Below are 115343 nucleotides of genomic sequence, written 5' to 3'. Positions count from 1 at the left end.
GTTTGACGCCTGACGGAAATAATCAGACGGTTATTGGAGAGATCATAAATGTTTGGGTGAAATAAATAACAGATAATCTGTATGAAGAAAATTTTCATAGCGCTACTGCTTCTCTTCCCTGTGCTTGTTTCAGCACAGGGACATAAAGGCTCTGTCGAAGCCTGTTCTCCGATGAAAAACGGAAAAATATATTATGAAGATCAGGTTGATATGGACGGCATGAGCCAGAATACCATCTTCAAAGGCATCAGTAAATGGGCCAAGAAGAATTACGGGAAAGACGTATTCCTTTCGAACGTGGTAACGAACAAGAAAAAACATACGATCCTGGTCAGTTCAACGGTAGAACTCTTGCTGAATGATACAGACAAGACATTGGTTACCTACCGGATGTTTATCGAATGCTTTGACGGAAAGTATACAGCCAGTATGACGGATATCAAATATGAATATGATCCGAAGAACGAAAAGAAGCACAAAGACATACCGGCAGAAGACGTCATCGCCAACGGTGGCAAAGGCAACAAGGTTTCTTATATCAAGAATCCGAAACTGTTTTGTGATGCCACCTATTTCTTTGCCGAGAATCTCTTCGGCGATGTATTCAATTCGTTGGACGAAGACATGGAATAACTTTCTTCAGACCATTATTCCAGCTGCAGATAACACCACATGGGATAATGGTCTGAATAATGAACATCATCAACCGTACAATTATAGGGCTTGATATTGGGTGAACAGAGAATATGATCAATCCGGAACCAGAAGAAATTCTCATTATACGAAACGCCCATGCCACTTCCTGAAGCCGAAAAAGCATCTGTCAGCCCGTTCCCAATAGTATGATGGGCATACGAGATCGGCGTATCATTAAAATCTCCGCAAACAATCGTATATTCATTGGATGAATCGGCTACGGCTTTTGCCACCGTTCGAGCCTGTGCAGCCCGAATCTTGAAGGCTGCACCCAACTTCTGCTGTATCGTTCCTTTCAAATTACCAAAACTCTCCGAATCCATTTCCTTGATAAAAGACGCATACTTCGACCGGTCTTCCGACGTCAGCTTAAAGGATTCCAAATGGTTATTTACCAGTGTAAGTTTCTTGTCCCCGATTCGGATGGTATAGATGGCCGAACCGTTATATTTGCTGTCATATTTAATACGCCGGCTCTTTTCAATCGGATACTTGGAAAACAAAGCAATGCCAAAACGTAATCGCCCCGTCCGGTTCAAATAAATGACCGAACGGTATGGATACATATCCAATTCCCGGTAGATTTTCTTTTTCGTCAGGTATTTACTCTGTGTATCTTCTGCGTATTCCTGCAGACAGACGATATCAGCTCCCGACTGAGCAATGTATTCGATCGTCGGATTCGGCGTTTCTTCGGTATGAGGTTTATAACCGAAGGCCATTATATTATATGTAAGCAGCTTGATGGTATTTTCCTGCGGAATATCATCTGTCCGCGAATGTATCGGGAAATAGAGTTTCACCTGCCCCCAGCATAACAGAAACGAAAGGAGGCCGATCCCAATAAAACGCCACTCCTGCGTAAAAAGCCAGTAGGCCGTCAGACACAGATTCAAAATACAGAATATAGGAAAGCCCAATCCTAAATAAGCACCCAACGTAAAAGTTTCAGGAGAAATCCGATCGGAATAAGCAGCCAAAAGAAAGAGGATGACAACCACCACGTGAACTGTCAGGAAAAATGACTGGAATATGATCCGAAAGAATTTCATACCGCTTTACTTTTTACTGGCATCAAACAATTGTTTCTTCTCGTCGGAAGTAAGACTTTGATAGCCCGATCGCTTCAGCTTATCTAAAATGGCATCCAAATCGGCCGCTTCCCGTTGTTTACGCGCATTGTATTCATAATCCGTCTCGGCCCTTTTATAGGTGACCTTCATACGAGGTTTGCGGGAAAAAAGATTGGCCAATTTATCAATCAGCCGGTTTAGCGGACGGGTTATGTCTTTTCCGGCACGCATCCGCGAAGCAAACAGAATCCCGAACAAGGCACCTCCGATATGGGCTAAATGACCTCCGGCGTTTCCCGACGTTATCGACAGCAAATCAAGCAGCAAGGTCAGGATCGCCAGATAATAGATTTTAATCCGACCAATCAGGAAAAGCATGACTTCTTCTTCGCGGGCATAAAATGAGACCCCGAAAACAATGGCCATCACCGAGGCTGAAGCACCTAAAAGATAACTGCTGGAAGCCGCATCGGCATAATAAGGGAAGATGTTATAAGCTATCATAAAGAGGATGGCACCAAAGATTCCTCCCGACAAATACACACCCAACAGTTTGCGCTGGTCAAAGTGATTCAGGAACATACGCCCGAACCAGTACAGCCACAACAGGTTAAACAGAATATGCAGCACCTCATAATGGGTAAACATATACGTCAGTATCGTCCAGGGCTGGTATAAGAATTCCTGAAAGGAAGAAGGGAATTCCAGATACCGCAGGTAATAAGTTCCGTCGAGGTTGAACAGCAACAAGAAGATATCTGCCAGACGTATCAATAAAAAGAGGGCAATATTCACATAGATGATGCGGAGCAAGATATCTCCTTCCCGGAACCGATTTCGTATATTAGATAAAAAACTGTCCATTGCTCAAATCTTTCTTTTTCCAATATTTAATCAGTATATATCCAAACAGCATACCGCCTAAATGAGCAAAGTGAGCCACACTGTCGCCACTGAAATTGGCAACGCCCATCGTCAGTTCGGCCAATCCGTAAAAGATGACGAAATATTTTGCCTTTATAGGAATCGGAACAAACATCAGATACAGGGGAACATTCGGGAAAAGCATCCCGAAAGCCAGCAGAATACCGAAAACAGCTCCCGAAGCACCGACTGTTACGAACAGATTATAGAACTCTTCCTTATTCAATATCTGTCCGCCACCGATATTCACCAGCTCCTGCGGAGCATTGATCACATCTCTCAAGTCGAAATACCAAGTCAATTCCTGCACCAGTCCGGCACCTATTCCCGTCACCATGTAGAAGATCAGGAAACGCTTTGGTCCCCAAACATTTTCGAGCACCCGACCGAACATATACACCGCAAACATATTGAAGAATACATGCGCAAACGAATGCGTATCATGCATGAACATATAAGATATCAGCTGAAAGGGATAGAAATCTTTAGCTCCCGGGAAATGCAGTCCCAACAAGTCGATCAGATTGATGCCGATCTTGGGCAAACTCAGACTCGCCACCCAGAATAAAAGATTAATGATAATAAGATTCTTTGTCACTACCGGGATCCTGTCTAAGAATCCTCCGCCATTTTGATTCATCATACTTTTTTAATCTTGCGATAAAACATCGTTTTTACAAACTCCCCGACGACAGCCTTCCGTTTATTTCCAGACAGACACCTGCCGGCCTAGAGCTTCATCGGGCCTCTACTTAAACAATTTATTCTCTACAAAGGTAAGTATATTTTATTTTTTTCCTTCAAATCGCCCTTAAAACATAATAGAATATCAAAAAAACCGTAAATTCCTTTGTTATCGAATAAAATAAAAGTACTTTTGGAACGATTTATCGTTCTAATTTTCAAAACGAAAACATACTATTAATTACATAATTATTTTTATTATGAACAAAACAGAATTTATCAATTCAATCGCAGAGAAATCTGGATTGAGCAAAACTGATGCCAAAAAGGCATTAGATGCTTTTGTGGATACAGTTGCTTCTGAATTAAAAGCAGGTAACAAAGTAGCTATCCTCGGTTTCGGTACTTTTAGTGTCAATGAAAAAGCTGCGCGCACAGGTTTAAACCCAAGAACTAAAGAATCAATCGTTATCCCGGCTCACAATGTAGCTAAATTCAAGCCAAGTAATGAATTGAACGATTCACTGAATTGATTCTATTTTTACACGGAATAATAAACAAAGGTGCAAGCTTTGCGGTTGCGCCTTTTTTATTTTCTCAAATATCATTTTACTTCTATAATTAGGACATCCTCATCTTTTTGCTGTTTTTTTCGCCTTTTCTCAAACACTCATTTTTCTTACTTCGGGCATTTTTTCATCGTTTTCTGGTTCGTTTTTCAATAAAACAGACGAAAATCAAGCTTTTTCATGCCTAAAAACGAAGAAATTCATACCTAAGAAATTCCCAAAAGACCTTACTTTTTTAGAATTTCCTGCCTGGATTTTCGGGAAAAGCCAGGCAGAAACGGAAACAAATGTCCCGAATTCCGTATTCAGTGCCTTTTTCATCCACAAAAAGCTCTTTTTTCAGGCTTAAATCAGGCTCAAATCAGACTATCAATCTGCTTCTATTTTTACTGTCTGAAAAACAGGACAACTAAAAACATCTCTCTCATGCCTTCTTTCTCTTCAGCATGTCAATTATTCGAAGTTATTTCCAACCATTTTGTCAAACCCAAAGTCTCAATGCGGCGCATAAAAACAATCAGCGCTGTACTCACGTCTGTACAGCGCAAGGATCAGAGGGGTATTTTGACAAAATGACAAATTGTTCATTTAGTAAAAAAGTAAGTCAACAGATTCATTTCCGCACGGATAGAAGCAGTAAATATCAGCGAAAAGACGTACCTTTGCCGAAAATTAGCTAATAGAAGACAATAGATATGGTTATTGAACAGCAAATTACCGGTTCTGTCATTGCCGGTATCAAAGAATTGTATGGTGCAGATGTAACCGAGGCACAAGTACAGTTGCAGAAAACAAAGAAAGAATTCAAAGGGCATCTTACCTTGGTTGTCTTTCCTTTCCTGCGTATGTCCAAGAAATCTCCGGAGCAGACAGCTCAAGAATTGGGCGAATACCTGGTAAAAAACGAACCGGCAGTGGCTGAGTTCAATGTGATTAAAGGATTCTTGAACCTGACCGTTGCCTGTGGTTGCTGGATTGATCTGTTGAACGAAATCAATGCCCAGCCGGAATATGGCTTTACGAAAGCGACCGAAAACTCACCACTGGTCATGATCGAATATTCTTCTCCTAACACAAACAAGCCTTTACACTTAGGTCACGTTCGTAACAACCTGTTAGGATATAGTTTGTCGAAGATCATGGAAGCCAACGGTAATAAGGTAGTGAAAACAAATATCGTGAACGACCGTGGTATCCATATCTGCAAATCCATGTTGGCATGGCAGAAATGGGGCAATGGTATTACACCCGAAAAGGCTGGCAAGAAAGGCGATCATTTAATTGGCGACTTCTATGTCTTGTTCAGCAACAAACTGAAAGAAGAGACTGCCGCCCTCGAAGCAAAAGGAATGACCAAGGAAGAAGCCGAAGCCGCTTCTCCACTGATGCAGGAAGCCCGTGAAATGCTCCGCAAATGGGAAGCCGGAGATCCGGAAGTCCGCTCGTTATGGAAGATGATGAACGACTGGGTGTACGCCGGTTTCGACGAAACCTACAAAATGATGGGTGTCAGCTTCGATAAGATTTACTACGAATCAGAAACCTATCTGGTAGGAAAAAGCAAAGTGCTGGAAGGACTGAAAAAAGGTATTTTCTATCGCCGCGAAGACGGTTCGGTATGGGCCGACTTACGCAATGAAGGTCTGGATGAAAAGCTTTTGCTGCGCGCCGACGGTACTTCGGTTTACATGACACAGGATATCGGTACAGCAAAACTCCGCTTCGACGATTATCCGATCAACAAGATGATCTATGTGGTAGGTAACGAACAGAACTATCATTTCCAGGTATTGTCTATCCTGTTAGACAAACTCGGATTTGAATTCGGCAAAGGCCTGGTACATTTCTCTTACGGTATGGTGGAATTGCCGGAAGGAAAGATGAAGAGCCGCGAAGGAACCGTAGTTGATGCCGACGACCTGATGGAAGAAATGATCAATACTGCCCGCGAAATCTCTCAGGAATTAGGGAAACTGGATGGTCTGACTCACGAAGAAGCTGAAGATATTGCCCGGATGGTTGGTTTGGGCTCGCTGAAATACTTCATCTTGAAAGTAGATCCGCGCAAGAATATGACATTCAACCCGAAAGAATCTATCGACTTCAATGGTAATACCGGTCCTTTCATCCAGTATACATATGCCCGTATCTGCTCCGTATTACGTAAAGCAGCAGAACAGGGAATCGTTTTACCGGCTGCTTTGCCAACCAACTTCGAGATATCAGAAAAAGAAGAAGGACTGATCCAGCTGCTGGCCAACTTCAAGGCTATCGTGAAGGAAGCTGGTGAGACATATAGTCCGGCACTGATAGCCAACTATACATACGATCTGGTAAAAGAATACAATCAGTTCTACCATGACTTCTCGATCTTGCATGAAGACAATGAGCAGTTAAAGGTATTCCGTCTGGTTCTTTCTGCCAATGTTGCCAAGATTGTGAAGGAAGGCATGGGCTTATTGGGAATTGAAGTTCCGGAACGGATGTAATTTCTGGTTGGATAATTTCCTAAAAGAAAACGAAGTCCAAGAAACATTTTAATAGCTTTCAGTAAACGGATTATAGGTTCAGACAGCAGTTGTCGCTTACGACATAACATCTATTCCTATAATCCGTTACTTTTTACATAACAGTTCTTCTTTCCTGTTAGTTTAATTTATCATTTTTCCATACGTATAACAGCCTGATTCCCGCCACTTTCACTTACTTACATCTGACAAATGTATCTTTTCTTTGTTAAATATACCTAATAATAAGTATCATGCGATACAAGGTACTTATTATATTCCTACATTTGTTTCGCTAACATATAGTGAAAACATGAAAGCATAAGAAAACACATTGAATCAGACATCAGCAGAACGGAAGCGCTGATAAACGAAATAAAGAGAGTGAAGTAAACTAAAAGTAAAAACACTACCGATATTTCTTGATTCAAAACTGTAACAAATCACATGTATGTTGCGTCTAATATATAAACAGTAAAGCAATGATTGAACTACGAGACATCAACAAGACGTATTTTAATGGAGCACCTCTCCATGTCCTGAAAGGAATCAACCTGGATATAGATAAAGGAGAAATGGTTTCTATCATGGGAGCGTCGGGTTCCGGGAAATCGACCTTATTGAATATCCTCGGTATTCTTGACACATACGACACGGGAACCTATACTTTAAACGGGCAATTGATTAAAGACTTAAGTGAAAGCCGGGCAGCCGAATTAAGAAACCGGATGATCGGATTCATCTTTCAGTCGTTTAACCTGATCTCGTTTAAGAATGCCGTGGAAAACGTCGCGCTTCCTCTTTATTACCAGGGTATTTCCCGAAAGAAACGGAATGCCATGGCGCTGGATTACCTAGATATGGTCGGATTAAAGGACTGGGCCGAACACATGCCCAACGAAATGTCTGGAGGACAAAAGCAGCGCGTTGCCATTGCCCGTGCCCTGATTGCCAAACCCCAGATTATTCTCGCAGACGAACCAACCGGAGCGTTAGACAGTAAGACGACGGTTGAAGTCATGGAATTGCTGCGTAACGTCAATAAAGAAGGAATGACGATGATCATTGTCACGCATGAACAATCAGTTGCCGACGCGACTGATCGTATCATCCGCCTGAAAGACGGTTTGATTTCAAATATAGAAAAAGGGAAAGGCCATGTTTGAATTTGATGATTTTAGGGAAATCTGGAGTACCATCAGGCAGAACAAGCTCCGCACATTCCTGACCGGCTTCTCCGTTTCATGGGGAATCTTCATGCTGATCATCATGTTGGCTGCCGGAAACGGACTGAGGAACGGCGTAATGCATAACTTCCGGAATATGTCGATGAACAAGGTTCAGGTTTGGAATGGGTATACCAACAAACCGTGGAAAGGCATGCAATCCGGTCGGAGTATCAGCTTTAAGGAAACAGACCTGACGATTGTGAAGAACCGATTCAAGGAAATTGATTTACTATCGGCCAATGTCTGGCATAACGATACGCTCTATGTCAACAAAGAGTTTATCAGCGGTGAAATGCAAGGCGTCTTTCCCGACCATGCAAAGATCAATTATGTAAATGTGAAATCAGAGAACGGACGTTTCATCAATGATCTGGATATGCGGGAAGAGCGAAAAGTCATCGTTTTAAGTCCGCGTATGGCTGAAGTCCTTTTCCCCGGACAAAATGCGGTAGGCCAATACCTCAAAGCCGGGAAACTGATGTGGCAAGTTGTAGGAGTTTACAACGATGACGAGAAAAGCAACAATGCGCCGGCTTATATTCCTTTCACCACAGCCCGCAGTCTGTATAATAAAGGATATGGATTCAGCAGCTTTTCCTTCACCTTAAATGGGGTCGTCAGCAAGGAAGCCAACGAGAAATTCGAGAAAGACTTCCGTACATTGATGGCCCAGCTACATCAATTCGACCCGACTGATACCAATGCCATCGGTATGTGGAACACAGCTGAGAGCTTCCGTATGATGAATAATATCATGAATGGTATTGCTTTGTTTATATGGGTTGTTGGTATCGGCACCTTAATTGCCGGAATCGTAGGTGTAAGTAATATCATGTTGATTACAGTCCGCGAACGGACGAAGGAGTTTGGTATCCGAAAGGCTATTGGAGCTAAGCCATCCTCCATCCTGCGTTTGATCATTACGGAATCAATTCTGGTAACAGCAGTCTTCGGATATGTCGGTATGTTGGGAGGAATCGGCCTGACAGAGCTGATCAACAGTGGTATGGAAGCCGCCGGAGTAGGTGAAAACCCGGGACAAGGAGGAACAATCTTCCTCAACCCAACAGTTAATTTAAGTATCGCTATAGCTTCAACGCTACTGATTGTCATAGCAGGTGTGCTGGCAGGTTACTTTCCTGCCCGGAAAGCTGTTCGCATCAGTGCCATTGAAGCCATGAGAGCCGAGTAAAGAAAGGAGGCGAATATGTTTTTAATCGACAGAGACAGATGGATTGAAATATGGGTAACTATCACCCGCAATAAAACAAGAAGCCTGCTGACTTGCTTTGGTGTCTTTTGGGGAATCTTGATGTTGGTCTTGCTTTTAGGAGCAGGAACGGGACTAAAGAATGCGGTTTTAGGCGAGACGGAAGGCGTTGCTACCAACTCAGTCTTCTTTTATGCAGACAAGACCAGCCTGCCTTATAAAGGATTTAATAAAGGAAGAAGCTGGAATTTGCGCAATCGTGATGTAGCAACCATCCAAAGGGAAGTAGAAGGTATTGACCAGATCGCACCGATGATCTTTGGAAGCAGTAATGATAAGAATGTAGTATATGGACAAAACAGCGGTACTTACTATGTGAAAGGCGTTACTCCTGCCTACTTCTTCATCGAGACACAAGATATGTTGTTCGGTCGACCGCTCAACACGATCGATGAGAAAGAGAAACGAAAAGTCTGCACCATCGGAATGGATGTTAATAAAGCACTTTTCCAGAATGGGAATCCGTGTGGGAAATACATTCGGGTAAACGGATTGTATTATCAGATTGTCGGTGTGACGAAAGCTAAATCAACCAGTATGAATATCAACGGGCGTTCCGACGAAAGCGTATTTATTCCGTTCAGTACCTTACAGCAGAGTATGAATCTTGGCGATAAGATTTTCCTCGTAGCCATCAGTATTCTGCCCAACTATGATGTGGAAGCGATTATCCAGCAAGCCAAGCAGATCATCTTTCAGCAGAATGAAATTGCACCCGAAGACCCACAGGCTTTGGGAACCATCAATATTGCTGAGATGTTTCGCACCTTTTATCTGCTATTCATGGGAATCGATATTCTGATTTGGATTGTAGGCTTAGGAACTTTATTGGCAGGTATTATCGGAGTTAGTAATATCATGATGGTAACTGTCAAGGAACGGACCAAGGAAATCGGGGTTCGCCGAGCATTGGGTGCCAAGCCTTTTGATATCATTTCGCAGGTAATGAGTGAAAGTCTTATGCTGACAGCGATGGCAGGCTTACTGGGATTAAGTACAGGCGTATTCTTATTGGACTTCGTCAATCGTATCCTGACGGCCACACCCAGCGATGATATTGTGATTAAAGATCCGAGTGTCAATATACAAACAGCGATTGCCGCTACCATTATCCTATTAATCAGCGGACTGTTGGCAGGACTGATTCCTGCATGGCGTGCCATGCAGATCAAGGCAATCGATGCATTAAGAGATGAATAATATAAAAAAGCTCAATGAATATGAAGAACAGAATCGTGAAGAAGATTATGAGAACGCTGTTGCTTGTCATTATCTTCGCTGCCGTAGGTGGAACTTTCTATTTCCTTTGGCAGAAGGCACAGCCGGTAATTACGGTGTATGAGATCGTAACGCCTACTATCGGTAATGTAGAAACAAAAGCCGTAGCGACAGGAAATGTAGAGCCTCGTTACGAAGTCGAAATCAAACCTCAAATCTCCGGTATTATTGCTGAACTGAAGAAAGAAGCCGGTCAGATGGTAAAGCAGGGAGAAATCATCGCCACCATTAAGGTAATCCCGGAAATGGTGCAATTGAACAGCGCTGAATCTCGGGTTAATGTAGCGGAAATTTCCCTTAAACAAATAGAAGAAGTCTATAAACGGGATCAGCAACTCTACCAGCAAGGTGTCATAGCGCAGGAAGAGTTCGAAACCAGTAAGGCGAATTACCAAAAGGCGGTAGAGGAACGTAACACGGCACAAAGCGAATTAGAGATTGTACGTGACGGTATTTCCAAAAACTCCAACGTAAGCAGTACAACCCAAATCCGCAGCACGATTACCGGAATGATTCTGGATATTCCTGTTAAGGTTGGTAACTCGGTGATCCAGGCAAATAACTTCAACGACGGAACAACGATTGCAACGGTGGCAGATATGAACGATATGATCTTTAAAGGGAAAGTCGACGAAACCGAAATCGGTCGTATTCACGAAGGAATGCCTATCAAACTGACTATCGGAGCGATGGAAAGCCGCAAGCTGGATGCACAATTGGAATACGTTTCTCCGAAAGGCGTCGAAGAGAACGGTGCCATTCAGTTCGAGATTAAGGCGGCTTTGCAAGTACCGGAAGATGCTTTTATCCGCGCCGGTTACAGTGCCAATGCCGAGATCGTCCTGAAACGGGCTGACAGTGTATTGACTATCCCTGAAAGCACGGTTGAATTCGACGGTGATTCTACCTTCGTCTATCTGCTGAAGCAGGAGAAACCGGAACAGGTGTTCGAGAAGAAACAAATCGAAATCGGTCTTTCCGACGGTATCAACATTGAAGTTAAAAGCGGACTGGATAAGGATACGAAGATTCGTGGCGCCGCTATCCAACCGGAAAAATAACCCTTAAGCAGCAGATGTTATGAAACGATTGATTCTATTAACAGGAATTTCCGCCTGCTTGCTTTCGGCTCCAGCCTGGAGTAACGAACCAGTCAAGACGTGGTCGCTCGAAGAATGTATCCGCTATGCGATAGAACATAATATCGATCTGAAGCAACGTCAGCTCGATCATGACAATAAGAAGGTGGAATTGCATACCAGTAAGTACAGCTGGCTGCCTGACTTGAATGCGAATATCGGACAGAACTTCGACTTTGGCCGCTCTCCTTCGAAGACAGGTGTAATTGTAGACCAGAACTCAGCCAACAGTTCGGCTTCTATTTCCTTGTCGATGCCAATCTTCGACGGTTTCAAGATTCCAAATGACATCGCCGCCAAACGATTAAACCTGCAGGCAGCTGTCGAAAACCTGAATAAAGCCAAAGAAGATCTCTCTATCAACATTGCTTCGTATTATTTGCAGGTCTTGTACAACAAAGAGATGGAGCGAATTGCCGAACTCCAACTGGCTTTGAGTCAGGAGCAAATCACCAAGACGGAAGCCATGGTAAAAGCAGGGAAAGTTCCGTTGTCACAACTCTATGATATCAAGGCACAGGCAGCCAACGATGAAGTATCGCTGACCGAAGCCCGCAATAATGTCAAGCTGGCTTTGCTGGATTTAGCACAGAGTCTGGAGCTGGAACGGAGCGGAACTGAATTTGATATCGTCACACCGGCAACGGATAATGCAGTCAATACTTATATGAGCAGCATTATTCCACCGGATGATATTTATCAACAGGCAGTAACATTCAAGCCTCAAATCAAGGAGCAAGAGTATCTGTTGGAAAGTATGAAAAAGCAATTGAAGGTAGCTCAGTCGTATTATTATCCGAAGATTAACTTCGGAGCCAGCTATTCCAATGGTTATTATCATTACTATACCGGAGATGTTGAAATGCCCGCTTTCGCAGATCAGTTGGCACAGAACGGACGAAAGACCATCGGTTTCTCGTTAAGTATTCCGCTTTTCAACCGTTTCCAGGTGCGGAACAGTGTACGACAAGCGCGTATTAGTATCCATAATCAGGAGCTGATGATGGAGAATACCAAGAAAACGCTCTATAAAGAGATACAACAGGCTTATTACAATGCAACGGCGGCACAAGAGAAGTATTTGGCTTCCGACAAATCCGTGCTGGCAAGTAAGGAAGCTTTCAAGTATGCAGAAGACCGGTATAATGCCGGAAAGAGTACGGTATTCGAATTCAACGAAGCGAAAACCAAGTATGCAAAAAGCTTGGCTGAACAGGCACAATCCAAATATGAATTCATTTTCCGGGCCAAGATCCTGGACTTCTACAACGGTACACCGCTGAAGTTATAAACATTCTCGGAAAAGAAATAAGGAAAAGGAGCCAAGGAATAGAAAACTATCTATACCTTTGGCTCCTTAAAACTTTTCAGGCATGAATCATCTGTATAAAAGAGATCTGACAAAAGGTTCCATCGCCGGTAGTATGCTTCGCTTTGCCTTGCCGCTTATGTTGGGAAACCTGTTGCAGCAATGCTATAATATTGCCGACACACTAATCGTTGGTCAGGTATTAGGTGCAGAGGCTTTGGCCGCAGTCGGATCTTCTTATGCCCTGATTGTCTTTATTACTTCGATCTTTATCGGCTTATGTATGGGATGCAGTGCCGTCCTTTCCATGCAATATGGGGCAAAAGACATCCGACAGATGAAGCAAAGTATTTTCTCTTCCCTGCTGATTGTCGGAGGAACGACGCTCCTGCTCAATATCTTGTCGCTGGCTTTCCTTTCACCCATCATCAAGATACTGCAAACGCCACCCGAACTTGAAGCGATAACTTACCAGTATCTCTTCCTGATCTTCTTAGGTATGATACCGATGGCCGTTTATAATTTCTATGCCTTCCTGCTCCGTTCGGTAGGTAATTCCTCCAGTCCGTTGTATTTTCTGCTTATATCTGTTGCCCTTAATATCGTATTGGATGTACTGTTTATGGTAGGATTGAAAATGGGTGTGGAAGGAGCAGCCTTGGCAACCGTTATCTCTCAAATCGTTTCTGCCGCAGGCATCTACCTATATACGTGGAAACAATTTCCGGAGTTACGTTTATCGCGCGATGACCGGCAGATCAACTTTTCTGCTATTCGGAAGATTGCCTCCTTTTCCTACCTGACTTGCATGCAACAGTCCGTCATGAATCTGGGTATTCTAATGGTGCAGGGACTTGTAAACAGCTTTGGAACGACCGTCATGGCCTCATTTGCCGCTGCCGTTAAAATTGATTCGTTTGCCTATATGCCGGTACAAGATTTCGGAAATGCTTTTTCAACCTTCATCGCCCAAAACTTCGGTGCCCAACGAGAAGACCGGATTTGCCGGGGAATCCGTTGCGCCTGGCTGACAACCACGCTGTTTGCCGGCATCGTTTCTGTACTGGTTTTCTTCTTTGCTACCGAACTGATGCGTATTTTTATCCCGGCAACCGAACAGGAAATCATATCAATCGGTGTCACCTATCTGCAAATCGAAGGCAGTTTCTATATTGGTATCGGTTATTTATTCCTGTTCTACGGATATTTCCGAGCCGTATCCCGTCCCTCTGTTTCCCTTATTCTGACCATTATTTCACTGGGGACAAGAGTCATACTCGCCTACTCGCTGGCCGCTATCCCAAGTTTAAGTTACAACGGCATCTGGTGGTCTGTTCCCATCGGTTGGATCTTAGCAGATATTGCCGGTGTTTTATTCTATAGAAGGCTGCATGTTTTATAGATAGAAAAGGCTACTAATTTATTTTTCCTGAATAGTTCCCTTCCGATACAACGGATGCTTTAAGGAAGCTATATTGACAATCTTCTTTTCGTCCCGCAAACGCTTCAGATGACGGACAGCCGTTGAATACGTCAGCCCGCAATATTCCTGAAACTGACTACGGGTCAAAGTCTCTTTTTCTTCAAAGTAAGTTGCCACCATCTCATCGATCTGTGCATCCGTATAAGCCTTTGAATGCGATTTTTCTTTCTGACGGACAAAATTGGTTTTCCGCAGTTGCTGTTTCATCTGTGCAGCCGGGCGGAAGGCAACCGACTTAAATTGAATCGATTCTGAACGGACTTCTTTTGGTGATTTAACCGAAGGGCATTTCAATGTCATCTGCAAATATCCGATTCCATCCAGGTGAACGCTATAACCATCCCGTAACTTTTCGGCCATAATATCGGCTAAAGCCACTAATGCAGCCTTTACATCTGCCGTCGATAAACTACACCGATTCTGGATTTCTTCTGCAAGTTTTTCCGTGTTTATCGTGCCACTCGGAACGATCCGAGCATGGTATCGTGCTTTTTTCTTGCTTCCTGGCAGCTTGGGATTCTGATAGAAGTCGTAATTCGCTGACATTTTTTATTCCGTTTTTACTGTCAATTCATCTTTTATATCCGAGAAACTAATTAAATCACCTTTATGAATTGATCAAATCACATTTGTGACTTAATCAATTCACCTAGGTAATGCAATTAATTCACTCATATGATACAAAAAGTTTCTTGGCACAAATGTACGAATAATTAAACGATTTACAACAAATTTCAACGGATTAATATTTGTTAATATAGAGCCGTAAATTGTTGGAAAACGAAGGGTTGCAGGGTTTCAAATACGATTTCAAGGCGAAGGAAACAGGAAAAGCAAAAGTGAGTGGTTAAAAGACTGTACCTATAAAAAGATATTCAAATCGACCGATAGGAATAAAAACGCTTGTAATAATGGAAAAATAAAGGTTCTTGAGTAACCCTTTAAGAATGAAGTTACCCAAAAAACATTTATAATCAGACGTATCAAATAAAGCAGAAAGGTTAAATCACCGGAATGGTATAAAGCATTCCCAACATGATCTGCTGGGTAGAGTAATCTTTTCCCCCGATTTGTTTGGCCAGTTCAGGGAAATGAATCTTCTTGTATGAGAGGTGTAAGAAAACTTGCAGGTCTCTTTTCTTCAAAGGATAATACTCAAAGCAAAGTTGTGTATTCCATGTCTGGCGATACGTTCCTTTCTGATAGATCCAGTTATCCTTGTAAACACTGCCTGATTCATATACTCCTTTCACGTACATATTCAATTTCGGATGCAGACGATAGTCGAAATTAGCAATCCAAGTTAAGTACTGAACATATTGAGCCGTCATAGGAGATTCTTTCTCGACCGACTGAATTGATGATACAAGCCCTTTAGAATCGACTTCTTCCCTCGAATACAGACAATCCAGATATGCCAGAACCGGACCTCTTTCCCACACATTGCCAAAAGTCAGGTAATAAATACCCCGGTCTCGCAGAATCTGTCCGGCAGCAGCCGAATAATAAAACTGCAAAGCCTGGTCGTTACAAAACTTACCCACCCAGTTTAATGCGCCCATCAAAGGGACTTTAGGCATGTAAGAACCCGTACCTACATTGATTTCAGCTTCCGTCTCCACCCGATTATTCGCTACTTCAAGTGTAAGCGACTGATGGGGCTTTATCTGATACGTACCAGAAATTCCGGTCAGATAAGCTGGCGTATAATTATTGAAGTCAGAGAACTCTCGAACCCTGATTGAATTGACATAATATTCATAGCCACCAAGCATGAAGAACTGCTTGCCGGCTGTTAAAGTAAAGCGATCTGTTATATCCCAACCCATATTCGCCAGCTCGACATGCGTTGACAATTCATCTACCGTATTCGGGTTTGTGTATTTATTGTAGGTATAACGGAAATGATAGGAAAACTTATCGAAGAAACGCCCCAAGACTTCCATGCGCAAACGATTCAACTTAAAGCTGGCCTGATCTAAACTAAAATCCTGAAAGCCGGTAGTAAATGATGTACAGAACTGAAAATTCAGATGCGATGTAAAAGAACGGGCATCTTCTTTCTTCAACTGTTCATAAAGAGACTTCTGATGTTCGAGCGAATCAACCAGAGCCCAGTCTTGAGCCTTTAATGAAGTGCTCAACAGCAGGCAAGCGGTCCATATCAGATAAAGAGTAGCTTTCATACATATCCAGGTCTTATATTCCCCGAAGATAGATATTATATTTAAGTTCTGCAAGTCTTTATTCGCCGCTATCTAGAGCAAACGGTAACAAAAAAAGACGTCGCCCCAGATAATTCCGCGACGACGTCTACCTTTTCTATATCTAATTAAACTATTTATTTCAACAGAGAATCCGGACACAGATGGTCTTTTTCAATATCCTTGAAGTAATTGTAAGTACCCACCTTCAGTTCAGCACAAGCAGCATCATCACAAACGATGATTCCTTTCGGATGTAACTGCAAAGCAGTAATTGTCCACATCTGGTTAACGGCACCTTCAACAGCCTGCTGCAAAGCACGCGCTTTATTATGACCGTTCACCATAATCAAAACTTCCTTAGCATCCAAAACTGTACCAACGCCTACGGTTACAGCTGTCTTTGGAACCTTATTCACATCGTTGTCAAAGAAACGAGAATTGGCAATGATCGTATCTGTAGTCAATGTCTTCATACGAGTACGAGAAGCCAAAGATGAACCCGGTTCATTAAAAGCAATATGTCCGTCAGGACCGATACCGCCCAAGAACAGATCTACGCCGCCAACTGCTTTCATTTTAGCTTCGTAAGCAGCACATTCAGCTTCAATGTCTGCAGCATTTCCATTCAGAATGTTTACATTTTCCGGTTTGATATCAATATGACTGAAGAAATTATTCCACATAAAAGAATGGTAGCTTTCGGGATGTTCTTTCGGCAGACCTACATATTCATCCATATTGAAAGTAATGACATTCTGGAAAGAAACAACACCTTTCTTATTCAATTCGATCAGGTTCTTATACATGCCTAATGGAGATGATCCGGTTGGCAAACCTAATACGAATGGTTTTTCTGGCGTCGGATTTGCCTGTTTAATCTTGGCTGCAACGTAATTAGCTGCCCATTTTGACAGCAGTTCGTAATTCTGTTCAATAATTAGTCTCATAATATTATAATTTAAATGTGCGAATGTTCAACGTCTTTCATCATTATCGCCCGTAAACATTCACAAATATAGTCATTTAATTCGTTTAATCTGTATAAAAATCAGATTCTTTCTGCCATTGCCTTACCCAGTTCCCAGCAAGCTTCATACTTATCCTGCTTCAAGCCTTGCTTTTGTTCTACCGGAGTACCGACAACTTCCCAGTTCATTTTCTCCCCGAAAGCAGCCAGACGCTTTACTGCAGCTCCCGCCCAAGAGAAGGATCCGAAATAACCGAACAGGCGGTTCTTCACTTCGCGTATTTCTATCTTCTGCAATAATGAATCGATTTCCGGATAAAGCTGATTGCAATAAGTAGGACATCCGATAATAACCGCCTTGTATTTGAAGATATCTTTCAAGATATAAGAAGCATGACTTTTGCTGACATTGTGCATAACAATGTTTTTCACTCCATGCTCAGCTAAAGATGCGGCAATCGTTTCGGCCATTTGTTCGGTATTGCCATACATACTGCCATAAACGATTACGACACCGTCTTGTCCTTCGTAACGGCTCAGTTCATCGTATATCTTGATCACATCCGGAATATATTTTGTCCACACCGGTCCGTGAGTTGAACACAGAGTTTTGATTTCCAGCCCCGACAGCTTCTGCAAGGCCTTTTGTACCGGATTACCATATTTACCTACGATGTTGGCATAATAACGGCGCATTTCATCCCAGTAATGATCCAGGTTCATGTCTACATCCATTACGGCTCCATCCAGCGAACCGAATGTTCCAAAGGCATCGGCCGAGAAAAGAATCTTATCAGTTGCATCGTATGTCACCATTACTTCCGGCCAATGTACCATCGGTGCCAGATAGAAAGAAAGCTGATGATGACCGATACTCAATGTATCACCTTCTTTTACTTCCAACAATCCAGTATGAATGCCGTGGAATCCTTCCAGCATGTCGAAGGTGCGCTTGTTTCCTATAATCTGTACGTCCGGATAAAGCTGGCGGAGCAGACGGATGCTTCCCGAATGATCCGGTTCCATATGATTTACAATCAGGTAATCCAACGTACGACCTGCCAACGCATCTTCTATCTTCTTCAAGAAGATATCTGAATAGCAGACATCAACCGTATCGACCAATACTGTCTTTTCATCAACGATCAGATACGAATTGTAAGAAACTCCATAAGGTAAAGGCCACATGTTTTCAAACAAAGCCTTCTGGCGATCATTTACACCTACATAATAAACTTTATCAGCAATTTCCTTCAGTTTGTACATATATATTATTGTTTTATTTTAATGTTTGGGGTTTACCGGATTGACGGCAGGCTCTAATAACAAACCATATACCTGCCAATACAAACGGAATACTAAGTAATTGTCCCATATTCAATACCATATTGGCTTCGAATGCTTCCTGGTCGTTCTTCAGGAATTCGATAAAGAAACGGGATGTGAATATACAGATCATGAATACACCAAAGATAAGTCCCTCGCGCTTCCAGGCTTCTTTCCGGAAATACAGCCACATACACAGGAAGAATGTCAGGAGATAACAAAGGGCTTCATATAGCTGTGTCGGATGACTCGGCGCAGAGAATATCGGTTCGGCACCGGCTTTCCAGGCATGCAAGTTTTCAATAAAGCGAAAAGCCCAGGGAACATCAGTAGGATGACCATAGATCTCGTGGTTCATCAGGTTACCCAAACGGATCATGGCTGCGACCAGTCCCGTCGGTACCACCAGCTTGTCGAATGTCCACAGCATACTTTTATGGGTAACCCGCTTGGAATAAAAGTAAATGGCGATAATAATACCCAATGTTCCACCATGGCTGGCAAGCCCACCTTCCCAAATTTTAAGGATTTCTATCGGATTAGCCAGATAATAATCCGGCGCATAAAAAAGACAATGTCCCAAACGTGATCCGATTACCGTACCAAAGATGGTGTACATCAACAAGGAATCGATCCACTCCGGCTTGAGCTTCTCTTGTTTCCACATTTTCTGAACGATCATATATCCAATCCAGAAACCAACAGCAAAAGCCAAGCCATACCATCGAATCTCTCTCGAACCGATTGAGAAGATGGCCGGATCAGCTGTCCATGTGATAAAATCCAACATAAGTATTCGATTGAAAACAAAAAAACTGAAAGTTGAAAAAGAAGAGCACTTCCTTCACTCTCCGATTTTCAACTTTCAATCTTCTATCTGATTAAACAAGTCTTCTGATCAAGGCTTCACGATCGCCATACAGCATATCGATGATTGGCAATTCGATCATTGTATAAGCTCCCGGTTTCTGCTTCATACTGGCGCGGGCAACAGCTACCAGAATCTGAGCAGTCAGCGCCGGATTGTTGATCTTCATGTCGAATTCGATCAACTGGTTCTGTGTTTTACCCGATACACCTTTTCGTACCAAGTTTACACCGTGTCCCATATCCAACAAGTTATCTACGCTTTCAACCTGCATCACGTGAGTTTCATCGTGGGCAAAGTAATCGTCGGCTTTGATAGCAGCAGCAACCTGCTTAAAATCGTATCCGTCTTTCACTTCGATGTAAACCATACGACGATGAACGCCGGTTCCCAACGGAATTGTCATACTCAATGCCGCCTTTACGCCTTCAATTGCTTTAACAGCTACGGTATGTCCCATGCTCATACCCGGACCAAAGTTTGTATATGTAATACCTTTCGGCACCATTGCTTCCAACAAAGCACGGACAACTGAATCGCTTCCCGGATCCCAACCGGCTGAAATAACAGAAACCCGGTTGTGAGCCTTCGCTACTTCGTCCAACGAACGGCGAAGATCTGCGATTCCACCATGAATATCAAAGCTATCTACTGTATTAATGCCTAAAGCCAAGATTTCTTTTGCATAATGTTCCACCTGACGAGTCGGAGTTGCCAAGATAGCGACATCCACTTTTTCCAGTTTTGAGATATGATCTACAACCGGATAAGCTTGTAACTCGGCCGGAATATCATTCGGATTACGACGTACAACGCCAGCAACTTCAAAATCAGGGGCGGCCTGCAAAGCCTCCAGAACATACTTTCCAATGTTGCCATACCCAACGATGGCTGCTCTAATCTTTTCCATAAACTTTATAAATGTTCTATTTGTCGCAAAGGTAGAAATAAATCAGCATTAATATCAGTCATACAACAAAAAATAACCGATTTTAGTTTATAAAAATCAGCACGAAAGCTTCTATAAAAACAAATTATCCAATTCGATTCTATCTGTATATAACGGTCAAAAACCAGCATCCATTGTTCGGAATCTGTTAAACTACAACGCCAGTCCGGAAACATTTTCTTCCCGCTTACTTTAAAAAGAGAGGCGTTTCTGCCTAAAAATTTATCGTTCCACCCTTGTGGTACGATCGTTTCACCTTTGTGGAACGATCTCTTCACCCTTGTGGAACGATCATTCCACCCGGGTGAAACGGTATAAATAAAAAGATTTTACATCTATATCCAGCATCTCTTCTTTTTATGTATTTTTGAAGAAATAATATTCTCCTAAGAGCGTTGCATTGGAAAAAAACGTATATTTGCGATACAAGCGGGAGAAATCCGCTGACGTAAACTAAGCGTTTTTGCTTTATCCTGAAAAACGAAATCGCCAATTTCAGAGGAAGGATAGAGACAATGTAACGCTCATTCTGTGTTTGTCTGTATGCAATTTGGTATGGCCCTTGGTGGCTATATCCTATTCGTCATACACAATACGGCGTGAGAATATTGTTTCTTCGTCCATTTCCTCAAGGTGTTTGGCGATACCTGTTTTTCAATGGACAAAACAAGTCTCACGCTTTTATTGTAAATACAGGATGTCAAACTTTAAAAGTAAACCAAATGATTAAAAACATCATTACCTGTTTCCTATTTGCAGGAAGCATACCTCTTTCAGCACAAACGATCCATGGAAAACTTGTCGATGAAAAAGATCAGCCTTTACCCTATGCCAATATCGTATTGTTATCGCTTCCTGATTCAGCATTCGTAACAGGTACGATGAGTGATGAAAACGGTTCTTTCGCCTTGGAAGCAACAACCACCAACCAGCTCGTCCGTATTTCGTCTATTGGCTTTGAAACCATCTATAAATCCATCAATCCTCCTGATTTAGGCATCATACGTTTGGTCTCGGATGTACAGCAATTAGGCGAAGTGATAGTCAAAGGTTCATTGCCCATTACCCGCATGAAAGGGAATGCCATGGTAACAAGCGTAAGCGGAACCGTACTGGAAAAAGCTGGAACTACCGAACAATTACTCGACAAAATCCCGAATGTAACTGCCCAAGACGGAGAAATAAACGTATTCGGAAGGGGAACACCGGAAATCTATATCAACGGACGTAAAGTTCGAGACCTGACAGAACTGGATCAGATATCAGCCGAAAACATCAAGTCGGTAGAAGTCATCAACAATCCGGGTGCCCGATATGGAGCTGATGTGACAGCAGTTATACGAATTGCCACCAAGAAGGTTGAAGGCGAAGGCTTTGGATTCGATAATCGCGCCATGTTTCAATACAACCGTGACTGGAGCGCCTTGGAACAATTTAACTTCAACTATCGTAAAGGGAGTTTTGACTTGTCGGGCATGATCTACGGTTCTCGGTCTTACGGATGGTCATCCAAAGATTTTTATCAAGACACTTATCTCCAGCAATATTGGAGACAGGAATCAACCGTCTTCACCGATGGAACAGACAAAAGATTAGGCGCACAGCTTGCCTTGAACTACACCTTCGACGAGAACAATGCCATCGGTATTCGCTACGGCTATGATAAAACACCGGCAAATACCATGAACATGATCCTGCATACACAAGTATTTCAAGACCAAGAACCAACAGAAAGCACTTACAGTCCGAATCTCGAAACAGATAAAGATGACACCCATCAGCTTAATGCCTACTATACGGGAAAGATCAATGACTGGAACGTTGACTTAAACCTGGATGGTTACTGGAGTGATATCCATAAAGAAAACGACATTGATGAAGTTACCCGTATTCCCAATCAAGCAGAAGAAACCCGGACAGTTTCCTCATTCAATGACGTAAGCAATTCGTTATATGCTACCAAACTGATACTTTCCAAACCCGTATGGGACGGCGAGCTAGCTTTCGGTGGTGAATATACATATACAAACCGAGGTAATCTCTTCATCAATCCGGAAGGAATTCTCAATGATGACAACAGCCGCATCCGTGAAAACATGGGAGCTGTCTTTGCCGAATACGGAAAAAATTTCGGGAAAGTTCAAACACAAATAGGACTACGCTACGAATATACCTCATCCGATTATTACGTGGATGGCAAACGGATAGACGAACAAAGCAAGACATACAATAACCTGTTCCCGACGTTTTCCTTGTCATTTCCTATCCAACGGATAAATATCCAACTGGCTTACCGGACAGATATTGCTCGTCCGTCCTATTGGGATCTGCGGAACAACGTATTATATGCCAACAAATATACATACGAAACCGGAAACCCGTTATTGAAACCGACATTGACTCAAAACGTAACGTTAGGAGCAACATACCGATGGATACAATTAACTACCGGCTATAACCGTATCAAAGACAAGGTCATCAATGTAACAAGCTTGTATGACGAAGAAAATCCGACCATTATGCTCATGTCGCTGGCTAATGCTCCGACATATGACAAGGTATTTGCCGGACTGACCGTTGCTCCTACCATCGGATTCTGGCGTCCGCAATGGAGATTTCAAGTGACAAAACAATGGTACACAACCCAAACACCTCAAGGGCCGTTGAAACTGAATAACCCGATGGGAACCATTACCTGGAATAACAATCTTCAGTTGCCTTGGGGAATTTTGCTGGATGTTGATTTTCTTTACAAAACGAAAGGAGACATACAAAACGGTCGTTTCTTAAAACCTTCATGGCGGGCAGACCTTTCTTTACAAAAGAGCTTCCTCAACGACAACCTGACCATTCAGCTTGACGCATGGAATGTATTGGATAGTTATAAACGTAGTTTTATCATGTATGTCAGCGACCGGCAAACCATGCAAATGGATGAGCATTCCACACATTGCCAGGCAAGACTGACTATCCGCTATAAATTCAATGCCAGCAAAAGTAAATATAAAGGAACAGGAGCCGGCCAAGAACAAAAGAGCCGCATGTAGTGTTCTTTATAAAAAGTATCTTATGAAACTGACATATATTTATCACAGTTGTTTTGCTCTGGAGACTCCGGCTTATTCCATTCTCTTCGATTATTATAAAGATACAAAAGGGAAACAAGGCTATGTGCACGACGTCTTGCTCCAAAAGCCGGAGCCACTTTATATATTATCATCCCATTTTCATCCGGATCACTTCAGCCGGGAAATCTTTTCCTGGAAAGAACAAAAGAAGGATATCCATTACTTATTAAGCAAAGATATCCTAAGGCACCAGAAGGCAGCGGCTGATGAAGCGACATTCCTCGACAAAGGAGACGTTTACCAGGATGATCTGATCCGGGTTCAGGCTTTCGGCTCGACCGATGTAGGCGTGTCTTTCCTGCTGACATGCGAACATAAGCTTATCTTTCATGCAGGAGACCTCAACAACTGGCACTGGAAAGACGAATCGACCGAACAGGAAGTAAAAGAAGCGGAAGAGAATTTCCTGCATGAACTGAATGTTTTGAAAGCGGCCTGCAACCACATCGACGTTGCCATGTTTCCGGTTGATCCGCGAATGGGAAGTGATTTTGCCCGCGGAGCCGAACAGTTCATCCAGCAAATTCAAGTAAAACAATTCATTCCGATGCACTTCTGGGAAAAGCCGGAACTGACATTGCCATTCGGCACGTATGCCCGACAAAACGGAACGGCATTTCATCTGCTCAGTCAGCCCGGTGAAACCCTCCATATAAAGGTATAATCCGCATCAACAGTATAAAACATTTCCTAAAACATATTTTTAAGGCAGGGATTTATTGAGATAAAACAAAATAGACACGAAAATGTAATTTTTTCCGCGAAATTCATGGTTACTTTTTATAAAGAACTTATATTTGCCTACAATTAATTAGTAATTCATTTTTAATCTAAACATAAAATCATGGAGAAGCCTTATGTAGTAGGTATCGATATAGGTGGTACCAACACGGTTTTTGGCGTGGTTGATGCACGCGGAACAATCTTATACACCAGCTCAATCAAGACTGGTAAATATACTGATATCAATGATTATGTAGCAGCTTTGGGAGACGGTCTGAAAAATGTTATTGACCAGGCCGGCGGTCCTGAAAAGATTAAAGGTATCGGTATTGGAGCGCCAAACGGAAACTTCTTTAACGGCTGTATTGAATTTGCCCCAAATCTTCCCTGGAAAGGTAAAATTCCTTTGGCAGAAATGATCAGCGATTATTTAGGAGGTCTTCCCGTTGCGCTGACAAATGATGCCAATGCTGCAGCAATCGGCGAAATGACTTACGGTGCTGCCCGTGGTATGAAAGACTTTATCGTTATTACTTTAGGTACAGGTGTAGGTAGCGGTATTGTCATTGGCGGTAACTTAGTATATGGACACGACGGATTTGCCGGTGAATTAGGCCATGTTATCATGCGTCGTAATAACGGACGTCCTTGCGGTTGTGGCCGTCAGGGTTGTTTGGAAGCTTATGCTTCTGCAACGGGTGTAGCCAGAACAGCACGCGAATATCTGGATATCCGGAAAGACGACAGCTTGCTGCGTGAACTCGATCCGTCTGAAATCACCTCTAAAGATGTATTTGATGCAGCTATGAAAGGTGATAAGCTGGCGTTGGAGATCTTTGAATTTACAGGAAACATGTTAGGTGAAGCCTTTGCAGACTTCGTCGCTTTCTCAAGCCCGGAAGCAATCATCTTGTTCGGTGGTCTGACGAAAGCAGGCGACTTGTTGATGAACCCGATCAAGCGTTCTATGGACAAGAACATGCTGAAAGTATTTGAAGGCAAGACTAAACTGTTATTCTCTCAGCTGAAAGAAAGCGATGCTGCCGTATTGGGTGCAAGTGCTTTGGGCTGGGAAGTAAAAGAATAAGAAAAACATCTTTCCCAATAATGAATGTTTCAAGACAGGTCGTATGTCAATACGATCTGTCTTTTTTTATGATATCCTTATGAAACAACATCCTTTACACCAATTTCTATTTTGTCCGGTTTGCGGACACCAGACGTTTGTCGTACACAACGAAAAGGCAAAAGAGTGTACGCACTGCGGATTTGTCTATTATTTCAATCCGTCATCAGCCGTTGCCTGTTTCATCCGGAACGAAGCCGGCGAGCTATTGTTGGTCAGACGCGCCAAAGAACCCGGTAAAGGCACCCTCGATCTGCCCGGTGGATTTGTCGATATGTACGAAAGTGCCGAAGAGGCCGCGGCCCGCGAAGTCAAAGAAGAAACAGGCCTTCAGATCGATCATTGCCAGTATCTGTTCTCAATTCCCAACATCTATCCATACAAAGGCTTTGAAGTCCACACCGTGGATATGTTCTTCGAATGCCATGTCAAGCAATTCAGCCAGGCACAGGCCGCCGACGACGCCGCCGAAATCGTCATCCGGCAGCCAGCTTCCCTACAGCCCGACGACTTCGGTCTTACTTCTATCCGCCAAGCCATCCGGCGATATCAGGAAATGAATCGGCAAGAAGCAAATCAATAGGTTTTTCCTCCAGAAGTTGCCTATATTTCAACGGGTTTATTTATCTTTGTAAATTAATTACACGATAAGACAGATTAAACAAGCAATATGAGTTGTTTGTTATCTTTATAAATAAACACATAAAAAGCAAAGAGTGTGATGAAGAAAATACTTATTCCCTTATGCCTGGTATTAGGTACGCACATGGCGGATGCTCAACGCTCGTATCAGTTTGGCAGCCCAGAGCGTCTGTTCACAGAAGGCAAGGAATTGTTTAACCTGAAGAATTATTCGGGTTGCATCGACAAGCTGGAAGCGTATAAAGCCCACGCGGCAGATGCAGACTTAATTCAGGAAGCAGACTTCATGCTGGTTTATGCGGCATTTGAGCAAGGCCGCCCCAATGCAGACGAACTATTGAAATCGTATCTTGAAACGTATCCGGATTCACGCCATACCGATGTGGTTGAATTCCTGATCGGTTCGGTTCACTTCGGACAGAAAAACTATCCGAAAGCTATCTTCTGGCTGAAAGAGGCCGATATCGACCTGCTTAGTCCGGAAGATCAGGAAGCCTATAGTTTTCGTCTGGCGTACTCGATGCTTCAGGTAGAGAATGAAAATCCGGAAAAACTGCAGCAAATCCGGCAGATGTTCAGCCGTATTCAGCAGATTGGTGATAAATACCGCGACGCTTCTGCCTATTATGTCGCTTACATCGACTATGCCAACGGCAAATACAACCAGGCTTTAGTCGAATTCGATGCCTTGAAAGAGAATCCGGAATTCAAGGAGCAGTCTTCTTATTACACGACTCAGATCTATTTTATCCAGAATAAATACAGCCAGGTCATCAAGGAAGGCGAACGATTGCTGGATACTTATCCGAACAGCAATAACAATACCGAATTATACCGTATCCTTGGTAACTCCTATTATCACCAGGGACAACAGGACAAGGCCCTGAAATATTTAAGCAAGTATGTATCGGAAGCTGAGGAACCGTTGCGCAGCGACCTGTATCTGTTGGGTGTTTGTCTGTTCAACAACGGGAATTACAGCAGCGCTGTCAATAACTTCGGAAAAGTTGTCAGCGAAGATGATGCTTTGACCCAGAATGCCTATCTGTACTTAGGGCAATCTTATCTGAAACTGAACGATAAGAATAATGCGCGGATGGCTTTCGAAGCAGCTGCAACCTCATCGTTTGATACACAGATTCAGGAAGCCGCCATGTATAATTATGCATTGCTGATACATGAAACAGCGTTTACCGGATTCGGTGAATCAGTGACTATCTTCGAAGACTTCCTGAACGATTTCCCGAATTCACAATATGCTGACAAAGTAAACGATTACTTAGTGGAAGTTTATCTGACCACCAAGAATTATGATGCGGCCCTGAAATCAATCGAGAAAATCAAGCATCCAAGTGTCAAGATTCTGGATGCCAAACAGAATATTCTTTTCCAGTTAGGTACGGAAGCCTTTACCAACATGAAGATGGATGAGGCAATTGACCTCTTCACACGTGCCATCCAGATGGGGACCTATAACGAAGAAGCCCGCAGCGATGCTTATTTCTGGAGAGGCGAATCCTACTACCGGAAAGGCGAATACGGAAACGCGATTTCCGACTACCGGACTTATCAGAACAATACCCAGCAGAAAGGAACGGATATGTATGCCCTTTCTTTCTATAACCTAGGATACTGTTACTTCAAACAGCAGGAATATGACATGGCTTTAAGCCGCTTCCGCCAATATACCGATGTAGAACAGAATCATGCTGCCGCATCGTATGCCGATGCATATAACCGTATCGGCGACTGTCTGTTCCAGAACCGACAGTTTGCAGCGGCGGAAGAGAATTACAACAAAGCATCGCAAATACTTCCTTCTGCCGGAGATTATTCAGTCTACCAGAAAGGTTTTGTACTGGGTCTGCAGAAAGATTATAACGGAAAGATCCGGACGATGGATCAGCTGATCCGTGAATATCCGGAATCTCAATACATCGACGATGCCCTGTTTGAGAAAGGCCGTACTTACGTCTTGCTGGAAAACAGCTCGGCGGCTATTCAAACCTTCAACAAGCTCATCAGCGAATATCCGGAAAGTAGTCTGGCACGGAAAGCAGGGGTTCAGTTAGGTTTGATATATTATAATGACAACCAACCGGAAAAAGCGGCTGAAGCCTACAAACAAGTCATCAGCACTTATCCGGGTAGCGAAGAAGCCAAAGTGGCTTTGCAGGATCTGAAGTCGGTTTATATCGACTTGAACGATATCGATGCTTATGCGGCCTACGTAAACTCGTTAGGCGGAAACATCCACCTGAATATCAACGAACAGGATTCGCTAACTTACATTGCGGCTGAAAAGCTGTTTATGCGGGGTGATAATGAAGGCGCCCGCCGAAGCATGCAGAACTACCTGAAGAATTACCCGAATGGAGCCTTCAGTACCAATGCAAACTTCTATCTGGCCAGCATCGCTTTCAACTTGAAGGAATATAATGAGGCACTGCCGATGTTTGAACAGGTAATCGCCAGTGGCGACCGGAAGTTCCTGGAAGAATCAACGGCGCGCAAGGCGGAAATTGAATATCTGACAGAAGACTTCAAGGCGGCTCTTGAAACATTTAAGCGATTGAATACGATTGCTGAGAATCCTGACAACAAGGAAGCTGCCGCTTTGGGTATCATGCGTTGTGCCCTAAAAGAAGGAAATCAGCAAGATGCTCTGACCGGAGCCAATCAGTTATTGAAGAATCCGAAAGTTTCTCCTGAAATTGCCAACGAAGCGCGTTATGTCCGGGCAAAGGCTTATATGGAAATGGGACAGGAATCGAAAGCATTGGCAGACTTAAAGCTGATCAGTCAGGATACGCGTACCGCACAGGGTGCAGAAGCCAAATATCTGTTGGCTCAGCTTTATTATGACGCCAACGATGACAAGAACGCAGAAAAGGTATTGGAAGAGTTTGCCAAGAACGGCACTCCGCATCAATACTGGCTGGCTCGCGGATTCATCCTTTGGGCAGATATTTATATTCGTAAAGGCGATCCGGTTCAGGCCCGCGTTTATCTGAACAGTTTGCAGAAGAATTATCAGGGCGACGACAACATCACGGAAATGATTGAAAGTCGTTTGGCAAAACTAAAGTAATGAGGAGGCTAAGATGAAAACAAAATATCAGAAAGTACTTTGCGTAGCGGTGTTGCTGGGTTCTGCCGTTACTGTTTCAGCACAAGAAGATGAAACGAAAAAGAAGCTGGACCGCGAAATGACGTTGGAACGGGAATACGCTCCGACAGTGCAGGATGCCAACAAGGTCAATACGCTTCCGCAGATTAAAGAGCCGCAAGTAACCAAACGAGCTATTTCTTATTCTTCGTTTACGTTGGCAACCGATCCGGAAAAGCAGATTGCACTCTTGCCTTCAGGGAATATTATGACGCAGATGGATTACAACAAGCGTCGCGGTTACCTGAACGTCGCAGCCGGCATGCACCTGAATATAAACGGCGATTTCGGCTACCATATCTTGAGTACGGAAAAAGACAAGCTGAATGTATTCCTCTCTCACCGCTCAACGAACGGTAATATTGATTATATCCAGATCGAAGATCAGGTCAAGGCAAAACTGAATGACAACACAGGCGGTATCAACTATGCTCATACCTTCGAGAAGGCCATCTTGAACTTAGGTGGTAAGTATAATTATTCGGGATTCAATTATTATGGCTTGCCTATAAATAACATGTCGAGCCTGCCAGTAGAAGATCTGCTGTCAAAAGCCGACCGCGAAACCAATCAGGTGAACCAGACGATTCAGGCAAAGATCGGTATAGAAGCTAAAGAAGATGCGGCTTTCTTCTACTTGATTGATTTGGATTACATCAATTTCTCACACAAATACGGATTAAGCAAAGAGCTGGACGGTCCGACAGAACATACGTTGGATGCGAAATTCGACTTCAGTGCTTTCTTTAACGGAAACCAGCGCGTGGGCGTTGGCGGACAAGTGGAATACTTCGCCTATAACTTGCCGACTTATCCGGCCGGAGTTCCTAATTGTGCCTTTGCCAATCATGCAGAAGTGACTTTGAGTCCGTATTATAAGATTGCCGGAGAAAACTGGAATGTCAAACTGGGAGCGAACGTGATGTTCGTTACTGGTGAAGACAATTCGTTCACGGCTTCGCCAAATATCGCGGCAGATGTAGAAGTAGCCGATAAGACTGTCCTTTACTTGAAAGCCGACGGCCGATTGTATTCGAACAGTGCTTACGAGACATCACTCGTCAACCGCTATTTCAATCCTACTGAAGAAATTGCTCCGACACGCGAATGGTTGAACGGACAAGTCGGGTTGAAGTGCGGAGCTGCTCCCGGATTCTGGTTTGATGTCTTTGCCGGATACAAAATCCGTTCATCGGATGCCCTGTTCGTTCCTTCCTTCACTTTCAATGAAGGTGAATTTGGCAACTACTCGAATGCACTGTCAGGTATTGATACAAAAGCCTTCTTTGCCGGAGCGAATCTGAAATACAGCTACCAGAATTTCTTGGATATCCAGTTGAAAGGTGTTTATAATAGCTGGAAAGGCAATTACAATGATGAATGGGAAGGTGGAAGTTCGAATGCAGATCTGACATATGTATATGGCCGTCCGAAGGTAGAAATCAATGCAGACGTAACGGTAAAGCCTATTGATAAGTTGGCAATCGGTCTGAATTACTATCTGGCAACCGACCGATACACGCGTTTGTTCGCTATGGAAGATTATAAGCTGAACAACATCAACGAACTGAACCTGCAAGTCGGCTATACATTCAACGACACGTTCGGAGCTTATATCAAAGTAAACAACCTGCTGAACCAGCAATACGAAATGTATTATGGATATCCGATGCAGGGAATTAATATCATGGGTGGCGTAAACATCAACTTCTAAAGAAGCAAAAAGGCGCTTTCAACCCGCAAGAATCCGTTTTTGAAATACGCGACGTTTGCATTCAAATCTAACGTATTTCAAAAACGGTTCTCGTTAAAATCAGTTTCAATTCTCGAGAGTTTTGAATTTAATAACGTTCTTCACTATTCTTTAAGCCACTAAAATAGTCCTTCTGCCAAACCACTTTCTTTTTTATTTGCTTGATTCTTATTAATTTTGCGCCCTGAAACAAAAAACAGATTCATACACAGATTTCAAACAAACAAAAACGGATGGAAATAACAAACTCGGCTAAACGCCCGTCACTCGTACTGTCATTGATACCGATTGTGGTCATGGTAGTCCTTCTTTTCTTTACAATTCATATTTTCGGAAGTGATGCTTTGAGCGGCGGAAGCCAGGTTGTACTTTTACTTACAACAGCTTGCTGTTCTGCTTTAGCCATGGGCTTTTGCCGCGTCAAATGGAAAAAGATAGAAGAAGCTATCTGCACCAATATTTTAGGTATAGCAACGGCCTTATTAATCTTATTACTAATTGGCGCGCTTTCAGGCAGCTGGATGATCAGCGGCGTAGTACCTACATTAATTTATTACGGCATGCAGGTATTGAGTCCGACATTCTTTCTGGCATCAAGCTGTATCATCTGTGCCATCGTCTCGGTAATGACAGGTAGCTCGTGGACAACCATTGCGACCATCGGCGTTGCTTTGATGGGTATCGGTGAGGCCTTAGGTTTCTCAACCGGATGGACAGCGGGAGCCATCATCTCGGGAGCTTACTTCGGGGATAAGATTTCTCCGCTTTCAGATACGACGGTCTTGGCCTCATCGACAACGAATACGCCGCTCTTCACCCATATCCGTTATATGATGTACACAACGGTACCGACCATGCTGATCACACTGATCATCTTTACTGTAGCCGGATTTACCTTTGATCATGCCAACGCCAGCCAGGCTATGAGCTTTGCGGCGTCATTAAAGGATACTTTCCACATTTCTGCAGTCCTGATGATTGTACCGGTAGTTACCGGCATACTGATTGCTAAGCGAGTCGCTCTGCTCATTACTCTATTTATATCTGCACTGCTAGCAGCCGTCTTTGCCCTGTTGTTCCAACCCAACCTGTTACAGCAGATCGCCGGAGCTGAAAGTATCAATGCTGCCTCTATGTTCAAAGGCGCATTCATAACATTGTACGGATCGACACAACTGGAAACAGGAAACGAGATGTTGAATTCCTTAGTCTCAACACGTGGCATGGCAGGCATGATGAATACCATCTGGTTAATAATATGCGCCATGTGCTTTGGTGGAGCCATGACAGCCAGCGGCATGCTGGAAACAATTACGTCGGTCTTTATGCACTTTATGAAACGTCGTGCCGGCATGGTAGCGTCGACCGTATTTTCGGGCCTGACACTGAATATCTGTACAGCCGATCAGTACATATCCATCATCCTGACAGGAAATATGTTCAAGGAAATCTATCGGAAGAAAGGATACGAAAGTCGCCTGCTGAGCCGCACAACCGAAGACGCCGTGACTGTAACATCCGTCTTGATTCCGTGGAATACCTGCGGTATGACGCAAGCCACTATATTAAGTGTACCAACATTAACATACCTTCCATATTGCTTTTTTAATTTGATTAGTCCGCTTATGAGCATAATTATTGCTATCTTGGGCTTCAAAATTAAGAAGCACCATGAAGAAGTTCAAGATTAGTCTACTCGGAAAAGTAGTTATTGCCATTGCTGCCGGCATTCTGTTCGGGCAGTTTCTACCCAACAGTATAGTGCGTATTTTCGTCACTTTCAATTCATTATTCGGTAATTTCCTGTCGTTTGCCATCCCGTTAATCATCTTAGGTCTGGTCACTCCAGCCATAGGTGAATTAGGAAAAGGAGCCGGTAAATTACTGGCGATTACGGCGCTGTTGGCATACGGTTCAACCATCTTTTCCGGTTTCTTCACTTTCTTCAGCTGCGAAGCTATATTTCCTTCCATTCTTCCGGCAAATACAGAACTGGCGGCTGTTGAAAACCCGGGAGATTTCATGCTGACTCCCTACTTTGTCGTAGCAATGCCGCCATTGATGGACGTAATGACGGCCCTGTTGCTTTCTTTTACTATCGGCCTCGGATTATCATACATCGAAGGAACTGCCCTGAAAGACGGATTTACTGATTTCAAGGAAATCATCACCATGCTGATAGAAGCCGTGATTATTCCGCTTCTTCCCCTGCATATCTTCGGTATCTTCCTCAATATGACCGTAAGCGGACAAGTGGCAGGTATTATCGCCATGTTCCTGAAAGTGATTTTAGTGATCTTTGTTCTTCACGTATTGCTGCTGCTGATGCAGTTTAGTCTGGCGGGTTCGGTCAGCCATAAGAATCCGTTACGCTTATTGCGGAATATGCTTCCTGCCTATGCTACGGCTTTAGGCACGCAATCTTCGGCTGCCACCATTCCGGTAACATTGGCTCAAGCCATTAAGAACGGAGTCCGGCAGAATATTGCCATCTTCGTGATTCCGCTTTGTGCAACCATCCATCTGGCCGGAAGCACGATGAAGATTGTTGCCTGCGCCATGGCGATCTTACTGATGTCGGGCGAACCCATCACCTTGACCTCTTTTGCAGGCTTTATTCTGATGTTGGGAATTACCATGGTTGCGGCTCCTGGCGTTCCGGGCGGAGCGATCATGGCTGCTTTGGGATTACTGCAAAGCATGCTCGGTTTCAATGAGACGCTGCAAGCCCTGATGATTGCGCTTTACATTGCCATGGATAGTTTTGGTACGGCTTGCAATGTGACTGGCGACGGAGCCATCGCTATTTTAGTAGATAAGATTGCCGGAAAAACAGTAGAGAAAGAAGTTTCCCAAGATACTTTTTAAGGCAAGAATGATTGAAAAGAAAGGCACCGAAGCGCTGCATGATTATTCCTATAGAGGATAACCAGCGGCGTTCCGATGCCTTTGTGGTGCAATGGCCTTCATCCAATCAATGGATGTCGACCGGCACAATCGGCTGTTGTTTTACTTCATCCAGCAGAACAGCCTGGTATTGGGTCTTTCCAAAATCAATCTGTTTCAGGTCGATGCAACGAATCGCACTGTTATACATCGTCCGGAAATAAATCTTCCGATTAGCCACGTCGGTAGCTGATGTCCATTGGGTTGCACTGGGTATATCTACCGGAACCTGACCTTTGGGAAATTCAACGCCCACTGGTATATCGAAGTTGTTCATAATCTGGAAGCATTGCAATACCGTTTCCGTAGCGGTTTCTTTCTGGGGTGTAGTTGTCTGGTAGAAAGCCGCACGAACGAAACGGGACGGAGGCGTTACATCGCCCGGTATTCCCAAGAAGCCGCTGCCGGCACCAAACGAAGTCAGTTGGACATCTCCGAACTGCTGGGCATTAGCTGAGCCGGGAAAGAGATTGACATAGTTATTGAGGTTTGTCATTTGCCATTCAAAGCCGGGAGAGTTCGTCAGGACGCCTAACGGATTGTCATAGAAGTTTACCTTTCCATCTACTATCTCGATGACCACCTGCTTACCGGAAAGATCTTCAATCCGCCAGTGTACCGTTGAAGCCCGCGGGTCAATCGCGATGACATGAATATCTTTCATGCCGGCCTTTACTTCTTCTACCGTAGAGAAATTAGCCAATATCCACGACACCAGTTGCAGGTCGGCAATACTACTTGTGCGGTTAGCTTCCTGATAGTCTTCATATTTTCCATAACGGGGGAAATAGAACAAGCCGGCAGACAAACCCGCCTCGTTCAATCCTTCTGCCACAAACTCTTTCTGCTCGACAGCCAATCCGACATAACCATAACGGGCCGTAAAACGTAAACCGTCTACCTTTCCTCCGGGAATATAAGATTGTTGCTGATAGCCTCGTGGAACAACCACATACTGGCTGTTCAATTCGCTTCCGCCCCATTCAATGGTACGGGAAAGAATGCGGGTTCCATCCTTAGCGGTTAGTGTGATTCCAGTGCAGGCATCGGCCGGTTGATAAGTAAAAGCAAGGGTTGCCAATGCTGCTACTGTTGTAATCAGATTCTTCATATATACTATTTGTTTATGTGTTCATTGTTTATCTCTTTGAATACGAGTATCCAAACTTTATTATATAACAATCGGAAACGACAAATGGTTGTGCCAACGGCTACAAACGCAGGGATAATAAAAAATCCCCGCCGCCCAAACGAACGACAGGGATTTCATCTTTTTTGACAGTATCTTATATATACTTCTCCATATCAGATTTATTTTTATACCCTTCACACACACTTATTCATCTCATATTCTGTCATTTTCTGTGAAGGGTGTGAAAGATCATCTACATTCTTTTGCCTTGATGCAAAAGAGCAAAAAAACAATTGATTTTATAGGTTCCTGATTTCCTCGTCGGTCAGGCCTGTACATAATTTGATTTGTTCAAAAGAAATACCATTCTGTTTCATCAGACGAGCAGTTTTAAGTACGCCTCTCTCTTCACCAATTGCTATTCCTTCTTTTCGGCCTTCTTCTTTCCCTTCTCTCCTTGCCGTTGTAACAGCATAGTCCATAACATTTTCATTATCCCGGTATATTTTTAGGGCAGCCTCATATTCTGCCCGTTCCTTCTTGTTCATATTGGCGATACGTGCCAACTCTTCCAAGCGGTTAAACAAGGCTTTCTGACCTTTGAATGATAAATGTTCCAACTGTTCCATATGTTTTAAATTATATAACCAGTAATCCATAGCGGTTTCACATTCTGATTCCGTTTTGTTGAACAACGGAAACTCGATAAAGATTTCTCGGAAGTTACGCCCTTTCTGTTCGCCGGTTTCACGGTCGGCTATCACCAGATCAGTTCGGACTTTATCCGTCTCGCCCGACTTGAAGTTCAGCAGGAATATTCCATAAACCGGTACGAGTTTAAACTTCCAAGATTCACCTTTCTTTCCTTGTGAGGCGATCATACGGCAAAGATAATACAATGCTCGCTCATAAAAATAATCCTGACGGGCATTTTGGAGTTCGACGATGAAAATCGTTCCGTCCCGGTCCTTACACAGTAAGTCAAAGATAACACCCCGGCCGTCAGTTGTCTCACTCGGATCTTCCTTATCCATATAAGAAAGGTCTTCTACATGGTGCTCGCCTTCTAACAAATCATTGATTAACTCGATTAACAGTTCCTTGCTCGATTCCTGTCCAAACAAGATTTTAAACCCCCGATCCACAAACGGATTGATAAATACGCTCTTTCTCATAGAAAAGGTCTTTTGATGTTTTGCCCCAATAGCGGGATAGACAAAGATAAGTCATTAAATTGAAAATGGAGAATGAAAGTTGGTCTATCATTCTCCATTTTCAACTTTCAATTAAACGGCGCCTTATTTCTTCGGTGCCCAGTTACGCGGAGCCGGAACATCCGGAAGCGGTTTCCGGTCTTTCAACTGGCTCATGACTTCCTGAATGGCACGATCCAACTGCTGGTCTTCGCCGTTCCATTCGCAAATCGGATCATTATCGACTACAATATCCGGATCTACTCCGTGGTTCTCGATAATCCAGTCGCCAGTCTTTGGATCATAGCTGGTGAAGAACGGAACACGGATGTCGGTTCCATCCATATAAGGCAACGAACCACTGATACCGACGATTCCACCCCAAGTACGGGTTCCGATCAGCTTTCCTAACTTCAGGGCACGGAAACCCCACGGGAATAAATCACCATCGGAAGCCGAATATTTGTTGATCAGGCAGACTTTCGGTCCGACTTGCACGGCATCGGGCACGGTTCCTATCAGTTTTGAGCCCCGACGCATCGTCAGACGATAAGGTTCACGGGCCAGGCGTTCCAGAATCATCGGAGAAACATTTCCGCCACCGTTGGCACGGTCGTCGATAATCAGACCTTCCTTATCGAGTTGCGGATAGAAGTAACGGGCAAACTCGTTCAATCCTTCCGGTCCCATATCCGGAATGTAAATATATCCGACACGACCTTGCGTAGCTTCCGTTACTTTCTTCAGGTTATTCTGTACCCAGTTATAATGATACAGTGAATATTCTTCCGCCAACGGCGTAATCACCACTTTATGCGCTCCTGCCAATTGCGGCTTGCTGTTCAGCATCAGTTCGGTCGGAACATCGGCTTTCCCCACTAACAACTGATACATATTCTTCACGCTGTTGGTAGGAACACCGTCGATGGCAACGATGTATTCGCCGGCTTTCGCCTCGATGCCCGGCTCAGTCAGCGGAGAACGCAGCTTCTTGTTCCAGTTGGCTCCTTCCAGAATCTTTTCCAGCTTGAAGAAACCACTCGGATCACGGGATATTTCCGCGCCCAACATACCGGTATTCAGGCGTTCAGGCCTTTCCATTTCACCCGGATTGACATAGGCATGACCGCATTCCAGCTCGCCAATCATCTCACCGATGATGTAATTCAGATCGAGACGCGTCTTTACGTATGGCAACAGAACGGCATATTTCTGCTTGATCGCCTTCCAGTCCATTCCGTGCATGTTCGGCAAATAGAAACCATCCCGATAAGCCCGCCAGGCTTCGTCGAAGATCTGTGCCCATTCCTGCGGATAATCCACCGTTATCTTCATATTCGAAAGATTCACCGCCTTGCTTAAATCGGCTTTTCCGGAAGGAATCGAAGGTGTGACATACAATGTTTTAGCGCGTGAAAACATCGCTTTGGAACTGCCGGGATTAACATACATGATGGCTCCTTCGGCAATGGTTTCTTCTTTCTTTGTTTTCAGATCGTACGCCTTGGTGCCGCCAGAGGTATAATAATAGACTTTATTCCCGTCTGAATAAAAGTGCGCGTAATACGAAGGAGAAAGCGGAAGCTTCACGATACGGTCGGCGATACCGTCGATGTCGATGCGGACCGACGTATCTTCTTTCGGCGTTTCTTCTTTTGGACTTTCAGCATTCTGTACGCTCACCTCATCGTCTTCTTCCAAGAAAGGGGAAGGCGTGTCCTGACGGAGCAGTGCCAGGTAAACCCCGTTCATCCGGGTATAAACATGATTCCATTCCGTTTGTCCGTAAGTCGGATTGAAATCGCGGGCAGACGAGAAGATCAGATACTTGCCATCCGTACTGAAAACCGGTGAACTGGACGAATACCACTGATCGGTTATCGCATATTCCTTCTGGGTTTCGAGGTTATAGACATAGACAATCGAAAAATCATTCTCCGAAGTACGGGTATAAGTCAGCCACTTACTGTCCGGAGAAAAAGAGACCTGCCGCGGTTCGCCCAGCGGATCCTGCAACAAGACCTTCTTCTGCTTGGAAGCGACGTCCAACAGACAGATCCGGTTCTGCCGATCGGTATAAACCAGCTTCTTGGCATCCGGACTCCAACTAAACGTCCGGATATACGTATCATTGTTCTTTGTCAGCTGAACCGGCTCTTTTCCCAAACCATCTTCCTGTAAATAAAGCTCTGTCTCGCCGGTCCGGTCGGAGATAAAGGCGATATATTTCCCGTCGGGCGACCATTGTGCTTCCCGTTCGTGCGCTCCGGGCGTACGGGTGATATTCTTGCTGACCCCTTTTTCAACCGGGATGTTAAACACTTCCCCACGAGTCGTGACCGCCATCCGTTCGCCATTGGGTGAAAGACTGGCAGCAGTCAGGTAATCAACACCATTCTTAATGGCCTGACGCGCATAGATATTGTCGGAAGCCAAACGGATATTTACTTTCTCCGGCTGGTTATTTCCGGCTTTCAGCTTATAGATATAACCACCATTCTCAAAGACAATCCAATCGCCGTGGCAAGAAGGGAATTTGATATCATACTCCGTAAAGTTCGTAACCTTTTTGGTTCCTTTCGTCTTCGTATTATAAACAAACAGATTCATCGTGCGGTCGCGGTCTGAAAGGAAATAGATTTCATCGCCAATCCACATCGGGAAAATATCCTGTGCCTCATTGTTGGTAATATTCTCCACCTTCTTCTGAGCCGGATCATAAATCCAGACATCATCCGCCATTCCACCTTTATAATATTTCCAGGTACGGAATTCACGCATCACCCGGTTATAAGCCAGCCGCTTCCCGTCGGGCGAATAACTGCAGAAGCCACCTTCGGGCAAAGGAATCACCTCCGGCAGTCCGCCTTCCTGATTGACGGTATATAACTTCCCGGTAAAGCTTTCGCCAATCCGGTTGCGATACACAATCTGTTTGCCGTCGGGCGTCCACGTCATCACGATATTATTCGGTCCCATACGGTCGCCCAAGTCATCACGGCTATTCGTAGCCGTGTACGTTACCCGCAGAGGTTCTCCGCCATTGACGGGAATTGTAAACACTTCGGTATTTCCATCATACTGGCCGGTAAAGGCAATTGTCTTTCCATCCGGCGAGAAACGGGGAAACATCTCATACCCAACATGCGAAGTCAGCCGCTGGGCCTCGCCTCCACTCATAGGTACCTGATACAAATCGCCGGCATACGAGAAAACAATCTCCTCACCGTTCGTTGCCGGGAAACGCAACAATCGGGCCTCATCCGCCAAGGCCGTCAGCGACAGTCCCGATAGAGCAATTAGCAATAATTTCTGATTCATGGCATATCTTATTTATACGTATTTCAGGAATAGTATTCTTTCCTATCAACAAAGATAATCATTCACAAGACATTTGCTCTATCCGAAGCCTACAAAGTTTATCTTCTTTACCTCTCCCCGCCTGCCTCCGACAACCGTTCTGCCTATTTTCTTATTCATTTCCCGTTGGTTTGTCATATAAATCATACGAGAAAGTAGCTTTAGCACAGTTGTCGTAAAGCTTTTCCACAGTTGTAATAAAGCTTTACCATATATATCGAAAAGCTTTTTGACAGCTGTCAAACAATTAAAAGCTCATTACTTTCACATTCAAATCCAGGCACAATTACATTACAAGGTCACCATATCCGGAACAGATGCTCCTTTCTTTAGCAGAAAGAAGACCGTTATATGATAATAAAATACAGGAAGATGCTTTTATTCCCCGATAAAGATTATCTTTGAAGTTATTATCTATAAAAAACACAACTGATATGAAAACGACTCATTATTTACTGATGTCGGGCGTATGTGCGGCCACCTGGTTGCTTTCAGCCTGCACGAATGTTCCTCCACCTGCGCCTGTCTTGCCTGTTCCTACACCGGAACAAGTCGCCTGGCATAAATTAGAGACCTACGCTTTCGTTCATTTTGGATTAAATACTTTCAATGATTTGGAATGGGGCTACGGAAACACACCAGCTTCGACCTTTAATCCGACGGACTTAGACTGCGACCAATGGGTACGCACCATCAAGGCGGCCGGATTGAAAGGAGTGATCCTGACGGCTAAACATCACGATGGCTTCTGCCTCTGGCCTACGGCTACGACGGAATATTCCGTCAAGAACTCGCCTTGGAAAGACGGGAAAGGCGATATGGTACGTGAACTCTCGGATGCTTGCCGCAAACACGGACTGAAGTTTGGGCTTTATCTTTCTCCGTGGGACCGGAACAGCGATAACTACGGTCAGCCGGAATATGTGGAAAAGTTTCATGCCCAGATGCACGAACTAATCAGCAATTATGGTCCTTTGTTCGAATATTGGTTTGACGGAGCCAACGGCGGCGACGGCTGGTACGGAGGAGCGAACGAGAAACGCTCGATCGACCCGAAAACCTATTATAAATATGAGGAAGCCCGCGAGGCTATTAAGGAACTGCATCCGCAGGCCATGATTTTTGGAGGCACCGTGCCGGATATCCGTTGGATCGGGAACGAAGAAGGCTGGGCAGACGCTACGCAATGGTCGCCTTATTCCTATGAAAAGGAAAAACATTATACCGACAGTCAGCGCGGTATGGAAGACGGCGACAAATGGTTGGGAGGTGAATGCGACGTATCCATTCGTCCGGGTTGGTTCTATCATGCCCGCGAAGACCATCAGGTAAAGTCGTTGGCCAAGCTGGTCGATCTGTATTACCGCAGTGTCGGTCATAATACCAACTTCCTGCTGAACTTCCCGGTAGCACTGAACGGAAAAATTGCTCCAGGCGATTCCATCCGTGCCGTAGAATGGTATCAGACGATCCAGAACGACCTGAAGACAAACTTGCTGAAGAGTGCCTATGTAGAAGCAAGCAATACACGTGGCAGAACGTATGCTCCGGCCCGGGTTACCGATGACGACTGGGATACTTACTGGGCAACGGAAGACGGTGTAACACAAGCTTCGCTGACCTTTACGATGACTCCTGCCTCGGATGTAAACCGCTTGTTATTGCAGGAATATATACCATTGGGCCAGCGTGTTAAGGCATTTAAGATTGAATATGAAGACAATGCCCAATGGAAAGAGGTAGAACCGGTGGATGAAACAACGACGGTCGGCTACAAACGCATTGTACGTTTCAAAACCGTTCATGCCGAAAAGCTTCGGGTGACGTTCCTGGACGCAAAAGGACCGTTGTGTATCAATAATGTAGAAGCGTATCTGGCACCTGCTCTGCTGACTGAACCGGCTGTTACCCGCAATCCGGAAGATAAAGTCAGCATTCAGGCCGGCGAGCCGACGGCGATGATCTATTATACGACCGACGGAAGTGAACCGACGAAAGAATCAGCTCTATACAACCAGCCTTTTGTATTAGATCAGAAAGCTACGGTAAAGGCCATTGTCTATGACGCGACTTTCGACAAATACAGTCCGGTCACCACAGCCGAATTTGACATTCCGGCAAAAATGTACCAAGTAGCGGATGAAAAAGAGAAGGCCATACTCGACGGGAACGGTTATACGACCTATTATCTGCCCAAGGGAAAACAGGCATTGACGGTACGCCTCACACAACCGCAGACGATTTCCGGTTTCCGGTACACACCGAATCAGAATCGGGATGCGCAAGGACATATTTCCAGCTACCGGTTTTATGTAGACGGCAGATTAGTTTCAAGCGGAGAGTTCTCGAACATCAAAGCGAACCCAATCGAACAAGTCATCCGCTTTGCTCCGGTAAAAGGGCGGGAAGTCACACTGGAATCTGTACGCAACGTAGATGATGTCAAAAGCACAGGTATCGGAGAATTCTCCGTCCTGACAGAATAAGATAGAAAGAAAAAAGAAGGTGTGTCAAAAAGCACACCTTCTTTTTTAGCACAAAGCCCCGACTTTCACAAGCTGGGGCTTTGTTATTACCTAAAGATTTTGTATCTTTAAGCATAAAGATTTACACATATGACAAAGATACATTTTCGTCCATACACTCCCAACCAAACGGTACTTTTTCCGCAAAGAATCGATGAAGATATTGCAGAAAACGATCCTGTACGCATGGTTGACGCTTTGGTTGAAAGCCTGAATCTTGAAGGTTTCAGGAAGTTATACAAAGAATACGGCCGTAGTCCTTACCATCCCAAGATGATGCTAAAGGTTATCTTGTATGCCTATATGAACAATATATACTCCTGCCGGAAAATAGAAAAGCATCTTCGTCGTGATATCCATTACATATGGTTAGCCGGTTATGAGAAACCGGACTTCATTACTATCAACCGTTTCCGTAACCGGGTGAAGAAGGAAATTAACGAAGTGTTTACCCAAACCGTACTTCTGCTTTCATCCAAAGGTTTCATCAGTCTGAATGTGGAATATATTGACGGAACAAAGATTGAGTCCAAGGCCAACAAATATACTTTTGTATGGCGGAAGAGCGTTGAGCGAAACCGTGAACGACTGATGAAGAAAATCAGTGTTTTGTTAAGCCAAATAGATGACGTCATCGCTCAGGAAAAAGCTTCGGAAAACAACGAGGAAATTGAGTTTTCCCCTTCCATGCTGACAGAAATGGCAGGAGAATTACGCAATGCCCTTGAACAGGCTTCAGAACCATCCACGAAAGAGCAGAAATCTGCACTGAGAAAGAAACGCAGGCAGCTGAAAGAACTGGAAGCACATAGAGATAAGCTTCAGGAATACAATAACCATCTGGACAATCTTCAGGACCGCAACTCTTATTCCAAGACAGACAAAGAGGCCACCTTTATGAGAATGAAGGAGGATGCCATGCGCAACGGTCAGACAAAACCCGGATATAATCTTCAGATTGCTACGGAAAATCAATTCATTATCGATTATTCTCTTTTCCCGAATCCGACTGACACCTTGACGATGATTCCCTTCCTGAAGTCCTTTGCCGACAGATACGGCCAGTTGGCTCATACGGTGGTTGCTGATTCCGGTTACGGATCAGAAGAGAATTACCACTTTATGTCGGAAAACGGGATGGAAGCATACGTCAAATACAATTATTTCCACATGGAGCAGCGGCCAAGATTTAAACCGAATCCTTTTAAAGCCGAAAACTTTTTCTACAATGAAGAACAGGATTACTGTGTCTGTCCAATGGGACAAAAGATGCAGAGGGCAGGCACCAGGCATACGAAAACCGAATCCGGATATGTAGTCGAATATGCCAGGTATAGGGCTGTCAGATGCGAAGGATGTCCGTTAAGATGTCTGTGTTTTAAAGCTAAAGGAAACAGGACGATAGAACTGAATCACCGACTCTGGATATACAAACAGAAAGCCCGGGAACTTCTCTGTTCCGAAGAAGGGCTGAAACACAGAGGGCAAAGGTGCATAGAACCGGAAGCTGTATTTGGACAGATAAAATTCAACATGAACTACAAGCGCTTCCGTCATTTTGGAAAGGACAAGGTTCTCATGGACTTTTCCTTCCTGGCCATCGCCTTCAATATAAAAAAGATGTGTACCAAGATGAATAAAGAGGGTATAAATTGGCCAATTAAACACCTTTACGGCCTTATTACCGCTCATTTAAGCTATTGGGAACAAAATAATCGAGATTATCTTCAGAATATCGCTGCCTGAAAAAGTTAACTACGCTCTTATCGTTGATAAAGAAAAGAGGGTGAATCGCGTATTACGACACACCCTCTTTTTCTTATTCCAACATACCTAAAATATCAGAAGCCTTTTGGGCTATGTACTTCGGATGATAAGATTCGAGTTCGGAAGCCGGGCGAAATCCCCAAGTCACTCCACAACCATCTACACCACTGTTGATAGCCGTTTGCATATCCACATTTGAATCTCCAATATATAAGGTATCAGCAGCATCCACCTGCGCCTTTTCCCTGATTTCAGCCACAATTCCCGGATCCGGCTTTGTCTTTACGCCTTCCCGCTGGCCCAATACAGCCGTAAAGTGGATGTTCGGGAAAAAGTAACCAACCAACTTCGAAGTTGCCGCCTGGTATTTGTTCGAAGCCACGGCAATCTGAACTCCTTTTTCCTGCAACGCCAGAAGCAGTTCCGGAATGCCTTCGTAAGGTCGGCTGTTATCAGCATTATGCACATCATAATGAGCCAGAAAATCCCGACGGATCTTAGCGATATTTTCTTCTGTCTTTTCGCCTTCAGGCAAAGCACGCTCGAACAGTTTGTTAATGCCGTTACCCACAAAATAATTATATTCACCCAACTGATGAGTCGGAAAACCATTCTTTTCCAACGCATAGTTCGTGCTGTGCGCCAAATCAGCAATTGTATTCAGAAGCGTACCATCCAGGTCAAAGATTACTAACTTTTTCATTTTATCGGATATTAATTATACGGTACAATATAAAGGCGACAAAGATACGTAAAGAGTTTAAGATACACAAAAGGCCGGCTTCCCAATCGGGAAACCAGCCTTTCTATTGAATAGCTTATAAACTCAATTATTTACCAGAAAGTTTTTCTTTCAAAGCAGCCAACTCTTCAATATCACCTAAAGTAGTCTTTTCGAGCTGAGGAGTAACTACGTTGTTTTCTTCTTTCTTGTTGTGTTTAGCTTTCTTTTCAGCAGCAGCTTCTTTCTTAGCGTTCTTCTGTTCGTCTTCGAATACGCGGCTGTGAGACAAGATGATTCTCTTAGCATCCTTGTTGAATTCGATTACCTTGAACGGCAGCTTTTCGTCTACCTGAGCCTGAGAACCGTCTTCCTTAACCAAGTGTTTCGGAGTAGCGAAACCTTCAACACCGTAAGGCAAAGAAATAACTGCACCCTTATCCAACATTTCGATGATTGTACCTTCGTGGATTGAACCTACTGTGAAGATAGTTTCGAATACATCCCAAGGATTTTCTTCCAGCTGCTTGTGACCTAAGCTCAAGCGGCGGTTTTCCTTATCGATTTCCAAAACCTGAACTTCGATGTCAGCACCAATCTGAGTGAATTCAGACGGATGTTTGATCTTCTTCGTCCAAGACAAGTCAGAAATGTGGATCAAACCGTCAACACCTTCTTCGATTTCTACGAATACACCGAAGTTAGTGAAGTTACGTACTTTAGCCATGTGTCTTGATCCAACCGGGAAGCGTTCTTCGATGTTTTCCCATGGATCCGGTTTCAGCTGCTTGATACCCAGAGACATCTTACGTTCTTCACGATCCAATGTCAAGATAACAGCTTCAACTTCGTCACCAACCTTCATGAAGTCCTGAGCAGAACGCAAGTGCTGAGTCCAAGACATTTCAGAAACGTGGATCAAACCTTCTACGCCCGGAGCGATTTCGATGAATGCTCCGTAGTCAGCCATAACGACAACTTTACCTTTAACTTTGTCACCAACTTTCAAGTTAGGATCCAAAGCATCCCAAGGATGCGGAGTCAGCTGCTTCAAACCTAAAGCAATACGTTTCTTTTCGTCGTCGAAGTCCAGGATAACCACGTTGATCTTCTGATCCAGCTGAACGATTTCTTCCGGATGAGAAACACGGCCCCAAGACAAGTCTGTGATGTGGATCAAACCGTCTACGCCACCCAAGTCGATGAATACACCGTAAGAAGTGATGTTCTTGACAGTTCCTTCCAATACCTGACCTTTTTCCAGCTTAGAAATGATGTCTTTCTTCTGCTGTTCCAGTTCAGCTTCGATAAGAGCCTTGTGAGAAACAACCACGTTCTTGAATTCCTGGTTGATCTTAACGATCTTGAATTCCATTGTTTTACCAACGAATACATCATAGTCGCGGATCGGTTTAACGTCAATCTGAGAACCTGGCAAGAAGGCTTCGATTCCGAATACGTCAACGATCATACCGCCCTTCGTACGACACTTGATGTAACCCTTGATGATTTCATCTTTTTCCAGTGCTTCGTTAACACGTTCCCAAGAACGAGAAGCACGAGCTTTTTTGTGAGAAAGGATTAATTGTCCTTTTTTGTCTTCCTGGCTTTCGATATAAACTTCTACCTGATCGCCAATCTTCAAATCCGGGTTGTAACGGAATTCAGACATCGGAACAACACCATCAGATTTGAAACCAATGTTTACTACAACTTCACGTTTGTTCATTGCAGTAACAGTACCCATAACCACTTCTTTGTCTTTTACAGTGTTCAGGGTTTCGTCGTAAGTTTTTACAAGATCTTCCTTGTTTACGCTTCCGTAAGATTCGCCCTTTTCAAGAGCATCCCAATCGAAGTTATCGATCGGCTGAATGTTCTTCAAATTTTCCATTCTAAAATTGTTAATACTAAGTTTGTTTTAATTAGTAAGTTAGACTTTATGTTGCCTCTCTCAAAAATCAGCGGCAAAGGTAATGCTTTTTTCTGATTTACAACGAATCCATTATTAAATTTGCATGCGAATCCATATTCTTTAACTAATAGACAAGAAGTTAGCCCATTTCCTGCCCATTTCTCAGCTGACACTTTAGTCTGATATGAACGAACAGGCATTAAAACTCTTTTCCAGAAATTTGTTCATTTGGCAGAAATCGATTAATTTGCATAACAATCTAAATTCAAATCATCATGAAAAAAAGATTAGTGGTATTAACAGGTGCCGGAATGAGTGCCGAAAGTGGCATTTCTACCTTTCGCGATTCAGATGGATTATGGGAAAAATATCGGGTAGAAGATGTGGCTACGCCCGAAGGCTTCCAAAAGGATCCGGAGCTGGTTCTGAACTTTTATAATCAGCGCAGGCGTGAACTATTGAATACAAAGCCGAATGCCGGACATTATGGGTTAGCTGCTTTGGAAAAAGACTTTGATGTGCGGATCATCACACAAAACATTGATAATTTACATGAACGGGCAGGAAGTACACAGGTTATTCATTTACATGGAGAACTGATGAAAGCCTGCTCTGTACGCGACTTGGAAACAACCTATGATCTGGATCCTGCTCATCCAGATATACATTTGGGAGATAAAGACCCGAAAGGTGTGCAGTTGCGGCCTTTTATTGTTTGGTTTGGGGAAGCTGTTCCGATGATAGAGCCGGCCATTCGAGAGGTAGAAGACTGTGATATCTTCGTGATTATCGGTACTTCGCTGAATGTATATCCTGCAGCTGGATTATTAAACTATGCCCGCCGCGGGCAACCAATTTATCTGATTGATCCGAAAGAAGTCCGGACCTATCGGGATGATATTGTTCATCTGCAGTGCGGAGCGTCTGAAGGTGTGAAACGACTGACGGAAATACTGGATAAAATGAAGTAAATACCCTACAAATTCTTAGGATACAAAAAAGGCGATACCGAAAAGTACCGCCTTCTTTTTTTGGTTCCTTCCGTTCCTCGCGGAGGGGAAGGATAGACTTTTATTACACTATTATTAATACTAAACCACTTGTTCTCCTTCGCAGGTTACTTGATTAGACCGAAGTCAATCGCGTGGTAACTTAAAAATTATAATTTATGGTATCGGGAGTGATACCACTCCCGACCTTTAAAATCTATGTTTATTTAACAACCACTTTGAAGCTTTCGCCATCAACTGATACAACTACTACACCTGCAGGAGCTGTGATCTGTGCGTTGTCAGAAGTCAATACGTCGTTAGCTACTACCTTACCAAGGATTGTGCTTACGATTACAGACTTACCTTCTGCACCCTTAACTACTACTGCACCGTTTGTACCAGCTACTACTACATTACCAGCAGCGATTGTTTCGTTTGAAGTAGCCATATCATCTTTGCTACCAACTTCAATATTGAAGATCAAAGCATTGTCACCACCCGTCTTAGCATTTTCAAATGTAGAAGTCTTCGGATCAGATAATACCAAGCAACCATTCTGACTCTTCAACCATGCTGCTTTTGCAGGAGCAACCTTAACACCTGATTCAGTATTTGATTCAAACAAGAAGCTACGAGCACTCTCTTCTTCAGCAGCTGCAGCTTCAGGATTGATGTAACGGAATGACCAAGTGTAATTGTGATGAGCATCATCCTTTCTAAGAGCCTTTAAGTCAATAATATTCTGTGTACTCTTAGTTGCTTTGTAGTTTGCAAGGATTGTTGCAGTATCCAATTCTGCTGCAGCCATCTTTTCAAAGCCATTTGTCAAGAAATACAAACTATCACCGATATGTAAGCCTTTAACAAAACCAACCCGAGTATATTCGCCGAATTTATACAATTTAGTATCAGTAGAATCTGCGAAACTTACCAAGTACTTAGCTACTGTGAAGCCAGGTTTAGCTGGTGTTGCGTGAACACAATGTGCTGCATCTGTTGGCTTGCCGTTTGCATCAACGTGATTACCATCTTCATTACATGGAGTACCAGGAACTGATGCTACTTCTTCTTTGCTTACATATACAAAGTACTGTGGTTTGATTGTTCCACTTGCTGACAAATTCAAAACTGCTGTATCTACATTAAATGACAATCCAGCAACAGCCTTATCGGCTCTGTCAATACCTAAGTAGTTTACCCCTTTATTTTTAAAGTTTTCGTTAGCTTCATCCATCAAGTATTCACCACGATAGAGCTCTTTAAACTTCAACACTTTTGTAGCATCTTCACTACCTTCAACAGCTCCATCTAATGCTACTGAGTTGAAGCGACGATATAATGGCTGATCTGCTAAACCGATAGCAAAAGCTGATGTTCTGACTTCCTCAATAACCTGCTCCTGTAATAAAGCTTTCAGACTTTGATCAGCTACACCTAACTTATTAACGAAGTGATTATTTGCTATTTCTTTGTCAATAAATGCATAGAAACACCCCTTGTCTTCTGTTTCGTTATTTTCTTTGAAATAGAATGTAGCAGGAGTTAATACATCACTTAAAACATAATTATTCTCATTGCCTACTGCGATATAGTTGTCTCCAGACTTGATCTGATATGTAGCTCTTACCAATTGAGCTAAACCATTGATTCTTGCCTTCACATCATCAGTTACAGTATAACCGTAGTTAACAGCTTTATTACTATTTTGAGCAACTAATTCAAAATATGTAGGATCTTCCTGCAAAGCATTCAATGTTGAGTCACCTACTACTTGTGCAATATATTTATCCATTGTATACGGATTGAAATAATTGAACGCATAGTTAGTAATCATCAATTCATCATTAGACAGATATTTATATCCCAAATACTGATCACCTAAGATCTTTTTGTCTGTAATCTGTGTAATTGCCAATGAGTCAGAAGATAATTTTGCACAATAATACAGTTTAGATCCAGCTGCCTGTGTTAATTGCCAAGCACTACCGTTTGCTAAAGCATCTGATTTAACATAAGGATTCTTCAAACTAGGATATTCACGGTTTTGAACATTCACTGGAGAAGTAGACAAGAAATAGTCAGAAGTCTTAGTCTTTAATACAACCCATTGATAAGCCGGCATATGCATTACATTTTGCTCAGCAGCGTCAACGCTTACCCATTCAGATGCATTACCATCGACATGGATAGGAGAGGCTAAATATTTGCCTGTAGTCGCATTCTGAATCAGATATAGACCATCCGCTATAGAAACTTTATCTGTTTCAGCCTCAACACATCCAGTAAAACCTAAGGCTATATCTGTTTCTTTCGTATCTGCAATTGTTACAATACGAGTTCCATCAGCTGCAACTAAATCCTGCACAGTAACATAATTCTTTTTAGTAGAATTACCAGTAATCTGAGTTGCACTAGTCAAAGCTTTTTCCCAAGTGTTATTAGTAGTAGACAAACGAGCAGCTTGTTTAACCTGAATTACTAACGAGTCTTGTGTCGGGAAATAAGTAAATAAGAATTTACCTTGATCCTTTAAGTCTGAAGAAAGTGATTTCTTATAATTGAATGCCAAGAACTTTTCACTATTGTCATTCGTATAAGCCGTATCTACATGTAAATATTGACCATCAGCCTTTTTAGTAATATAAACAAAATCTTCACCTGAAACCGCTTTAGCGATAAAAGGTACATCGCTAAATGGATTTTCCAATGAAGTATTATTTCTATCCGGGTTGAAAGTCAACTGTACGCCTGCATCCGCAGCTTGGATACCCAATTTTGTATTGATCTGATTAGCGTTCAGCGTTACGGCTGCAGCTTCAACCAATGTAAATTTCGCAAAATTAGCAGCAGAAACAGCACTTGCTAAAGCTTGCTTCAAACGTACTTTACCTTCCTCAACAACTAAACCAACGACAGAATCGTTCGTAAAATAAGAATACAACGGTTTATTTGCTTCTAATTTATTGGCATATGTTGTAGAGAATGCCCATCCTGCAATTTCACCACCAACAATAGAGTTTTTAGTAGTCACAGTCGCATTTTTTGCAAAGTCATCCATCGTTACAGACAACAAAGCTTCTGCACCTTTATTTACGAAATCATAAATAGGAGCCTTTCCTTGATTTTCAACAATTACATTAGTGCACCACAATGTACTTGCTACATTGTCTGCTGTAAGATCACCCTTAGCAACAACGGTCAATTCACCTTTAGTATTAATTGCTAAAAACTTGTCACCCGTCATTAACTGATACAAGCCTTTGTTTGCACCTTCTACCAAAGATGATACCGAGCTTTCAGCGAAAGCAGTTGAAGCTCCAAACAGAGCAACCCCCGCCATAAGCGTAAGTACCTTTTTGTTCATAATAAAATAATTTAATTAGTAATATAAAGTTTATAAATCTCTTTCTTTAATTAACTCACAAGCGGTTGGAAAACTCGTTCCGATTAACTCGTTGAAATTCAATCTTACGGTGTCGAAAATAAATGAACGATTCTAATCGACACGATCGTATTGCAAAGGTAAATCTTTTTTTCATACCAGCAAATAATCATGAACTTTTTCTTATCAACAATCCCAGTTTCTTATCAACAGCCCTCAAAAGCGAGGACGAAGTCACCAGTTTGGACAACGAATGACAAATTCGTCCAAAATAAAAGATATAAATGTTGTAAATAAAGGTTGATTTTAACTTAACTCACCCACCTCTGAATTCCAATCATTTAAATCCAAGAAAGAAAATTAAAGAGCATAAGCTCATCCCCAAAAGAGTTATTCTTATCGTTTTTGGGTATAAGTAACTTTATAATCCGCCTAATTCTTTCAGTATAATAGCCATAAAGACTGTCTATGCTCATATTTCAAGCCATTTTCCGACATATAATGCTGCAAAATTGGTCTTTTTTGAAAGTAAAATTACTGTTGAAAGAAGGAAAACTAAGCCAAAGTCACTATTATAAATCATTTTGTAAACAAAAGCTATTACTATCAAACCTTTTAAAACAAGATTCATATTAAATTGTCAAACACCATGACTCCATTACTCTCAACAATCTGTTCACTCATATAACAGAACTTACATTATAGACATACACAAATTCCTGTTCCTCCAAACAGACAAACATTACTATATATAATAATGTATAGGAAGACCAATTAACGGACCAAATCAATGAATAGAAAATTCATGCCTATCTTTTCTCAAATTCCTCCTACCTTTTTATTATTTTCCGCCTACCTTTTCATCAAAATACGCCGGCGTTTTATAGACTAGTCAGATATAACAAAAAAACGAAACGTTCTGCCAGAACTAATTCTAAAATTGAACTAATTCGTTCCCTGTATTAAATTTTCGGCAAAGGTATGAATTTTTTTTATACTTGGATAATATATGCCACTTTTAACATTATGATATTATTTGTCTCGTAATTGTTATCGTTTTAATATTATTGGCCCATATTACGATTGAAAGTAGTAGTAATTTGTAATAATCAAAGGAATTCATATGTTTATTGATGAATAATTTACTTGTAATTCTTGCTCTTAAACTTTTGGCTAAGCTATGGGATTTCTGATATATTCAGTTACACGAAAAGAGAATATAAAGTTGTTTATGGAGATTTGATGAAAAATATAATGGGAAGTTCTGGCAGGACTAAATTTATTTTTAGCACTGCTAATACCATGCAATATAATTAATATACGTAAAAGAATATTTGTGCTAATCTTCAAATATCTAACTTTAAAGAAAAGACATGGAAAAATGTAGTAAGAAAAACTCACAAAAGCCAAGAGTTGGATTATTTAATCCTGCAGCGGCTTTCCTTACCACAGGTTTACTGTTCATGGCCTCAGCTCACGCATTAGGAGCTACAGATAAGTCTAATATCGACAGAGGACCACGTGTTGAATCAGTCAACCAGCAAGGTAAGACAGTGACAGTCATTGTTTCGGATGCGTCCGGAGAATTAATTGGAGCCAATGTAATTGTAAAAGGAACAACTAACGGTAATGTAACAGACTTCAACGGTCAAGTTATATTAGACAATGTGCCTGCTAATGCCGTCTTAGAAATTTCATACATTGGTTATCAAACAAAAGAAGTACCGGTCGGAAATCAAACGACCATTAATGTTACTTTGGCTGAAGACTCACAGGCATTGGAAGAAGTAGTTGTAGTTGGTTATGGTACGATGGAAAAGAAACAAGTAACCAGTTCAGTTACTTCATTAGCAGCCAGTGACATGATGAAAGGTGTAGGAGGTTCTGATATCACTTCATCCTTACAAGGTAAAATCAGTGGTTTGGTCATGTCAAACAATGGTGCCACCAATGCTGGAACAACCATCCAGTTACGTGGTCTGACATCAATTAACTCTGGTAAGCAACCTTTGATCGTAGTTGATGGATTCCCAGGTGGTGATATTCGCGCATTGAACCAGGATGATATCAAATCTATTGATGTATTGAAAGATGCCTCTGCTGGTGCTATCTACGGTACACGTGCTGCTTCAGGTGTGATTTTGATCACAACAAAAAGTGGTTCTAACACGAATGGCAAAGTCAAGCTGAATTATAGTACTGAACTTTCTAAAAAGCAGAACTATGACAAGCCTGAAATGTTGACAGCTGACGAATATCGGGCACGTACTGATGTAAACATTGTGGATTATGGTCAGAATGCAGACTGGTGGGATGCCATGCTGAATAAAGACAACTTTTCACAAAAGCACCATTTGTCACTCGAATTAGGTACTGAAAATGCCCAGGTATATACTTCGTTCTTCTATGAAACGAATGAGGGTATTGCCATTAAAGATGGTAGACAAGACTACGGAGGCCGTTTGAATGCCAACTTCAAGCTGTTTGACGGCTGGTTGGAAATCAGACCAATTGTTGATTATCGTCAAACAGCCAGAACATCAGACGGTTCAGACGAGGACAAGAAGCCTAACTTTAAACAGGCGCTTTATAACAATCCGACACGTTCTCCGTATGACCCTGAAAGTGAAAGTGGATACAATGTATGGACTGGTGAAACATTGGACTACAACATTGTGGCAGACCGTATGCTGAATACGTATGAAGGTCTGGACAAATGGTTCAAACCTGAAGTAACCATGAAATTGAACATCAAGCCTATTGAAGGTTTAAGCTATACCCAGACATTGGGATATGAAAACCGCCAGTGGGAATTACATGAATTCGATTCACGTTATCACCGTACCGAAGTAACCAATAACCGTACAGGTCGTGCTTATTTAGGATTTGACAAAACAGAAAATCTGACATCAGAAGGTTACTTTACCTATGTAAAAGAATTCAAAGGTGGACACAACCTGAATGCAGTAGCCGGATACTCATTCTTTGAAACAAATGGTGAAAACTTCAACATGACCAACTATAACTTCCAAGTAGAAGGCGTGAAGTTCTGGGATATAGGTAAAGGTTCTTACTTGACAGATGGTAAAGCAGCCATGTCGTCAGCTAAAGACATTACAGAACGTTTGTTTGCCTTGTATGCTCGTGCAAATTACTCATACAATGACAAATATATGGTATCAGCTACTATCCGTCATGAAGGGTCATCCAAGTTTGCCGCTGAAAATCGCTGGGGTAACTTCTGGGCATTGTCTGGAGGTTGGCGTATTTCAGCTGAAGAATTCATGAAAGACTTTGACTGGGTAACTGATTTGAAACTGCGTTTGGGTTATGGTGTAACTGGTAATAACGACTTTGATGCATCCTATATGGCAAACACCTTGAGTTCTGATGCTTACTGGATGCTGCCAAATGGTAACTGGGCATATACATATGGACCTACTTCTAATGTTAACCCCGGGTTAGGATGGGAGGAAAAAGCTGAATGGAACATCGGTTTGGATTATGCGTTCTTCAACAACCGTTTATATGGAAAATTCGATTACTATCGCCGTAAGATCAACGGTATGTTGTATAATGTAAATGTTCCTCAGCCACCTTACCCAAATGGAACACAATGGCAAAACATTGGTGAAATGGAAAGTAAAGGTTGGGAATTTGAAGTAGGAGGAGATATCATCCAGACGAAAGACTTCACATGGACTTCTAATCTGAATTTAAGCCACAACTCCGGAAAGATCCTTTCAATGTGGGGTGACGGTACTTATATTAATGGTAATACTTTTGATGAACCAGGATGGCCTGGTGAAGCATCACGTATTCAGGACGGTGCGGAAATCGGAGCCTTCTACATTTGGAAATTTGCCGGATTTGATGATGATGGAAACTTCCTGTTGTATAACAAAGAAGGAGATGTAATCCCTGCATCTGAAAAAACTGATAACGATAAACAATACATCGGCAACTACCTGCCTAAAGTACTTATGGGTTGGAACAACACATTCCGCTATAAGAACTTCGACTTAGGTATCAACATGCGAAGCTGGATCGGATTTGATGTTTACAATTCATTCCCGATGTACTTAGGTATTCAAGGACAAAATGGTGCAGGTCAATGGAATTTGTGGAAGCCTGCTTTGGAAGATGAACGTTACAATAAGATCCGCGGTGTAAAACAGCTGTGTGATTACTTCTTGGAAGATGGTTCATTCCTGAAAATCGACGCGATTACTTTAGGTTACTCTTTGTCCTTAAAGCAGTATACGAAATGGGCTGATCGTCTGCGTATCTACGGAACAGTTGGTAACGTAGCTACAATTACCGGTTATTCTGGATACAATCCTGAAGTTGATATTACTGGTTGGGCTAACGGTGTAGATAAGGTTTGGGATTGCAACCCAATCGTCCGCACATATACATTAGGTATCCAAGTTTCATTTTAATTAAACATCTTAAATTGACATGAAAATTAATAACATAAAAAATTGTTTGTTGGCAGGAGTTTCTTGTTTACTGTTGGCTACCTCATGTGATGTAGATCCGACATTCTATTCGCAAGTTGTGCCTGATACTTATTATACAAACTCCGATGCCGTTTGGTCACGATTCAATCGTCCGTTTACTCACTGGCGCTGGTGGGTAGCCCATAACGATACACGTATTCGTTTAACTGAATTAGGAACAGACGAAATGTGCGTTCCTACGAGAGGTAATGACTGGTTTGACGGTGCCGTTTATCAGAACTTGCATCATCATCATTTTACAGATGACTTGTCACCGATTAAAGATGGCTGGGACCTGATTACTATGGGAGCAGCCCAGGCTTGGAGTGCAAAGGAAGACCTGGAACTTGTTGACTTCGAAAAGGTTGGTTTGACAGAAGAAGACAGAACCTCCATGTTAAATCAGCTGAATGTATTGGTAGCTTGTTTCTACTTAGACGGACTTGACATGTTCGGAGGTATGCCACTATACACATCAACGAAAGAAGACGTGAAAGGCCGTTCAACTGATGTGGAAACATTCAACTATGTTGACTCTTTGCTTAATGTCTCTCTTCCCAACTTGCCAGTAAAAACTGTCCTGGGAGAACAAGAGACAAACATTATCCATCAGGCTGTTGCAGCTGCCTTGAAAGTACGTCTATACTTCAATGCAGAAGCATTCATCGGTAAACCCATGTATGAGGAGACTGCTCAATTATGCCAGGATATCATTGATGGTAAATATGGAGAATATGCATTAGCCAACAACTTCACTGAAATTTTTGGTTGGGGCAACGAGACATGCCCGGAAATCATCTGGACAGTTCCGAGTGAAAATGCAAAAGGTGAAACTGATGGTGGTCTGACTGCTTTTACTTTACCTTATAACTTCTATCAGTACTTAGGTGGTCTGCAGGATGCTGGTGGAAATAATGGTTTATGCTTGAACCCAAGCCGTGATCCGGAAGGTAATTTGTATAATTTCAAAGTAGGTAATCCGTATGAAACATTCAACGACAAAGACCTTCGTAAACAACTATATGTTTATGAAGGAGGTAAAAAATATCGTGGAATGTTCATTGTCGGAAGGCTTCAGAATCCAGACTTCCCCAACTATCAATGCTTAGGAGGTCGTGAATACAAAGGAGAAGTACTGAATGTAGTTGACCAGATAGCTCCTCTAAGCCGCTTGGGTGTTGATTACAACAGCTATGCAGAAATGCCTTCTACTATTGCTGATGCAGAAGAGAACTCAGGTGTACGTGTTTTGAAATTCAGCCCGCTGCCTAACCAAGACGAATACAAAGAACGTTTCAATCCAGACTGTCCTTTCATTCGTTTAGCTGAAATCTATTACACACTAGCTGAATGCAAAATGCGTTTAGGTGACAAACAAGGTGCTGCTGATATCATCAACTCTATTCGTAAACGTAACTTTGAAGACGGTAATGATCCGGATCCTGTAACAGCTGCTAATTTGGATAAATACCGTATGTTGAAAGAATGGATGCAGGAATTCATCCGTGAAGGTCGCCGTCGTACCGACTTAATCCGCTGGGGTGCTTATGTTACTGAAGACTGGTGGGATCATAAAGCTACTAACGATACGAAGTACAATCGTTATCCGCTTCACTACTCAAGCATCAGTGCGAACCCATTATTGGAACAAAATCCTGGTTATTAATTTATAGCCAACAAAGGATATTATAGAGAAGAGGGCTTAAAAACCCTCTTCTTTTATTATATAAACAGGTAATTGAAAATATTCTATTTTGATTTAAACATATGAATTGGAAACAGACTTTATTCTGGGTGATTATTGCCGCGTTGATTTACTACTTTTTCCTTGCTTTCGGTGTATTTCTCTTTCAACAGCAAGAAGAGAGCCAGCTGTTTGTTCCTGCCTGGTGGAATATCCGGGAACAATTATGCCAGCCCGGAGGTTTTTGTGCCGTTGTCGGACAGTTTGTTATCCAATATTATCGGATGCCTCTTTTGGCCATTACTATTCAAATGTTACTGCTGGTAGGATGTGGGCTTAGTCTCTACCGCCTGCTACAGCATATCAAACCGTCCGGTTATCATTTGCTGCTAGCATTTTTCCCTCTCCTTCTGCTGCTCAAGATGAGTATCCGCAGTAACTACCTCATCGACGGAACCATCGGCCTGTTCCTCATGCATCTGGCATTTCTTCCCTTAACCCGTATTAATCGACAAAAGATAATTACTTTATACGGTATTGTTTCAACAGTACTGCTATTTATATTTACCGGATTACTGTCTGTCTGCTATGCTGTTATCTATACGCTACTGACAGCTTTCATCTACCCAACATTCAAACAGAAGCTACAAGGGTTATGGAGCCTGATTCCGGCCACCCTGTTCTTATTGTGCTACCAATCTTTCCATATACCGGTTTCTTTACTAGAAGGCTTTAAACCCGAAGAATATCTGGAAATTCAACTTCTTCCACATTATTTCCTATACTATGTCTGGTTGCAATATTCTCTACTCATCATAGGCGTTTTAGCTATTTCTGGTCTGTTCGCCACCTTTCCAACCCGACATAAGGGCGTAAAAATATTCCTTTCAGGCTGTTGCTTAATAGTTACACTTCTATTTGGCAAATATTGTATGCCGGACCAGCTTGACATACAAAACCGGATGACAGATGAATTGTCATACTTAGCCCGGGAGAAGCAATGGGATACCATCATCAACCGCTATAAAGGAAGACCTATACAAGATTACATCAGTTTGAATTACCTGAATATGTCCTTGGCTCAAAAAGGAGAACTGGCAGAGAACATGTTCGCTTTCGACCAAAAAGGAGCCAAGAGTCTGGTTGCCCCGTGGAACCAGAGCCTCTATATGGACAAACTTCTTTGTGACGTCCATTTTATGATTGGCGATTTGGCACTGGCTGAAAGTTATGCCATGGACGGATTTACACAGTCAAAACGAAAAGGAAATGCCCGCATGATGCAGCGGTTGGTACAAATCAGTTTGCTTCGGGGCGACAAACAACTGGCCAGGAAATACCTCAGCCTGCTGCAGGAAATGCCATTTTATAAAGACTGGGCACAACAATATACGGTTTATCTGCGACATCCGGAGAAAATGCAGGAAGAATCCGAATTATGCTATAAAGGAATTCCTCGACAGAAACAGGATTTACTGTTATCGCTGATGACAACGGATTCATTATGGGATTCATACCAGGTTTCCAACCGCATCGGATGGGAATATAAAGGCTGTTACTATCTCCTGGACAAGCAACTGGAAAAATTCCGTCAATACATTACGACTACGAATTATCCACAAAATCAGTCCTGGCCACGGCATTTCCAGGAAGCCTGGCTGATTCTGGAAGATGCCGACAGCACTTTAACTGGGCAGATTCCGGTTCAACCGAATATCCGGAAGGCTTATCAGCAACTGAAGCAAAACATGAACAGTCGCTCTCAGAATCAGGACATTCAGTCCATCTACCGGGAATTCGGACAAACCTATTGGTTCTATTATTATTTCAAACAATTCAAAAAACAGAAATAATCATGAAGCTCTACTCTTTTATCAGCATACTCTTAGTCGGTCTGGTACAAACGGCCTGCGATCTGAAAATACCTGATCAGGCTCAGCCCGGAGACATCCAGCTTTTTCCCGATTATGAATCGGTTACCATTCCCGTAAACATAGCGCCGCTGAACTTCCGCTTTCTGGCCGACGATACGAAGGGAATAACACTGTTGAAAACTTCCAACAAAGAGTTGAAAGTAGAAGCAGACAAGGGAGTTTTCAACATACCTGCATCAGACTGGAAAGACCTGCTACAAGATGCACAAGGAAAAGAAATTCAAGTAATCGTCTATTTCACAGATAAGACAAACACCTGGAAAAGAAAGGATTTCCCCATATACGTATCATCAGATTCTATTGATGCCTACCTGACTTATCGCCGTATTTTCCCAGGTTATCGGATGTGGAATGAGATGGGGATTTATCAACGATGTGTTGAAAACTTTGTTGAAAAACCTGTTATTACCAACCAGTATACCAATAACAGTTGCCTGAACTGCCATTCGTTCTGTCAGCAGAACGGAGATAAGTGGTCATTCCACCAACGGGCATATTACAACGGAACATACCTGATCGAAAAGGATCAGATAAAGAAAATCACCTTAGAGAAGAACGGACAAGCCGCAGCCTTCGTTTATCCATACTGGCATCCAAGCGGAAAGTATATTGCTTTTTCAACCAACGAGACCCATCAGGATTTTCACTTCTCCGATCCAAATCGGATTGAAGTTTATGACGAAAGTTCTGATATCCTCATCTATGACTTGGAAAAAGAAATAGCCTACAGCACACCCTGGCTGAATTCGTCCCGTCATTTTGAGACTTTCCCGACTTTTACACCTGATGGGAAAGCTCTGATTTACTGTTCAGCCGATTCAGTTGCTATGCCAGATCAATACAGGGATGTAAAATACAACTTATTAAAAGTCTCGTTTAATCCGGAAAACGGAGAAATTGGAAGCGAAATCGATACCTTATATAATGCCCGGAAAGAAGGACGAAGCATCAAATTCCCCCGGATTTCTCCCGACGGAAAATACCTGCTCTATACCATTTCTGATTATGGAAACTTCTCCATCTGGCATAAAGACGCGGATTTACGCCTGCTTCATTTAGACACATTCGAAACCGACAGTCTCAAGGCAGTCAACAGTCCGGACGTTGAGAGCTATCATTCCTGGAGCAGCAACGGGCATTGGTTCGTATTTTCCAGCCGCCGCCTGGACGGCTTGTTTACACGCCCGTTCGTCGCCCATATCGACAGCGACGGAAAAGCCAGCAAGCCATTTCTCCTGCCACAAGAATCACCGGCCTATTACGATAATTCCCTGTTTTCATTCAACATACCGGAATTTTCCAAAACGCCCATCCGCCTGTCACAGAAAGAACTGGTACAAGCATCCAAGGAAATGGAAGCAAAAGTCATTCCGTTTGTCTGTCCAGCTGAATGATTATACAGAACAAATAACAGGAATCGGAAAGATATTGTATCCGATTCCTGTTTCCTTTAGAATTTTTCAATCAATATATGAGGAAATTCTCTGATTAAAACACTACATTTGCGCCGCATAAATAGTTTGTAAAATAAAAACATGGATAAAGTTAGCTACGCACTTGGATTAAGCATTGGGAATAATTTCCTGAACTCAGGTATCAAGAATCTGCAGGTTGAAGACTTCGTAAAAGGTTTAACGGATGTATTGAACGAAAAACAGCCGGACATCACTTATGACGAGGCAAAAGAAGTCATCAATGAATTCTTTATCAAACTGCAGAAAGAGAAGATGGAAATCAACAAAAAAGCAGGAGAAGAATTCTTACACATAAACAAAGGAAGAGCGGGTGTAGTAGAATTACCCAGCGGACTTCAGTATCAGGTGCTGAAACAAGGCAACGGAGCCAAGCCGAAAGCAACCGATAAAGTAAAATGCCACTATCATGGAACATTGATCAACGGTACTGTATTCGACAGTTCTGTTCAACGCGGACAACCGGCTGTATTTGGTGTTAACCAGGTTATCCCGGGTTGGGTAGAGGCCTTGCAGTTAATGCCGGTAGGTTCAAAATGGCGTCTGTTCATTCCGTCTAATCTGGCCTACGGAGAACAGGGAGCCGGCGAAATGATTGAACCGAACAGCACACTGATCTTTGATGTTGAGTTGCTGGACATCGTTAAGTAATAATAAATTCATAACATAGATACAAAATGAAAAAAGTAAATGTTTTGGCTGCAGCATCTGCAGTCGTATTGGGTCTTGCTGCTACCTCTTGCGATTCAAAGCAGAATGTCAGCTTGAGCAATGATGTAGATAGCGTCAGCTATGCAATTGGTGTCAGCACTGGTGCTGGTTACAAAGAAAATCTGAAGACATTACCGGGTGGTGAAGCCAATGTGGATGCACTGATCGCCGGCTTTGTAGAAGCAATCAAAGGTGATTCAACCAAAATGACTCCGGAAAAAGCACGCGAATACATGCAAACATACTTTGTTCAGGCATCTGCTAAAGAAGCAAAGAAGAACAAAGAAGAAGGTGAAAAATTCCTGGCTGAAAATAAAACAAAGAGCGGCGTAATCACTACAGAAAGTGGTTTGCAATATCAGGTTATCACAGAAGGTACGGGAGCAAAACCGACAGAAAAAGACCGTGTAAAAGTTCATTATACGGGAACTTTGCTGGATGGAACCAAGTTCGACAGCTCTGTTGATCGTGGCGAACCGGCAGAATTTGGTGTTAACCAGGTTATCAAAGGCTGGACAGAAGGTTTGCAATTGATGCCTGTTGGTTCTAAATATATCTTCTGGATTCCTTCTGAACTGGCTTACGGAGAACGTGCTGCTGGTCCGGATATCAAGCCGAACAGCGTTCTGAAGTTCGAAGTTGAATTGCTGGAAATCGTAAAATAAATCCTCCATATCGTATCCGAATTAATAGAGAATACGACACTTATAGCAGAAAAGCGGAGAAAAGCATGTTGTAAAGCATCTTTTCCCCGCTTTCGCATTATTTAGTGACTTTTTTCTTTCAAAATGATTATTTTTCCAAATAAAATACATATTTTTGATACGGTAAAAACATGCTTGAATATATTAATCATTTCAGTATATGGAAAAAATAGACAAACTAGATCATCAGATCCTGAATATTATTTCAAAGAACGCCCGTATTCCGTTTAAGGATGTGGCAGAAGAATGCGGTGTATCGCGTGCTGCCATCCATCAACGTGTACAACGCCTGATTGATATGAACGTCATTGTTGGTTCTGGGTATCACATCAATCCTAAAATCTTGGGATATAACACATGTACCTATATTGGAGTAAAGCTCGAAAGAGGCTCCATGTATAAAGATGTTGTGCCAGAATTGGAAAAAATTCCGGAAGTAGTTGAATGCCATTTTACCACAGGTCCGTATACCATGCTGGTTAAATTGTACGCCCGCGACAATGAGCACCTGATGGAACTGCTGAACTCAAAGATTCAGGAAATCCCGGGTGTAACAGCTACCGAGACATTGATTTCTTTGCGTCAGAACATCAAACGAGAAATACCAATCTGCAAAAATATCGATGAATAAGATTTAAGTAGATGCAATTTATTTGCTTCTGCGTGATGAACTCCAAGCACACAAAAGCTCAAAGAGAATAATACTGCAAGGGTTCTCTTTGAGCTTTTGTGTGCCTTTTTATTATAAGTACTCAACGATTGTATGAAATACTGGTTGCTATTTTTATGTCTGTTCGCCGCCGTTCCCTCATGGAGTGAAAATACTTATTACCGGTTTCGTGTCTATCTGAAAGACAAGGGGAATCAGACCTGTAACACCGATCATCCGGAAGCGTTTCTTTCTGAAGCGGCTATTCTTCGCAGGGAACAACAGCAAATACCTGTCTCCTATTCAGATTTACCTATCTCCAACTCGTATAAAGAACAATTAGCCAACTGCGGATGTGCGCTTATCACGGAAAGCCGCTGGCTGTCGACTGTAGTAGTTGAATATCCGGACAGTAGTCTGGTTGAGAAGCTGAAACGACTGGCATTTGTCGACTCTGTCTGCTGGGTATGGAAAGGAAAGCATATTCCCTTACAGGAATCTGATCATACAGAAACTTTACACATAGATAAGAAAACTCTCCGCAACCGGTATGGCTATGCGCAAAAGCAGATCCGGATGATGAAAGGAGATAAACTCCATAAACGGGGATTCAAAGGTAAAGGGATGCGTATCGCCGTGATTGATGCCGGATTTACAGATGTAAACCGCATTGATGCTTTTGCTTCTACCCATATTGAAGGGACACGTAACATTGTATATCCGGGGAAAACAGTCTATGCCAGCGACGCACATGGAACGAAAGTATTGTCGTGCCTGGCAGCTAATTTACCGGGGATTATGACGGGCACAGCTCCTGAAGCAACCTATTGGCTGATCAAGAGTGAAGACTCCAATGGAGAATCACCGATTGAACAGGATTACTGGGCTGCTGCCGTGGAATATGCCGACAGTGTCGGGGCTTATATCATCAGTTCTTCTTTAGGTTATTTCGACTTTGATGAACCGGCTACCGACTATACGCACGAAGACCTGACTGGCCGGAAGGCATTTATCTCTCAAGCGGCACAGATGGCGGCAGAAAAAGGGCTCTTGGTATTTACCAGTGCCGGCAATGAGGGAAATACCCGATGGGAAAAGATTACCGTTCCGGCTGACACGCCGGATATTTTGACCGTCGGAGCTGTAACTGAAAAACAGAAAAGAAGTGATTTCAGTTCCATGGGTCCTACTGCCAACGGGCGAATCAAACCTGACGTCGCAGCTATGGGCACAAACTGTTGTGTCATTGAACCGGGAGGTTTCATCCGTCAAGCCAACGGGACTTCTTTTTCTACCCCTATCTTAGCCGGATTAGGAGCCTGCTTGTGGCAGGCACTGCCTCAACTGAATGCGGCCGAAATACGGGTATTGATCAGGCAATATGCTTCGCAGGCCAAGCAACCGGATAACGAATTAGGCTATGGCGTGCCGAATATGTATAAATCCTATAAAGCGGGATTAAAAGATGGAAGCAAACGGAGATGATAAAACGATATTTACCTTGTCTGAACTGACCGGAGCGGTCCGGGATACGTTAGAAGCTACTTTTCCGGAGGCTTACTGGGTCCGTGCCGAGACGAGTGATGTGCGCGTCAATGCCGCCTCGGGGCATTGTTATCTGGAATTTGTAGAAAAGAACCCGAAAACCAACCAGCTGGTGGCGAAGGCCCGCGGTTCCATCTGGGCAAAGGTATTCCGAATGCTGAAGCCTTACTTTGAGATGGAAACCGGACAGACTTTCACATCGGGACTGAAGGTACTGGTAAAAGTAACCATCGAGTTCCACGAATTATACGGATTCAGCCTGAATGTGGTTGACATTGATCCGACATACACGATCGGAGACATGGCCCGTAAGCGGCAGGAAATTATCCGTCAGCTACAGGCCGAAGGTATCTTCACGCTCAACAAAGAACTTCCATTTCCGGATTTTCCTACCCGGATTGCCGTCATCACCTCACCGACGGCGGCCGGATACGAGGATTTTCTGAATCAGCTGTTGCACAACCAGGCCGGTTATCCCTTTTATCCCAAACTTTTCCCAGCACTGATGCAAGGCGAGAAAACGGAAGAATCGGTCATTTCGGCCCTCGAACGTATTGATGCCTGCCGGGAATTTTTCGATGTTGTCGTCATTATTCGAGGTGGTGGTGCGACTTCCGATCTGAACAGCTTCGATTCGTATTTACTGGCAGCCCATTGTGCCCAGTTTCCGTTACCGATTATTACCGGAATAGGCCACGAGCGGGATGACACGATCGTGGACTTAGTGGCACATACCCGACTGAAGACACCGACGGCAGTCGCCGCTTTCCTGATTCATTGTCTTGACCTCCAGGCAGCCACCTTAAGCGATTTGGAAGAACGGTTCACGCAGGAAGTCAGAAGCTGGCTCAAAGAAGAATCTTATACCTTGCAGCAGATCGGAACCCGATTCCCTATGTTAGTGAAGAACCGGTTGGAAAAGAATCTGTCCGGATTGCAGGTTCTGGCCGCCCAGTTACCCGGTATTATCCAACGTTCCGTCAACCGGGAAGAATCAGGTATGGAACAGCTGAAACAACGCATACGAGTAGCAACAGACAGCCGTTTCACCCGGGAATTCCGTTTCCTGGAGCTAAAAGAGCAATTCATCCGTATGGCTTCGCCGGAATATATCCTGCAACGGGGTTACAGCCTTACACTGCAACAAGGTAAGATTATCAAGACGGTGAAGGATGTTCAGACCAACGAGCCGCTCACCACCCGTTTCATGGATGGAGAAGTTGTTTCAGACGTTCAGCAAATTATAGAGAAAGAATCATAAAACAAGCATACAACAGAAATATGGCAAAGAAAGCAGAATCATACAATGAAGCCATCGAGAAGTTACGTCGTATCGTGGCAGACATCGAACGTGGGGATTTGGATGTGGATCTCCTGCTCGATAATGTAAAAGAGGCAACCCGACTGATCAAGCTCTGCAAGGATAAACTGTATAAAGTAGACGAGGAAGTAAAGAAAGTATTGGAGGAACTGGAATCATGAAGCGATATGTCATCATCGTAGCCGGTGGAAAAGGCTTGCGCATGGGCGGTGATCTGCCCAAACAGTTTATTCCCATGGCGGGAAAACCCATACTGATGCATACGGTTGAAAAGTTCTGGCGGTGGGACAACCAGATGAACATCATCCTTGTTCTCCCGACAGATCATCAGGCTTACTGGAAGATGCTCTGTAAGGAAATCGGCTGTAAGGCTCCTCATCGGATTGTCAACGGGGGCGAGACCCGTTTTCATTCTGTACAGAACGGACTGAATGCAATTCGGGAAGAGATAGAAGCTTCCGGCGAAAAAGCCCTGATCGCTGTACACGACGGCGTACGCCCGTTTGTATCTCCGGAAGTAATCGCTGCCTGCTTTGCCAAAGCTGAAGAAACAGGAGCGGTTGTTCCGGCCCTGCCGATGATTGATTCGCTCCGCATGAAGCAGGCCGACGGGAGCAGTTGCCCGGTCGACCGTTCACGGTATTATGCCGTTCATACACCGCAGGTATTTGCCTCCGACATCCTGATTCGTGCCTATCAGCAGCCATATACAGATACATTTACCGACGATGCCTCGGTGGTTGAAGCTGCCGGATTCCAGGTGGCTATGGTTTTATCGAACCGGGAAAATATAAAGATTACTACTCCGTTCGATCTGACAGTGGCCCGCGCTTTGTTCCAGGAATAAATTTCCGATACCCAAGTCGCTTGAAGTCATTTCAGATCCAACGGGAAACGAAAACGATTCTCCCGAGAATCCGACAGGAAACTCACGAGAATCGTTTTCCATTTTCTATGTCCTTCTTTTCTAGTGCTGATTACGCATCAGCGCATATTCGAATAAAGCTTCTCCGGTCTTTCCTTCATAATATAATCCGGGACGGGCCACTCGGTCCCATTGTACCAGATCGGCATTTTGGACTTGCTGCTTAATCTGTGTCCAGCTCTTTCCGTCCAGACTGTAAAAGAAGGCATATTGGCAACCGGCCTTTACCTGCAAACGCAGATAAACCGGCTTTTCACCTCTTTCCGGTATGGGAAGAACTACCGGAGCTGCCAGTGGAGTCTCTTTTCCTTCCTTTCGCAAGCAAAGCTCCAGTTGATTATTCCGGCAGACCAACGACAGCAGATTCCGATCATCCCCATACATGGTTATTCCCTTACGGGCATCATTCTGGTTTAAGACAACAGTCTCGAATGTATAATCGGCTGCTACCGGACGCAAGCATAAGGCAGTACCGGCCTCAGCCCCGGCCTTCAGTTCTCCGCTCAAAGACAGGCGGCCGCCAAACAACTGGATGCGGGGTGTGGCAAACGGATAGTTCCAGGTCCATTCCACACGCAAGCGGTCTGAAGTAAAATCATCGTAGAAGTCGGGAACCGGTTGCTGCACATGCCCGGCCAACGGCAGCGGGTGTGTCTTCGAAGCCGTTTCTCCTTCCTTGAAATGCAACCAGGCATCATCACCCAACACCAGTTCTTGCAGAATCGGCTGTCGTCCCATAAAGAAATTTTCCCCGGGGAAATAAGCATGACAAAGATAATACATCCGTCCGTCGGACGTTGTGGTTACCGTTCCATGTCCGCATGACTGTATTTCGTCTCCACCATGTAAAATCGGGTTTCCTTCATATTTCTCATACGGTCCCTGCAATGATCTGGAACGCGCCACCGAGACGGCATAATCGCTCTTCGGGCCACAACAACCATTCACCGAATAGATCAGATAATAATAATCGCCTAATTTCAGCCAGTGCTGTCCTTCCATCCCGCGCCGTTCATCATCTTTCAGCAAGGTAAAAGGTTCACCTTCCAGTCTCAGTCCATCGGCCGAGAGTCGGCACCCCAACAGCTCAATCGGACGGTCATCCAATCCATAAGCCTTCCAGGAAATATACAGTTGCCCTTCATCCTCCAGGATAAAGGCATCAATGGCTTCTGTTCCGTATTCAACAACAACGCCCCGATCGGTATAAGGTCCGGACGGCTTGTCGGAAGTAGCCACACCAATATAAGAAACCCCATCCGATTTCCGGCGGGCCGTATAATATACATAATACGTTCCCCGGTGATAGAATAACTCAGGTGCCCAGAATGACGATTTCGTCCAAGCCGGCTGTTCATAGAACAAATGCCCCACCTGCCGCCAATTTACCAGATCATACGATTGAAACAAAGGATAAAACGGTGCCCATTCAGAAGATGTACCGGCTGCATAATACACATCGCCGGCCCGAATAATCGTAGGATCGGCCACATCGCCCGGTATCACCGGGTTGGAATAAGTAACAGGAGACTGGGCAGACAAAGAGAAACAAGCCAGCCCGGTGCAGAAAGATAAGATCAGTCTTTTCATGTCTAATAGATTTGAGAATGGATATAAACAAAAAAATCACTCACGAAAAACTCGTAAGTGATTCACTGAATTATGTGGTCCCACTTGGGCTTGAACCAAGGACTCCCTGATTATGAGTCAGGTGCTCTGACCAACTGAGCTATAGGACCAGTCTTTCAAAGAACATGTGTTCTGAAATCGGGTGCAATATTACGACTTATTCTCGACATACGCAAATATTGCACCCACAATTTTATGAACAACCAGTTGATAACTCAGTTTATTTCTACTTCTCGGCAGATTCTGATCCGGCGAACTCCATCAGATAAGCCTTGATGAAACCGTCGATCTTACCATCCATCACACCGGTAACATCCGATGTCTGGTAGTTGGTACGATGGTCTTTTACCCGACGGTCGTCGAATACATAACTGCGGATCTGTGAGCCCCATTCGATCTTCTTCTTTCCGGCCTCTACCTTTTCCTGTTCAGCCATCCGGTGTTTCAGTTCCTTATCATACAAGATAGAACGCAACTGGCGCATAGCATTTTCACGGTTTTTCGGCTGGTCTCGGGTTTCCGTATTCTCAATCAGGATTTCTTCTTCCTCGCCTGTGTACGGATCTTTGAACTGATAACGCAAGCGAACTCCTGATTCTACCTTATTCACATTCTGACCTCCGGCACCACCCGAACGGAACGTATCCCACGAAATAGCGGCCTGATCGATCTTCACCTCGATAGAATCATCTACCAAGGGCGTAACGAACACGGATGCAAATGAAGTCATACGTTTTCCCTGAGCATTATACGGCGAAACGCGTACCAGACGATGTACACCGTTCTCGCTCTTCAGATATCCATACGCATAATCGCCTTCGATATTCAGTGTAGCGGTCTTGATTCCAGCCTCATCCCCATCCTGGTAGTTGGCAATAAAGACTTTATATCCGTTGGCTTCGGCCCAGCGTGTGTACATACGGTACAACATGGAAGCCCAGTCCTGGCTTTCCGTTCCGCCGGCACCTGAATTGATCTTCAGCACACAGCTCATCTGGTCGGCCTCATCCCGAAGCATGTTACGGAATTCCAGATTTTCGATCAGCTCGACCGCCTTGGCATAGTTGGCATCCAGCTCTTCTTCCGAGACGATTCCTTCTTTCACATATTCGTAGGCCAGCTGCACTTCATCCGTCGCAGCCTTCACCTCATTATACAGTTCGATCCATTTCTTCAGGTCTTTCACCTTCTTCATCTGGACTTCTGCCCGTTTGGCATCTTCCCAGAAAGCCGGATCCTGTGTACGTAATTCTTCTTCTTCTAATTGAATGGTCTTACCATCAATGTCAAAGATACCCCCTCAGCGCCTTCTCGCGCTCCAACACGTCATGTAGTTGGTCTGATGTAATCATAAATAAATAGAATTGTTTAATAATTAGAGGTGCAAAGATACAAATTTCCCGGGATAATTCCAGCATCATGCCAACAGGCTCGCATGGTATTTGCTATTAAGAGGAGACGATCAGACTTAATGGACAACAGACAAATGCTACGTTTCCTGCCCTTCCTTACAGTCAGAAACAAAAAATCCCTGCCGCCCAAACGAACGACAGGGATTCATCTTTTTGAGATTCTATGTTTACTCTTCGCAGGGTTACTAATAGAACATAAACTTTATATTACACTATTATTAATACTAATGCCACTTGTTCTCCTTCGCAGGGTACTTGCCTTGATTAAATCAGGCACGTGACTATTAACTTAAAAAATATCTTTTGATAGATTGCGATGGGAGAAGTCCCACCGCAATTTTATAAACTGTCAATTGTTAATCTTCAATTGTCAATTATTTAACAACAACTTTGAAGCTTTCGCCGTCAACTGATACAACTACGATACCAGCCGGAGTAGCGATCTGAGCGTTGTCTGAAGAAACTACTTCGTTAGCAACAACCTTACCAAGGATAGTTGATACGATTACGTTCTTGCCTTCAGCACCCTTAACAACTACTGCACCGTTTGTACCAGCTACTACTACGTTACCAGCAGCGATTGTTTCGTTAGCTGTAGGAGCAGAAGTTTTTTCTACATACACTTTAACAGCATTGGTCGTTGTACCATTAGAGAAAGTCAACTTACCATTAATGCTTGTTAAGTATTCGCCATTTTGACGGATCCAGTATAAGTTATCTTCATCTTCAGCCAAGATGATCTGATATTTGAACTTATCCAAACCACCTTGTACTTTCTTATTATTATCAGCCTTGTCAGCTACCAAAGTCTTAACGCCCTTGATTTCAGTTGACAAAGTATCATTCTTAGCACCACTTAATGTAGCATTCTTGAAGATAACTTTGTTTACTTCTTCATCCCACTGATATTTCTTATCATAAGAACCTTCAGCTACATAATAGTTAACTGAATCAGACGGGTTGAACATAAACATTCTTGAACCATCTTCGTTCCAACCTGTTGTGATATAGAATGAAGGAATATTCTTTTCAGTATCTGTTGCAATCACACGGATAGTAGCAGGATCAGTAGAAGCCATGATACCATCACGATCTTCGTTCATTGTGATGTAGTTACCCAGATCACTCTTAATTGTTACATAGCTTTCTGTTGCAGCCAAAGAAGTTTCAGGAGCCTCGATGTTTAAATATGTTTTAACGTAGTTAGCACCTACAGCTTCAGTAAGTTTTCCAAACTTAATAGCTTTCTTTGCATAATATTCAACAAACGATTTGCCTGATGTATTACCTGTTCCTTTCCAATCCTCTACTGCTATGAAGTCTTCATGAGCATAATTATTTGTTGTCAAAACAGAAACAGAACCATCAACATTATCCTTGATAATAAACTTATCACCTGTTGTAGCTAATTCATATTTAGAACTGTTCCAATCTAAGAATAAGTCTTTTGCTACTCCATCTTGATATGCCTGCATTTCGTAAGTGTAATAGGCAATTGTATCACCTTTACTCTGATATTTGATTACATCACCTACTTTGTAGGCATACGGATTAGTTATAATTACAGAATCAACAGATTTAACTAACTTAAACTGTATTGCATCTGCTAATTTATTACTTACTTCTAAAGTATTTGTTTCATTTCCTGTCGTTGCATCCAATGTTCTTGTTACATACAACTTATTAGAAGTTGGAGTAACATCACGAGCAAACAACATTGTTACTTCAGTACCATCAGCAACATTCCAAGTACCAGCAAACTTATCAGTTGTAACTTGCTTTAATTCAACAACACTTGCATGCAAATTTTTTGTAGAAGAAGCTGCAATAATATCACCATCATTATTTACATTCAGATCGTAGTAATTTGTAGCAGCATCCAATGCCATTGTATAAGAGCCATCACTCTCTTTATACAATTTAGTAGTGAAACTTATATTCTTGTTTGCACGGTTAGTAAATTTAATTGTATTATCTGCTGTCTTAACATCCGAGATAATCCACTGAGCTTCTGGCATATTTGTATCAACAAATGCAGCGCCTTTAGCATAAATATCAGAATTTGAATCATCTTGATCATATGCTGTAGCGTATAAATACTTACCTTCAGCATCTCCAGCTGCGAACTGAATTGTGTAGACGGCTTTTGCACTTTCATTCAAGAAATCTGTAGCTTTAGCTGTATTCGTTTCTTTATACACGAAGTAGTAGTTAGGATCATCAGAAAGGATTGTTGTCAAGTATTTTTCTGTATGATCATCACCCGTCTTCGGTGTTACAGCAAAGCGAACTGTTTTTGCAGCATCAGTCTGTTCGTCAGAATCTGCTTTTTCATTGAAGCGGAATTTAGCCAAGCTCAAATCATAATTACCATCACTGTTTCTCAACACTTTGAAACAAGCATTGTAAACAGAGATATCTTCTCCTTGTGACTTACGGCTATCTTCTGTACCAACATAATTATTCAAATCCTTACCTGAAACAGTAGTCAATTGGAAACCTTTACCAGTCTTTCTATCTGCAGCTAAGTTGATATCATTTAAAGAAGGAGATGCTGCGATAAATGTACAATTCATCAATTCATCGTAAGATGGATCTTTTGTATCCATTCCTGCAGGTGTTTCTGTAACGAAATATGTACCTTTAGGAAATGCAAAACCAGATTCGCCTGTTTTATCTCCAGTAAGTTCAATAGCTTTAATCCGAACACCTTCCTTATCAAAGATATTATCTACCTTATCTTCACCTGTGATGCCGAAGTTGAAACCGATTGAGTTATATAATTGATTCAGTTCATCGCCCATTTCTACATCTTCATATGAATAGAAAGAAAATGCTGAAGATTTCACATTATTCCATCTTTCTAATCTAGCAGGAGAAGTGTATACCGCTAAATGAGTATAGCTGCTACTTGAGCCATACTGAAAACCATCATAAATATTAGCACTTGTTGTAGTAACGTTCTTATACTGCGCATTACCATCAAAAATAAAGAAGTATGCTTTATCGTCCAAGTCATCATTATCGCTATAATCAACATCAACAGTTCCATCATTATTAAAGATCAACTGTTTACTTGTAGCTTTATTAGTTAATTTATAGCCATATTTAACTGGGCTTTCTCCAACTCCAGTTAATTTAACTTCTTCAACTTTCCATAAATAGTTTTTGTAATCATTTTCGCCGAAGTCAGAATCAGTTATTTTTTTTACAACTTGTTGAACCAAATTAGGACTTCCGGCAATTTCTTCAAAGCCATAGACATATTTGACACCATCAATAGTATTTACTAAGTAATATTCATTGCCATTCTTAAAATCAGCAGCAATATCACTTCCTATAGGTAAATTTTCAGCTTCAAGGACAGAGAATAAACCTCCAGCCAATAAGAAGCCACCTAGCAAAGTAGAAAACTTTTTGTTCATAATAATAAAATTAATTGTTAATAAATAGATTAATAGACTTTTCCAACAACTAATTTTACGAAGCTCTGAACAAACCCGGCTTTGGTTATATCGTTTATGTAAGGACATAAAAAAAGCACGGGCTCGTTGTCTATTATTATCATTGAGGTATCTGGAAATAAAACCCGTGTTACAATAATAGAACAAAAGCCCGCGCTTATACGATATAATACAGTCCACCCATGTAGGGCAGACATTTCTATACGTATTCAGCGCAAGCATTTACTTGTCCACTATTCCGTAACACTTAAAATTTTCCAGATTTTCAATGATGGAATAATCTTCGTAAAATGCTTACATTAATAGTATGAACCGCAAAACGCGAACCGCTGTTCGCTACGGAATCACTGCAAAGATAAAGAGGTTTTCTGAATCAACAAGAAAAAACTTGTATTATTTTCCAAAATATATGGATTATAGGACGAAACAAACGGATTCATAGCACGAAATTCCTTTTTTCAAGTACATGAACTTTTCCTCTACAAACGATCGATTTCTTCAGCCGCCAAACCCGTATATTGCTGAATCTGCTCTGTAGAAAAACCATTTTGCTTTAAAGAACGGGCAATATTCCGTGCCTTATCCAAAGCACCTTCCTTATGGCCTTCTTCTTTACCTTCCTGGTATTTCTCTTTCAACTGTTCTTCCCGATAGTCTTCAATATTCTTGTTGTCACGATATACTTTAAGACAGGCCTCGTATTCTGCCCTTTCCCGCTTGTTCATATTGGCAATCTTGGCCAATTTTTCCAAGTGGTTGAAGAGTTCCCTCTGACCTTTGAATGATAATGTTTCCAACTGTTCCATATACTTTAAATTATATAACCAATAATCCAACGGGGTTTCACATTCAGATTCTGTCTTGGTGAAAAGAGGCATCTCAATGAAAATCTCCCGTAGAATATTACTCATTTGTTTTCCGTTTTCCCGATCTGCCAATACAATATCTGTACGGACTTTATCCGTCCTGCCGGAACGGAAGTTCAGGATAAAGATTCCATAAACCGGACATAACTTGAATTTCCAGTCTGCACCTTTTTCCCCTTGGCGAACGATGGCATGACTCAGATAGAAAAGTCCGCGCTCATAGAAATAAGGTTGAGCAGCATTTTGTAACTCGACAATGAATATCGTTCCGTCTTTGTCTTCACACTCTAGATCGAAGATCACGCCACGGCCATCGGTTGTTACAGCCTGCACTTCTTTGTCTAAAAAATGAAGATCCCGGATATGCCGTTCTCCTTCGAGCATGTCGTTTAATAGCCCGATTAATAATTCCTTGCTTGATTCCTGTCCAAACAGAATCTTAAACCCCCGATCCACAAACGGATTGATAAATACACGTTTTCTCATAGAAAAGGTTTTATTTAATATTATGCCCCAATAGCGGGATGCACAAAGATAAGGTTTTAACAGGAAAATACAAGGATCTTACTGGCTTTCCTATTCAAACATCCTGCCGGTTACGAAATTCTTTGGGTGAAACACCATTTATCTTCTTGAAGAAGCGGCCGAAGATACTTTGGGAAGGGAAACCCAGGCGATCGCTAATCTGCTTGATGCTAAGCGTGCTGTCTTTCAATAAAGTTTTAGCATTGAATGAAATGTATTCGTCAATCCATTCGGCGCAGGTTTTACCGCTTTGCTCCTTAATGATGGAAGAAAGGTACTTCGGACTGATGCAAAGCTGGGAGGCATAAAAACCCGTGTTCCGTTCTCTTACATAGTTTTCCTCCAGGAGTTGCAGGAAAAGGCGAAATAGTTCTTCTCTCCGATTATTCGGTGCAGTAACTGCCCGCTCTGAATCTTCATACAACTTATAGTCTTTCAGCGTCAGGATCTCGCAGTAGCGCTGAATCACCAACGGTTGTGTGGGATAAGCCGGAAGAGAGAGTTCCTCTTTGATCAGCCTGTAAATCTTCAGACTGTCGGATAAAGTCTGTACATTTCCCTGATGTTTATAAAAACACTGGCTGCGTTCAGACAGGCTGGTTTCTATATGCAGGCTTTTCAGCATGTTGGTAATCAAATCGACGTGTATGACAAAACCAAAATAGATCAGATCCGGAGAATTCTGGGTTAACTTGAAGGTTGATCCCGGCATAATCGATACAATTTGCCTTTCCTTGAGAACAACGGTTTCATAATTCACTTCCATTTCGAGTGTTCCCCGGGCGATATGAATGGAAAGTAAATCGTTGGTTTGAATCGGGTCGGCTGTTTTCAGCAAGTTGGCTGTTGTTTCTTCGTCCAAGTTATCAAACAGCATGTATTGATTTTGCAGTACTCCTTGAGAAAACTGGTGTGGAATCTGTGAAATCTGTATTTGAACTATTTTCTTCTTTCGGTTCATAAAGCATCGGAGAATTTAAGTTGTCTTTGCGAAGATAAAGCCATTTTCTCCGAAATGCAAATTGTATCGGAAAATATGCACAATCATTGTTCATATTTTCTTCCTCTCATATCTCGGGCTTACGGTACATTTGCAACAAACTAAAAGAGGTATTATTTATGAAGAAAGAATTAGGAATTTTTGTATTCATCGGCTTATGCCTGATGTCATGCCATCACGAGGAGAAAAAAGATCCAATCCTGCACCACGTCGTATTAACGACTCCTTCGATCAACGGAGAGACTTCGACGAAACATTTTTCGGGTATCGTCAAAGAATCGGAAGAAATCAGTGTCGGATTCCGTGTTGGCGGAGTTATTGAAAAGATGGCCGTAAAAGAAGGTGATTTTGTCCGCCAGGGCCAGACTATCGCTTGTTTAGACAGCAAAGACTACCAGCTGAATCTGGACGCTGCCCGCATCCAATACGAACAGATGAAGAAAGAAGTTGGCCGCATGCAACGCATGTATCAGCAAAATGGTATGAGCGGAAACGATTATGAAAAGGCTTTGGCCGGACTGGAGCAATTGCGCATCCAGCTGGAACAATGCCAGTTGAGCCGTGAATATACGGTATTAAAAGCACCGGTGAGCGGTTATATCCAGCAAGTGAATTTCCGGGCAGGCGAAATGATCGGAGCCGGAACAGCAGTTGTTTCCTTGTTGGATGTAAATCACTTTGAGGTGGAAGCTGATATCCCGGCTTCTTTGTATATCCGGCAAACAGACTTTTCCGGTTTCGACTGTGTGTCTGCACAGTATCCGGACAAACGCTTTGATCTGAAGTGGATCAGCATCAACCAGAAAGCCGACGGCAACCAGCTGTACAAGGTTAAATTTGCTTTGCCACACGAAGCACAGTCGGTGCTGACGGCCGGGATGAATGTAGAAGTAAATATCCATATCCGGAATAACGAGTCGGCCAAGAATACTTGCACCGTTCCGGAGAGTTCTGTCTTTCAGTCGGAAGACGGTACTTGCTATGTCTGGCTGTTCAATGCCGATTCCACCGTCAGTCGCCAGAAAGTAGTTGTCGACCGGATGCTTCCGGGCGGAGCATTACAGATCAGTCAGGGACTGAATGGAAAAGAACGCATCGTCAAAGCCGGAGTAAAGGCGCTGGTTGAACAGGAGAAAGTAGGCGTCGTAGAAGCACCTGCTGCTACGAATGTAGGAGGACTCATTTAATCGGGAGAAGCGAATCATGAAATTAAGTACTTATTTTATCAAACGGCCTACGTTGTTCTGGTCGTTGATGGTAGCTATTATCCTCGGAGGTATTTATTCTTACAGCAAGATGCCGAAGCTGGAAGATCCGGAAATCAGCATCAAGCAGGCAAATGTCGTGGTGCTGTATCCGGGTGCTTCGGCACATCAGGTGGAACTGGAGGCGGTTTCCATTCTGGAAGAAGCTTTACGGTCGATGCCGGAAGTGAATTATATCTCAAGCGAATCGTCGAACGGCATGGGTTTAGTAACGGTCGAGATGAAAATGACGGTTCCCGAAAGTCAGGTGCAGCAATACTGGGATTTACTGCGCCGGAAAGTCAATGACGCGTCCGCCATGCTTCCTGCCGGTTGCAGCACGCCGATGGTGATTGATGATGTGTCCGACGTCTACGGAATGTTCTATGCCTTGAAAGCCGACGGCTATGATAATCGGGAAATGACTACGTATGCCGAATACCTGCGCCGGAACTTGTTGGGTGTGAGCGGTGTCAAGCGGGTGACTTTATTTGGCAGCCGGGATGAATGTATTACGATTACGCTGCCCAAAGAAAACCTGGCCCGCAACGGCATGACGGCAACTCAAATCATGAGCGGTATCAATGCAGCCAATAAAACGGTTGAAGCCGGAAAGTATGAGGCCGGAAACAACCGGATACAACTTCGGGTGAGCGATCAGCTGAAGGATGAAAAGGATATTGAAAACCTGCTGATCAAGACCATGACGGGAAAACAGATCCGACTGGGCGACATCGCGCAGGTAGAACGTGGTTATCTGGAACCGCAGAATAATGGTTTCTGGGTAGACGGCAAGCCGGCAATCGCCATTATGCTGTCGACCGAACCGGATGTGAACGTAACGGAAGTCGGTGAAAGGGTAGAAACCCGCATGGCTGAGCTGATGACGACGCTTCCAGCCGGCTTCGAAGTGGAAAAGATCTTCTTCCAGCCCGACAAGGTGAATCAGGCAATCAACTCCTTTTTGATCAACCTGATCGAATCAGTCCTGATTGTTGTCTTTGCCTTGATCTTCACCATGGGTTTCAGAAGCGGACTGATTATCGGTTCCGGCCTGGTACTGACGATTGCCGCTTCCTTCCCGGTTCTTCTGATGTTAGGAACGACCTTGCAACGTATTTCATTAGGAGCTTTTATCATTGCCATGGGTATGCTGGTGGATAACGCCATTGTCATCCTGGATGGTATTCTGGTGGATAAGCGTCGCGGACTGGCTCCGAAGCAGTATCTCTTCAATATCTGCCGGAAAACGGCCTGGCCTTTATTGGGAGCTACGCTGATTGCTTCTTCTACCTTCTTATGTGTCTTCTTAGCGAAAGGTTCTGCCAGCGAATATGCCCACGACCTGTTCCTCGTCTTATGCGTCAGTCTGCTCATCAGCTGGTTATTGGCCATGACGCAAGTGCCCATGTTTGCCAAGACTTTCTTACCGCCGCGTATCAAGGAACATCCACAAGGACAGGACGAAGTGCTGAACAAACCGATCCATCGTTTTGTCCGGAAAATGACTTCCTTCCTGGTAGATCATAAGAAAGTGACGCTGGCCGTATCGGTTTCGCTGTTGGTTTTGGCCGGCTGGTCGTTCCGTTACGTGAAGAACTTATACTTCCCCGACTTTGATTACAACCAGTTTGTCGTGGAATACTGGATGCCATCGCAGACAAACCCGGAGAAGGTTCGCCATGATTTATTGGAGATTACGGATAAACTGAAGGAGAAATATCCGCAGATACAGCGGATTACTGCCAGTCAGGGTAGCGCTCCGGCCCGTTATTGCCTGGTTCGCCCGATGACGAATGGAGGAGATTGTTACGGAGAACTGCTGGTTGATTGCGAAGATTTCAAGGCTTGTAGTGAGATCATTCCCAATCTGAAGGCTTTCCTTCGGGCAGAATATCCGGAGGCTTATATCCGTACCCGCCGTTATAACTTCTCCATCAGTACGTCACATACGGTTGAAGTCCAGTTTAAAGGTCCGGATCCAGCAGTTTTGCGCCGCCTGAGTGCCGAAGCAGAGCAGATCATGCGCGAAGCCAAATCGGTAGATCCGTATTCGGTGCAGAACAACTGGAAAGAACGGAACAAGAGTCTGGTGGCTCATTATCAGCAGATGGACGGACGGCGGACCGGCATTAACCGGAGTGATGTCGGGAATGCGCTGATGGCCGCAACCGATGGGCTGACGGTCGGAGCCCTGCACGACAAGGACAAGATTGTACGGGTTAATCTGCAAATCCGGAATGCCGACGGCAGCAAGATTCAGGACCTAAATGATGTGCCAGTCTGGACCATGATGCCGAACGTCAATCTATCAGACAACGACATGAAGGCGTTGATGAGCGGTGCCATGCAGGCTTCGGATGTGGAAAACGAGATCTTCAAAAGTTCACCGCTGAGTAATGTGACGAAAGACCTGGATCTCGACTGGGAAGAAGGAACCGTTTACCGCTATGACTGTATGCGGGCCATAGAAGCTGAGTGCGATCCGGATTACGACAACGGCTCATCACCGATGAAAGTACAGAAGGAAATCCAGAAGAAGATCGAGTCAATTCCATTACCGCCGGGTTATTCGATGCGCTGGATGGGAGAAATCAAGCTGCAGAATGAATCGACCGAGGCGCTGGCTGATTATTATCCGTTGACGATGATCATCGTTCTGACCGTCTTACTGCTGCTTTTCAACGACTGGCGCAAGGTGATCCTGATTCTGATTTGCCTGCCTTTCGTGATTGTGGGTGTAGCTCCTGCCCTGATCGCTACCGGTTTGCCGTTTACGTTTATGGCGACCGTCGGCATGGCCGGCCTGATGGGTATGATGATCAAGAACTCGATTGTGCTGGTCGATGAAATCAACCGGCTGATGAAAGAAGAAGGCATGCATCCGTATCACGCCATCATTCAGGCAACGGTTGCCCGTGCCAATCCGGTCATCATGGCTTCGGCAACGACGATTGTCGGTATGTTGCCTCTGGTTACCGATCCGATGTACGGTTCGATGGCCGTATCTATCATGGCAGGTCTGACGATGGGTACGATTATCACCCTGATGTTGCTGCCCGTTTTTTACGCATTATTCTTTAAAGTCACAAAACCTCAAACAGAGGAGTAATACAAACATGAAAAAGTTTTTGATATATATAATAGGTATAGGCTGTTTCCTGTTGCCGTTCCGCATGCTGGGACAAGAGCGCTTGGAAATATCCAACGAAACATGCCGCCAGATGGCCCGTGAGTCAAACAAGTCATTGCAGGTTGCAGACAATAACCGCCTGAATGCAGCGATCGAGAAACAATTGGCTAAATCCAATTTCCTGCCGAATGTAAGCGGTATGGCAGGAGCTTTTTACACACCGAAGGAATATACCATCCAGGAAGGCGTGAACCTGAGCATGAAAGGCGTTTATCTGGCAGGCATATCCGTTACGCAACCCATCTATACCGGCGGAAAGATCCGGGCCGGTTATCAGTCGGCGCGGATTGGGGCAGAAATGAGTCAGCTGAACCAGCAGAAAGAAACAGCCGACGTTGTAGCCGATGCCGACGAAGCCTACTGGCTGTACGTCTCCGTCTGTCAGAAGGTAAAGCTGCTCGAAGACTATCAACGGCAAATGGACGAACTGTTACAGCAGACACAAGTCGGCGTGGATGTGGAAATGGCGACCCGGAACGATTTGCTGACCATCGAGAGTGAAAAAAGCCAGATCGAATACCAGCTGAAACGGGCACAGACCGGGAAAGAGCTGGCACGCCTGGCCTTGTGCCAGAAAATAGGTGTTCCGTTTGATACAGAGGTTGTCCCGACAGATACGGCTATTGTGGTAGAACAGCTTTGCCCCGCTGTGCTGGATACCGACTTCTCTTCCCGTCCGGAATTGAAACTCTTGGAAAAAGATATCCAGCTGAAAGAACAGCATATTAAGCTCTCCCGGGCCGATTACTTACCGTCGATTGGCTTCAGTGCCGGCTATACCTATTATGGAGGCTTTAAAATGGGCGGTGTCGGCAATTCAGACGGGATCGGAACCCTGATGCTTTCGGCCAGCATTCCGATCTATCATTTTGGCGAGAATTATAAGAAAGTGAAGAAAGCCAAAGTGGAAGCTACCAACAGCCGCCTGCTGTTCGAACACAACAAGGAACTGATGGCAATCGAAGTGGAGCAGCAGAAACGCAGCCTGCTGGATGCTTACCAGCTGATTGAAACGGCCGAAAAGGCTTTTGCCCAAGCGGAAGAAGCCCTGCGGATTACCCGTTTGAATTACCAGGAGCAGATGAAGACTTTGGTTGATCTGCTGGATGCCCAAACTCGCTGGCAGGAAGCCTACAGTCATCTCATTGAAGCTCAAACTAATTACAAGATACAGGAGACGGCTTATCTCAAGTCGTTGGGACGTTTATCGTGAAGTGGATGGGTATTGCGTGTTGAAAAAGACGCGCCTGTATAATACCTCTTTTATCCATTCGTGCATCCCATGAGAATAGCGTGCACGAAGCTTATTTCAGGCTCCGGAGATTTCGAGTGATGAATCTCCGGAGCTTTTTTCTGGATATAGGGAGCTACAGATTTGAAACATACGACTTCTGCGTATAAAACCCGTTAGAAAGTAATTGTTTGACAATTGTCAAAAAGCTTTATCACAGTTATCAAAAAGCTTTTCGATATTTGTCAAAAAGCTTTTCGATATATATGAAAAAGCTTTATCACATCTGTCAAAAATATAAAAAGTAACGAGAATCAAATTAGAAACCCATAGGAATCAGATTTGAAGCCAGGGGAAAAAGGACAAAAGCTGGCAGAAAAAAGAATCAATCTGTATGGGAAATGAAGGGGATTCAAGGAGAAATCATACCAAAAAACAAGAATTTTATTGCTAAAGAACATTTTTTTGGCGAATAAATCGCTATATTAAAAAAAATTAGGGTAATTTTGTGAGCTCATTCATTGTAAGATAGTCGAGTGAAGAAAATGACAAAGAAAGACAATATGTTAGCGTTTATGTATTAATAAGTCTTAATCCGCGTGATTTTATCGCAGACATGTTACAATGTAAGAAAAAATACTTTAGTTTTGCAGCTTAATAATGAAAGGTTTATTAGACTAAAAATATAAATGAGATCATTATAACATTTTAAACTTACAGTAATTATGAACAAAAAGTTTTTATTGCCATTTTTCTTATTGGCAGCAATTTTAGCTTTTTCTTCTTGTTCTAACAAGTTGAAACCGCTGGCAGAAGAGTACATTAAGGCAGAGCCTCAACCTCTGGAAGCTATCGGTGGTAAAGTTCCTGTAACTATCAATGCCACAATCCCGGCAAAATGGTTCAACAAGAAAGCTGTTGTAACAATCACTCCGGTATTGCGTTATCAGGGTGGTGAAGCCTGGGGAACTGCTTACACTTACCAAGGCGAAAAGGTAAAAGGTAACAATCAGGTTATCCCTTACAAAGAAGGTGCTAATGTAACGATGAAATCTTCTTTCACTTACAAACCTGAAATGAAGAAATCAGAACTGTACCTGACTTTCGATGCAAAAATCAAAAACAAGACAGTTAAATTGCCGGATGTAAAGATCGGTGAAGGCGTATTGGCTACTTCAGAATTGGCTGATGCAGCTACTGCTAACGCAGCTATCGCAGCCGACAAATTCCAGCGTATCATCAAAGAAGCTCACGATGCAAGCATCATGTTCTTGATCCAGCAGGCTGAACTTCGTTCTAAGGAATTGAAGAAAGATGAAATCTCTGACTGGAAAGACTTGGTAAAGAACGCTGACGAAGCTCCTAACCAGAATGTAGCTATTGAAATCCAGGCTTATGCATCTCCTGATGGTGGTGTTGAACTGAACACTGGCTTGGCTGAAAGACGTGAAAAGAATACAGACAAATACCTGGCTAAGGAATTGAAGAAGATGAAAGTTGACGCTCCGGTTGATGCTAAATACACAGCTCAGGACTGGGAAGGCTTCCAGGAATTGGTTTCTAAGTCAAACATCCAGGATAAGGATTTGGTATTGCGTGTATTGTCAATGTACAGCGATCCTGAACAGCGTGAAAAAGAAATCAAGAATATCTCTTCAGTATTCAGCACACTGGCTGAAGAAATCTTGCCGCAGTTGCGTCGTTCTCGTTTGGTTGCCAACATCGAAATCATCGGTAAATCTGATGACGAAATCTCTGCTTTGGCAAAGAACGATCCGAAAGCACTGAACGTAGAAGAAATTCTGTACGCTGCAACTTTGACTAACAACGATGCTGAAAAGACAGCTATCTATAACAAAGCTTCTGAATTGTATCCTAACGACTATCGTACTTGGAACAATGTTGGTATGATGGCATTCCGCGCTGGTGATTTGGCTAAGGCTGAACAGATGTTCAACAAAGCTAATTCAGTTAAGAACAATCCGGAATCTAACATGAACTTAGGTTTGATCGCTTTGACTAAGGGTGACCAGGCTAAGGCTCAGCAGTTGTTCGGTAGCGCTTCTGGTGTTGCTGAATTAAGCGAAGCTCTGGGTGTTCTGTACTTGGAACAGGGCGAATGGGCTAAGGCTGCTAATTCATTTGGTTCAGTTAAGTCAAACAACGCTGCTTTGGCTCAGATCCTGACTAAGGATTACAACAAGGCTTCTCAGACTTTGAACGCTGTTCCGAATGCTGATGCTACTACTTCTTATCTGAAAGCTATCGTTGCTGCTCGTACAAACGATGCTAACGGTGTAGTAAGCAACTTGAAAGACGCTATCGCTAAAGATGGTTCTTTGAAGAAAGAAGCTGCTATCGATCTGGAATTTGCTAAATATGCAACTAATTCAGATTTTGCAGCATTGGTAAAATAATTGAAGTTTTACGATCAAAATAGTGAAAGGCTCTTCTCCGGAAGGGCCTTTTCTTGTATATTATGACAACAAATGAGATAAAAGGCCATGCGGCCATGTTTGGTGCCGAGTTTATGTGGGGTTTGATGGCACCTATCGGCAAATTTGTTATGGCCAGCGCGATATTTACCCCCCTGGTAGTTACCGATTGCCGTATGTTCGGAGCTGCCCTGCTATTCTGGCTCGTTTCGTTCTTTACCAAGCCTGAGCATGTCAACCATAAAGATCTGCTGACATTGTTTTTTGCTTCCATGCTGGGCATCGTGTTCAATCAGGGCTCATATATTTTCGGATTGAGCCTGACTTCACCGATCAATGCTTCAATTGTAACGACCAGTACGCCTATTTTAACCATGATTATCGCTGCTCTGTACTTGCATGAGCCGGTAACAGGCAAGAAACTGATCGGTGTATTTATGGGAGCAACCGGAGCTTTAATGCTTATCTTCAGCGGACATCAGGGACAGGCTTCCGGTCAGGGCGGAAATATCTGGGGTGATTTACTTTGCCTGCTGGCCCAGCTGAGCTTTGCCTGTTATTTGGTATTCTATAAAGGACTGATATCCCGTTACTCTCCGATTACACTGATGAAGTGGATGTTTACCTATTCTTCTATTTGTATGATTCCGTTCTCATACAATGATCTGCTTCATACCAATTGGGCTGAAATAGATTATAAACTGGGATTAGGCTTGTTGATGGTCGTCTTTTGCGCGACTTTCATCAGTTATCTGTTAGTTCCTATCGGACAGCGCACGCTGCGCCCGACGGTTACCAGTATGTACAATTATGTACAGCCAATCGTAGCCTGTGTAGTAGCCGTCATTTGGGGCATGGATCAGTTTAACCTGCTGAAGATTGTAGCTGTCATCCTTGTCTTCTCGGGTGTCTTTTTGGTTACACAAAGTCGCAGCCGTGCTGATCTGGAAGCATACGAAAAGCAAAAGGGAACAGCACAGAAAGGATAATCTTTCTGCTGTACCCTTTAGAAAACAATTTTACGGGTATATTTCTGACGTCCCTGCTGGATAGAAAGAATATACATGCCCACCGGCAGATTCGGATAACGCCAGGTGGTTTGTGAGTCACGAATAATCTGCCGGTCTATTATTCTACCGCTCGAATCAACCAGCACATACGTAGCCTCCGGTTGATTCTGCGGAAGAATCAAATGAATACTCTTCTCGCTACGCACACAACTGACCAATATGTTTTTCTGTACAGCAAGCGGCTCGTTGGCTGTTTCATCCGACTGATAGCTAACGACCGGATCAAGAAACAAGGCCGTACTGAAACCGATATCCGAAACGGCAGATACTTCTTTCCAATTCTCTCCTTGCTTGACCCACGCTGTATTTTGGGTTATTTCTCCTTCCTTAACGGCATAAGTACAGAAATCTACCGTGTTGTTGATACGATACCCGATAAAGAAGTTTCCTTCTACCTCAACGGGCGTATCCCAGACAACGAAGTTCTCCTGGGAACGAGCCAACGATTTACCGGCTTCTCCCCTATTTCCATTCTCCATATAAGGATAAACCGGATTGAATTTCTGTGAAGCCAGTAATGTTTCCGGCTTTTCCTTACCGGCATACAGGCAGATATCGACATCAAGCCCCGTTCTTCCCGACAAAGCGGGAGTGACCAGATAACAGCCATACACGACAACTCTGCCCGGATTCGTATATTTCTCGGCATATTCACACGCATCATCGTGCAGACCGAATACATATTTCGAATCGGATGTCTGGCGGGTCTCAATCTGATCATACTTTCCAATCTCGAATACATGACTCAAACGCAAGGCAGGCGCACTGGCATACGGATCCAATCCGTCACAAAGCCGGTCCGTTTGATTCGGAGCCAACCAGTATTTCAGCTGTTGTTCCTTTTCTGCCACATTTTCCCAGGAATAATAAAGCGAATAGAAATAATCATTGTACGGGGAATAGCAATACGAATTTCCGCCAGTCAGGGCACCAATCACCTGATAATTGCTGTCGAACAACGGCGAGCCAGACGAGCCGCCGGCTGTACAACCCTGTGTCCATTCAGCAACATGCCAGAAACTCATCGAGGCAAGCTTCAGACTGCTGTCACTGAAATTGTCTAATGCAATCTGATCGGCCAGACTGAAACGCTTCGTTGCTCCGCCCGGATGCTGGATACAGACAAAAGGAGCGGAAGGGCTTTCAGAAGCATTCCAGCCGGCATAATACGGGCGATAATAAACCGGCGGTATTTCTGTCAGTTCCAATAAAGCCATGTCTGTATTTTCATTAACAGCCCGGTAATAGGCAGATGCCATCGACATTTCTTCCGTTCCGCGCATGGGTGATTCGCAGGTCGGACTGTTGTAGTTGAAGAAGGCAATGATTTTCCCGGCTATCTCTTCGTAATCCGGATTCTTTATAGTAAAATCCTCATTCAGGCAATGTGAGGCCGTCAGCAAATAAGGTTTTCCGTCGTGTTGGAGATTATTGATCAGCGAACCGGTACAATAATAGGTTCCATCAACAATAAGTTCTACCACACTTCGCCCTACTTTCTGATAAGGATCACCGTCAGGCAGCGAACAGGAAAGAGGAAGAATACAACTGTAGCTGCTAGGTTCACCGGCTGGTTCAGTAGCTCTTGCTAACGAGCGGTAAGCATGATTGACTTCTCCTATTCTCAATCTTCCATGAAATGGACTATGAGCCGGTTCCTGGTATTCAACAATGATTTCATCACCGTAGACTGGAGAGACAGGCAGTATATGACGCTCGGAATTATTTTGGCTGGTAAAGCTGCCTTTTATTTGCTTTTGCTCCGGATCATAGACAAACAGACTGGCGCCTTCAGGAAGTTCATATTCTGTAAACAGAAGATTAATGGAAACAGCGCCTTCAGACCGGATGCCTAATCGCCATACTCGAGTTCCATCAGCCAGCGTATAAGTCATTCCGGCATTATCAGGTGTGAAATCAGTCATGAATTTATAGGCGAAGCGATTCGAGTTTCTCAATCCGTTGTACTCCATAGAATCCAGGCGAAGTTGTTCCTGCAAATCGAAAGCTGGCATGGATTCGAAGAATGCTGCCGGTGCAGACTTAGTCGACAGGTAAGGAAGAGGTTTTCCGCCATGACTGATTTGACTGAATCCGCTAACGAACGTAAAACATGACAGGATACACAAAAGAATAATCGTTGTCTTCATGAGAAATCAATATATGAGGGGAATTTAGAGCATAATACCGGAACAGATATTAGCATCATTACTGTATAAAATAAAAAGTACGCCTTTCAACAAGTGAATGGCGTACTTTTCAGGAAAGAAGGATGGAATGAATCATCCGTCAACTTCTTCGTATGCATAGGCTTCCTCGTATGGAAGCAGATTAACCTTGGTTGTGCTGACGATCAGGACGCGGACCATGATTGTTATTACGCGGTCCTTTTTCCGAACGAGGCGCGCGTTCACTTCTCGGAGCTCTTTCTTCATATCCTTCCGGTTTTGGCAGAAGAGCTTTATGAGACAACTTGAACTTACCTGTTTTCGGATCAATATCAAGCAGTTTAACCGTAATCGTGTCGCCTTCCTTCAAACCGGCTTGCTCAACTGTATCCAAACGCTTCCAGTCGATTTCAGAGATGTGCAGCAAACCGTCTTTGCCCGGCATGAATTCAACGAATGCACCGTAAGGCATGATAGAAGAAATCTTACCTTCGTAAACTTCGCCGATTTCCGGTACAGCCACAATCGACTTGATAGCACGCATAGCCGCGTCGATCACTTCTTTGTTGCTGGCAGAGATTTCCACTTTACCTACACCGTCAACTTCTTCAATAGAGATGGTTGCGCCGGTCTTTTCCTGAATACCCTGAATAATCTTACCGCCCGGGCCAATGATAGCACCGATAAATTCTTTAGCTACCGTCAATGTTTCGATACGCGGAGCATGAGGCTTCAAGTCTGGACGAGCTTCCGGCTGTGCTTCCAGTATCTTATCCAGAATATACATACGGCCTTCACGAGCCTGAGCCAAAGCCTTCTCCAGAATTTCGTATGACAGACCATCTACTTTGATATCCATCTGCGTAGCAGTAATACCATCTTTTGTTCCAGTTACCTTGAAGTCCATATCACCCAAGTGGTCTTCATCACCCAGAATATCTGACAGGATCGCGTAATTGGTTCCGTGATTTTCAGAGATCAATCCCATGGCAATACCTGAAACCGGCTTCTTCATCGGAACACCTGCGTCACGCAAAGCCAATGTTCCAGCGCAGACAGTTGCCATAGAAGACGAACCATTTGATTCCAGAATATCTGACATAACACGAACAACATACGGATAGTTTTCCGGAATCATCCGCTTCAAAGCACGCCAAGCCAAGTGACCGTGACCTATTTCACGACGACCAACACCTCGCTGTGCCTTTGCTTCACCGGTTGAGAATGGAGGGAAGTTATAATGTAACAAGAAACGTTCCTTATCATGAACCAATACATCGTCGATAATCTTCTCGTCATCTTTGGTTCCTAATGTAACTGTAGACAAAGACTGAGTCTCACCACGTGTAAAGATAGCTGAACCATGAGGACCAGGCAGACAGTCGGTTTCAATCCAGATCGGACGGATCTCTGTCGTCTTACGGCCATCCAAACGCTTTCCTTCATCAAGGATAGCACGGCGCATTGCTTCTTTTTCTACATCATGATAGTAACGGTCGATCATACCGACTTTCTCTTCAGTCAGTTCTTCTTCCGTAAACTGAGATTTATATTCTTCAACGATCGCATCGAATGCATCAGCACGTTCGTGTTTGTCGGTACCCGAAGTAGCAACAGCATAAGCTTTCGCATAACATTTATCGTGAACATCCTTGCGCAAGTCGTCATCATTTACTTCATGGCAGTATTCACGTTTTACTGTTTTGCCGCAGGCTTCCATTAATTCCATCTGCGCCTGACACTGTACTTTGATTGCTTCGTGTGCAGCCTTGATCGCATCCAGCATTTCCGACTCCTGAACTTCGTTCATTTCGCCTTCCACCATCATGATGTTATCAAGCGTAGCACCTACCATAATATCGATATCTGCTTTTTCCAACTGCGAGAACGTCGGGTTGATGACGAACTGACCATCAATACGTGCAACACGTACTTCAGAAATCGGTCCGTTAAACGGAATATCTGAAACTGCCAAAGCAGCTGATGCTGCCAAACCAGCCAGCGCATCCGGCATATCTTCTCCATCAGCAGAGAATAAAATGATATTTACATAAACTTCTGCGTGGTAATTGTCGGGGAACAAAGGACGCAAGGCACGGTCAACCAAGCGTGCTGTCAAAATTTCGTAATCAGAAGCTTTCCCTTCACGTTTGGTAAAGCCGCCAGGGAAACGTCCAAAAGCGGAGAATTTCTCTTTATATTCTACTTGCAGTGGCATAAAATCAACCCCGGGATTTGCATCTTTAGCGGCACAAACAGTAGCCAGCAATACGGTATTGCCCATCCGGACGGTTACAGCGCCGTCGGCTTGTTTTGCCAATTTTCCCGTCTCGATGGTGATGGTTCTTCCATCACTCAACTCGATTGTCTTGTTAATTGGATTAAGCATAATCTTGTTTTATTTTTTCTCATCTATAAAATTGTCGCAAAGTTAATGAAAGTTTGACTCTAAGCGAATGAAAAAGCTATTAAATAATTGCCCCAATAGAACTTTTCCTATAAAATTGAAGGATAATTTCCCGATTCATAGCGTAAAAATGTAAATTAATGTATATTTGCAGCGGAAAAAGGATTAATAATTAGTGAATATGAAAGCAATACCCGGTTATATTTATCTGTTTCTGGCTCTTCTGGCTGTCACTTCTTGTAAGAAAAATAATGATTTTACAGTGGAAGGTGTGGTATCCGGAGCAGAAGGACAAATTATGTATTTAGAAAATGTCGGCATTTCGTCGGTAAGTATGCTGGATTCTGTGAAGTTGAGTGCGGCCGGAACTTTCGAATTTACGCAACCTCGTCCGGAATATCCCGATTTTTACCGGTTACGTTTGAAGAATCAGCTAATCAACTTTGCAGTTGACTCTACCGAAACCATCAAGATTTTGGCTGATGCCGGAACTTTTGCCACTTCCTATAAAGTAGAAGGTTCTGAAAACTGCAAGGCCATCAAAACGATTACATTAGCACAGCTGGATGCCAACCAGGCCATCCAGAAGTTACGCAAGGAATATGAACACAAACACATGGAAGACTCGGTTTACCGCCGCAAAGTATTGGAAGCCTCATCTGCTTATAAAACGGTGGCCCTGAAATATATTTTCGGTGCGCCGATGTCGACGGTAGCCTATTATGCCCTCTTCCAGCAGGTCGACGGACTGTTGTTCTTCGATTTGTATGATAAGAAAGATTCACAGGCATATGGAGCTGTGGCAACCAGCTATGATCATTTTTATCCGGAAAATCCGCGGTCAAAGCAATTACATAATCTGGCTCTTCAGTCCATTAAGTTTATCCGTTCACAACGGAAGCTCGATCTGTCGAACGTAAAGACAAAGGAGATTTCATTCCTGGACATTGAGTTGCCAGACTTGTACAGCACTCCTATCAAATTGTCGGATATCGCAAAAGGCCGTGCAGTGATTGTGAATTTTACCGCCTATCAGGCAGATTGGTCGCCTGCTTTGAATATGGAACTGAACCGATTATATACCAAATATAAGGACAAAGGCCTGCTGATCTATCAGATTTCGCTGGATGCCGACAAGCATTTCTGGATGAATGCAGCATCAAACCTGCCATGGACATGTGTGCGTGATCCGCAAACGGTTTACTCGCAGGTAGCTTCTTTATATAATGTGAAGCAGTTGCCGGCAATCTTCATCCTCGATAAGAAAGGCAATATCATCAAGCGCGCCGACAATATCAAGCAACTTGAAAAAGATATTGAAGCGGCTTTGTGAACTGATACACACAGAAAACGTGCCAATTAGGAGAATTGACTATATGTTATAAAGCAGAGCGTTTAATTGGGGCAATTCAAAAACTTCGCTTACATTTGCGAAGTCTTTACATTATAAAATAAGAGTTCCGGTCAAAACTGATTGGCCGGGATTCTTTTTTTATTGTACGATTAGTAACTAGAATATAAACAAAATAAATAAACAATTTAGGAGGAATTATTATGGCTGTTAGTTATATGACAGAAGATGGCTACAACAAGATTTTAGCTGAAATTAATTATTTGGAGACTGTGAAACGTCCGGAAATTTCGGCTCAGATTGCTGAAGCCCGCGACAAAGGCGACTTGTCTGAAAACGCTGAATACGATGCAGCTAAGGAAGCACAAGGCATTATGGAGGCTAAATTGGCCCAGTTGAAAGCTCTGATTGCAAATGCTCGTCTGATTGATGAATCGCGTGTACAGACAAACGAAGTACAAATCTTGAATAAGGTTAAGATCAAGAATACAAAGAACAACGCCGTTATGACGTATATGCTGGTTTCTGACTCGGAAGCCAACCTGAAGGAAGGTAAGATTGCCATCAGCACACCGATTGCACAAGGTCTGTTAGGCAAGAAAGTAGGCGACATTGTTGAAATCAAAGTACCTTCTGGTTTGATGAAGTTTGAAATTATGGATATTTCTATTTAATCATTTATAGTATGGCAACAATATTCAGTAGAATTGTGGCAGGTGAAATTCCCTGCCATAAGATTGCGGAAGACGATGAATTCTTCGCCTTTCTGGATATTAATCCGGTCGCAGTGGGACATACATTGGTTATTCCCAAGAAAGAAATTGATTATATCTTCGATATTGATGACCCGATGTTAGGACGGATGATGGCTTTTGCCAAACGTGTCGCCCGAGCTTTGGAAACAGCTATCGAGTGTAAACGTGTCGGTCTGGCTGTCATGGGACTTGAAGTTCCTCATGCACATATTCATTTAATCCCAATTACCAAAGAGTCTGATATGAACTTCTTCGGTAAGAAAAAAGAAATGACACAAGAAGAACTGGCTGCCGTGGCAGAAAAAGTACGTTTTGTGTATAAATGATCGATTTTATTAGGTAAATACAAAAATATAGTGTATATTTGCACTACAAATTAAAATTCATTAGTGGTTTTTACTCATAAAAATTTGTTGACCTTAAAAAGGGAAGAGGCCTCTCTGAGAAGATCGGCCTCTTTTTTTATTCTCCTATCTGTTTAATATTCCCTAAAGTTACACCTTCGTGTTCGATACTCGGATTTCCTTTATACGTTATATCGCATTTTCCCATTTCTGAGAGTTTGATTTTATCGGTCACGTACACTTCCATGGAACAACTGCCTGCAATATTCGTATTCAATTCGGACGTTTTCAGCTCCATGGCACGATACGAACACTGACCGGCCAGATTTAATTCTACCTGTTCTGCACTTCCACTCAGGTCTGCATCACATTTACCCGCGATATTCAGCCGCAGATCATCTACACGCATTTTAGGCGCATGCAGCCTGCTGGCTCCGGCCAAAGCTATTTCAAGGTCAGGGGCAATCAGCGAGTCGGCTACTTCGAACTGTATCTTTCCCGCCAGATTAATTACCTTAATCGATCGAGAATTCGTCTGAATTCTGAATTGAGTCGTTATAAACCGACCTAAATCTTCTTTGGGCGGTTGGATAGTCAGGCTGTCGTTGGCCGAACGGATTTCCAGCAACGGCAGGATATTTTCATCACATTCAATCTTCAGATAAGGAGCTTCATCGGATTGCTGATACACAACCTGGGCTTTCCAACCACCCAGATTCAGGATTGAATAGTCATGGATGGCGATCTCTTTCTCGACAATCTTACCATTGCCTTTCGTCGCATTGACCGAACACGACGAAAGACTCAGGGCGGCCAAAAGCCCGCAGCCTATAATATGTACAATTGCTTTCATACGCACAAGGTTTTATCCGGTTATAGAATATAATAGTTGGCATTCGACCAGTCCAGTGAGTTCCATCCATTGATACCGGTCTGATAGAAATAAATTCCCAACAGGATGAACGAGATAACCCACAGAATAATCAAGGTCCATTTACCGGTAGCCGGCAGCGGTTTGGTGTGGAATAAAGAAGTGGCAATAGCGCTTCCAATATAGAATAATGGAACACCAAACAACAGCACGCAGCCGATACAGCCCATAATAACTAACGAACTGGGAGCACCTAAATACCAGTCCATGCCAAAAGGCGACAAATGATACAAGACGCTCGAACCGCCGACCAGCAGGGCAAAGATGGCAACAAGCATGACCAATACAGCCAGCAACAGTCCCGGCAGCAGAATAATTCCGGCCAAAATAACAACGAACTTCAAGATAAAGCCAATTACCTGAACAAAGATATCACCCAGTTTCTGAAGGAAGTTACGGGGTTTTTCAGAATTGACATAGTTATTCACATTGTGACTTACCTTCTCGAAACCGTCGGTAACCGTCTTTCCGATGTTTTCTATCGTAACGCTTTCACCACGCATTTCCAGTTTTTCCGTAGCTGTCCGTGCCTGTGGAATGATCAGCCAAAGGACCAGATAAATAGGAATGGTAATTCCGTAATAAAACATCAGCAGGAAAAGAATGATTCGTATAGCCGTTGCATCCCAGCCTGTATAAGCAGCGATACCACCAGCAACACCGCCTAATACCTTATTATCCGGATCACGCATCAGGCGTTTGCGGGTTGTATGCTGGGTATTGCTTTCGTTAGTAACATGTTCCTGCTCTTCATGAATCTCTTCGTCGAATATTTCTTCCGGTTTTCCCATCCGTTTGATAACCTCTTCTACCAGATCGATACTGATTACCTGATATCCCAAACGGATTCTTTCCGAGAAAAGTTCCGAGATACGCAGCTCGAAGTCGTTCATGATTTCGTCGGATCCTTCTTCTTTCTTGAAGTGGATACGCAGATTGCTCAAATATTTGTCGAGAAGCTGATAGGCATCTTCATCTATGTGAAATACCGAACCTCCGAGGTTGATCGTAAGTGTCTTTTTCATATTCTTTTAATTGTTTTTTATGTGATTGATGGTATCATTAAGCTGTTGCCACGATGCTTCCAGTTCCTGAAGGAATTCTTCGCCCGATTCCGTCAGCTGGTAGTATTTGCGAGGTGGCCCCTGCGTAGATTCTATCCATTGATAGCTGAGCAGACCACTGTTTTTCAAGCGGGTCAGCAATGGATATAAAGTCCCTTCCACAACAATCAGGCGAGCTTCCTGCAGTTTCTGAATAATATCTGAGGTATAAGCCGGCTCTTTCTTCAGCAAGAGAAGGATACAATACTCGAGTGTTCCTTTTCTCATCTGCGATTTTACGTTCTCTGCATTCATTGCCTTTCGTTTATGTTGATTTACACCTTATTTTTATTTTGTACTGCGAATGTATCAATTTATAATGTACTATGCAATACATACTACTATTATTTAACTTAATTTATAGGAAGACTATTTATCTTCCTGAACAGATACTGAATAAATTCCGGCAAGAAACAAGCGCTCATGTAATAGGAAAGATACCGTTTCACCTGGGTGGAATGATCGTTCCACCTGGGTGAAGAGATCGTTCCACATAGGTGAAACGATCGTACCACAAGGGTGAAATGGTAAAAAGTAAACCAGAAAAAGAGATGTTATTGGCAGACAAAGAGGACAATATAGCAAGTTTATTCGTCAAAATAGAATATTGGGTTCGTCAGTATTGCACATTTTAAATAATAGTGTGTAATTATTTAGGAAATATTAGTTAGTGTATAAAGAAAAAACTACATTTGCAATAGAAATTTAAACAATAAGATATGACTTATTATCACTTTGCCGAGCTGATACAGCGGCAGGCTGAAAAATACGGAAACCGTACAGCTTTAAAGTATCGGGATGATGCTACGGGTAAATGGTCTAAGATTTCATGGATTCAGTTTGCCGAAAATGTACGCCTGACTGCAGAAGCAATGGCGGATAGTGGAATTGGTGTACAAGAGAATATAGGCATGTATTCACAGAACATGCCCCAGTGCCTGTACACAAGCTTCGGAGCATATGCCAACCGGATTGTCGATATTCCGATGTATGCGACAAGTTCTCCTACTCAGATTGCCTATATTGTAAAAGACGCGAATATACATACCTTGTTTGTCGGCGAGCAATTGCAGTATAACAATGCCTGGATTGTACAGAAACAGTTGCCGAACATCTTGCGAAAGCTTGTCGTTTACGATTCGTCAGTCCGTTTGAATCCGGAAGACAAGACATCTGTCTATTTTGACGATTTCATTCGCCTGGGAAATAATGCGCACGCCGAATCGCAGGTAAAGATCCGTACTTCGCAAGCCCGGCCGGAAGATGTAGCTACCATTATATATACATCAGGAACGACAGGCAACTCAAAGGGAGTCGTGTTAACACATACCAATTACCTGGAAGCCATGCGGGCTCACGACCTGCGCCTTCCGCATATTACGGATAAAGATACGTCGATGTGTTTCTTGCCCTTAACACATATCTTTGAAAAAGGATGGACCTTTGTTTGTCTGGTTAAAGGCATGAAAGTGGCTATTAACCACGACCCGAAATTAATTCAGAAAGCATTGCCGGAAATTGCGCCCACCACGATGTCGAGTGTTCCGCGCCTGTGGGAAAAGGTTTACATTGGGGTACAGGAGAAAATCCATAACGCCTCACCGACAATGCAGAAAGTCTTCAAAGACGCCATCGAAACAGGCCGTAAATACAATCTGGAATACCGGCGGAAAGGTATCACACCGCCATTGGCCTTAAAAGCCAAGTTTGAGTTTTATAACCGGACGGTCTTTACTTTATTGAAACGGGTAATCGGCATTCAGAACGGACGTTTCTTCCCGGTTGCCGGAGCTCCGCTGTCAGACAAAGTGCTGGAATTTTTACTGTCAGTCAATATTCCTATCCGCTACGGATATGGCCTGAGTGAAACGACTGCTACCGTTAGTTTCTTCCCTGAAGAGCATTATGAAATTGGTTCGTTAGGCATTCTACAGCCGGATCTGCAGGTTCGTATCGATCCTTCCAACAATGAAATCCTGGTAAAAGGTAAGACGGTGATGTCTGGTTACTACAACCGTCCGGAAGAAAATGCGGCTGCCTTTACAGAAGACGGTTATTTCCGCACGGGCGATGCCGGCCGGTTGGAAGGAAATACCTTATACTTTTTGGAACGCATCAAAGACCTGTACAAGACGTCCAACGGTAAATATATTGCTCCACAGGCCATCGAGTTGAGCGTTTCGAGTGACCCGTATATTGATCAGGTAGCCGTAATCGGTGATCAGCGTAAATTTGTCAGCGCACTGATCGTACCGAATTATGCCCTGCTCGAAGAATATGCCAAAGAACAGCACATCGCTTATACGACACGTGCCGAACTGTTGCAGAACAAATTCATCTATAAATTGATAGAAGCCCATATCGAAGAGCATCAGGGAGAACTGGCCGCCTTCGAGAAGATCAAGCGTTTCACCTTGCTGCCCGAACCTTTTACCATTGAAAGCGGGGAACTGACTGATACGCTGAAATTACGTCGCCGTGTGGTTGCAGAACATTATGCGAAACAAATCGAAGCGATGTATGCAGAGTAAATGAGTATCCATGTGATACTGCAATCTAATCGAACTAACAAACCATCTATGAGGCGCAGCAAGCTGCGCCTCTATTTTTCTTTCCAAGCCTCTTAATTAGCGTTTCTTATCACTTCTTTTCAGAAATAAGAAGAAATGTTTGGCAAAAGCCTCATTTACATATCAGAACGTAAAGAAACTTTAGACTTTCCCAAAAGAGATGAAGATATTTGCTATCAACCATTCATTTCTGTAGCTTTGGGTACCGTTTTGAAGAAGATGTATAACTATCAATTCCTGAGAAGATGAAGAGAAGACTCTATACGTTATTGATTTCGTTTTTACTGTCATTTCCGGCAGTCCTTTCAGTCTATGCCAGCACACCCGCTGATTCTACCAAAGTAACAGGCAATGATATCGTGCAGCGAGCGATGAAATACATCGGCGTTCCGTATCGGAGCGGACGAATGAATCCGAAGGTGGGTTTTGACTGTTCCGGATTTACATCTTATGTCTTCAAGAAAGAAAATATCTTACTCACCCATTCTTCCCGTTCGCAGTTTACACAAGGCATACAAATCAATGACTGCAAGGAATTGCACAAAGGAGATCTGGTATTTTTCAGCGGTTCACGCAACAGCAGCCGGATCGGACATGTGGGAATCGTTACGGAAGTCAATCATCAAACGGGGTCATTTTCTTTTATTCACGCCAGCCGTACAGGTGTATGTGTATCCTCATCAACCGAAGCCTATTATCAGAAGCGCTATGTAGGAGCATGCCGCGTACTGGCTGTTTAAGTGGTGGCAACATCAGTTTCACAAGTTAACACGTTGGTTCATCTTTATATCAAGAAACGGGCAATCGACTTTTTAGCTGATTGCCCGTTTTCTTATAGTCTTATACATCACAAATGCGAATACATTTTTCCAGTGATGCAATCTTGTCTTTCTGTTTAGGTACGAATTCCTGACCGACAAAGCCCTTATAACCCATTTCTACCAAAGCTTTCATAATAGCCGGATAATACAATTCCTGGGTTTCGTCGATCTCTGCCCGCCCCGGACAGCCACCGGTATGGATATGAGAAAAATACGTATGATACTTACGGATATTCTCAATGATATTTCCTTCCATGATCTGCATGTGATAAATATCATACAGCAACTTGAAGTTGGGTGAACCTAACCGGCGGCATAATTCAACGCCCCAGACCGTATGATCACATAAGTAATCCTTATGGCCTACGCTGTTCAATAACTCCATCGTCAGCACCACATGATATTTTTCTGCTACGGGAATCAACCGTTTCAATCCTTTCTCGCAGTTCTCCCAGCCTTGCAGATCGGTCACTCCATTTCTACGTCCGGCAAAACAGATCAGATTGGTCAGTCCGGCCTCGGCAACCATCGGGATCACTTTCTCGTAGCTGGCCACCAGTTCATCATGCAGTTGCGGATCATTGAAGCCACGGTCAATACCTAAACCGGCACCCTGCGCCATGGCAACCGTCAGTCCGTGTTTCTTTACCGTCGGCCAGTCAGCTGGATCCAATAATTCCACCGATTCAATGCCAATCCGTTTACAGATCTCGCAGAACTCATCCAATGGAATATCTCCGAAGCACCACTTGCTGACTGAATGATGAATATTTCCTTTCAGCGGTTCTTCCGCAACGGAAGGACTTCCCAGCAGATTTCCGGCTGCGGCCAGCGGTGCTGCCGATGCTAAAGCACTTCCGGCCAAGATTGATTTGATCGCATCTCTTCTTGAAATGTTTTTCATGTTACTTGATTTATAGATGAAACAATGATTATTTGCTTTCTGCCAGCTCCTTTGCCTTATCGGCGGCATACAGATTATCGATAATACCATCCGAAAGTCCGATTTCCGGAACATAAATGTAACTGGCATGAATGACTTCAGCAATACACAAGAATATTTCGGAAGCCGGAACAATCACATCAGCACGGTCGGGCTTCAGGTTAAAAGCTTCCATACGGGCTTCCGGAGTCAGGACCTTCAGCTTATCATAGATATTCTGCAAAGAAGTAATCGGAATGCGTTTCCGTTTCTTGTCTTTCTTTTCAATCAGCCGGTATAACTTGTTGATATTACCACCCGAACCAATGATATTGATTTCATTCTGGCCTTTTGTTACCCGACCGATTTCATCCCGCATCTGCTGCCAGGCAGCTTCCGTCACGCCACCCGTCAGAATACGTACGGTTCCGATATTAAATGACTTGGAATACACCAGCTGTCCATCGATCAGCAAATTGACTTCCGTACTACCACCGCCCACGTCAACATACATATAATTACCGTTCTGATCTTCCCGGCACTCTACATGATTGTTATAAATCATCTGAGCTTCTTCCTGCCCGTCAATGATCTCGATATTGATGCCCGTAGTTTTCCGGATTTTCTTAATGATCGCCTTTCCGTTCTTGGCATCACGCATGGCCGATGTCGCACAGGCCCGGAACGATTCTACCTCATAGATCTTCATCAAATGGCGATAGGCTTTCATCAGCCGGCGCATACGTTCTTCTTTCACCGGACTGATTTCTCCTTTCTCAAACACATCAAACCCCAGGCGCAAAGGGACACGCAACAATAAAATCTTGGAGAACTTGTCTTCTCCGGTACTTTCCTTTCGGGAAACCTTCTTAATTAACAATCGGACGGCGTTGGAACCGATATCGATTGCACCATAGCTTTTCGTCTTCATATTATTTGTGTGTATTTTCTTCTTCTTTCGACAGATAATAGTTATAGAGAGCTTCCTGCGAACGGAAAACACCTTCTTCAGTCTGATCAGGCATTCTGTTTTCTCCTGTTCCGTCTACAATCCGCCCTTGCAGCGTATCATTCAATCCATATTCCACAACCTGTCGCAGATCAGCCTTTATCTCCGGATCGTATACAGGCGTAATCACTTCAATCCGGTTATCCAGGTTTCTCGGCATCCAGTCAGCCGAACCGATGAAAGTCTTATCAATTCCGCCGGCAGCAAAGATAAAGATACGGGAATGCTCCAGATAACGGTCAATAATGCCCCGGATACGTAAGTTGCCATTCAGTTCAGGCAATTCTGTAAATAAAGAGCAGTTTCCACGAACCAGCAGATCAACGGGCACACCTCGTTCGGCAGCTTCATACAGCTTACGTACCATGAATACATCCGTGATGTGGTTGATCTTTATTTTGATATAAGCCGGTTTTCCGGCCTCCTTATTGCGGATTTCCTCATTGATCAGCCGGATAAACTTCTGCCTCATCTCATTCGGTGAAACCAGCAGTTCCTTGAAACGAATCGGAGAATAAGGACGTTCGATGAAGTCAAATACGGCATTGACATCCTTCACGATCGGTTTTGAAGCCGTCATCAACATATAATCCGTATAAGTCCGGGCATTTCCTTCATGGAAGTTACCTGTACTGATACAAACGATATCTGTACCTGAACGCATGGATATATGAGTTATCTTGGAATGTACCTTCAGTCCTTCCACACCGAAGATCACATGAATGCCGGCATCCTGCATCTTCTTCGACCAGTCAATATTGGAAGCCTCATCAAAGCGGGCCAATAGTTCAATAACTACCGTCACTTTCTTGCCATTCCGTGCAGCACCGATCAGGGCTTTCACGACTTTCGAATCTTTAGCCAAGCGGTAAAGCGTCGTTTTGATGCTCTTTACTTCCTTGCTCACGGCAGCTTCCTGCAATACACGTACATAGGAATCGAAGCTATGATAAGGCACATGGATGAAGCGGTCTTTCTCGCGGATCAGCTTTAGAATACTTTCCGTTCCCGACAGTTCGTCTTTCAGAATCGGCGTCCATGTCGGATATTTCAGATCCTTCCGCCCGCAGTCCGGGAACTTCATCAAATCTTTATGGTTGTGATAGCGGCCACCGGCCAGGACGGTATCCAGTTTATCCAGGCATAAGGTAGAAAGTACCTGCTTCAACAAGCCTTTCGGCATAGTTGAATCGTACACCACGCGAAGCGGTTCGCCCCGTTTACGGCTTTTCACGCCTTTGGATATCTTTTGCAGCATACCGTTCCGTAAGTCATTGTCGATTTCCATTTCGGCATCGCGTGTAAACTTAAAGGAATAAGCCTCATAATCCGTAAAGTCCTGTCCGCAGAAGATCATCGGCAGACAGCAGCGGATCACATCATCCAGATACATCAGATAACGCTTCTCTCCTTTATCCGGCAAGCGGAGGAAACGCCCGCAAGTATTCACGGGCAAAGACAGAAACGCATACTCCTGATTCCGTTTCTTGGTGTTCTTCTTGAACATTCTGACGGCCAGATAAATATTCTCATCGTTCTCAACATCCAGTTGCTTGATGGCAGAAAACCAGACCGGAATGACGGCTCCGTTCAGATGCTGCATATAAAAGTTCTTGATGAAAGCACGTTGTTCATCATCTACCTCATCGTCACGCAAGAGATAAATATTCTCATCTCTCAGTCGCTGGGTGACTTCCCGGATCGCCTGCTCGTATTCTTTGGAATATTCGGCATTCAGCTTGTTGATTTCTTTCAAGATTGCCAAGGCTTCCCGTTTATTCTTCTGGGCAGCTTTATCCTCACATTCAGCAATCCGACTCTGGGAAGCTACGCGAACCCGGAAGAATTCATCCAAGTTGTTCGAATAGATACCCAAAAACGACAAACGCTCCAACAAGGGAACATTGTCTTTACATGCTTCCTGCAAAATTCGCCGGTTGAAATACATCCAACTGATATCTCTTGGCAAATAGTTTTTGTTTTCCTTTATTTTCATTAGCGCATTCATTTTGATAATAAATAAAGAAACAAGTTTAGTCTCGCTCTACAGAATACCTCTGACAAAGCGGGACTACAATCTTTTTATCTTTGATTTTAATTTACGAAACAGTAAAAATCCAAAACAAATAGATTCTGAAAACTTGCTAAAGTTATGAATTAAATTGATAAATCGCTGTTTTTATACTTACTTTTTGAGAAATAGACCTTAACAATTTCCGGCCATGCCTATCTGACCGGCCAAATAAGTGATCTGATCCGGTTCGGGTTCCAAGGCATGTAAAATAACGTAAGGAGCACTGTTCACCCACGTACGGAATACCGGATTGGGTTTATACGCCTCGGCAAAGGCCAGTAACCGGTCAAGATTAAAATCGCCTGACACAATACCGGCTCCATTACGGGCGGCATCCTGCGCATTGCAATCCTGCTCAATATGAGCCGGAACCATCAGAATAGGTTTCCCTAAATACATCGCTTCGCAGACAGATTCAAAGCCGGCCGTACTGGCATAAGCCTTGCAACCGCTCATCTGCTTTAAGAAGGCTTTATCATCGAGTGGATGGAAAGAAAGTGTCTGATCGATCTTTCGGACCGTCGTTTCTCCCTTCCGGTCCCAAAAGAAATGCAGTTCAGTTTCGGGATGCCGGCGGTGCCACTCCATCACATTCTCGGCAAAGCCCGCATTCACCATATAACCATGTATATAATTTCCGGCTGTAGCCTGTATAGAAAAAACTTCCTTCCGGAGCAACGGCGGTACGATGCGAATGTGGTGGGCTTTATCATCTTCCATTGCCTTGAATGAAAGTGCGAGCTTCTGGCTTGCTCCCAGGCAAGTCAGTTGGGAAAAAAAGTTCAATAGTTGGATTTCCGCCCTGCGAATCTCCGGAAGATGGAAGTTTTTATGTAAAAACAGATATTGGTGCCCGATACAGATCTGCGGTACTTTTATCCGATAGAGCGCATAAGTCAGACCGGTCAGCAGCTCATAAAAGTTAATGACTACTTCGGCCCCTGTTTCCCGAATCCGGTCTTTGATGAAACGCATGCTTTTCAGATACGTCGGGACTTTCAGCAGATTGTAGCCAACGCTCCGCAGGATATTATTCCGCTTGTTGGAAGCCGTAGGCAGAAAATTGGGACTCTCAAAACGCTGTACCGGCGCTTTGATGGTCCTGGTAAAGAATGCCGGCAACTGCCGTGACTTACTTTTACCGACGAGGACCTCGACAACTTCGTGGCCGTTCTTACGGAGAATTTCTTCGAGAGCCATACATTGCGTCAGATGTCCGCGACCTTCACCTTGTACGATAAAGATATATTTCATGAGGCTGATTGCATAGGTTGAACGGTTAATTGATCTTTTCCCTGAAGCTCGTCCATTTCTACATCCGTATAATACAGGATGCTCCAGTTTCCATTTTCATCTTCAGCCAGAGCCGACATGGTTTCTACCCAGTCGCCTGAATTCAGATAATGGATCTTGCCATAATAACAATTATCCGGATGGTGTATATGTCCGCAAATAATGCCGTCGTACTTACGGGCCAGAGCAAAATCAGACAAAGTCTTCTCGAAATCCGAAATATATGAGACGGCCGATTTGACTTTCTGCTTGATCCGTTGCGAAAGAGAGAAATAAGGTTTTCCTTTCCAGGCACGGTATTTGTTATACCAGCCGTTGAACCAAAGCAGGAATGTATAGCCCATATAGCCCAAAAGGGCCAGCCATTTCATCTGGGTGGTTACCCGGTCAAATATATCGCCATGAGTAACAAAGTACACTTTATCACCACTCTTCAGTACATAATCTTTGACAATCTGGATATTGGCAAAGCGGATCGGTGCCAGATTGTCCAAGAAATCGTCGTGATTTCCTCTCACGTAAATCACCTCTGTACCGCAATTCTCCATCAGTTTCATGATGATCTTGAAGAATTGTGTATGTGCCGGCTGCCATTTCCGAGTTCCGTTTTTCTTCATGTGCCAGCCGTCAATGATATCTCCGTTCAGGATGAGTTTATCACAGTTCACTGAACGGAGCAATTGGCTAACTTCCTCGACTTTCGAGTGAGTTGTTCCCAAATGAATGTCCGAAAGGACAATTGTGCGGTAATGCTTTCGTAAATACATCAGCTTTTTGATTGTTTTACACAAAAGTAGCGGGCGTATATTACGAGGCTGTGTGTTTGGTGTGACAATCTGTTTACAGATTCTTATACAACAAAGTCTCTCACCAAGAATAATTGTCCATTGTCAATTCTCAATCCTCAATTTTCAATTAACAAAAAATCCCTGCCATCCGAATAGAACGGCAGGGATTTCATCTTTTTGAGATTCTATGTTTACTCTTCGCAGGGTTACTAATAGAACATAAACTTTATATTACACTATTATTAATACTAATGCCACTTGTTCTCCTTCGCAGGATACTTACCTTTGCAAAAAGGTGTGTGACTATTAACTCTATTTATTAACAACTTCCACTTTCGCCCTCGCGGGATACTCTGCAAACCGTTGCCGGCTGGTGGAACAATTAATTTTTATGATTATTTCTTTTTATCAGGGAGACGCGGCACGCTACGGGTGTGAAACCCAGACGCGGCACGCCACGTCTCTACTGATTTTATAATTGTCAATTGTCGATTATTTTACGACTACCTTGAAGCTTTCGCCGTCAACTGATACGACTACGATACCAGCCGGAGCAGAAATCTGAGCATTGTCTGAAGAAACTACTTCGTTAGCTACTACCTTACCTAAGATTGTACTTACGATTACGTTCTTACCTTCAGCACCCTTAACTACTACAGCGCCGTCAACACCTGCAACGATTACACTTGAAGTAGCGATTTCTTCGTTAGCAGTAGCTGAATCTGTTGTTGTTGTAACCTTAAATAAGGTACCATCAGTTACATTATCAGCATATAAGCCCTTACCAAGCAACAACTCTCCATGGTTTCCACCGATGTAATTAGTTACAGGACACTTATCATAAATCTTAATCCAAGAACCTTGCCATGAAGCAATTTCAGACACACCGTCCAAGTTAGATTCAATCAAGAATTCTTCAGATTCTTCTTCAGTTGCATCCTGAACTAAACGGAATGAGAATGACCAATTATTATGTCTATCAACTATTGAATAATCATTCCGGTTTGTATTTTTAGGATCGAAGAACTTAATAGGATCCAAATATGATTTATCATATCTCTTCACATAAACCTTCATTGATTCCAAAGTATTATCACCTTTGAATGTGTAGAAGAATTCACCTTCTTTAACCCAATCAACTTTTTCCTTCTTATAAGCACTGATAGCAGCATTGATTTCTGCAGCATGTTCTTTCGTAATTACCATGTGAACACCTTCAACAAATCCCAAACGAACTGCATATCCCTTATATGTAAACAAGTCTGGTTCATGATAAGCATGTGATCCGTCTCCTTTTTTAACTAAAGAATCAGTCAAATTAACTAAGAAACGACCAGCTGTATATCCATTATAGAATGCATAATGGCTAGCATCTTCTGCTTCAGCAGCATCTTTGTCAGCAAAATAACCATGTACATTATTGATACACCAGAAACCGTCAGCAACAGTATCTTTTGTCAATGCCAACATGTATTGAGGCATACGAAGTTTATTATCCAAACGCAATGGTTCTACAAAGAATACTTTTGAAGTATCACCAACATTCATTGCTTCTTGGCTCAAACCTAAGTATTCAAAGCCTTCAATCACATTTGAAGCAGGAGCTCCAGTTTCATTAAATTCATCCGCAAACAACTTCTGATCTACACCACCTACAGTACGATAGAAATTAACTTTACCTTCAGGTATTGAACGATACAACGGACGGTTGAAAATTTCCAAAGCAAAAGCATCAATGTTATCTTCTTGGCCATTATATAAATCAGCTTCTCCTAATTGTCCTGTACTCAATACATCGACACGACCATAACCGTTCCACAGTTGTAGTTCATCAGAAGTTTTAACTGTATTTATAAGAGCATAGCATGTATCTGACTGAGAATCGAATTGATCTGCTTTCAAGTAGAACAATGACATAGTACCAAGACCATTATCCAAAATATCACCGATACCTCGTGTCATGTAATAGTTCTTTTCACCAAATTTTTCATTAACATTTACATAAAGAGTGTCGTTATCAATCAAATTGAAATCCTTCACTTTCATCGTATATGCCTGACGAACTAATTGAGGAAGTTCTTTCCCACTAATAGCATCTATCACACCTGCGCCATAACCAAATTCATCTACAGAAATATTCCTGTAATTTCGTTTTCCTTCTTTATTATATCCAGGCTGATAATATACTGTATCAAATTCAAAATACTTACTTTCGTCTTCAGAAACAAACAGAACATCTCCTTCACCCTGATTAATATATTCAGAATCTTTGTTGTAGCGGTTATAACGCATTGCATAGTTTGTATAACGCAATGTTTCCGGATCTAAGAATCTGTAACCATGATATTGACTAGTTAAAGCTTCCTCATTATCCACATGAGAGAACTTATAAGTATCTTTCATCCAAAGACCGCCATAATAACGATTCCACCATGATACCTCCAATTCATCTGTTGGTTCATCGCTATAATCCTTCATATTAATGGTATATTTACCAACTTCCTCTCCTTTAGCATTAACAGCTGCATACAACTGTCCTTTAAAGGTTGTATACCATTCTTCACCATATTCACGATTACGAATCTGAACGAGATCACTGCAAGAAGAACCATATTTTTCTACTACATACATAGTTGCAGGCATCATTCCATAATCTTGATCAGCATTAGGAACATCATACATATAGTGTCCTTCTAAGCCAGCTACAAGATACTTTCCATTCTTTACCGTTGATTGAATCCAATACAAACCTGGTTCCAATGTAGTACGAACCAAATGATCATAAGGATTATCAAATGCAATACGAGCATTCAATGGAGAAGCTCCAATACCTTTATTTTTGGATGTTGCTGTCAAACACCATTTAGAAGTTGATAAATCTTTCAAACGAATAACGATTTCATCTCCCTTAGAGGTCCAAGTATTACTTACCTGAGATGCCTTTTCATTTACATCACTAGCATACACAAAATACTTACCAGCATAAGAATCTTTGAAAGAAACATTTTTCTCTGCCTCTTTTTCCGATTTATCAGAAGCATTCAATGGTTCTACAACCAAACTATCTTGTGATGGATAGTAAGTAAATTTGAAATAATAACGAGCTTGAATGGCTAAGTCATCTTTTCTATTAGGTACTTTATTGACAATTTTCAGATCACCATCTACTGGATTTGATACAGATTGCCAATAGGCAGTATCGACCATTAAATACTGATTATTATCCTTATTGTCAATATAATTTAACCGCAAGAAAGTAGGATCCAATAAATAAGAGGATTTTTCTCCAGCTAAATTATTCGTATTTAATGATTTTTGCAAAGATTCTATTTCTCCATTTAACGCTCTAATTGCATCTTCATTATCACTAATTATTTGTTTATTTTGGCTAATAGAACCTTCCTTCTCAGAAATAAGTAATTTCCAATCTTCAATTTCGCCACTATACTCAAAAAATTGACCAAATACTTTTTTATCCGTATTATCTAATTTTTCCAAGGCAGCAAAATCGGTTCTCAAAGAATTTAGCCCCGTAGTACTAACAGAACCTGAACCAAAACCATTATTTAACAAACTAGAAAATGCTGAATAAACTTTACTTGCAAGATTATAAGACAATTCAGGTTTTTGATTATTGTTATAATTAGTAATAGATGTCCTATATCTCTTGTAAAGAGTTTCATAAGAAAGTGTTCGATTGACAGGATTTATTGCAAGTACTCTTGAATCATAATTATCAATCTCACCAACTAATTTATTTTGTTTGTTAACAACTTCTTCATAACCAGACTTTATTCCTCCAGCTAGTAATCCTTCATTATATTTTACGTCTTGCTCAAGATCAAACACTTCAGCCTCTAAGTCGTCATTTGCAGATAATAAAGAAGCATTAATTCCTTTCAGTTTCCAAACCTCTTCAGATTTCACAAAAATCTGTCCCGGTAAATTACCCAGATCTTTACCTCCTAAGTCCTTATATGATTTATCGAAGAAAGCCTCTTGTAATTTTGAATTTTCAGCTTTATAATTCATTCCATCAAGCATAGCTTCCCCCTTGAACGGACGTTCATTCGGATCAACCCACTTGCCATCATAGAATAATTTGCCATCAGGAGTATAAAATTTAAAACTACCAAATGCCTTACCTTCATCAAACACTGATTTTTTATTATAATCAATCATTGAATTAAAGTCATAAGCATTCAATACGATCGGATTTGCTAATACAGGCTTAACCTTTAAAGCTTCAGGATCTTTAACAACTCCATTTGCTAAAATATGCTCATCAATATCTTTATAAGATGTAATAAAGCCCTTTTCATTAGCTTTCATTATCATTACAGAATCCTTCTTATTATTAAAATAAGCATACGGAGCTGTAAATTTAAAATTGACATCTTGTGAATTTCCTTGATACCAAGCCCAACGCGTAACACATCCATCAATCATTTGGCTCGCACGAGGTTTATCAAGAGATTTCCCATCAGCATCAATAGCAAATGCATAATCATACATCAAAGACACTTTTGTCTCTTTATTGATAAAACGGTATTTACCACCAGATAAACCATCCGTATTTCCATAATCAATCTGCCACAAAGAGGCCAACAACGGTGTCTTTTGCGCTCCTTCAACATCCTCTACCAGACGTAAAAAAACTTCACCAGTCTCCTGATTACGAGAGTGTACCAAATAACCTTCTCTTCCTGTTTTAGGATCATAAGCTCTCAATTGATACCATTTTTGAGCATCAATAGCTTTAACATCTTCAAAAGTTACATTTGAGAGCACTTTACTTCGGCGGAACTCATAATGCCCGTTCTCCGGAATAAAGTTTTCTGCCACTACAGAAAATGAGCTAGCCATAAGTAAACTAGCCATCAAAGTAGAAAACTTTTTGTTCATAATAAATAAATTAATTGTTAATAATAAGGATAATTCAACAACTAATTTTACGAAGGGTCCACAACCCCCGCGAATCATTATGAACGAGCATAAAAAAACGCGGGCTAGTTGTCTATTATTTTCATTGAGGCATCTGGAAATTCGCCCACATCACAATAACAGAACAATAGCCCGCGCTTATACGATATAATACAATCTACCCAACTAAAATGGCAGACTTTTCCTATATACGTAGTCAGCGCAAGCATTTACTGTCCATTATTCCGTGATGTTAAAAATTTTCCAGATTTTCAATGAAGGAATAATCTTCGTAAAATGCTTACATTAAATATGTATGAAACCGTACTTTGCGAACCGCTGTCCGCTACGGAATCACTGCAAAGATAAGGAGGTTTTCTGAATCAACAAGAAAAAACATGTATTATTTTTCCAAATCAGGCGATTAAAGGACAAAACAAATGGATTTATAGCACGAAATCCTTTATTTTAAGTACATGATAAAAAGCCAATACCGTTTGATAAAACATAAACATCTTTTCATCCATCCATGCCTGTGTTTATTACAGTAGCCCTTCTTACCTTATTATATAATATACCCCATATCCGATTTGCTTTTATACCCTTCACACACGCACTTACTTCTTTCATATTCAGCTATTTCCTGTGAAGGATGTGAAGTCTATCGTTCTTTTCTCTTGAAAGAAAAGAACCAAAAGTTCAAGGCTGTGTCTGCTGAGCTACTCCGTCACTTCGTTACGCTGTGCGCGTCGCAAACTCGCCTTTGGCTCAGACAGCAACGCTCCGATCGCTCCACTTCGTTCCTACGCTTAACGCTCACCAGAACGAGACCAATCCAATTGACAATGGAAATTGATAATTGACGATTTTCAACTCTCCATTTTCAATTGATTTTATAGGTTCTTGATTTCTTCGTCGGTCAGACCCGTACATTGCTTAATGAATTCAACGGAAGCTCCGTTCTGTTTCATCTGACGGGCGATTTTAAGTACGCCTCTCTCCTCTCCAATTGCTATTCCTTCTTTTCGCCCCTCTGTTCGGCCTTTTTCCAAGCCTCGCTTTTCACCAATTTGGATTCCTTCTCTCCTTGCCGTCGTAACAACATTCTCATTATCCCGGTATATTTTCAGGGCAGCCTCGTATTCTGCCCGTTCCTTCTTGTTCATATTGGCGATACGTGCCAACTCTTCCAAGCGGTTAAACAAGGCTTTCTGACCTTTGAATGATAAATGTTCCAACTGTTCCATATGTTTCAAATTATACAACCAGTAATCTAACGGGGTCTTACATTCTGATTCCGTTTTGTTGAATAATGGAAATTCGATAAAGATTTCCCGGAAAATAATCTCCAAAACAGGCCTTGCGACAGTAGAGGCGCAGCGTGCTGCGCCTCCAGCAGGCGTTATACCCAATAATTGACGGATATCTTTTGAACGACATTACCTTAATCCTGTATTGGCAAGGATTTGTTCCTTCTCTTTTAGCCTTTATTTCCTGATCTGCCGACAGGAGGCGCAGCACGCTACGCCTCTACTATCTTCCGAACAGAATCTTAAACCCACGATCCACAAACGGATTGATAAATACGCTTTTTCTCATAGAAAAGGTCTTTTTAATGTGTTTTGTCCCAATAGCGGGATAGGCAAATTTAGGAATAAATAAAAAATAAGCAAGTAAAAATAAGAGTTCATTTCCACAAAGCAGTCTATCACCAAAAAGCCGGCGTAAATTGATAAATTCCTGGCGTGTTTTGATCAGAACATAGGCATGAATTTGGGAGAAGTTGCCTACCTTCTTCTACAAAATAAACGAGAGCCGTCAGCAATTCTCGTTGGATTGATTTCCGATTCTCGTTTATATCAACAAGATTTTCTATTCTAATAATATACCCCTAATCTGATTTTGTTTTTCAACCTTCACACACACCTCTATTCCTCTCATAATCTGTCATTTCCTGTGAAGGATGTGAAGGCACTTCCTTTACGCCTACTGGAAGCGCAGCACGTTACGCTTCTACTCGTCGATTTATCCTTGAATCACAAGAATTAACAGATATACAAACAGATAGATAAATCATGAAAGATCATATTTTGAATTTATCAGCAGATAGAATCCACCAGACAAACGCCAACACCCTTAAGTACTTTGATCTGGATTCGCGTATCTTGCGAAAGATATTTTCTCAGTTTGGTCAGGAAAACGTCCAGGCTGCGGGAAGAATAAAAATCGGCTGTGCCCCAGACGGACGAAAGAATTTCATCGCGACTAACGACCCGTCCTTTTTCCCGGCAGAGAATTTCCAGGATCTGGGCTTCCTTATGCGTCAGTGACTGCTGTTCATCCGCGTGACACAATTTGTTTTGCTCTGGATAAAAACGATAAGAACTGATGGTATAAACGGCTTCTTCTGCCTCTTTTGCTGCCGGCCGGGCAGAAGCCGAAGCCTGTTTCAGCTTGATCAACGCCTGGATATGGGCATCCAGTTCTTCCGGGAGAAAAGGTTTCTTGAGGTATAAATCGGCTCCCGAATGATAACCCTGAATCACGTCTTTGGCCTGAGTCCGGCCGGTAACGAAGATAATCGCCACCGCTGAAGACCGCTGCCGGATCTGCTGCACCATCGTAATTCCGTCCATGACAGGCATCTCTATGTCTGAAACCACCACATCAAAAGATTCCTGAGCTAACTTTTCCAAGCCTTCTTTCCCGTTTGAAGCCGTGACAACTTCATAGCCGCCAATCATCTGTTCCAGACTGTTCTGGATAATGAAACTGAAATTCTTATCGTCTTCAACTAATAATACCCGAACCATAACCTATGCTTTAACCGGCAAGACCAGTACAAACTCGCTGTATTTTCCTTCTACACTGTCGACATGTACGGAACCATCCATTGCCGTAATGACCTTATATACGTAATTCAAGCCTAAACCGAAACCGGCTATCCGCTTGTCTTTCTTCTCTTCCAGACCGCCTTGCTGGAATTTCTCGAAGATGTGTTTCTGCTGTTGTCTCGAGATTCCCCAACCGTTGTCCCAGACCTTGATCACCACATAGCCGTTTTCTGTATATGCCGACAAGCGGATCTGCACTTCGTCGTCGGAATACTTCAGCGAATTGTCGATCAAATTGCTGACAGCCTCCTTCAGATATTCCTCATCGGCCATCACTTCCAACATCTCCGGGCAGTCGATCCGGAAATCAACTACTTTCTTTGCCTTTACTTTGTATTTACAAACTAGCTCATCTAAAAGTGGATAGATACGAACAGGAGCCAAAGTCAGTTTCAGATTCGACTGCTCCAGTTTTGCAATGGTCAGAATCCGTTCCGAAAGCTGCAACAAATGCCCGCTCTCTTCGTTGAGGATCGAGAAATACTGCCGCTTCAGTTCGGGTTTATTGTCCAACACGCCGCTTTCCAACGTATGACCGGCCATCGTGATCGTATTGATTGGCGTCTTCATATTATGAATCATGGCATAGGTAAAGTCCTGTCGCAGACGGGCAATCTTATTCTGGCGTAAAATGATTTTCACCTGATATAAAAGACAAACTACCACCAGAACAATCAGGACAATCGTTGCGATCAGCGAAATTCCCATCTGCCGGCATATTGCCCAATACGGATTAACGATACGGGCCTGGACCAGCGTTGTTTTTCCTTCATCCAAAAAAACCGGCTGCGTTTCGATATGCTTGAAAGACAAAAGCGAGGAAGAAGTATTCACCAAACGGACTGAATCGAGCACCTGACTGTGTACCTGAACATAAATGCCTTCTCCGGCTAGTGCTTCCGTAAAGATAGAATCCAGCGCCGAAGTAGAAAAAGCAGATTGATAAACCGAATCAGCATAATGATTAAAGGCGACAATCAGTCGGCTGATAAGTTCCGGTCCGCTGGCTTCCTCGATATTAGCAGTTTCCTCCAAGTGGATCGTAAGCTCCGCATCCTCCGAATCAGAAACTTGATTCAGGCGATCGGCCACCTCATCTAATACCGATTTGGGAAATAAACGAGAACAAGCCTGCCGGATTTTCCCGTCAATCAGCTGATACGCATTCACCAGCCACAAGCTTTGTACGGCCACAATGGCAATCAGTCCTAAAAAGGTCAATATTTTAATGTACTTCTGAGGCATACAGGTCTTTTGCGTCTTGTATCGCAAAGGTATAACAATTCCTTAACAATCGGCGAGCCGATAACGATTAAATAACAAAACCATAACAAGCCGATAACCTATTTGCCGGACAAAAGGACGTTCCTTTGCTTCAGAAACAAAAATGATAACAAAATGACAATGATTAGTAAACAAATAGGAATGATCATGAGCCTGATGGCTTGTACCTGTTTGCCGCTTATGGCTCAGGAAGTAAAAGGGAAAGTCGTAGATGAAGCCAAACAGCCTGTCGAGGCAGCGACCGTTATCATGCAAACGCCCGATTCGACTTTTATCGATGCCGTCATTACCGATTCCTTGGGCTGTTTCGTCTTCAAAGAAGAACCAACCTGTTATCGACTGATTTTTCAACACCTCCTGTTCAAAACCTTCGAGAAGGAAAACTGCGGACCGGATGCCGGTATCATTACACTGAAAGGACAAGATTATGCATTGAACGAAGTGGTAGTAACCGGCGAACGTCCTTTGGTTAAGGCAGATAAAGGGACGTTAGTCTATGATGCACAAGTCTTGTCCGAACGGACAACAGCCAGCAATGCCTACGAATCTCTGTTACGTTTGCCCGGCGTCATGGAACTGAACGACGAACTGTCATTAACCGGCACAAAAGATATGAACATACTTATTAACGGAAAACCTTCATCTATGAACCAGGACCAGTTGATAACGCTGTTGAAAAGCACGCCGGTTTCACAAGTCAAGAAAATAGAAGTCATGTACAACGCGCCGGCCAAATACCGGATTAGAGGCGCAGCCATCAACATCGTATTGGACAACGGGAAATCAGCTGATCCGTTTTGGAAAGGCGAAGTGAGCGGAAACTACCAACAGTTCGTTCATGCCAACGGCGAAGGCAATATAAATCTCTCGTACACTGGGAAAAAATTATCAGCTGATATCAACTATGCTGCCGGATACAGGCACAAAGACTCCGGCATGGGAACCGATTCGCATCATACCCTGCACGACAAGGTTTATTCGATCCAGCAGGTGAATGAAACGGAAGCTAAACACTGGCTGCACAATGTCCGCTTCGGACTGGATTATCAGCTGTCGGAAGGAAACAGTCTGCATACGGCTTATACGGGTTCATTTCAGACAAAAGGCAATACCACAACACGATCGAAAGGTAATTATTCGGATTCAGAGAGTTTCCGGACATCCCAGGAACAGATGCACAATGTAAACTTAGATTATACCGCGGCTTTCGGCTTGAATGTAGGGCTGGATTATACCCATTTCAACAGTCCGTCAACGCAGGATTTTACCAATTATCAGAATACCGGGGAACAACATTTCTTAGTAGAAGAAAGACAGACTATCGACCGCTGGAATGTCTATGCCGGACAAAACCATGATTTGCCTCAAGGCTGGGGACTTAATTATGGCATTAATTTCACCTTCGCCCGAGAAAAAAGCGGACAATTATATCAGTTGGATGCGGGAACTGACTTACCGGTTACGAACACAGATACTCACATGCAGGAAGAAACCTATAATTTCTATGCAGGAACGGAGAAGTCATTCAACAATCAGTTATCCATATCTTTATCGCTTGCCGGAGAATATTATCGGCTGATGGATTATCAACAGTGGGCGGTTTACCCGACTTTTCAACTGAGTTATCAACCGAGTTCTGAACATATCTTTCAACTAGGCTTTTCTTCGGATAAGGCATATCCGAACTATTGGGAACTGCAGGATATCACCAGTTACATCAATGGATATATGAAGCTGAAAGGAAATCCGTACCTGCGTCCTTCAACCGATTACACGGCTTCACTGACTTATATCTTCAAAGGGAAATATATTGCCAACGTTTATTATTCGCATGTAAAAGATTTCTTCTCGCAGTTGCCTTACCAAAGTCCGGATGAACTGGCATTGGTTTACCAGTCCATTAATCTGGATTATGAACAGAATGCAGGTTTGTCGCTGATCATTCCTTTTTCGGTTGGCACATGGTGGACAGCCCAATGTATGTTCGACGGTTCATACAACCAGGATGTCTGCGACAAGTATTACAATATCTCCCTGAACCGGAGCAACTGGAGAGGCATTGTACAGATGAACAACACATTCCGCCTTTCTTCCCGACCGAATCTCCAGCTGGAATATAACCTACTGTACGTTAGTCCGACGTTACAGGGTATCTACGACGTAAGTTCTGTCTGGAAAATGGATCTGGGATTGAAATGGACTTTCGCCAACGACAAGGCTGAATTGAAGATCCAAGGTAACGATTTATTCAACACCTTTGTTCCGGATGGCAAGATTGACTACAAAGGACAAAAGCTCAACATGGATATTCTGAACATCAACCGGAATTTATCCATCTCCTTTACGTATAAGTTCAATGGATATAAAGAAAAGAAACATAAGAAAGTCGATACGTCGAGATTTGGGTATTAAGAATCTAAAAAGAACCTATCTCCAGATATTATCATAATCCGTACGTGTGAATTAATTATTTGATTAAATTAGCGAAATATACAATCATACAGAAAATCTAAAATGCTATCAATAGATAAAATCAGGGAAATGCTTTCTCTTGGAGAGAATAAACAAGTCGAATTTAAGAAATGTACGGATCAAGTTTCAGCTTCCGTATATGAAACGATCTGTTCATTTTTAAATGCAGAAGGTGGATATATTTTCTTAGGTGTGAATGATGATGGTGCAATTATTGGAATAAATCCCAAATGCGCCATTGATATGACCAAAAGTATTATTAATACATTAAATAATCCAGAACAGTTTTTGCCACCAATGCCAATCAATCCGGAAGTAATTGAGATAGACGGAAAGTTGATCATATATATAAATGTGCCTGAGAGCGAACAAGTACATAGGTATAAGAACCGTTTTTACGACCGTTGGGGTGATGCTGACAATGATGTGTCAAAGCAGACTTATTTAGTTAAGAATATATTCATGCGAAAAGAAAAGGAATCTTCAGAGAACGAAGTATTTCCCGATGTAACTATAAATGATATGGACGAAGAATCGCTCAAGATTATGCGCAGCCACATTTCCATCTATAACTCTAATCATCCGTGGCTGAGCATGACTAATGAAGAATTCCTAAAAAGTCTGTTTTGGGGTAAACAACGGGAAACAAACAAAGAAGGATATAAATTAGCAGCCATTCTTTTATTTGGTAAAGAACAGACTATTCTGAATTGTTGTCCGTGGCATCGTACAGATGCCATTTACCGTAGCATGTCTTACGAACGTT

The 115343-nt window shown here is 43.0% G+C and carries 78 protein-coding genes and 1 tRNA gene (2 of these 79 running past the window's edge); 44 read left to right on the top strand and 35 right to left on the bottom strand.

From position 1 onward, the window contains the following. Positions 1-65, top strand: partial view of a DUF4468 domain-containing protein gene (locus NEE14_RS13590; RefSeq protein ID WP_251967194.1) — the end only. The gene continues 943 nt to the left of window position 1, outside the view; the window shows 65 of its 1008 coding nt (coding positions 944-1008); its start codon lies beyond the left edge, outside the window; the stop codon is at positions 63-65. A 16-nt stretch (positions 66-81) separates the two neighbouring features. Beyond that, positions 82-633: a DUF4468 domain-containing protein gene (locus NEE14_RS13585; protein ID WP_251967193.1), complete on the top strand. Its 552-nt coding sequence runs from the start codon at positions 82-84 to the stop codon at positions 631-633. A gap of 14 nt (positions 634-647) precedes the next feature. Here the strand turns inward: NEE14_RS13585 and NEE14_RS13580 are convergent, their stop codons facing one another. The 3 genes from NEE14_RS13580 to NEE14_RS13570 are packed head-to-tail and all read right to left on the bottom strand — an operon-like array spanning position 648 to position 3336. Then, the gene (locus NEE14_RS13580) at positions 648-1748 is read right to left on the bottom strand and encodes an endonuclease/exonuclease/phosphatase family protein (protein WP_251967192.1); all 1101 of its coding nucleotides are present in this window, start codon (positions 1746-1748) and stop codon (positions 648-650) included. 6 nt (positions 1749-1754) lie between these two features. Then, positions 1755-2633, bottom strand: a complete 879-nt coding sequence (locus tag NEE14_RS13575; RefSeq protein ID WP_251967191.1) for a rhomboid family intramembrane serine protease — start codon at positions 2631-2633, stop codon at positions 1755-1757. Then, complete coding sequence (locus tag NEE14_RS13570; protein WP_251967190.1) at positions 2614-3336, bottom strand: rhomboid family intramembrane serine protease; 723 nt, start codon at positions 3334-3336, stop codon at positions 2614-2616. Before NEE14_RS13570 ends, NEE14_RS13575 begins: the two co-directional genes overlap by 20 nt. 301 nt (positions 3337-3637) lie before the next feature. Here NEE14_RS13570 and NEE14_RS13565 point away from each other — a divergent pair, with 301 nt between their 5' ends. From NEE14_RS13565 to NEE14_RS13530, 8 genes are all read left to right on the top strand, one after another. Beyond that, positions 3638-3910 (top strand): HU family DNA-binding protein, encoded by a 273-nt coding sequence (locus NEE14_RS13565; protein ID WP_251967189.1) that lies wholly within the window; start codon positions 3638-3640, stop codon positions 3908-3910. Positions 3911-4641: 731 nt separating this feature from the next. Next, a complete protein-coding gene (gene argS, locus NEE14_RS13560; RefSeq protein WP_251967188.1) occupies positions 4642-6435 on the top strand; it encodes an arginine--tRNA ligase in 1794 nt (597 codons plus the stop codon). A gap of 500 nt (positions 6436-6935) precedes the next feature. Beyond that, entirely contained in the window at positions 6936-7619 is a 684-nt protein-coding gene (locus NEE14_RS13555) for an ABC transporter ATP-binding protein (RefSeq protein ID WP_251967187.1), read from the top strand. Next, positions 7612-8874: an ABC transporter permease gene (locus NEE14_RS13550; protein ID WP_251967186.1), complete on the top strand. Its 1263-nt coding sequence runs from the start codon at positions 7612-7614 to the stop codon at positions 8872-8874. Before NEE14_RS13555 ends, NEE14_RS13550 begins: the two co-directional genes overlap by 8 nt. Before the next feature lie 15 nt (positions 8875-8889). Then, positions 8890-10152, top strand: coding sequence for an ABC transporter permease (locus NEE14_RS13545; protein WP_251967185.1), 1263 nt, complete (start codon positions 8890-8892; stop codon positions 10150-10152). A 20-nt stretch (positions 10153-10172) separates the two neighbouring features. Continuing rightward, a complete protein-coding gene (locus NEE14_RS13540; RefSeq protein WP_251967184.1) occupies positions 10173-11291 on the top strand; it encodes an efflux RND transporter periplasmic adaptor subunit in 1119 nt (372 codons plus the stop codon). 19 nt (positions 11292-11310) lie between these two features. Then, a complete protein-coding gene (locus NEE14_RS13535) occupies positions 11311-12660 on the top strand; it encodes a TolC family protein (RefSeq protein WP_251967183.1) in 1350 nt (449 codons plus the stop codon). 82 nt (positions 12661-12742) lie between these two features. After that, positions 12743-14080 (top strand): MATE family efflux transporter, encoded by a 1338-nt coding sequence (locus NEE14_RS13530; RefSeq protein ID WP_251967182.1) that lies wholly within the window; start codon positions 12743-12745, stop codon positions 14078-14080. Between the two features lie 18 nt (positions 14081-14098). Here NEE14_RS13530 and NEE14_RS13525 read toward each other — a convergent pair whose 3' ends face one another. The 6 genes from NEE14_RS13525 to NEE14_RS13500 all read right to left on the bottom strand — a co-directional run bounded on the left by NEE14_RS13525 (position 14099) and on the right by NEE14_RS13500 (position 20439). Beyond that, positions 14099-14707 carry an HU family DNA-binding protein gene (locus NEE14_RS13525; protein ID WP_251967181.1) on the bottom strand — a complete coding sequence of 203 codons (609 nt, stop codon included), beginning with the start codon at positions 14705-14707 and terminating at the stop codon, positions 14099-14101. 455 nt (positions 14708-15162) lie between these two features. After that, complete coding sequence (locus NEE14_RS13520) at positions 15163-16347, bottom strand: porin (protein ID WP_251967180.1); 1185 nt, start codon at positions 16345-16347, stop codon at positions 15163-15165. A 155-nt stretch (positions 16348-16502) separates the two neighbouring features. Further along, positions 16503-17315 (bottom strand): glucosamine-6-phosphate deaminase, encoded by an 813-nt coding sequence (nagB, locus tag NEE14_RS13515; RefSeq protein WP_251967179.1) that lies wholly within the window; start codon positions 17313-17315, stop codon positions 16503-16505. A 101-nt stretch (positions 17316-17416) separates the two neighbouring features. Continuing rightward, the gene (locus tag NEE14_RS13510) at positions 17417-18601 is read right to left on the bottom strand and encodes an FprA family A-type flavoprotein (protein ID WP_251967178.1); all 1185 of its coding nucleotides are present in this window, start codon (positions 18599-18601) and stop codon (positions 17417-17419) included. A gap of 13 nt (positions 18602-18614) precedes the next feature. Continuing rightward, positions 18615-19451 carry a prolipoprotein diacylglyceryl transferase gene (lgt, locus tag NEE14_RS13505; RefSeq protein ID WP_251967177.1) on the bottom strand — a complete coding sequence of 279 codons (837 nt, stop codon included), beginning with the start codon at positions 19449-19451 and terminating at the stop codon, positions 18615-18617. Between the two features lie 91 nt (positions 19452-19542). Continuing rightward, positions 19543-20439: a diaminopimelate dehydrogenase gene (locus NEE14_RS13500; RefSeq protein ID WP_251967176.1), complete on the bottom strand. Its 897-nt coding sequence runs from the start codon at positions 20437-20439 to the stop codon at positions 19543-19545. Positions 20440-21200: 761 nt separating this feature from the next. Between NEE14_RS13500 and NEE14_RS13495 the strand changes: the two genes are divergently transcribed. The 8 genes from NEE14_RS13495 to NEE14_RS13460 all read left to right on the top strand — a co-directional run bounded on the left by NEE14_RS13495 (position 21201) and on the right by NEE14_RS13460 (position 33887). Beyond that, complete coding sequence (locus tag NEE14_RS13495) at positions 21201-23525, top strand: outer membrane beta-barrel family protein (protein ID WP_251967175.1); 2325 nt, start codon at positions 21201-21203, stop codon at positions 23523-23525. A gap of 22 nt (positions 23526-23547) precedes the next feature. After that, positions 23548-24270, top strand: coding sequence for an MBL fold metallo-hydrolase (locus NEE14_RS13490; RefSeq protein ID WP_251967174.1), 723 nt, complete (start codon positions 23548-23550; stop codon positions 24268-24270). A gap of 180 nt (positions 24271-24450) precedes the next feature. Beyond that, the gene (locus tag NEE14_RS13485) at positions 24451-25416 is read left to right on the top strand and encodes an ROK family protein (RefSeq protein WP_251967173.1); all 966 of its coding nucleotides are present in this window, start codon (positions 24451-24453) and stop codon (positions 25414-25416) included. Between the two features lie 79 nt (positions 25417-25495). After that, on the top strand, positions 25496-26038 hold the full coding sequence (locus NEE14_RS13480; protein ID WP_251967172.1) for an NUDIX domain-containing protein: 543 nt from the start codon (positions 25496-25498) through the stop codon (positions 26036-26038). Positions 26039-26176: 138 nt separating this feature from the next. Beyond that, complete coding sequence (locus NEE14_RS13475) at positions 26177-29188, top strand: tetratricopeptide repeat protein (protein WP_251967171.1); 3012 nt, start codon at positions 26177-26179, stop codon at positions 29186-29188. 13 nt (positions 29189-29201) lie between these two features. Continuing rightward, entirely contained in the window at positions 29202-30980 is a 1779-nt protein-coding gene (locus NEE14_RS13470) for a TonB-dependent receptor (RefSeq protein ID WP_251967170.1), read from the top strand. Positions 30981-31252: 272 nt separating this feature from the next. Further along, on the top strand, positions 31253-32710 hold the full coding sequence (gene nhaC / locus NEE14_RS13465; protein WP_251967169.1) for a Na+/H+ antiporter NhaC: 1458 nt from the start codon (positions 31253-31255) through the stop codon (positions 32708-32710). Continuing rightward, the gene (locus tag NEE14_RS13460) at positions 32691-33887 is read left to right on the top strand and encodes a dicarboxylate/amino acid:cation symporter (RefSeq protein ID WP_251967168.1); all 1197 of its coding nucleotides are present in this window, start codon (positions 32691-32693) and stop codon (positions 33885-33887) included. The genes nhaC and NEE14_RS13460 overlap by 20 nt, the downstream gene beginning before the upstream one ends. Positions 33888-33993: 106 nt before the next feature. Here the strand turns inward: NEE14_RS13460 and NEE14_RS13455 are convergent, their stop codons facing one another. From NEE14_RS13455 to NEE14_RS13445, 3 genes are all read right to left on the bottom strand, one after another. Then, positions 33994-35076, bottom strand: a complete 1083-nt coding sequence (locus tag NEE14_RS13455; RefSeq protein WP_251967167.1) for a linear amide C-N hydrolase — start codon at positions 35074-35076, stop codon at positions 33994-33996. 320 nt (positions 35077-35396) lie between these two features. Beyond that, on the bottom strand, positions 35397-36272 hold the full coding sequence (locus tag NEE14_RS13450) for an Rpn family recombination-promoting nuclease/putative transposase (RefSeq protein WP_251967166.1): 876 nt from the start codon (positions 36270-36272) through the stop codon (positions 35397-35399). A 123-nt stretch (positions 36273-36395) separates the two neighbouring features. After that, positions 36396-39611 (bottom strand): S41 family peptidase, encoded by a 3216-nt coding sequence (locus NEE14_RS13445; protein ID WP_251967165.1) that lies wholly within the window; start codon positions 39609-39611, stop codon positions 36396-36398. 473 nt (positions 39612-40084) lie between these two features. On the opposite strand from NEE14_RS13445, the gene NEE14_RS13440 reads away from it, so the two are divergent. After that, positions 40085-42136 (top strand): alpha-L-fucosidase, encoded by a 2052-nt coding sequence (locus NEE14_RS13440; RefSeq protein WP_422394658.1) that lies wholly within the window; start codon positions 40085-40087, stop codon positions 42134-42136. Positions 42137-42265: 129 nt separating this feature from the next. Then, entirely contained in the window at positions 42266-43921 is a 1656-nt protein-coding gene (locus NEE14_RS13435; RefSeq protein WP_338578715.1) for an IS1182 family transposase, read from the top strand. A 73-nt stretch (positions 43922-43994) separates the two neighbouring features. On the opposite strand, the gene NEE14_RS13430 is transcribed toward NEE14_RS13435, so the two are convergent. Continuing rightward, positions 43995-44645: an HAD family hydrolase gene (locus NEE14_RS13430; protein WP_251966922.1), complete on the bottom strand. Its 651-nt coding sequence runs from the start codon at positions 44643-44645 to the stop codon at positions 43995-43997. 127 nt (positions 44646-44772) lie between these two features. Next, positions 44773-46557 (bottom strand): 30S ribosomal protein S1, encoded by a 1785-nt coding sequence (rpsA, locus tag NEE14_RS13425; RefSeq protein ID WP_251966923.1) that lies wholly within the window; start codon positions 46555-46557, stop codon positions 44773-44775. A gap of 296 nt (positions 46558-46853) precedes the next feature. Between rpsA and NEE14_RS13420 the strand changes: the two genes are divergently transcribed. After that, on the top strand, positions 46854-47549 hold the full coding sequence (locus NEE14_RS13420) for an SIR2 family NAD-dependent protein deacylase (protein ID WP_251966924.1): 696 nt from the start codon (positions 46854-46856) through the stop codon (positions 47547-47549). A 241-nt stretch (positions 47550-47790) separates the two neighbouring features. Here NEE14_RS13420 and NEE14_RS13415 read toward each other — a convergent pair whose 3' ends face one another. Beyond that, entirely contained in the window at positions 47791-50934 is a 3144-nt protein-coding gene (locus NEE14_RS13415; RefSeq protein ID WP_251966925.1) for a DUF6383 domain-containing protein, read from the bottom strand. 1391 nt (positions 50935-52325) lie between these two features. Here NEE14_RS13415 and NEE14_RS13410 point away from each other — a divergent pair. The 11 genes from NEE14_RS13410 to NEE14_RS13360 all read left to right on the top strand — a co-directional run bounded on the left by NEE14_RS13410 (position 52326) and on the right by NEE14_RS13360 (position 66321). Further along, the gene (locus NEE14_RS13410) at positions 52326-55394 is read left to right on the top strand and encodes a SusC/RagA family TonB-linked outer membrane protein (RefSeq protein WP_251966926.1); all 3069 of its coding nucleotides are present in this window, start codon (positions 52326-52328) and stop codon (positions 55392-55394) included. A gap of 19 nt (positions 55395-55413) precedes the next feature. Next, complete coding sequence (locus NEE14_RS13405; RefSeq protein ID WP_251966927.1) at positions 55414-57120, top strand: RagB/SusD family nutrient uptake outer membrane protein; 1707 nt, start codon at positions 55414-55416, stop codon at positions 57118-57120. Positions 57121-57221: 101 nt separating this feature from the next. Continuing rightward, positions 57222-58991: a DUF6057 family protein gene (locus tag NEE14_RS13400; RefSeq protein WP_251966928.1), complete on the top strand. Its 1770-nt coding sequence runs from the start codon at positions 57222-57224 to the stop codon at positions 58989-58991. A 2-nt stretch (positions 58992-58993) separates the two neighbouring features. After that, a complete protein-coding gene (locus tag NEE14_RS13395; protein ID WP_251966929.1) occupies positions 58994-60466 on the top strand; it encodes a TolB family protein in 1473 nt (490 codons plus the stop codon). 141 nt (positions 60467-60607) lie between these two features. Further along, the gene (locus tag NEE14_RS13390) at positions 60608-61195 is read left to right on the top strand and encodes an FKBP-type peptidyl-prolyl cis-trans isomerase (RefSeq protein WP_251966930.1); all 588 of its coding nucleotides are present in this window, start codon (positions 60608-60610) and stop codon (positions 61193-61195) included. Between the two features lie 26 nt (positions 61196-61221). After that, on the top strand, positions 61222-61920 hold the full coding sequence (locus tag NEE14_RS13385; protein WP_251966931.1) for an FKBP-type peptidyl-prolyl cis-trans isomerase: 699 nt from the start codon (positions 61222-61224) through the stop codon (positions 61918-61920). Positions 61921-62119: 199 nt separating this feature from the next. After that, positions 62120-62590, top strand: coding sequence for an Lrp/AsnC family transcriptional regulator (locus NEE14_RS13380; protein WP_251966932.1), 471 nt, complete (start codon positions 62120-62122; stop codon positions 62588-62590). 132 nt (positions 62591-62722) lie between these two features. Next, on the top strand, positions 62723-64093 hold the full coding sequence (locus tag NEE14_RS13375; protein WP_251966933.1) for a S8 family peptidase: 1371 nt from the start codon (positions 62723-62725) through the stop codon (positions 64091-64093). Beyond that, positions 64074-65414: an exodeoxyribonuclease VII large subunit gene (xseA, locus tag NEE14_RS13370; RefSeq protein ID WP_251966934.1), complete on the top strand. Its 1341-nt coding sequence runs from the start codon at positions 64074-64076 to the stop codon at positions 65412-65414. The genes NEE14_RS13375 and xseA overlap by 20 nt, the downstream gene beginning before the upstream one ends. A gap of 20 nt (positions 65415-65434) precedes the next feature. Beyond that, positions 65435-65635: an exodeoxyribonuclease VII small subunit gene (xseB, locus tag NEE14_RS13365; RefSeq protein WP_251966935.1), complete on the top strand. Its 201-nt coding sequence runs from the start codon at positions 65435-65437 to the stop codon at positions 65633-65635. Beyond that, on the top strand, positions 65632-66321 hold the full coding sequence (locus NEE14_RS13360) for a 2-C-methyl-D-erythritol 4-phosphate cytidylyltransferase (protein ID WP_251966936.1): 690 nt from the start codon (positions 65632-65634) through the stop codon (positions 66319-66321). The genes xseB and NEE14_RS13360 overlap by 4 nt, the downstream gene beginning before the upstream one ends. Positions 66322-66441: 120 nt before the next feature. Here NEE14_RS13360 and NEE14_RS13355 read toward each other — a convergent pair whose 3' ends face one another. The 6 genes from NEE14_RS13355 to NEE14_RS13330 all read right to left on the bottom strand — a co-directional run bounded on the left by NEE14_RS13355 (position 66442) and on the right by NEE14_RS13330 (position 75256). After that, positions 66442-67989, bottom strand: coding sequence for a family 43 glycosylhydrolase (locus NEE14_RS13355; protein WP_251966937.1), 1548 nt, complete (start codon positions 67987-67989; stop codon positions 66442-66444). Positions 67990-68064: 75 nt separating this feature from the next. Further along, a tRNA-Ile gene (locus NEE14_RS13350) sits at positions 68065-68138 on the bottom strand. A 116-nt stretch (positions 68139-68254) separates the two neighbouring features. Further along, positions 68255-69380, bottom strand: a protein-coding gene (gene prfB, locus NEE14_RS13345; protein WP_251966938.1) for a peptide chain release factor 2 whose coding sequence is annotated in 2 segments (ribosomal slippage) — positions 68255-69316 and positions 69318-69380 — 1125 coding nt in all. Because the reading frame shifts where the segments join, the coding sequence is not laid out codon by codon here. A 434-nt stretch (positions 69381-69814) separates the two neighbouring features. After that, the gene (locus NEE14_RS13340) at positions 69815-72865 is read right to left on the bottom strand and encodes a DUF6383 domain-containing protein (RefSeq protein WP_251966939.1); all 3051 of its coding nucleotides are present in this window, start codon (positions 72863-72865) and stop codon (positions 69815-69817) included. Positions 72866-73383: 518 nt separating this feature from the next. After that, positions 73384-74256, bottom strand: coding sequence for an Rpn family recombination-promoting nuclease/putative transposase (locus NEE14_RS13335; protein WP_251966940.1), 873 nt, complete (start codon positions 74254-74256; stop codon positions 73384-73386). Between the two features lie 94 nt (positions 74257-74350). Next, on the bottom strand, positions 74351-75256 hold the full coding sequence (locus tag NEE14_RS13330; protein WP_251966941.1) for a helix-turn-helix domain-containing protein: 906 nt from the start codon (positions 75254-75256) through the stop codon (positions 74351-74353). Between the two features lie 158 nt (positions 75257-75414). Here NEE14_RS13330 and NEE14_RS13325 point away from each other — a divergent pair, with 158 nt between their 5' ends. The 5 genes from NEE14_RS13325 to NEE14_RS13305 all read left to right on the top strand — a co-directional run bounded on the left by NEE14_RS13325 (position 75415) and on the right by NEE14_RS13305 (position 84387). Beyond that, positions 75415-76482 carry an efflux RND transporter periplasmic adaptor subunit gene (locus NEE14_RS13325; protein WP_251966942.1) on the top strand — a complete coding sequence of 356 codons (1068 nt, stop codon included), beginning with the start codon at positions 75415-75417 and terminating at the stop codon, positions 76480-76482. A 16-nt stretch (positions 76483-76498) separates the two neighbouring features. After that, positions 76499-79651, top strand: a complete 3153-nt coding sequence (locus tag NEE14_RS13320; protein ID WP_251966943.1) for an efflux RND transporter permease subunit — start codon at positions 76499-76501, stop codon at positions 79649-79651. Between the two features lie 7 nt (positions 79652-79658). Beyond that, positions 79659-80945: a TolC family protein gene (locus tag NEE14_RS13315; RefSeq protein WP_251966944.1), complete on the top strand. Its 1287-nt coding sequence runs from the start codon at positions 79659-79661 to the stop codon at positions 80943-80945. Between the two features lie 743 nt (positions 80946-81688). Next, positions 81689-83380 carry a hypothetical protein gene (locus tag NEE14_RS13310; RefSeq protein ID WP_251966945.1) on the top strand — a complete coding sequence of 564 codons (1692 nt, stop codon included), beginning with the start codon at positions 81689-81691 and terminating at the stop codon, positions 83378-83380. A 62-nt stretch (positions 83381-83442) separates the two neighbouring features. After that, entirely contained in the window at positions 83443-84387 is a 945-nt protein-coding gene (locus NEE14_RS13305; protein WP_251966946.1) for a DMT family transporter, read from the top strand. A 17-nt stretch (positions 84388-84404) separates the two neighbouring features. Here NEE14_RS13305 and NEE14_RS13300 read toward each other — a convergent pair whose 3' ends face one another. Together NEE14_RS13300 and pnp are read right to left on the bottom strand one after the other, a co-directional pair. Beyond that, a complete protein-coding gene (locus tag NEE14_RS13300) occupies positions 84405-86618 on the bottom strand; it encodes a trypsin-like peptidase domain-containing protein (RefSeq protein ID WP_251966947.1) in 2214 nt (737 codons plus the stop codon). 181 nt (positions 86619-86799) lie between these two features. Then, complete coding sequence (pnp, locus tag NEE14_RS13295; protein WP_251966948.1) at positions 86800-89025, bottom strand: polyribonucleotide nucleotidyltransferase; 2226 nt, start codon at positions 89023-89025, stop codon at positions 86800-86802. A gap of 199 nt (positions 89026-89224) precedes the next feature. Here pnp and NEE14_RS13290 point away from each other — a divergent pair, with 199 nt between their 5' ends. From NEE14_RS13290 to NEE14_RS13280, 3 genes are all read left to right on the top strand, one after another. Further along, positions 89225-90376 (top strand): redoxin domain-containing protein, encoded by a 1152-nt coding sequence (locus NEE14_RS13290; protein WP_251966949.1) that lies wholly within the window; start codon positions 89225-89227, stop codon positions 90374-90376. A 221-nt stretch (positions 90377-90597) separates the two neighbouring features. Then, entirely contained in the window at positions 90598-91068 is a 471-nt protein-coding gene (gene greA / locus NEE14_RS13285; RefSeq protein WP_251966950.1) for a transcription elongation factor GreA, read from the top strand. An 11-nt stretch (positions 91069-91079) separates the two neighbouring features. Further along, positions 91080-91475 carry an HIT family protein gene (locus NEE14_RS13280; RefSeq protein WP_251966951.1) on the top strand — a complete coding sequence of 132 codons (396 nt, stop codon included), beginning with the start codon at positions 91080-91082 and terminating at the stop codon, positions 91473-91475. 136 nt (positions 91476-91611) lie between these two features. Here the strand turns inward: NEE14_RS13280 and NEE14_RS13275 are convergent, their stop codons facing one another. The 3 genes from NEE14_RS13275 to NEE14_RS13265 are packed head-to-tail and all read right to left on the bottom strand — an operon-like array spanning position 91612 to position 93782. Further along, positions 91612-92346 carry a GIN domain-containing protein gene (locus NEE14_RS13275; RefSeq protein WP_251966952.1) on the bottom strand — a complete coding sequence of 245 codons (735 nt, stop codon included), beginning with the start codon at positions 92344-92346 and terminating at the stop codon, positions 91612-91614. Positions 92347-92366: 20 nt separating this feature from the next. Continuing rightward, a complete protein-coding gene (locus NEE14_RS13270) occupies positions 92367-93449 on the bottom strand; it encodes a PspC domain-containing protein (RefSeq protein WP_251966953.1) in 1083 nt (360 codons plus the stop codon). Between the two features lie 6 nt (positions 93450-93455). Then, complete coding sequence (locus NEE14_RS13265) at positions 93456-93782, bottom strand: PadR family transcriptional regulator (RefSeq protein WP_022456547.1); 327 nt, start codon at positions 93780-93782, stop codon at positions 93456-93458. A gap of 464 nt (positions 93783-94246) precedes the next feature. Here NEE14_RS13265 and NEE14_RS13260 point away from each other — a divergent pair, with 464 nt between their 5' ends. Next, a complete protein-coding gene (locus tag NEE14_RS13260; RefSeq protein WP_251966954.1) occupies positions 94247-96058 on the top strand; it encodes an AMP-dependent synthetase/ligase in 1812 nt (603 codons plus the stop codon). A 284-nt stretch (positions 96059-96342) separates the two neighbouring features. Beyond that, on the top strand, positions 96343-96837 hold the full coding sequence (locus tag NEE14_RS13255) for a C40 family peptidase (protein ID WP_251966955.1): 495 nt from the start codon (positions 96343-96345) through the stop codon (positions 96835-96837). A 100-nt stretch (positions 96838-96937) separates the two neighbouring features. Here NEE14_RS13255 and NEE14_RS13250 read toward each other — a convergent pair whose 3' ends face one another. From NEE14_RS13250 to NEE14_RS13210, 9 genes are all read right to left on the bottom strand, one after another. Further along, entirely contained in the window at positions 96938-97822 is an 885-nt protein-coding gene (locus NEE14_RS13250; protein WP_251966956.1) for a hydroxypyruvate isomerase family protein, read from the bottom strand. Positions 97823-97850: 28 nt separating this feature from the next. After that, positions 97851-98771: a Ppx/GppA family phosphatase gene (locus NEE14_RS13245; protein WP_251966957.1), complete on the bottom strand. Its 921-nt coding sequence runs from the start codon at positions 98769-98771 to the stop codon at positions 97851-97853. Position 98772: 1 nt separating this feature from the next. Beyond that, the gene (locus tag NEE14_RS13240) at positions 98773-100845 is read right to left on the bottom strand and encodes an RNA degradosome polyphosphate kinase (protein ID WP_251966958.1); all 2073 of its coding nucleotides are present in this window, start codon (positions 100843-100845) and stop codon (positions 98773-98775) included. Positions 100846-101055: 210 nt separating this feature from the next. Beyond that, positions 101056-102177, bottom strand: coding sequence for a glycosyltransferase family protein (locus NEE14_RS13235; RefSeq protein ID WP_251966959.1), 1122 nt, complete (start codon positions 102175-102177; stop codon positions 101056-101058). Beyond that, positions 102174-102983: a UDP-2,3-diacylglucosamine diphosphatase gene (locus tag NEE14_RS13230; RefSeq protein ID WP_251966960.1), complete on the bottom strand. Its 810-nt coding sequence runs from the start codon at positions 102981-102983 to the stop codon at positions 102174-102176. The genes NEE14_RS13235 and NEE14_RS13230 overlap by 4 nt, the downstream gene beginning before the upstream one ends. A 513-nt stretch (positions 102984-103496) precedes the next feature. Next, the gene (locus NEE14_RS13225) at positions 103497-107909 is read right to left on the bottom strand and encodes a DUF6383 domain-containing protein (RefSeq protein WP_251966961.1); all 4413 of its coding nucleotides are present in this window, start codon (positions 107907-107909) and stop codon (positions 103497-103499) included. Between the two features lie 911 nt (positions 107910-108820). Then, a complete protein-coding gene (locus tag NEE14_RS13220; protein ID WP_251967028.1) occupies positions 108821-109279 on the bottom strand; it encodes a PD-(D/E)XK nuclease family transposase in 459 nt (152 codons plus the stop codon). Between the two features lie 747 nt (positions 109280-110026). Continuing rightward, positions 110027-110740 carry a response regulator transcription factor gene (locus NEE14_RS13215; RefSeq protein WP_251966962.1) on the bottom strand — a complete coding sequence of 238 codons (714 nt, stop codon included), beginning with the start codon at positions 110738-110740 and terminating at the stop codon, positions 110027-110029. A gap of 3 nt (positions 110741-110743) precedes the next feature. Then, the gene (locus tag NEE14_RS13210; RefSeq protein WP_251966963.1) at positions 110744-112066 is read right to left on the bottom strand and encodes a sensor histidine kinase; all 1323 of its coding nucleotides are present in this window, start codon (positions 112064-112066) and stop codon (positions 110744-110746) included. Positions 112067-112219: 153 nt separating this feature from the next. Here NEE14_RS13210 and NEE14_RS13205 point away from each other — a divergent pair, with 153 nt between their 5' ends. Both NEE14_RS13205 and NEE14_RS13200 read left to right on the top strand, forming a co-directional pair. Then, the gene (locus NEE14_RS13205; RefSeq protein WP_251966964.1) at positions 112220-114517 is read left to right on the top strand and encodes an outer membrane beta-barrel family protein; all 2298 of its coding nucleotides are present in this window, start codon (positions 112220-112222) and stop codon (positions 114515-114517) included. 102 nt (positions 114518-114619) lie between these two features. Further along, positions 114620-115343, top strand: partial view of a helix-turn-helix domain-containing protein gene (locus tag NEE14_RS13200; protein ID WP_251966965.1) — the 5' end (the start) only. The gene runs 818 nt beyond the window's last position; the window shows 724 of its 1542 coding nt (coding positions 1-724); the start codon lies at positions 114620-114622; its stop codon lies off the right edge, out of view.

It is taken from the genome of Parabacteroides sp. AD58 (assembly GCF_023744375.2).
Taxonomy (GTDB): Bacteria; Bacteroidota; Bacteroidia; order Bacteroidales; family Tannerellaceae; genus Parabacteroides; species Parabacteroides absconsus.
The sequence above is the reverse complement of the archived record's forward strand: the minus strand, read 5'-3'. Positions and strand labels throughout refer to the sequence as shown.

What these genes read in the sequence shown, in the direction of transcription:
- NEE14_RS13585 (WP_251967193.1), top strand. Translation starts at nt 82, where the DNA reads ATGAAGAAAATTTTCATAGCGCTACTGCTTCTCTTCCCTGTGCTTGTT.
- NEE14_RS13580 (WP_251967192.1), bottom strand. Translation starts at nt 1,748, where the DNA reads ATGAAATTCTTTCGGATCATATTCCAGTCATTTTTCCTGACAGTTCAC.
- NEE14_RS13575 (WP_251967191.1), bottom strand. Translation starts at nt 2,633, where the DNA reads ATGGACAGTTTTTTATCTAATATACGAAATCGGTTCCGGGAAGGAGAT.
- NEE14_RS13570 (WP_251967190.1), bottom strand. Translation starts at nt 3,336, where the DNA reads ATGATGAATCAAAATGGCGGAGGATTCTTAGACAGGATCCCGGTAGTG.
- NEE14_RS13565 (WP_251967189.1), top strand. Translation starts at nt 3,638, where the DNA reads ATGAACAAAACAGAATTTATCAATTCAATCGCAGAGAAATCTGGATTG.
- argS (WP_251967188.1), top strand. Translation starts at nt 4,642, where the DNA reads ATGGTTATTGAACAGCAAATTACCGGTTCTGTCATTGCCGGTATCAAA.
- NEE14_RS13555 (WP_251967187.1), top strand. Translation starts at nt 6,936, where the DNA reads ATGATTGAACTACGAGACATCAACAAGACGTATTTTAATGGAGCACCT.
- NEE14_RS13550 (WP_251967186.1), top strand. Translation starts at nt 7,612, where the DNA reads ATGTTTGAATTTGATGATTTTAGGGAAATCTGGAGTACCATCAGGCAG.
- NEE14_RS13545 (WP_251967185.1), top strand. Translation starts at nt 8,890, where the DNA reads ATGTTTTTAATCGACAGAGACAGATGGATTGAAATATGGGTAACTATC.
- NEE14_RS13540 (WP_251967184.1), top strand. Translation starts at nt 10,173, where the DNA reads ATGAAGAACAGAATCGTGAAGAAGATTATGAGAACGCTGTTGCTTGTC.
- NEE14_RS13535 (WP_251967183.1), top strand. Translation starts at nt 11,311, where the DNA reads ATGAAACGATTGATTCTATTAACAGGAATTTCCGCCTGCTTGCTTTCG.
- NEE14_RS13530 (WP_251967182.1), top strand. Translation starts at nt 12,743, where the DNA reads ATGAATCATCTGTATAAAAGAGATCTGACAAAAGGTTCCATCGCCGGT.
- NEE14_RS13525 (WP_251967181.1), bottom strand. Translation starts at nt 14,707, where the DNA reads ATGTCAGCGAATTACGACTTCTATCAGAATCCCAAGCTGCCAGGAAGC.
- NEE14_RS13520 (WP_251967180.1), bottom strand. Translation starts at nt 16,347, where the DNA reads ATGAAAGCTACTCTTTATCTGATATGGACCGCTTGCCTGCTGTTGAGC.
- nagB (WP_251967179.1), bottom strand. Translation starts at nt 17,315, where the DNA reads ATGAGACTAATTATTGAACAGAATTACGAACTGCTGTCAAAATGGGCA.
- NEE14_RS13510 (WP_251967178.1), bottom strand. Translation starts at nt 18,601, where the DNA reads ATGTACAAACTGAAGGAAATTGCTGATAAAGTTTATTATGTAGGTGTA.
- lgt (WP_251967177.1), bottom strand. Translation starts at nt 19,451, where the DNA reads ATGTTGGATTTTATCACATGGACAGCTGATCCGGCCATCTTCTCAATC.
- NEE14_RS13500 (WP_251967176.1), bottom strand. Translation starts at nt 20,439, where the DNA reads ATGGAAAAGATTAGAGCAGCCATCGTTGGGTATGGCAACATTGGAAAG.
- NEE14_RS13495 (WP_251967175.1), top strand. Translation starts at nt 21,201, where the DNA reads ATGATTAAAAACATCATTACCTGTTTCCTATTTGCAGGAAGCATACCT.
- NEE14_RS13490 (WP_251967174.1), top strand. Translation starts at nt 23,548, where the DNA reads ATGAAACTGACATATATTTATCACAGTTGTTTTGCTCTGGAGACTCCG.
- NEE14_RS13485 (WP_251967173.1), top strand. Translation starts at nt 24,451, where the DNA reads ATGGAGAAGCCTTATGTAGTAGGTATCGATATAGGTGGTACCAACACG.
- NEE14_RS13480 (WP_251967172.1), top strand. Translation starts at nt 25,496, where the DNA reads ATGAAACAACATCCTTTACACCAATTTCTATTTTGTCCGGTTTGCGGA.
- NEE14_RS13475 (WP_251967171.1), top strand. Translation starts at nt 26,177, where the DNA reads ATGAAGAAAATACTTATTCCCTTATGCCTGGTATTAGGTACGCACATG.
- NEE14_RS13470 (WP_251967170.1), top strand. Translation starts at nt 29,202, where the DNA reads ATGAAAACAAAATATCAGAAAGTACTTTGCGTAGCGGTGTTGCTGGGT.
- nhaC (WP_251967169.1), top strand. Translation starts at nt 31,253, where the DNA reads ATGGAAATAACAAACTCGGCTAAACGCCCGTCACTCGTACTGTCATTG.
- NEE14_RS13460 (WP_251967168.1), top strand. Translation starts at nt 32,691, where the DNA reads ATGAAGAAGTTCAAGATTAGTCTACTCGGAAAAGTAGTTATTGCCATT.
- NEE14_RS13455 (WP_251967167.1), bottom strand. Translation starts at nt 35,076, where the DNA reads ATGAAGAATCTGATTACAACAGTAGCAGCATTGGCAACCCTTGCTTTT.
- NEE14_RS13450 (WP_251967166.1), bottom strand. Translation starts at nt 36,272, where the DNA reads ATGAGAAAGAGCGTATTTATCAATCCGTTTGTGGATCGGGGGTTTAAA.
- NEE14_RS13445 (WP_251967165.1), bottom strand. Translation starts at nt 39,611, where the DNA reads ATGAATCAGAAATTATTGCTAATTGCTCTATCGGGACTGTCGCTGACG.
- NEE14_RS13440 (WP_422394658.1), top strand. Translation starts at nt 40,085, where the DNA reads ATGAAAACGACTCATTATTTACTGATGTCGGGCGTATGTGCGGCCACC.
- NEE14_RS13435 (WP_338578715.1), top strand. Translation starts at nt 42,266, where the DNA reads ATGACAAAGATACATTTTCGTCCATACACTCCCAACCAAACGGTACTT.
- NEE14_RS13430 (WP_251966922.1), bottom strand. Translation starts at nt 44,645, where the DNA reads ATGAAAAAGTTAGTAATCTTTGACCTGGATGGTACGCTTCTGAATACA.
- rpsA (WP_251966923.1), bottom strand. Translation starts at nt 46,557, where the DNA reads ATGGAAAATTTGAAGAACATTCAGCCGATCGATAACTTCGATTGGGAT.
- NEE14_RS13420 (WP_251966924.1), top strand. Translation starts at nt 46,854, where the DNA reads ATGAAAAAAAGATTAGTGGTATTAACAGGTGCCGGAATGAGTGCCGAA.
- NEE14_RS13415 (WP_251966925.1), bottom strand. Translation starts at nt 50,934, where the DNA reads ATGAACAAAAAGGTACTTACGCTTATGGCGGGGGTTGCTCTGTTTGGA.
- NEE14_RS13410 (WP_251966926.1), top strand. Translation starts at nt 52,326, where the DNA reads ATGGAAAAATGTAGTAAGAAAAACTCACAAAAGCCAAGAGTTGGATTA.
- NEE14_RS13405 (WP_251966927.1), top strand. Translation starts at nt 55,414, where the DNA reads ATGAAAATTAATAACATAAAAAATTGTTTGTTGGCAGGAGTTTCTTGT.
- NEE14_RS13400 (WP_251966928.1), top strand. Translation starts at nt 57,222, where the DNA reads ATGAATTGGAAACAGACTTTATTCTGGGTGATTATTGCCGCGTTGATT.
- NEE14_RS13395 (WP_251966929.1), top strand. Translation starts at nt 58,994, where the DNA reads ATGAAGCTCTACTCTTTTATCAGCATACTCTTAGTCGGTCTGGTACAA.
- NEE14_RS13390 (WP_251966930.1), top strand. Translation starts at nt 60,608, where the DNA reads ATGGATAAAGTTAGCTACGCACTTGGATTAAGCATTGGGAATAATTTC.
- NEE14_RS13385 (WP_251966931.1), top strand. Translation starts at nt 61,222, where the DNA reads ATGAAAAAAGTAAATGTTTTGGCTGCAGCATCTGCAGTCGTATTGGGT.
- NEE14_RS13380 (WP_251966932.1), top strand. Translation starts at nt 62,120, where the DNA reads ATGGAAAAAATAGACAAACTAGATCATCAGATCCTGAATATTATTTCA.
- NEE14_RS13375 (WP_251966933.1), top strand. Translation starts at nt 62,723, where the DNA reads ATGAAATACTGGTTGCTATTTTTATGTCTGTTCGCCGCCGTTCCCTCA.
- xseA (WP_251966934.1), top strand. Translation starts at nt 64,074, where the DNA reads ATGGAAGCAAACGGAGATGATAAAACGATATTTACCTTGTCTGAACTG.
- xseB (WP_251966935.1), top strand. Translation starts at nt 65,435, where the DNA reads ATGGCAAAGAAAGCAGAATCATACAATGAAGCCATCGAGAAGTTACGT.
- NEE14_RS13360 (WP_251966936.1), top strand. Translation starts at nt 65,632, where the DNA reads ATGAAGCGATATGTCATCATCGTAGCCGGTGGAAAAGGCTTGCGCATG.
- NEE14_RS13355 (WP_251966937.1), bottom strand. Translation starts at nt 67,989, where the DNA reads ATGAAAAGACTGATCTTATCTTTCTGCACCGGGCTGGCTTGTTTCTCT.
- NEE14_RS13340 (WP_251966939.1), bottom strand. Translation starts at nt 72,865, where the DNA reads ATGAACAAAAAGTTTTCTACTTTGCTAGGTGGCTTCTTATTGGCTGGA.
- NEE14_RS13335 (WP_251966940.1), bottom strand. Translation starts at nt 74,256, where the DNA reads ATGAGAAAACGTGTATTTATCAATCCGTTTGTGGATCGGGGGTTTAAG.
- NEE14_RS13330 (WP_251966941.1), bottom strand. Translation starts at nt 75,256, where the DNA reads ATGAACCGAAAGAAGAAAATAGTTCAAATACAGATTTCACAGATTCCA.
- NEE14_RS13325 (WP_251966942.1), top strand. Translation starts at nt 75,415, where the DNA reads ATGAAGAAAGAATTAGGAATTTTTGTATTCATCGGCTTATGCCTGATG.
- NEE14_RS13320 (WP_251966943.1), top strand. Translation starts at nt 76,499, where the DNA reads ATGAAATTAAGTACTTATTTTATCAAACGGCCTACGTTGTTCTGGTCG.
- NEE14_RS13315 (WP_251966944.1), top strand. Translation starts at nt 79,659, where the DNA reads ATGAAAAAGTTTTTGATATATATAATAGGTATAGGCTGTTTCCTGTTG.
- NEE14_RS13310 (WP_251966945.1), top strand. Translation starts at nt 81,689, where the DNA reads ATGAACAAAAAGTTTTTATTGCCATTTTTCTTATTGGCAGCAATTTTA.
- NEE14_RS13305 (WP_251966946.1), top strand. Translation starts at nt 83,443, where the DNA reads ATGACAACAAATGAGATAAAAGGCCATGCGGCCATGTTTGGTGCCGAG.
- NEE14_RS13300 (WP_251966947.1), bottom strand. Translation starts at nt 86,618, where the DNA reads ATGAAGACAACGATTATTCTTTTGTGTATCCTGTCATGTTTTACGTTC.
- pnp (WP_251966948.1), bottom strand. Translation starts at nt 89,025, where the DNA reads ATGCTTAATCCAATTAACAAGACAATCGAGTTGAGTGATGGAAGAACC.
- NEE14_RS13290 (WP_251966949.1), top strand. Translation starts at nt 89,225, where the DNA reads ATGAAAGCAATACCCGGTTATATTTATCTGTTTCTGGCTCTTCTGGCT.
- greA (WP_251966950.1), top strand. Translation starts at nt 90,598, where the DNA reads ATGGCTGTTAGTTATATGACAGAAGATGGCTACAACAAGATTTTAGCT.
- NEE14_RS13280 (WP_251966951.1), top strand. Translation starts at nt 91,080, where the DNA reads ATGGCAACAATATTCAGTAGAATTGTGGCAGGTGAAATTCCCTGCCAT.
- NEE14_RS13275 (WP_251966952.1), bottom strand. Translation starts at nt 92,346, where the DNA reads ATGAAAGCAATTGTACATATTATAGGCTGCGGGCTTTTGGCCGCCCTG.
- NEE14_RS13270 (WP_251966953.1), bottom strand. Translation starts at nt 93,449, where the DNA reads ATGAAAAAGACACTTACGATCAACCTCGGAGGTTCGGTATTTCACATA.
- NEE14_RS13265 (WP_022456547.1), bottom strand. Translation starts at nt 93,782, where the DNA reads ATGAATGCAGAGAACGTAAAATCGCAGATGAGAAAAGGAACACTCGAG.
- NEE14_RS13260 (WP_251966954.1), top strand. Translation starts at nt 94,247, where the DNA reads ATGACTTATTATCACTTTGCCGAGCTGATACAGCGGCAGGCTGAAAAA.
- NEE14_RS13255 (WP_251966955.1), top strand. Translation starts at nt 96,343, where the DNA reads ATGAAGAGAAGACTCTATACGTTATTGATTTCGTTTTTACTGTCATTT.
- NEE14_RS13250 (WP_251966956.1), bottom strand. Translation starts at nt 97,822, where the DNA reads ATGAAAAACATTTCAAGAAGAGATGCGATCAAATCAATCTTGGCCGGA.
- NEE14_RS13245 (WP_251966957.1), bottom strand. Translation starts at nt 98,771, where the DNA reads ATGAAGACGAAAAGCTATGGTGCAATCGATATCGGTTCCAACGCCGTC.
- NEE14_RS13240 (WP_251966958.1), bottom strand. Translation starts at nt 100,845, where the DNA reads ATGAAAATAAAGGAAAACAAAAACTATTTGCCAAGAGATATCAGTTGG.
- NEE14_RS13235 (WP_251966959.1), bottom strand. Translation starts at nt 102,177, where the DNA reads ATGAAATATATCTTTATCGTACAAGGTGAAGGTCGCGGACATCTGACG.
- NEE14_RS13230 (WP_251966960.1), bottom strand. Translation starts at nt 102,983, where the DNA reads ATGTATTTACGAAAGCATTACCGCACAATTGTCCTTTCGGACATTCAT.
- NEE14_RS13225 (WP_251966961.1), bottom strand. Translation starts at nt 107,909, where the DNA reads ATGAACAAAAAGTTTTCTACTTTGATGGCTAGTTTACTTATGGCTAGC.
- NEE14_RS13215 (WP_251966962.1), bottom strand. Translation starts at nt 110,740, where the DNA reads ATGGTTCGGGTATTATTAGTTGAAGACGATAAGAATTTCAGTTTCATT.
- NEE14_RS13210 (WP_251966963.1), bottom strand. Translation starts at nt 112,066, where the DNA reads ATGCCTCAGAAGTACATTAAAATATTGACCTTTTTAGGACTGATTGCC.
- NEE14_RS13205 (WP_251966964.1), top strand. Translation starts at nt 112,220, where the DNA reads ATGACAATGATTAGTAAACAAATAGGAATGATCATGAGCCTGATGGCT.